The following is a 95368-nucleotide window of genomic DNA, read 5'->3' on the forward strand; positions in this document are numbered from 1 at the left end:
GGCCCCAGCCGGCACCTTGCCCGCTCTTTCTTGTCGCACCTGTTCAACCCAGCGACGAAGCGCGGTAGGCCCAAGCCCAAGGGCTGCGCAGACCTCAGGAACTGACTGGCCGCCGTCCAGTACCATTTCGGCTGCTTGGACTTTGTATTCTCTTGAATAAGATTTACGCACTGATTTTGCCTCCAATTGGGCGCCATCATAGCGCCCGATGAAGGTGTCCAAAATCATTAGGCCAGTTCAAGCCCGCAGGGTAATGCCTGCATTCGTGGGTGCGGCGGTGCGCCGATGCGACTTGACCCGCGATAGGGCCCGCCCAGGCACCGATCATTTCAGGGAGAGTGAGCAATGAACACAGACGACACCACGCCCCGCACCACTGCGGGCAAGACCAAGTTCTACCAAGGCGAAGGCATGACCGCCCCGCTGTTCTGCATTGAGCCCGGCATCCCCTGCCAGCATGCGCGGGACCAAGCTTCGGAGCTGATGGGCTGCGTGCGCGACCTGACCATCGCCGGAATCATGGAAGAGAAACCGCAACTGCTCTGGGCATCGTATTACCTGAGCGCGCTGGCCAAGGCGCTGATGGATGATGCTGAGTTGGGGATGAAGCACTGAAGATTGGAGCTGATTGGTAGCTGCACGCCCAAGGTGAAGCAGCGGACTTGCCGGTGCTCCAGACTTCCCTATCGCGCTGACATCGCTGGGGCTGCTTCGCAGCCCTCTCGCGACGCAAGGCCGCTCCTACACTGGGCAGATCAACTTAGGAGGCGTTCATGGAGTGTCATATCCGTCGCGCTCGGCGCGACGACGCAGAAGCCATCAGCCGTATCGTGATCGCGGCATTGCGCGAGTCCAACGCACGAGACTATCCAGCAGAGGTGATTGCCCAGGTCGAGCAGAGCTTTTCGCCTGCGGCAGTCTTTACATTGCTCGCTAACCGAGTGGTATTCGTGGCGACCTGCCAAGGGCAATTGCTGGCGACGGCAAGCCTGGATGGCGATGTTGTGAGAACGGTATTTGTTGCGCCAGCACACCAAGGGGCAGGTATAGGCAAACAGTTGATGGATGCCATCCATGCACAGGCGGTCAGGGCTGGCATCAAGTCACTGCGCGTACCGTCCTCCATCACTGCCCAAGCATTCTACGCACGCTTGGGGTACCAGAAGATTCGCGATGAGTTCCATGGCGTGGAGCGCACCACCGTCATGGAAAAATCTGCGCTGACCATCCCCGAAGCCGCCCATGCCCTCAACGTTTCTTGCGCGCATCTGGCGAAGTTGCTGGATGTGGGGGCAATGCCTGTTACCAGCGCTGACGGTCAACCCGTTATCACGTTCTCTGACTTGATTGCCTACAAGGACAAGCGCGATGGGATCAGCCGGGCGACGATGAGAGAACTGGCTGACCAGGCACAGGATCTGGATATGGGCTACGAATGAAGTGCAAGCCCATGATGAAACCTCGCCACCGCGCTTCATGCCCTGCGGCGGATCAATTCAGTACGTCCTTGCCGGCATAACCTTCAAGGCACCCCAACAAATGTAGGGCTACAGTGATCGCTGAGAACAGCATCTGTGAATGGCCCTGGGAGCATGTGTCAGCGCACCACCAGCCGTAACTTGCGCTGCACCCTGCACGAAATACCCGTTACTCACGCCCATGCCCAGTGCGGTTCAAAGCCCAGGCAGCACAGTGGCGAAGGAGAACGGACTATGCCCAAGAAAATCATCATCTCGTTTGACGGCACCTGGAATACACCGGATACCAAATCCGAAATCAAAGGCAGCAAGAGCACCAACGTGTGGAAGTTGCACGCGGCCCTGCTCGCTCGCGACAAGGACGGTACCACCCAGAACAAATGGTATGACCCAGGCGTTGGCACGGCATGGTACGACCGCATACGCGGGGGTGCCTTCGGCGTGGGGCTTTCAGATAAGATCCTCGAAGGCTATCGTCACCTGGCAAACACCTACGAGCCCGGTGACTTGGTCCACATCTTCGGTTTCAGCCGGGGCGCCTACACCGCGCGCAGTCTGGTGGGCCTGATCCGCAACGCAGGGTTGCTCAAACCCGAGCATATCGACCTGACAGAAGAGGCCTATGGCCTGTATCGGACCCGGGACGAGGGCGCCGACTCGGACAGAGCACAACTTTTCCGCAGCAACTTCTCACGCAACATCACCATCCACATGCTGGGCATCTGGGATACCGTCGGCGCACTGGGCGTGCCGCTGGAATCCTTCGACTGGTTCAACAGGTCGTACTACGAATTCCATGACACCGAACTGAGCTCGATCGTCCACAACGCCTTCCACGCGCTAGCGATCGATGAATGGCGCAAGAACTACCAGTGCACCCTGTGGGATCCGAAGAGCAAACCCAACCAACGTGTGGAGCAAGTCTGGTTCTCCGGTGCCCACGCCAATATCGGCGGTGGCTACCCGGACAACAGCCTCTCGGATATCGCCCTGACGTGGATGATCAACAAGGCGGTCGAATGCGGGTTGGCGGTGGACACCAGCAAGATCCCCAGCCTGCCCACCACCACACTGCCGATCACCAACTCCTACAAGCAGTTCCTCGGCGGCGCCTATAGCCAGTTCAATCCGCCCCACTACCGGGACATCGGGCAAACGCTGTTTGGCCGGGAGGCCATCGATCCAAGCGTCGAGGACCGGCTGAAACACGAGGCGGATTACAAGCCGAAGAACACGGTTGGCCCGAACCTGGTCGGCAGTTTCACGCCGGTTGGGAAGGTCAGGTGACGTTGGCCTGCGCCGCCATCAGCTCGGGGCGCTGGCAAAGGTCTGTCACCGTTTTATCCAGAATTATTGGATTTCAATAATTATTGGCCTGGAATAATTCCACTTGAACCATCTGGGCAACACGGCCTGAGAGTGAATGCACTCAGGCCTGGTTGGCCGCCACCGAAACTCAACTCAACTGGGCAATCAGCACCGCATTGGTGTAGATCAGGCTGCCATCGCTGGCCCTATGGCCGACCAGGTGAAACTGCCCGCGCTCATCATCACTCAGGTACACACGCAGTCGGCAGTCGGACAGCGGCCCATAGCCTTCCGGCAACATCAGGTTCAGCGTGCCCATGTCGACATCGACCATGGCCTCGGGCTCATGGCTCTGTTGCAGGCGCTCTTCGGCCTGCTCCAGCAACGTATGGGTGGGGCCTTGGATGTCGAAATGGATATCGCCCACCGGGGTGGAGCGGCGATCACCGTTGCCTTTGCACCAACCTTCTATCGTCAGGGTACTCATGGCCAATCCTCCTGCTATGGAGCGTTCTCGAACACCAATGCAGTTGTTGACCCAACCCCCGCTTGATTCGTTCCGACGGGCTCATCCCCCCTTCGCCAATGCCGCCTCCATCTCCCGCGCCTGAAACCGCCGGATCAGCATCACCTGGTAAGGCACCGAGATACTCAAGCGCCGAATCGCCAACCCACCCTGCCCCGCCTCCGAGTGGGATTCGATGGCGTTTCTACTTAAGGGGCCAACGAGCCAGCCCTTCTTCTCCATAAGCCTGGATGTCCGGGTCGGCACTGCTCGCCATGCGTTCAAGCACTGCGCGGGATTCCGGGGTGCCAATCCGTGCCAGCGCATACGCGCACTTGCGCTGGAACTCCTGCAGGTTGCCCCAGCGCACCAGGCTGGCGAACGGAATGTTCACCGCCTGCGCAATGGCAGGGACGGCTGCCGCATCGCCGAGCAGCCCGAGTTCGAACACGATATCTTCGTGTCGCTCATGGGTTTCATCCAGCAATAACCGGGTGAGGGTCGATACTGCGTCTGGAAGGGGTTCGAGATCCCCCAGGGATTTTGCCGTCGTGGGCTGCGATCCGTTCATTGTGCTTCCTTGTGGTGGGACAAAGCTGTCCCGGATTATGCGGTCACTTGAGCGCTGCTACCGCCCAGCGCCGCTGTCATTTCCCGTGCCTGCTCGCGCAAAGCCTGGCAAAACGGCTCCACAACCGCCGACGCCGGCCGGTGCTCAGGTTGGATCAGCATCACCCGATACGGCACCGAGATACTCAAGCGCCGAATCGCCAACCCACCCTGCCCCGCCTCCAGGCCGCTCAACGGATTGATGATCGCCACCCCCAGCCCCTGCCGGACCATGGCGCACACCGAGGCCGCACTGGTGGTCTCGATCACCGTGCGCCGATTCACCCCGGCGGCGCGAAAGTGCTGGTCGAGCTGCTGGCGGTAGGTGTCAAGACTGGCCAGGTTGATGAAATCGACCTCATCGAAATCACTCAGCTCAAGCACAGCCTTGGCCTGCAGCGGGTGCCCCTGGGGCAGCACGCAGACCATGTCGGCGCTGAACAGCAGCTCGCCCACCGCGCCCCGGGGCACCTGCTCGACTTCGGTCAGGCCGAGGTCGTGCTGCTGGGCGACCAGCGACTCCTCCAACAGCGGCGACTCCTGGGCGGTGATGCTCACGCTCACGCCCCGGTGTTGCTGGTGGAAGCGCTGGCAGGCCCTGGGCAGCAGGGTTTGCGAGAAAAGCGGCAGGCAGGTAATGGCCAGCCGGCCTTGCTCGAAGTTGCGGATGGCCTGGGCAAAGCGGTCGATGCGCTCCAGGCCGACGAAGGCGCGCTCGACCTCGTCGATCAGCAGCAGGGCCTGGGCAGTGGGCGCCAGGCGCCCGCCTTCGCGGTCGAACAAGTTCAGGCCGGTGACCTGCTCCATGCGCGCCAGCTCACGGCTGACGGTGGGCTGCGAGGTGAACAGCAGGCGGGCGGCGCCGGTGACGCTGCCGGCGGCCATGATGGCGCGGAACACTTCGATGTGGCGGATGGAGAGTTTCATGAGGTGGCTCGTGGTAGTGGTGTCGTGGGAGCGGGCTTGCCCCGCGACTCAAGCAACGCGGTGTTTGGCACCGGCTATGCCGGTGATCGCGGGGCAAGCCCGCTCCCACGCATGAGCACATGCACGTGCATATCAAATATGAATAGATTAAATAAAATTAGCTATTTTTCTGAATCCATCCATTAGCTCACCATCGGTGCATCCATTACAAGGAACACCACCATGAGCACCCCTTCCACCCTCCTGGCCGACGCCGTCCGCCAACACGGCTCGCCCCTGTGGGCCTACGACGCGCAAACCATCGGCCAGCGCATCGACCAACTGCTGCAGCACTTCGACACGGTGCGCTTCGCGCAAAAGGCCAACCCCAACCTGCACGTCCTGCGCCTGATCCGCGAACGTGGCCTGGTGCTCGATGCGGTCTCGCTGGGTGAAATGGAACGCGCCTTCGCCGCGGGCGCACAAGTGACCGGCGAGCCGGCCGGCGTGGTGCTGACCTGCGACGTGCTGGACCAGCCGACCCTGGCGCGGGTGGTCGAGACCGGTATCGAAGTGAACGCCGGCTCCATCGACATGCTCCGCCAACTGGGCGAGCGCTCCCCCGGGCACCGGGTGTGGCTGCGCATCAACCCAGGCTTCGGCCACGGCCACAGCCGCAAGACCAACACTGGCGGTGAAAACAGCAAGCACGGCATCTGGCACGAGCAACTGCCCGAGGCGCTGGCCTGCGTGAAGCAGCACGGCCTGCACCTGGTGGGCGTGCACATGCACATCGGCTCGGGGGTGGATTACCAGCACCTGGAGCAGGTGGCCGGGGCCATGGTCGGGCTGATCGGCCAACTGGGCATGGACATCGAAGCCTTCTCCATCGGTGGCGGGCTGTCCACGCCCTACCGCCAGGACGACCAGCCGGTGGACCTGCAGTGCTATGCCCGTACCTGGGCGGTGGCGCGGGCGGAGATCGAAGCGATGCTCGGCCACCCCGTGCGCATGGAGATCGAGCCGGGGCGCTATCTGGTGGCGGAGTCTGGCTACCTGGTGGCCGAGGTGCGCGCCGTCAAGCAGATGGGCAACAACCACTACATCCTGGTGGACGCCGGCTTCAACGACCTGATGCGCCCGGCGATGTATGGAGCCTATCACCGCATGAGCCTGTTCGATGCCGTGGGGCGCCCGGTGAATCGCCCGCTGCAACCGACCGTGGTGGCCGGGCCATTGTGCGAGTCCGGGGATGTGTTTACCCAGGACGATCAGGAGCTAACGCCACAAGTGCTGCCACAAGCCAAGGTCGGTGACCTGCTGGTGATTCACGATGCCGGGGCCTACGGCGCGTCCATGTCGTCGAACTACAACAGCCGGCCGCTGTTGCCGGAGTTTCTGATCGAGCAGGGTCAGGTGCGCATGATCCGCCGGCGGCAGACTGTGCAGGAGCTGCTGGCGTTGGAACTGAGTGTCTAACACTCAGTAATGCGATACGCGCTGATGTGAACATCGTGGGAGCGGCGCTGCGCCGCTGCGACTTGCCCCGCGATTACCGGCAAAGCAGGTGCCATCAAGCCCCGCGCATTCATCGCGGGGCAAGCCCGCTCCCACGTGCCCTCGCTACAGTTGCGCTGGTGCGACCAACCTGTACCCCACCCCCGCCTCGGTAATGATGAACCGTGGCGCGGTTGGATCATCCCCCAGCTTCTGGCGCAGGTGCCCCACCACGATCCGCAGGTAATGCGTGTCATCGGTATGGGTCGGCCCCCAGATGTCCTTGAGCAACTGCTGCTGGGTAATCACCCGCCCCGGGTGCCCGGCCAGTTGCGCCAGCAGCGCGTATTCCTTGCGCGTCAGCGCCACCTCCACTCCCTCCAGCGTCACCTTGCGAAAGGCAAAATCCACCACCAGCGGCCCAAAGCTGGCCGTCGAGGTTGCACTGCCCACCTGCGGCGCCTGGCGCAGCAAAGCGCGCACGCGGGCGAGGAATTCCTGGATGCCGAAGGGCTTGGTCACGTAGTCGTTGGCACCGCCATCCAGCGCATCGACCTTCTGCACTTCACTGGCACGCACCGACAGCACCATCACCGGCACCGTGCTCCATTCGCGCAGTTCGCGCAGCACTTGCTGGCCGTCCATATCAGGCAGGCCGAGGTCGAGCACCACCAGGTCAGGCTTGCTCAAGGCGGCCTGGGCCAGGCCTTCACTGCCGGTACCGGCTTCGATCACCTTGTAACCCTGGGACGCCAGGCTGATGCGCAGGAACTTGCGGATCTGCGGTTCGTCGTCGATCACCAGCAGGGTGGCGGCTTGGCTCATGGGGCTTCACTTTCGCTATCGGGTTGGGTGGGCAGCGGCAAGCATAGTGTGATGCAGGTGCCGTGGCCATCGAGGCCGTCGCCCACCAGGATGCGCCCGCCATGGGCGCCGATCATGCCCTGGCAGATCGCCAGGCCCAGGCCAGTGCCCTGCCCGCCGCGGTCGCCGCGGGCGGCGGTGTAGAACATGTCGAAGATCTTTTCGCGCTCGTCCTCGGGGATGCCGGGGCCCTGGTCGCTGACGGCGAAGCACAGTTGCTCGTCCTGCACCTTCACCTGCAAGTCGAGCCGCCCTTGTGCCGGCGAGAAGCGCGCTGCGTTTTCCAGCACGTTCACCAGCGCCTGCTCGATCAAGGCGGCATGCACGAACAGCAGCGGCAGCTCGCCGGGCACATCGGTGTGCACGCGCAGCGGCGCCAGCACCACGCGCAGGCGGTTGAGGGCGCTGCCGACGATATCGGCGGGGGCCACCCAGTCGCGGGCGAGCTTGAGGCTGCCATGGCCGAGGCGGGTCATGTCCAGCAGGTTCTGAATGTAACGGTCCAGGCGCTCTGCTTCGTCGCGGGTGCCTTCGAGCAACTCGCGGCGGTCAGCCGGGGGGATGGCGTCGCCCAGCGCCAGCAGGCTGTCGATGCTGCCGCGCATGGACGTGAGCGGGGTGCGCAGGTCGTGGGACACCGAGGCGAGCAAGGCGCTGCGCAGCTGCTCGGTTTCGCCATGCAGGCGCGCGGCCTCCAGTTGCTCGCCCAGGCGGGCTCGGGCCAGGGCCTGGGCCAGGGGCTGTGCCAGGGCCTTCAGCAGGCGACGGCGCTGGGCGCCCATGGGTTCACCGTTGCGCGGGCGTACGCCGAGCAAGGCCAGGGGTTGCTCCTCCACGGCCAGAGGCCACCACCACCAGCGGCCGTGGGGCAAGGTGTCGCTGCCGAAACCTGCGGCCTGGCCATGTTGCCAGGCCCATTCGGCGGCGGCGCGTTCGTTGTCGGTGAAGGCCGGCGCATCGCCGCTGGCGACTTGCAGCAGGCCGTCGGCGCTGCGTTCGAGCAGGCACACCTGCACGTCCTGCCAGCCGTTCAGGTGCTGGCCGGCGGCGCTGAACACGGCCTGGCGGTCGGTGGCCACGGTCAGCCGGCGCGACAGATCGAGCAACTGGTTGGTCTGCGCCTGGGTCTCGCGCAGGGCCTGCAACTGGCGGCGCTGGCGGGCGGCGAGGTTGCCGGTGAGCGCGGCCATCAACAGGAAGAACACCAGGGTCAGGACGTCTTCTTCGCGCTGGATGCTGAACGAGAAGTTCGGCGGAATGAACAGGAAGTCATAGACGAGGAACGACAGCACGGCGCAGGCCAACGCCGGACCAAGGCTGCTGCGCACCGCCACCAGCAGCACGGCGGCGAGGAACACCAGCGAGATATTGGGCAGCGCCAGCACGCTGGAAACGGCCCAGGACAGACCGGCCGCCAGCACCGTGGCCACCAGCGCCAGCAGGTAGTGGCGCCACACCCACACGCGCTTGGCCGCGGCACTGGCCGGCTGTGGCTGGGCGTCTCGGTCGAGCACGTTGATTTCCAGGCCATGGCTTTCACGCAGCAGGCGCGCCGCTACGCCGGCACCGAAGAAGCGCCGGCGCAGCAGGTCGCGGGACTGGCCCACCAGCACCAGGCTGGCGCGGCGTTCGGCGGCGTGCTGGATCAGCGTGCGGGCCACCTCCCCTGCCCTGAGCAGCACCACTTCACCGCCCAGCCGTTCGGCCAATTGCTGGGCGGCCTGCAGGCGATGGCGGGCGGTTTCGTCGCGCAGCCGGCCGTTGTCGACATGCACCACGCTCCACGGCAAATGGCGGCGTTGCGCAACGCGGCTGGCATGGCGCACCAGGCGTTCGGCCTGGTCGTTGCCGTCGATGCCCACCAGCAGCCGGCCGCGCAAGGCCGGCGCTTCCTGGCCGCGCTGGCGGTAGCCGCTGGCCAGGTCCGCATCCACCTGGGCGGCGGCGGTCTGCATGGCCAGCTCGCGCAGGGCGGTGAGGTTGGTCTGGGAGAAATAGGCGTCGATGGCGGCGCGGGCCTGCTCGGGCACATAGACCTTGCCCTCGCGCAGGCGCTCCAGCAGCTCGCGCGGCGGCAGGTCGATCAGCACCAGTTCGAAGGCTTCCTGCAGAACCCAGTCGGGCAGGGTTTCGCGCACCTGCACGCCGGTGATGTCGCGGACCTTGTCGTTGAGGCTTTCCAGGTGCTGGACGTTGACCGTGGTGTACACGTCGATGCCGGCGGCCAGCAGCTCCTGCACGTCCTGCCAGCGCTTGGCGTGGCGGCTGCCGGGGGCGTTGCTGTGGGCCAGCTCGTCGACCAGCACCAGCGGGGGCTTGGCCTTGAGCAGGCCGTCGAGGTCCATTTCTTCGAGCTGCACGCCGCGGTACTCGCTGCGCAGCAAGGGTTGCTGGAGCAGGCCGCCGAGCAAGGCCTCGGTTTCGGCGCGACCATGGGTTTCGACCACCCCGGCCACCACCTGCACGCCCTGGCGCTGCTGGGCGTGGGCGGCCTGGAGCATGGCGAAGGTCTTGCCGACCCCGGGCGCGGCGCCGAGGAATACCTTGAGTCGGCCCCGGCCTTCGCGGGGCAGGCCGGCCAACAGCGCGTCGGCGCGGGTGGGGTTGCTCATGGTTCATCCTTTAAATATTGCGATTTTGGGCCTGCTGCGCAGGCCTTCGCGGGTAAACCCGCTCCCACAGGGGAGGCGCAGCCTTCAAGCCTGGCGCTTTCCCTGTGGGAGCGGGTTTACCCGCGAAGGGCCGCAAAGCGGCCCCCTTGTCAGTGCCGGTCAACAGGTGCCAAACGCTCAAGCGCCTGGTTCAGCGCCAGCACATTGACCACCGGCGGCCCGACCAATGGGCGAAGGGTGGCGTCATTCACCAGCACTTGCAAGCGCTCCACCGGCACCTGCCGCGCCGCCGCCACACGCGGCAGCTGGTAGGTAATGGCTTGCGGCGGCAGGTGCGGGTCAAGGCCGCTGCCGGAGGTGGTCAGCAGCGCCAGGGGCACCGGCCCTTGCTGCGCCTGGTATTGCGCGGCGGCCTCGCCCTTGACCCGCTCGGCCAGTGCCGGGTTGCTCGGCGACAAGTTGCTCGCGCTGCTGGCCACGGTGGCATACGCCCCCGCCGAAGGCCGCGACTGGAACCAGCCATCGCCCTTGAACTCTTGGGCGATCAGCGCCGAGCCGCGCACTTCGCCTTTGTCGTCACGCACCAGGCTGCCATTGGCCTGGTCGGGGAACGCCACCTGGGCAATCCCGGTCACCGCCAGCGGGTACAAGGCACCGGTAACCACGGTCATCAGCAGGATCAGGCTCAATGCCGGGCGTACATAAGCAGTCATGTCAGTCTCTCCTTCAAACCAGGTGCAGGGCGTTGAGCAGCAGGTCGATCAGCTTGATCCCGGCAAAGGGCACAAGGATCCCGCCCAGGCCATAGATCAGCAGGTTGCGCCGCAGCAGGTGGGCGGCGCTGGCGGCCTGCACCCGTACCCCGCGCAGGGCCAGGGGGATCAGCACGATGATGATCAGCGCGTTGAACACGATGGCCGAGAGGATCGCGCTCTGCGGGCTGGCCAGTTGCATCAGGTTGAGCACGCCCAACTGCGGGTAGATGGCGGCGAACAGCGCCGGCAGGATGGCGAAGTACTTGGCCACGTCGTTGGCAATGGAGAAGGTGGTCAGCGCGCCACGGGTGACCAGCAGCTCCTTGCCCACCTGCACCACGTCCAGCAGCTTGGTCGGGTCGCTGTCGAGGTCGACCATGTTGGCGGCTTCGCGGGCGGCCTGGGTGCCGTCGTTCATGGCCATTCCCACGTCAGCCTGGGCCAGGGCCGGCGCGTCGTTGGCGCCGTCGCCGCACATGGCCACCAGCCGGCCGTCGTTCTGCTCCTGGCGGATACGCGCCAGCTTCTTCTCCGGGGTGGCTTCGGCGAGCACGTCATCCACGCCGGCCTCGGCGGCAATGGCCGCGGCGGTCAGCGGGTTGTCGCCGGTGACCATCACGGTGCGGATGCCCAGCTTGCGCAGCTCGGCGAAGCGTTCGCGGATGCCGGGCTTGACCACGTCCTTGAGGTGGATCACGCCGAGCAGGCGCTTGTCGACGCACACCAGCAGCGGTGTGCCGCCGCTCTGGGCGATGCGCTCCACTTCACGGGCCAGGGGCACTGGCATTTCCAGGCGTTGCATGCCGACGAAGGCCAGCACCGCATCGACGGCGCCCTTGCGGTAGCGGTGCTGCTGGAAGTCGATGCCCGACAGGCGCGTCTCGGCGCTGAAGGCGATGGCCTGGTACTGGCTGCTCGAGGGTTCTTCGAAGTCATGCAACTGGCGCAGGTACTCGACGATGGACTTGCCTTCGGCGGTGTCGTCGGCCAGCGAGGCGAGCAAGGCGCCCTCCCCCAGTTCCTTGGCCGTCACGCCCGAGGCGGCATGCAGGGCGCTGCAGCGACGGTTACCGAAGGTGATGGTGCCGGTCTTGTCGAGCATCAGCGTGTGCACGTCGCCGGCCGCCTCCACCGCGCGGCCGGAGCGGGCGATCACGTTCAGGCGCACCAGGCGGTCCATGCCGGCGATGCCAATGGCCGACAGCAGGCCACCGATGGTGGTGGGGATCAGCGTCACCAGCAAGGCGGCGAGGAAGATCAGCGGCAGGCTGCCACCGGCAAAGCGGGCGAACGGCTGCAGGGTCACCACCACGATCAGGAAGATCAGGGTGAGGCCGATCAGCAGGATGTCCAGGGCGATCTCGTTGGGGGTTTTCTGGCGCTTGGCACCTTCGACCAGGGCGATCATGCGGTCCAGGGTCGATTCGCCGGGGTTGCTGGAGATGCGGATCAGCAGCCAGTCGGAGACCAGCCGGGTATTGCCGGTGACGGCCGAGCGGTCGCCGCCGGACTCGCGGATCACCGGCGCGGACTCGCCGGTGATGGCGGCCTCGTTGACCGCTGCGATGCCTTCGAGCACCTCGCCGTCACCGGGGATCATCTCGCCGGCCACCACGCGCACCACATCGTCCTTGCGCAGCTGGCTGGCGGCGACGGTCTCAAAGCTGCCGTCGCTCTTGCGGCGCTGCGCGGTCAGGCCCTGGCTGCCGGCCTTGAGGCTGTCGGCGCGGGCCTTGCCGCGGCCCTCGGCGAGGGCTTCGGCAAAGTTGGCGAACAACACGGTGAACCACAGCCATACGGTGATCTGCACCGCCACGCCGGTGCTCACGCCGCTTTCGGGGGCGAAGCACAGCACCGTGGTGAGCAGCGCGGTAAGGGCCACCACCAGCATCACCGGCGAGCGCTTGAGCTGGCGCGGGTCGAGCTTGACGAAGGCCTGCAGCAGCGCCGGGCGCCACAGCGCGGCGAAGCGGGTCTGGTCCTTGGCGCTGCGTTGCGCCTTCACGTCAGGAATGGGCATGTTCATCAATGATTCCTCAGAAACCCAGGCTCAGGTGTTCGGCGATCGGCCCCAGGGCCAAGGTCGGCAGGAAAGTCAGGCCACCGACCAGCAGGATGGTCACCAGCAGCAGCGTGGTGAACAGCGGGCCGTGGGTGGGGAAGCTGTTCAGCCCCTGCGGTGCGCTCTTCTTCGCCGCCAGGCTGCCAGCCAAGGCCAGCACCGGCAGGATGTAGCCGAAGCGGCCGATCAGCATGGCCAGGCCGATCATCACGTTGTGGTAGGGAGTGTTGGCGCCGAAGCCGGCAAAGGCCGAGCCGTTGTTGGCGGTGCCGGAGGTGTAGGCGTACAGCAACTGGCTGAAACCATGGGCACCGGGGTTGCTCACCGCGCCGGCCGGGCCTGGCAGGCTGGCGGCGAGGGCGCCGAGCACCAGTACGCCGACCGGCATCACCAGCAGGGTCGCCACCAGCAGTTGCACTTCCCGGGCCTGCAGCTTCTTGCCCAGGTATTCCGGGGTGCGGCCGATCATCAGGCCGGCCAGGAACACCGCGATCAGCACGAACAGCAGCATGCCGTACAGGCCTGCGCCGACGCCGCCGAAGATCACCTCGCCGACCATCATGTTGACCATCGCCACCATGCCGGTCAGCGGGTTGAGGCTGTCGTGCATGGCGTTGACCGAGCCGTTGGAGGCGGCGGTGGTGGTGACCGTCCATAGCACCGAGCCGGTGGTGCCGAAGCGGCTCTCCTTGCCTTCCAGCGGCGCGCTCTGTTGCACCTGGGCACTCTCGAGGGCCGGGTTGGGCTGGTACTCCGACCACAGCGCGGTGCTGCCGCCGATCAGGAACAGCGCCAGCATGCAGGCGATGATCGCGCGGCTCTGGCGCAGGTCCTTGACGTAGTGGCCGAAGGTGAACACCAGCGCCACCGGGATCAGGATGATCGAGGCCACCTCGAACAGGTTGCTCCAGGCCGTGGGGTTCTCGAACGGGTGCGCCGAGTTGACGCCGAAGAAGCCGCCGCCGTTGGTGCCCAGCTGCTTGATGGCGATCTGGCTGGCGGCCGGGCCGAGCGGGATGGTCTGGTCGGCACCCTGCAGGGTGACGGCGTGGGCGTAGTCGGCGAAGGTCTGCGGCACGCCCTGCCACACCAGCAGCAGCGCCAGCACGAGGCACAGCGGCAGCAGGCCGTAGAGGGTGGCGCGGGTCAGGTCGACCCAGAAGTTGCCCAGGGTGGTGGTCGAGCGCCGGGCGATGCCACGGCACAGGGCGACCAGTACGGCCAGGCCGGTGGCGGCGCTGACGAAGTTCTGCACGGTCAGGCCGAGCATCTGGCTCAGGTAGCTGACCGAAGCCTCGCCGCTGTAGGACTGCCAGTTGGTGTTGGTCATGAAGCTGACCGCGGTATTGAACGCCAGTGACCACTCCTGGCCCGGCAGGTGCTGTGGGTTGAGCGGCAGGCTGCCTTGCAGCAGCAATACGGCGAACAGCAGCCCGAAGCCGGCCAGGTTGAAGGCCAGCAGGGCCAGGGTGTACTGCTTCCAGTTGTGCTCTTGCCCGGCGTTGACGCCAGCCAGGCGATAGCAGCCCCGCTCCACCGGGCCGAGCAGCGGGGTCAGCCAGGTGCGCTGGCCTTCCATCACCTTGAAGTAGAAACGCCCAAGCCAGGGTGCCGGTAGCAGCACGATGGCGAAGAACGCCAGCAAAAGCAGGTAATCGTAACTGTGCATGGCCGCCCCTTAGCTGCGATCGGCGCGCAGCAGCGCCACCAGCAGGTAAACCGCCAACGCCACTGCCAACAGCAGTGACAGCCCATCGAGCATGTACATGAGCCCATCTCCCTTGATGCGGCATGAGGGCCGCTTTGGAGAAATTGTCCGAGGGAGGGGCGTAAAGGGGCGAGATGGGGGGTGGGGTCAGGGCATAAAGAAGGCGTAAAGATCGACCAACCATCGCGGGGCAAGCCCGCTCCCACGACTACCCGTGGGAGCGGCGGTGCGCCGATGCGACTTGCCCCGCGATGGGCGTCAGGTCTGCGCCGAGTGGCGACTCCAGTCCAGCAGCAGGCTGTACCCCACCGCCAACAGCGTCGGCCCGATGAACAGCCCGATAAAGCCAAAGGCGAGCAAACCGCCGAACACCCCGAGCAGCACGATCACCAACGGCAGGTTGCCGCCGCGGCTGATCAGGTAGGGTTTGAGCACGTTGTCCACGCCGCTGATGACGAAGGTGCCCCACACGCCGAGGAACACCGCCATGCCGTAATCGCCCTTCGACACCAGCCAGGCGGTGGCGGGGATCCACGCCAGCGGCGGGCCCATGGGGATCAGGCTGAGCATGAAGGTCACCAGGCCCAGCACCACCGCCCCCGGCACGCCGGCAATCAGGAAGCCGATCAGTGCCAGCAGGGCTTGCGCCGCCGCTGTGCCGATCACCCCGTTGACCACCCGTTGCACGGTACCGGCCACCAGTTCGACGTAGTACTCGGCGCGCTCACCCACCAGCCGTTGCAGCAGGCGGTGCACGAACGCCGCCAGGCGCGGCCCGTCGCGGTAGAAGAAGAACACGAACACCAGGCTCAGGGTCAGCTCCAGCACCCCGCTGCCGATCTGCGCACTGCGCGCCAGCAACCAGTTGCCGACCTGGCCGAGGTAAGGTTTGGCCGAGGCCAGCAGCGCCGCCCCTTGCTGGTCGAACGACTCCCACCAGCCGACCAGGCGCCCACCCACGAACGGAATACCCGCCACCCAGGCCGGCGCATCGGGCAGGCCTTCGACCTGCACGTCGCGCACGAATGCGGTGGCGTCGCGGATATGGTCGGCCAGGTTGAAGCCCAGCCACACCAGCGGCAAGGCCACTATCAGGATCCAGGCCGTGGTCAGCAGGCTGGCGGCCAGGGTTTCCCGCCCGCCCAGCACACGGGTGAGCAAACGCATCAACGGCCAGCTGGCGAAGGCCAGGATGGCGCCCCACAGCAGTGCCGAGATGAACGGCGCCATGACCCACAGCGCGGCGCCGAGCAGCGCCAGCAGCAGGATCTGCACCAGCAGGCGGTCAGTGTTGGGCATGGGGCGCTCGCTCAACGGATCAGCTCCAGGTGCAGGCCATCGGTGGGTGCATCGCCGGCTTCGAGCCGGGCGCTGCGCACGCCGGCCTTGACCAGTTGCTCGCGCCAGGCTTCGGCGCCCTTGCCGCTGAGGCTGGCGCGCAGGGTGCTGTCGAGGTTGAGGCTGCGGGCCAGCAGCGTGACCCAGTTGGCCTGGGGCTCGGCGAGGTCGGGGTAATCGAGCTTGCCCGTGTCGCGCAGTTCGCGCAGCACCGTGGCAGCGGTGGGCAGGATGTCGCCCAACGGGCTCTCGGCTACGAACTCCTCCACATGCAAATATGCTCGGCGGTTGCCACGGGTGACGCTGTACAGCGCCACCAGGGTGTCAGCCTCTTCGGCGGAACGACGTAGCAGGATGAACGCCTGCTGCTCGTCCCCACCATTGAGCCGGGCGTTGGCGAACACGTCGTTGGCCCACAGGCTGGCTTCGCCGCAGTCGCGGCCCTGGCACCAGAACAAGGGGTAGCCACCGTCTTTCTGCAGGGTTTCACGGGCGCTGGTAAACGCCTCGCGGGCGCTGCGCTCGACTGGCAGTTCGTAGGTGACCGAGCTGACCTGGCCACGGCTTTCGACCTTGTCATCGACCCGCAGGCGGCCACTGATCTTGCGCAGCGGCCCCATCGGGTAGACCCGCTCCTGCTCCACGGCAGGGCGTTGATCGACCACTTTGGCGTCAACCGGAACGGGCAGTTCACCGGCCCACAGCAAGGGGCTGGCGAAGGCGAGGCAGGCAACGAGGGCACTGCGGGCGTAAACGGGTACGCTCATCGGCAGCCCTCGTGGCCGCGGGGTTGGAATACGTGAGTGTCTGGCATGTACATGGTTGTCTCCCTTTCAACCCGCCAAGCCTCGACACTTGCCCGATGCAAGTCAAGGAATGCCAAAGAAGCGATTGAAACAGTCTGCAACAAGGGCCGCACCCTGCTCATCGTTCAAGTGCAGGTGATGGCCACCCGGCAGCGTGATCTGCTCGAAGGGTAGCTGCTCCAGCAGCTCCGTGTGGCGCGCCAGCATGCCGTCGGCCGCCACCACCAGGCAGGCCGGGCAGGCCACGCGCTTGACGAAGGCCATGGCCTGGGCCTGGTTCAGGCGGGTGGGTGAAGGCAAGGTGAGGCGGCTGTCGCTGCGCCAGCTGTAACCGCCGGGTACCGGCATCAGGCCGCGCTGGGCCAGCAGTTCGGCCGCTTCACGGCTGACCGCGACCATGCCTTTCATGCGTGCCTCGACGCCCTCCTCCAAGGTTGCGTAGACCGTCTTGCGTTTGCCGTCCAGGCGCAGTTGGGCCTGCAGGGCCATCCCCAGACGCTCGGCGGCGTCCTGTTCGGTCACGGTGGGCGGGATCACCCCGTCGATCAGCGCCAGGTGGCTGACCCGCTCGGGCAAGGCGCCGGCCAGCTGCACCGAGATGATCGCCCCCAGCGAATGGCCGAGCAGGCCGAAGCGCTGCCAGCCCAATTGCTCGGCGACGCGCAGCACGTCATGTGCGTAATCGGCCAGGGCGTAACCGGCCCCGACCGGACGGTGCTGCGAATAGCCATGCCCGGCCAGGTCGAGGGCGACGATGCGCAGCCCTTTCAGCTGGGGCGCCAGGCGAGCGAAGCTGTTGGCGTTGTCCAGCCAGCCGTGCAAGGCGATCACCGGCAGGCCGTCGGCGGGGCCGAACAGGTGGGCGGCCAGTTCGATATGGCCCAGGGTCAGGCGTACTTCTTCAACCTGGGCGCTCATGCCCGGCCCCAGCGGTCGAACAGGCCTTTGATCAGGCTGGCGGTGTCGAGGGGGCGCTCCAGCGGGAACATGTGCCCGCCCGGCAGGCTGTGATATTCGCCCCGGGCCATGCCCCGCACGCCCAGCGCGTGGTGCCGGCGGATCACCCGGCTCTGGGCGCCACGCACCACGGCCAGCGGCACCTGCAACTGGCGCGGCGGCAGCGGGCTGGCATGGGGGATGCTGCGGTAGATGCTGATCTCGGTGGCCGGGTCGAAACGCAGGCGCAGCCCGTCTTGCGCGGTTTCCAGGCCGTGCTCCAGGTACGCCTCCAGGCATTCCGGGTCGAAGTGGCGGAACAGGCTCTTGCCGGCGAAGTAACTGCGTGCGCTGTCGCGGTCGGCGAACGCCTCACGCCGGCCCAGGGTGCGCCCGGCCGGGGTGATGCGGTCGATGAAGCCCAGGCGCTTGGCCGCCTGGATCAGCCATTCATCCACCCGGGTCAGCACCGGCGAGTCGAGCATCACCACGCCGCGGTAGAGCTCCGGTCGGCGCAATGCCGCGTGCAGGTGCAGCACACCGCCCAGCGAATGTCCGACTCCCCACACCGGGGCGTCCTGCAGTTCGAGGTGATGCAGCAGCTCGTCCACCAGGCTTTGCCAGTTGTCGTTCACCGGGAAGCGTGGGTCGTGGGCATGCTGGGCCAGGTGGCGCACCTGGTAATCCGGCGCCAGGGCGGCGAACAACTTGCCGTAGGTGGCCGAGGGGAAGCCATTGGCGTGGGCGAAGAAGATCTGCTGCGACATGGCCGCCTGCTCTGCACGGGGAAGGATGGCCCATTGTCGGCAAGGCGATTGATGGCGGCAACGTCCGGATAGGTCATCGCCAAGGGCGATCAGGTCATTCAGAAGGTGTCGAAACTGTCCAAAGAGCGGCGCAGGCAGGCCTGCAGGTAGGCCAGCTGGCATTCCAGTGCCTGGCGGGCCAGGCGCCGGTCCGGTTTTTCCAACCCGCTTCTGCGCAGGTACAGGCAGCTGGACTGTATCAGCGCGGCCAGCTGGAGGCTCAGCGCCTCCACTTCCTGGAGCTTCTGCACGCTGTCGGTGCGTTCCTTGTGCACCAAGTCCGGGTTTGTCCGCAGCGAGCTCAGCAAGTGGTTGAACTTGGCCTGCGCCGACTCGCGCAGGAGGCTGTATTCGGCAAAGTCCAGGACAGCGTCACTCTGCAGTTTCTTGAGTGTCGGCTCCATGTCAGCCGACCCCATCAACGCCAACCAGTGGCTATTCATGAATCACTCCCTCGATCCGCCAATGTTCACTTCCTGGCGCTGACGCTAACAAGTGGCCAAGCGAGGGGACAACTGGCAAAAATGCCAGTTGCCTGGGTCACGCCGAGTGGTGAAGGCCACGCAGTGTCATCAGCCCGGCCAGCGGCCAGTCGCCCTCCAGCATGGCCAGGCTGGCGGTGCTCAAGGGCGCCGGTTGCTGAGCATGGCCATGCTCCAGCATGCCCACCAGCGAACCCACCAGTGGCTGGTGGCTGACCAGCAGCACATGCTCCAGCCCCAGGCGCTCGAGCTCGCCGATCACCTGCTGCACATTGCTCTCGGGGGTGAGCCAGGGCACGGTGCGCACCGGCTCGGCGAAGCCCAGGGCATCGTGCACCAGCGCTGCGGTTTGCTGGGCGCGCACGTAAGGGCTGGCGATGATCGCCTGCAGCGGCTGGCCCAGCAGGTGCGCGGCGCTGCGCAGCACCTGCTCGCGGCCGTGGGCGGTGAGGCGCCGTTCGGCGTCAGTGTTGGCGCGCGGCTCCGCCTCGCCGTGGCGCAGCACCCACAGCTTCACAGCTTGGGCTCCTCGTCACGCACCGGGTGCGGCGCCGGGGCCACGGCATGCGCCGCCTCGCCTTCCGCAGCGCGGGGTGCCGGCCAGTCGGCGAACGGCCAGGGTTTCTGGTCGCTGTGGAAGCTGCCGAAGCGGCCGATCTGTGCCAGGTACTGGCTGAGGCTGTCGCCAAAGTTCATCAGGCTGGCGCTGGGCGCGCCGTAGATCAGCCGGTAGATCAGTTGCACCAGGACCAGGCCGCCCAGCAACAGCTCGGCGAGCTGCCAGACCACCAGGAACACCAGCATCCACAGCACCCGCAGGATGATCGACTCGCGCTCGGCGCTTTGCGGGGTATCGTTCATGTGTCGCTCCTTCGTTCAGTTGAAACCGCTGGTGGAAATGAAATCGATATCGGTCTTGGGCTCGGCGCGCATCAGGTGCTCGATGACCTGGTTGAGCGTACGGCCTTCGAAGAGGATCGCATGCAGGCCAGCCACCAGGGGCATGTACACCTGCACCTCCTGGGCCTTGGCCTTGAGCACCTTGATGGTGTTGACCCCTTCGGCCACCTCGCCCAGGCGGCTGACTGCCTGCTCCAGAGTCAGGCCCTGGCCCAGGGCGTGGCCGACCTGGTAGTTGCGGCTCTTGGGCGAGGAGCAGGTGACGATCAGGTCACCGACCCCGGCCAGGCCAAGGAAGGTCATGGGGTTGGCACCCTGGCTCACGGCGAAACGGGTCATCTCGGCCAGGGCACGGGTGATCAGCATGCTCTTGGTGTTCTCGCCCATGCCCAGTGCCACCGCCATGCCGGCGATGATCGCGTAGACGTTCTTCAGGGCGCCGCCCAGCTCGACGCCGAAGCGGTCGCTGCTGGCATAGACGCGGAAGGTGCGCCCGTGCAGCACGGCCTGCACCTGTTGGCACAGCGCTTCATCTTCGCTGGCGACCACGGTGGCGGTCAGCGCGTGCTCGGCGATCTCGCGGGCCAGGTTCGGCCCCGACAGCACGCCGATGCGCGCCTGGGGGGCGATTTCTTCGAGGATCTGGCTCATCAGCTTGAAGCTCTGCGCCTCGATGCCCTTGGTCAGGCTGACCAGGCCTTTGCCACGCAGCAGCTCAGCGTGGGGCGCCAACACGCTGCGCAGGGCGCTCGACGGCAGCGCGACGAAGATCAGGTCGCTGGCCTGCAGGGTGGCGAGCAGGTCGTTGTCCGGCTCGACGCCGTCATGCAGACGAATGCCCTTGAGGTAACGCGGATTCTCGCGGTTGACGCGCATCGCCTCGGCCTGCGCCGGGTCGCGCATCCATTGGCGCACCGGGTGGCCGTTTTCCGCCAGCAGGTTTGCCACGGCGGTGCCGAAGCTGCCACCGCCAAGAACTGCAACAGGTTGCTGTTCAGTCATATCCAATCCGTTAACCCATAAAAAAGTGGCGAATGGCGCATTATAAAGGCAAGCCGCAAGCGTCAAGCTACAAGCGACAAGAAAACCGCGATGTTCGCCTGCTTTTGCTTGCAGCTTGAGGCTTGCAGCTTGCAGCTTGAGAAAGGTCAGTTAACATGCCTGATTCATTTCCGAACAAGGCCGTACCGTGTTCCCTGGCACGCCCCCTTACCCGCGCCTGCTGATACTGACCGCCCTGCTCGGCGGCCCGGCCATGGCCGATGATCTGTTCACCGACACCCAGGACCTGCCCCAGGTTCTGACCGCCACACGCCTGAAACAATCCCCGGCCGCGGTGCCGGGCAGCATGACCGTGCTCGACAGCGAGCTGATCCACGCCAGCGGCGCCCGGGACATCCCCGAGCTGCTGCGCCTGGTGCCGGGCATGATGATCGGCTATGGCGCCGGTAACCAGCCAACGGTCAATTACCACGGCAGCAACGTCAACGATGCCCGGCGCATGCAGGTGCTGATCGACGGCCGCTCGGTGTACCGCGCGGGCCTGGCCACGGTGGACTGGAGCGACATCCCGGTGGCCATCGAGGATATCGAGCGAATCGAGGTGTTCCGCGGCCCCAACACCGTCAGCTATGGCGCCAACGCGCTGATGGCGGTGGTCAACATCCTCACCCGCAACCCCGCCGACAGCCACGGCACGCGGGTGAAGCTGACCCGTGGCCAGGATGGCATCAACGACTATTACGCCAGCCAAGGCATCGGCTGGGACGGCGGCGACCTGCGCCTGTCGCTGTCGGGCCAGCAGGACGACGGCTTCGACAAGGACCAGTTCGGCCGCGACTACCGCGACAGCCGTCGGCTCAACCGTATCAATATCAATGCCAGCCACAGCCTGGCGCCGGACCAGACCCTGGAATGGCAACTGGCGGCCAAGGAGGGCAGCAATCAGCGGCCCTATACCTACCAGCCCGTATTCGGCAGATACGCCGCGGGCAACGATGCCGACGTCAACGCCAAGGACTATGCCGGTTCGGTGCGCTGGAACATCGACTTCAACCCCGACCACAGCCTGTATGTGCAGGGTTCAGCGCAGCACTTCGACCGCCAGCAGGTCTGGCGCGCCTGCGATGCCTCGATTGCCTTCAGCCCGGAGCTGACCCGGCTGTGGCAGCTCAACCCGAACTTTGCCGAAGGTGTTGCGCGCAATCTGTTTACCGGCAACCTGCCGACCACCAGCGACCCGCTGCTCACCTCGCTCACGCAGCAAGTGCGGAATCAATGGAATGCCGGCGGGCGCAACACGGTGTGCGGCGATGTCGACCAGAGCACCCGTGAAACGCGCTACGACCTGGAAATCCAGGACACCTTGAGCCTGAACGAGAGCCTGCGCCTGGTCACGGGCATGAACTACCGCTACGACCGCGCAGACTCGCAGACCTACTTCAACGGCAGCCTCGACGACCAGACCTGGCGCCTGTTCGGCCAGCTGGAGTGGCGCGCCGACGAGCACTGGGTCTTCCAGGGCGGGGCGATGTACGAGAACGCCCAGCTGTCCGGCAACTCGTTGACCCCGCGCGTGGCGGTGAACTACCTGATCACCCCGCGCCACGGCTTGCGGGCGGTGTACTCCGAAGCGGTGCGCTCGCCGGACATGTTCGAGAACAACGTCAACTGGAGCTACACGGTCAAGGGCCTGTCCCCCAACCTGTACGGTCTGCAGAACGGCCAGTACTTCGTCAAGACGCGCGGCCCGGGCAACCTCGACCAGGAGCGCATGCGCTCGCGCGAGCTGGGCTACAACGGCTACTTCAGCGACATCGACCTGAGCATGGACGTGAAGCTGTTCTACGACGAGATCACCGGGATGATCAGCGAGCCTCTGAAGAACAACCAGTACATCGCCAGCAACGCCAACAAGGCGCGCTTCAGCGGCAGCGAGGCGCAGTTCGACTGGCGCGCCACCCAGCGCGACCGATTGCGCATCACCTACGCCTATGTCGACGCCTGGGCCAGCAACCCCGCCGACCGGCGCCTTAGCGCCCGCAACAGCGGCTCGGCCGGCTGGCTGCGCGAGTGGGGCCTGGGCTGGTCCAGCGCCCTCTTCTATTACGGTGATGATGCGCTCAACCAGTACCGCTACGAGCGCGTCGACCTGCGCGTGGCCAAACGCTTCAAGGTGCAGGGCAGCGACCTGGAGCTGGCGGCCCTGTGGCAACAGCGCCTGGATGACGAACCGACCACTGCCATCCAGAACCGCTACGACAGCCGCCACCGTCTGATCATGAGCGCGGAGCTGGCGTTCTGATGGTCGTGCTGCTGCGCTTGCTGCTGCTGTGCATCTTGCCACTGGGTTCGCTGTCGGCCAGCGAAATCCTGTTGGTGGGTGCCGACGACCAGCCAGGCATCCGCAGCTTCGTCGCCGCCCTGGCGCAGCGCCGCCCGCACGACCATGTGCATTTCCAGACCGTGAACGAACTGCCACGCCCGCAGCAGCTGAAAAGCGATACGCGCCTGGTGCTGCTGGACGGCCCTGCGCTGGAGTGGCGCCTGGGCGAAACCGCCGGGCCGCCGGCACTGGCCCTGAGGGTCAGCCGGGTGCAGGCCGAGCAACGCCTGGGAAAGTCGCGGCCGGCGTTTCTCAGCCTGTTGTGGAGTGACCCGCCGCTGGCCCGGCAATTGCGCCTGGCCCGCTACCTGTTGCCGCAGGCGCGGCGCATCGGCGTGCTGTACGGCGAGCACAGCCGCTTTTTGCTCGATGAACTGCGCCAGGCCGCCCAACCCTTGGGGCTGGAGATCGTCGCAGAGGGCTGGCCCGATTTGCGCGACAGCCGCCCGCTGCAGAACCTGTTGGCCAACAGCGATGTGCTGCTGGGGCTCGACGACCCCGAACTGTACAACTCCAAATCGGCCAAGAACGTGCTGCTCAGCAGCTACGGCCGGCAGATGGCGCTGATCGGGCCGAACGTCGGCTTCGTCCGTGCCGGTGCCCTGGCCAGCACCTACAGCGACCAGGACGATTGGCTGGCAGTGCTCGACCAACTGCTCGAGCAACCGCCGGCACGCTGGCCACGCAGCCTTTACCCCAAGCATTTCGCCGTCAGTGGCAACCAGCAGGTGGCGCGCGCCCTGGGCCTGGAAGCCATCGACCAGGACGCCGCCGCACTGGCGCTGGCCGCAGGAGAACCCACCCCATGAGCAAACGCCTGAGCTGGGACATCCACACCCGCACGCAGATCATCAGCCTCGGCCCTGCCCTGCTGCTGACCTTGCTGCTGATCAGTTTCTTCACCTTCGTACGTATCCAGGACTTGCGCCAGGAGCTCAACCACACCGGCCAGCTGATCGCCAACCAGCTGGCGCCAGCCTCCGAGTACGGCGTGATCTCCGGCAACAATGAAGTGCTCGAAGGCCTGATGCGCGCGACCCTGAGCATCCCTCACGTACGCTTCCTCGAGGTGCAGGACAGCCGCAACCACATCCTGGTGTACGTCGAACAACCGGACGAAAGCCTCAGCCGGGCGCAACGGGTGGAAGTGTTCCAGGCGCCGATCCGCCTGCAGCAGATCCGCCTGGACAACGACTTCCTGCAGGGCAGGCCGCAGTTGCCGAGCATCGGCGACGACTACCTGGGGCGGGTGATCGTGGGCATGTCCGACGACGCCTTCAGCCAGCGTCAGCAGGAAATCGTGATCAAGGCCGGCATCCTCGCCCTGTTCGCGCTGCTGTTCACCTTCCTGCTGGCCCGGCGCCTGGCCATGAGCCTGTCCAAGCCGATCAGCGACATGGGCCATGCGGTCAAGGCCATCCAGCAAGGTGATTTCGATGCCCCGTTGCCGGTGGTCGACGACAGCGAACTGGGCCACCTGGCGCGGCACATCAACAACCTGGCCAGTGCCCTGGACCAGGCCGCCCATGAACAACAGCAGGCCATGGGCCAGCTGATCCAGGCCCGCGAAGAGGCCGAGCAGGCCAACCGTGCCAAGTCGGACTTCCTGGCAATGATGAGCCATGAACTGCGCACCCCCATGAACGGTGTGCTGGGCATGCTGCAGCTGCTGGAGACCACCCGCTTGACCAGCGAGCAGGCCGAATACGCCGCAGTGGCCAGCGAGTCCACCGGGCACCTGCTCAAGGTGATCAACGACATCCTCGATTTTTCGCGGATCGAACGCACCACGCTGCAACTGGAGCACATCGACTTCAACCTGGGCGAGCTGGTCGTCAGCAGTGTCCAGTCGTTCCAGCACAGCGCCCAGCAGCGCGGCCTGGCGCTGCACCTGCAGTTGCCGCCTGGCATGGAGCTGTTGCAGGTGGTCGGCGACCCGACCCGGATCCGGCAGATCCTGCTCAACCTGATCGGCAATGCGCTGAAGTTCACCGAACGCGGCGAAGTGGCGGTAGAGGCGAGCTGGCAGGTGCTCGACCAGCAGATGATCTGGCTGACCTGCAGCGTGCGCGACACCGGCATCGGTATCGACAGCAACCGCCTGGAAATGATGTTCGTCGCCTTCCAGCAGGCCGACAGCTCGATTTCCCGGCGCTACGGCGGTACCGGGCTGGGCTTGTCGATCGCCCGCACCCTGGCCGAACGCATGGGCGGCCAGCTGCGTGGCGAAAGCCGCGAGGGGTTGGGCTCGACCTTCACCCTGGAGATGCCGCTGGCCCTGGCCAACGCCGCTGCGGCCCTGCCTGTGGGCGCAACTGCAGCCGGTGCGCCGGGCGGCAATGGCGAGCGGATCCTGCTGGTGGAGGACAATCCGGTCAATCAAAGCGTCATCGAAGCCATGCTGCGCAGCCTCGGCTTCGAGGTCAGCCTGGCGATGGATGGTGCCCAAGCGGTCGACCTGGTGCAGCAGCAACGCTTCGCCGCCGTGCTGATGGACTGCCGCCTGCCGCAGGTGGACGGTTTCGAGGCCACCCGACGCATCCGCCAGCTGGCGCAGGGCGACGGGCTGCCGATCATCGCCCTGACCGCCAGTGTGCTGGAGGGGGACCGCGAGCGCTGCCTGGCCGCCGGCATGAACGATTACCTGAGCAAGCCATTCAAACGCACCGATCTGCAGCGCATCCTGCACCGCTGGTTACCCGCTCGGACAGCTGCGACTGGCGATAAATGCTAAAGTGCGGCAGTCTTAAAGACTGGACAGGACCTTCGCAGGCCCGGAAAATAACATTTCAGTGCACACCTGTACTTCTTTTGCCAGGTGCGCTGTGACTTTCACCACAACGCAATAGTCTACCTGTAGGCTGCCGCCTCGAATGCAAAGCGCTTCGGGCCGGCCGGGAAGATTCGTCCCCTGCCACAGGGGGTTATTGAGGAGCTCGCATGACCAAACAAAACGCCTTTACCCGGGAAGACCTGCTGCGCTGCAGTCGCGGTGAGCTGTTCGGCCCCGGTAATGCGCAACTGCCCGCCCCGAACATGCTGATGGTCGATCGCATCGTCCATATCAGCGAGGAAGGCGGCAAGTTCGGCAAAGGTGAATTGGTCGCCGAGCTGGATATCAATCCGGACCTGTGGTTCTTCGCCTGCCACTTCGAAGGCGACCCGGTGATGCCAGGCTGCCTGGGCCTCGATGCCATGTGGCAGCTGGTCGGCTTCTTCCTCGGCTGGCAGGGTCTGCCGGGCCGCGGCCGTGCGCTGGGTTCGGGCGAAGTGAAATTCTTCGGCCAGGTACTACCCTCCGCCAAGAAAGTCACCTACAACATTCACATCAAGCGCGTCCTGAAGGGCAAGCTGAACATGGCCATCGCCGATGGCTCGGTCAGCGTCGACGGTCGCGAGATCTACACCGCCGAAGGCCTGCGGGTCGGCGTGTTCACCTCCACTGACAATTTCTAAGGGTTATTCGCATGCGCCGCGTCGTTATCACTGGTCTGGGCATCGTTTCGTGCCTGGGCAATGACAAAGCTACCGTCACCGAAAACCTGCGCAACAGCCGTCCGGGCATTCGTTACAACCCGGAATACAAGGAAATGGGGCTGCGTAGCCAGGTTTCCGGCTCCATCGACCTGAACCTCGAAGAGCTGATCGACCGCAAGGTGTATCGCTTCGTTGGCCACGCCGCTGCCTACGCGTACCTGGCGATGCAGGATGCGATCAAGGACGCGGGCCTGACCGAAGAGCAAGTGTCGAACCCGCGCACCGGCCTGGTTGCCGGCTCCGGCGGCGCTTCCACGCTGAACCAGATGGAAGCCCTGGACACCCTGCGCGAGAAAGGCGTCAAGCGCGTTGGCCCATACCGTGTCACCCGCACCATGGGCAGCACCGTGTCGGCGTGCCTGGCCACCCCGTTCAAGATCAAGGGCATCAACTACTCGATCTCGTCGGCCTGCGCCACTTCGGCACACTGCATCGGCACCGCGCTGGAGCAGATCCAGTGGGGCAAGCAGGACATCGTCTTCGCCGGTGGCGGTGAAGAAGAGCACTGGAGCCAGTCGTTCCTGTTCGATGCCATGGGCGCCCTGTCGACCAAGCGCAACGAAACCCCAGAGCTGGCCTCGCGCGCCTACGACGCCGACCGTGATGGCTTCGTCATCGCAGGCGGTGGCGGCATGGTGGTGGTCGAGGAGCTGGAACACGCCCTGGCCCGTGGCGCCAAGATCTACGCCGAAATCATCGGCTACGGCGCAACCTCCGACGGCTACGACATGGTCGCCCCGAGCGGCGAAGGCGCGATCCGCTGCATGCAGCAGGCGCTGTCCACCGTCGACACCCCGATCGACTACCTGAACACCCACGGCACCTCCACCCCGGTCGGCGACGTCGCCGAGATGAAGGGCGTGCGTGAAGTGTTCAAGGACAAGGCACCGAAGATCAGCTCGACCAAGAGCCTGTCGGGCCACTCGCTGGGCGCCGCAGGCGTGCACGAGGCGATCTACTGCCTGCTGATGATGGAGAACAACTTCATCGCCGGCTCCGCCAACATCGACGAGCTGGATCCGGAAGTCGCCGACCTGCCGGTCGTGCGCAAGACCGAAGAGAACGCCAAGCTCAACACCGTGATGAGCAACAGCTTCGGCTTCGGCGGCACCAACGCCACCCTGGTGCTCAAGCGCTGGGAAGGCAAGTGATCGCTTGATCTGCTGAACCAGAACGCCCGGGCCTTAGGTCCGGGCGTTTTTGTTTGTGGGCTGTACCGGCCTCATCGCGGGGCAAGCCCGCTCCCACGGACGCACGGGGCAGTCCAATGTGTCCGTGGGAGCGGGCTTGCCCCGCGATGGCCGTCAGACCGAGAAACGCTGCACCAGGGTATTCAAGTCCACCGCCAGCCGCGACAGCGACTGGCTCGCCGCCGAGGTTTGCTCGGCGCCGGCCGAGGACTGATGCGCCAGGTCGCGAATGGTGGTCAGGTTACGGTCCACCTCCCGCGCCACCTGGGCCTGCTGCTCCGATGCACTGGCGATCACCAGGTTGCGCTCGTTGATCTGGCCGATGGCCCCGGCAATCGCTTCCAGCGCCGCACCGGCGGCATGGGCGCCATCGAGGGTCGAGCGGGCCCGCGCATCACTTTGCTGCATGCCCTGCACGGCACGTTCGGCACCGCCCTGGATAGCCACGATCATCTGTTCGATCTCGCGGGTCGAGGCCTGGGTGCGATGGGCCAACGCCCGCACTTCGTCGGCCACCACGGCAAACCCACGCCCGGCCTCGCCGGCCCGGGCCGCCTCGATGGCGGCGTTGAGCGCCAGCAGGTTGGTCTGCTCGGCGATCGAGCCGATCACCTCCAGCACCTTGCTGATATCGTGCACCTGCTGGGCCAATTGGCCGACTTCTTCGGCATTGCCGGCCACGCCGCTGGCCAGTGCCTCGATGGCGATGACCGTGGCCTGCACCTGTTCGCGGCCCTGGCGGGCGATGCGGTCGGATTCGGCAGACGCCTCCGAGGTGGCCACCGCATTGCTCGCCACCTCCTCCACCGCTGCAGTCATCTGGTTGACCGCAGTGGCCGCCTGCTCGATCTCCAGGCTCTGTTGCTGCAGGCCGCGGGTGGCGTCCTCGGTCACAGCGCTGAGCTCTTCGGAAGCCGACGCCAACTGGCTGGCCGAGTCGGAAATCCGCCCGATGGTCTCGCGCAGGCTTTGCTGCATGCTTTTGAGCGCCGCCAGCAAGCGGGCCGGCTCGTCATCGCCATGCACGGCGATCTGCGGCGTCAGGTCGCCGGTGGCGACCGTCTCGGCCACTTTCAGCGACTGCCCGAGCGGGCGCACGATGCTGCGGGTCAGGGCCATGGCCAGTACCACGGTCAAGGTCAGGGCCACCAGCAGCAGCCCCATGACCCAAACCCGCGCGGCACTATAGACGGACTCGGCCGTGGTGGTGGCCAGCCCGGCATGGTGAGTGTTCAGCGCGATCAATTCGTTGAGGCTGGCCGTCATCTGATCGGCGATCTGGTTGATCTCGCCATTGACCAGCGCCGCAGCCGCTTCGATGCGGCCATCGCTGGCCAACTGCACCACCTGTCCCTGCAAGGTCATGTACTGGCGTTCAAGGCCCAGATAGCGGTCGAACAGGGTGCGCTCCTCCGGCAGCACGATCAGTGCGTCATAGCGCTGCTGGGCCTTGCTCAGGCCGGCCTTGATCTCTTCGATACGAGCACGGTTCTGCTGCTGCGCCGTGCTGTCGGTGTTGACCAGCAGGCGCAGGGTGAGCGCGCGAATGCGCAGCATGTCCTGGGTCATGCTGCCCACCGAGATGATGCTGGGCAGCCAGTTGTCGTCCACCTGCTCGGCCTGCTGGCGCATATTGGTCATCTGTTGCAGGGCGAAACTACCCAGCGCCACCACCAGCAAGGCCATGATGCCGAAGCCGATCCCGGCGCGCGGGGCGATATTCAAGCGTCTGAGGCTCATTTCAGGATCCCTCCCAAAGGTATTGTTCCGTCGCTTAAAGAAGGTATCGGGCGGCTCGAAATTTGCGTAAGACAAAAACGCGATATCAAAACGCTACTTGTCCTGCTTTGCCACCTTGGGTAGCACGGCAAGGAAATTGTCGCGTGCCACCTGGTTCGCGACCGCCTCCGGCAGGGCATCGAGAAACGGCTTGAAGCCATGCAACTGCTCGCCAAGGCTGTCGAAGCGCCCCACCAGGTCGGAGCCGAGCATGAACCGCTCGGGGAAGCGCTCTACCAGCTGCAGCCAGGCTTGCCGCGGCACGCCTTCGGTATCCAGCAAGTAAGGCTCGAGCACGCTCCAGGACAGGTCGATGTACAGGTTGGGGTAATCCTCGAGCAGCCGGGTCAGTACCGGCAGCAGAAAGTCCATCTGCGTCTGGTGCCGGTGGATTTCCAGGCTGCTGCCCGCATGGGCCCAGATGAACCGGGTGTGCGGGTGGTTACGCAGAGGCTCCTCGATTTCGGCCAGGTATAGTGGGTTGCGCTCGCGCTTGGACGTGATGTTGGAATGCAGCAGTACCGGCAGGTCGCGCTCGGCGGCCAGGTGGTAGATGCGGGTCATGGCTTCGTTGTTGGCCCGCGGCGTATCGCCGCTGGTCAGTGCAGTGAGGTCATCGTGGCGGGTGAATACTTCGCCGATGCCCTGCCACAGCCCGGGGTACAGATCGAGCATGCGCTCGATGTGGCTGACGGCATTCTTGTCCACCGGGTTGAAACCGGTAAGGAACGGGTGGAAGCGCCGCCGCTGCTCCGGCGCCAGCTTTTCCAGGGCTGCGGCCACGTAAAGGTCGGTGGCGCTGTACCAGTAGGCGTCGGCATCATCGCCGGCATAGTAACGCGGGCGCTTGGGCTCATCCTCGTGCCATTTCTTGGCCACCGGGATACCGGAAATCATCGACTGCTCGACCCCGGCCGCGTCCATGGCCTTGAGCAGCGCCGGCATGCCCTCGGTTTCCTGGAAGAAGTCCAGGTAGTGCAGGTGGGCATCGCTGTAACGATAGTCGCGGGCCTGGGCCGACGGATACAGGCATCCGCAGAGCAGCAACCCGGCGAGGATGCGCGCAATCATCACCACCTCCTTTGCAGGTTATGAGAAGAGTAGACCGAGCGGCTGCTTCGGCAGTTCAGCGCCGGCACGCGAACCGCTATGCTTGGGGCAGTTCCCTGCCCTCCCGGAGTTCACCATGAGCAGCCCCTTGGTCATCCGCCCCCGCGCCGAATCGGTCGAGGGCCAGCCGATCCTGCGCCCGCTGCCCTCGGCCCAGTGTCGCAGCGTCGGGCCATTCGTGTTCTTCGACCATATGCTCGAGACCGACTACGCCCCGGGCAGCGGCATGGATATCCGCCAGCACCCGCATATCGGCCTGTCGACCCTTACCTACCTGTTCGAAGGCGAAATTCAGCACAAGGACAGCCTTGGCTCGGACCAACGCGTGCTGCCGGGGGATGTAAGCTGGATGACGGCGCGAGGCGGCGTCGCCCATGTCGAGCGCACACCGGCCGATCTGCTGGCCAAGGGTTCACGACTGCACGGGCTGCAGGTGTGGCTGGCGTCGCCCCGCGAGCATGAGCAGGGCAAGCCGAGCTACAGCCATCATCCGGCGGCGAGCCTGCCAGTCAGTGACAGCCTTGGGGTGCAGATCCGCATGATCGCCGGCAACGGTTTTTGCCTGGAGTCGCCAGTGCCGGTGCTCTCCCCTACCCTGTACGCCCACGTGCACATGCAATCGGCCACGACGCTGACCGTCCCTGCCGAGCATGAGCAACGCGCCCTGTATGTGCTGGACGGTGAGCTGTCGCTCGATGACGAGCGCGTGGAGGCCTGCAGCCTGGTCGTGCTGCCGGAGGGGGAAGAGGTGATGCTGTATGCCGAGGAAGAATGCCAGCTGGTGCTGATTGGCGGGGAGGCGCTGGATGGGCCGCGGCGGATGAACTGGAATTTTGTGGCCAGTGACCCGGAGTTGATCGAGCGGGCGCGGGCGCGTTGGGCGGCGGGCGATTGGCCGGTGGTGCCTGGGGAAACCGGGCGGATCGAATTGCCGCGTTGATGTCAGGCCCGGATCGCGGGGCAAGCCCGCTCCCACGTGTGAAGTGCAGCCATTGTGGGAGCGGGCTTGCCCCGCGATGGATCAGCGCTGGAACACTTCCTTGAGCAGGTTATGCATCGCGCGGAATGCCCGCTCCGACGTGCGTCGGTCGTACTGCATCTTGCCCGGCACATTGGCATTCGGGTCGGTGAACGAGTGCACCGCACCGCCGTAGCTGAGCAACTGCCAGTCGACCTTGGCGGCGTTCATCTCCTCCTCGAAGGCCGGTAGCTGCTCTTTGGGCACCAGCGGGTCGGAGGCGCCATGAAGGACCAGCACCGAGCCTTTGATGCGCTTGGCATCTTCGATATTCGGCGTGTCCAGCGTGCCGTGGAACGACACGGCCGCCTTCAGATCGGCACCGGTGCGTGCCAGTTCCAAGGCGCAGCAACCGCCGAAGCAGAAGCCGAAGGTAGCCACCTTGCCCGGTTCCAGCAGGGCCTTGGATTGGCCCACCAACTGCGCCAGGGCTTCCTGCATGCGTTTGCGCAGCTCGGCGCGATCGTTCTTCAGCGGCATCATCGCCGTCCCGGCCTCATCGGCATTGGACGGCCGCACCGATTGCCCGTAAAGGTCGGCGATCAACACCACATAGCCCTGCTCCGCCACTTCCTTGGCGATGCGCTCGGCACCTTCGCCAATGCCCATCCAGTTCGGCGCCATCACCAGGCCCGGCTGCGGCAGTGCGCCGGGGGCATAGACCAGGCGGCTTTCATAGGTTTTGCCCGACAGGTGATAAACCAGCGACTCGACGATGACCTTGCTCATTCAGCTCTCCTTGGGCTTTCACGGGTCAGCACATGATAGATGCATTTAACGTGGGCGCACCGCCGCTCCCACGGGACAGGTATTTACGCATGAATAAAAAAGCCCGCCGAAGCGGGCTTTTCTGTACATCAACTCAAGCAGACAGCTCGACCAACAGCTTGTTGAGGCGGCGCACATAAGCCGCCGGATCCTTCAGGCTGTCACCGGCCGCCAGTGCCGCCTGGTCGAACAGGATGTGCGACAGCTCGGCGAAGCGGTCTTCGCTCTGCTCGCCATCGAGCTTCTCGATCAGCGGGTGGCTTGGGTTGAACTCGAAGATCGGCTTGGAATCCGGCACCTTCTGCCCGCTGGCTTCGAGGATCTGGCGCATCTGCAGGCCCAGGTCCTGCTCGCCGATGGCGAGGATCGCCGGCGAGTCGGTCAGGCGGTGCGAAACGCGTACTTCGGCAACGCTGTCACCCAGCGCGCCCTTGAGGCGCTCGACCAGGCCTTCCTTGTCCTTGGCCACTTCTTCCTGGGCCTTCTTGTCCTCTTCGGAGTCCAGCTTGCCCAGGTCCAGGTCGCCACGGGCGACATCGACGAAGGCCTTGCCATCGAACTCGCTGAGGTAGCTCATCAGCCACTCGTCGATACGGTCGGTGAGCAGCAGCACTTCGATGCCTTTCTTGCGGAAGACTTCCAGGTGCGGGCTGTTCTTGACCTGGGCATGGGACTCGCCGGTGAGGAAGTAGATCTTGTCCTGGCCTTCCTTGGCGCGAGCCAGGTAGTCGGCCAGGGCGACGCTTTGCTCGCCGCTGTCATCGTGGGTCGAGGCAAAGCGCAGCAGGCTGGCGATCTTCTCCTTGTTGGCGAAGTCTTCGGCCGGGCCTTCCTTCAGCACCTGGCCGAAGTTCTTCCAGAAGCCCTTGTACTGCTCGGGTTCGTTCTTGGCCAGCTTCTCCAGCATGTCCAGCACGCGCTTGGTCAGCGCGGTTTTCATCGAATCGATGATCGGATCCTTCTGCAGGATCTCGCGGGAGACGTTCAGCGACAGGTCGTTGGAGTCGACCACGCCTTTGATGAAACGCAGGTACAACGGCAGGAACGACTCGGCCTGGTCCATGATGAACACGCGCTGCACGTAGAGCTTCAGGCCGCGTGGCGCTTCGCGCTGGTACAGGTCGAACGGTGCGCGGGCCGGCACGTACAGCAGCGAGCTGTACTCGAGCTTGCCTTCGACCTTGTTGTGGCTCCAGGCCAGCGGGTTCTCGAAGTCATGGCCGATGTGCTTGTAGAACTCCTGGTATTCCTCGTCTTTCACCTCGGTGCGCGAACGGGTCCACAGGGCGCTGGCGCGGTTGACGGTTTCCCATTCCTGCGCCGGTTGCTCTTCACCCTCGGCGGCTTCGCCCTGCTCCTTGGGCAGTTCGATCGGCAGGGCGATATGGTCGGAGTACTTCTTGACGATGTTGCGCAGGCGCCAGCCATCGGCGAACTCGTCTTCACCGCTTTTCAGGTGCAGGACGATGCGGGTGCCGCGCTGCGGCTTGTCGACAGTGGCAACTTCGAACTCGCCCTCGCCCTTGGACGACCAGTGCACGCCTTCGGCGGCCGGCAGGCCGGCGCGGCGGCTGAACACGTCGACTTTGTCGGCGACGATGAATGCCGAGTAGAAGCCCACGCCGAACTGGCCGATCAGGTGCGAGTCTTTCTTCTGGTCACCGGTGAGGTTCTTCATGAAGTCGGCGGTGCCGGACTTGGCAATGGTGCCCAGGTGCGCGATGACGTCTTCGCGGCTCATGCCGATACCGTTGTCCTCGAGGGTCACGGTGTTGGCGGCCTTGTCGAAGCTCACGCGGATCTTCAGGTCGGCGTCGCCCTCGAGCAGCTCTGGCTTGGCCAGGGCTTCGAAACGCAGCTTGTCGGCGGCGTCGGAGGCGTTGGAAATCAGCTCGCGCAGGAAGATTTCCTTGTTCGAATACAGGGAATGGATCATGAGGTGCAGCAGTTGCTTGACCTCGGTCTGGAAGCCCAGGGTTTCTTTTTGAGTCTCCACACTCATCGTCTTCAAACTCCAATCTGTTGGTAGGTGACGCCTGGCGACCCCGTGGGCCTGCATTTCTTGGCGGATGTTCAGCAGATGGGGGCTTGCCCGACCATTTCAAGGGGCTATTCGAGCGGTTTCTCGGGTTCGATCTTGAAGTGGGCACGGGCGGTGGCGATGGGCGTGTCGCGATCGGCCTGCCAGGCGGTGATGGCGACGTTGGTCACGCGCCGGCCCTGGCGCCACAGCTGGCACTGGGCGAAGGTGTCGCGGTAGTGGCCGGCACGCAGGTAGTCGATGGAAAAATCGATGATTTTCGGGATGCTCGCGCTTTCGCTGTAGATCAGCAGGTACAGCGCCGCGGACAGCTCCATGAAGCCGGCGATGACGCCACCATGGATGGCCGGCAGCAACGGGTTGCCGATGTTGTTCTCGCTGGCCGGCAGGCGGAACAACAGGTCGTCGCCCTGGCGCTCGCATTCGATACCGATGAGCCCGGCGTAGGGTATCAGCGCCAGCAACGGGCGGTAGTCGCCACGGGCGTGGGCTTCGTTCAACTGCTGGCGAGTGCCTGCGGGGATCATTGGCGTGGCTCCTTGAGGCTGTTGCCGAAGCGGATGCCGCCCTTGATGTCCTGGCCCAGGCGCATGAAGGTGCCGACCACCTGGCAGATCGGTTGCGACGGGTCGTCCTGATAGGCACTGCCACGGGTAAAGATCACGTCGCGGGTGACTCGGTAGCACTGGGCATGGCCATGGATGTCCTTGCCGGCTTCGGCCGGATGCATGTAGTCGATGCGCAGGTCCAACGTCGGGCACACCTCGAAACGCTCCAGCGCGCATAAGGTCGCCATGCCGCAGGTGGTGTCCATCAGTGTGGTCAGCGCACCACCATGCACCGCGCCGTTCTGAGGATTGCCGACAATCGCCGGCGACCAGGGCAGCACCAGGGTCATGCCTTGGGCATCGGCATGCTGCACGCGCATCTGCAACAACTGGCAGTGTTTCAAGGCCGAGAGAAATCGCTCGGCCATGGCCATCAATGGCGTTTCGTTCATACACCCTCGCTGCATAAAATCAGTGAAAAGTCCATATAGGCCGGGCAGTTATATATCTTTAACAATCGTGGAACTTATCCGCCCGCGGTGAACTCTTAGGAACAAGTAAAGTTATTCCACCCAGGAGAGACACCCCATGCGTAAACCTTTTGCTTTTGCTCTGATGCTGGCCGCTGCCATGGGCCTGGCTGCTTGCGATAAAGCGAGCGAAGACAAAGCCCAGGACGCACAGCAACACGCCGAGCAAGCCCAGGAAAAGATGGGCGAAGCTCAGGATAAGATGAACGAAGCCGCCAAGGAAAACGCCGAAGCCGCCAAAGATCAGGCCGAAGCGCAAGAGAAAGCCGCCGAAGAAGCTGCCCCGGCTACTCCGGCTGCCCCAGCGCCGAGCGAGCCTGCCAAGCAGTAATTGGCCAATACAAAAAAACCCGACAATGTCGGGTTTTTTTGTGCCTGTCGCTTTAGATGAAACGCTTCAGTTTATGGTTGCCGAAGTTTCCTTGCCCGCCTCTGCCGCTGCACTTTGCGTAGGCGTGAACACCATCACTTCAAGCACATGGGAGTGGAATTCGCGGCGGTACAGAATGAACACCACCCCGACACTCATGACCATGAACAGCCATGGGCTGATGAACCAGCTCAACATGGCCATGCCGAAGTAGTACGAGCGCAGTCCGAGGTTGAACTGGTTGGCCGCCAGGGATAACACCCGCGCCGCTCGCGACGCGAAGGCATTGCGCTCCAGTTCACTCACCTGGCGCTCGCCGATCATCGGTGCCGAACCCACCAGCACCGCAGCAAAGTTGTATTGGCGCATGCACCAGCTGAAAGTGAAGAAGGCGTAGACGAACACCATCGCCAGGCACAACAGCTTGATCTCCGACATCCCCTGCGAGGCCTGCTGTACCAGCGGCAGGTCGGCCAACAGCGACAGCGCCCGGTCCGAGGCACCGAGCACAGTGAGGATGCCGGCGAGAATGATCAGGGTACTGGAAGCAAAGAACGACGCATTGCGCTCCAGGTTGCCAATCACGCTGGCGTCGGCGATGCGGTTGTCGCGCAGCAGCATGCGGCGCATCCAGTCTTCGCGATACAAGTGCAGTACGCTGGCCAGGCATGCCGTGTCGCGGCCTTTCCATAGCGCATAGCGGGTGTAACCGCCCCAACAGATGGCGAACCAGCATACGGCCACAAGATTGCCGAGGTTGTTTTGGATGAAGGTCATGCAGATACCCGCATATAAAAAGAGATAGACCGCTTTTCGACGCCTGGATTCGGTAAAAGGCACTCTGCCTGCAAGATTGTTTTTGGCTGTGCAGGCCTCATCACTGGCACGGTGCAACGTGCCCAATGTAGGTCGCCGCGTCACCGTGCTGAGCTGGGTCGTTATCGAGTAAAAAGCATTCATGACCTGGCGATTAAGCCTATCGAGTAGATCGAATTTTCCGACATTCCTCAGCCGAATTCACAGCTCAATGCGGCAAGTCGGCATGGCATCTGGGCCATAGGCCGCTGGCAAGCGATTACCTGCGCTTTGCAATGGAATGGTTTCTTCCTGACCCCGCCTGCACCTCGAGATTAATTTCATGACGCACTTCAAACGAGTGCTCAATCAACCAGAGGTGAACAATGAACGAAGAAATCCTGAAGATGTCCGGCGATATCGAAAGCGAGTTCGAGGCTTTCAATGCCACTCAAGAAAACTGCAACGATATGGCCATGGTCACCAACGTGGAATGCAACTCGCAAGGCTGCACGTCCATTCTGTGTATCGCAGGGTAGATCACTGCCAGGAGAAACAGAGCCTGCTCTGTTTCTCCACCACAGCATGACGCCCCCCAGCGGGCGCCCCTACCCTGTTCCCAAACATCCCGCCGATTTCCGAGCGCAGCGATCCTGCGCTGCCGTCTGAAAAACTGTACTCGCTGCTTCGCGCTAACCTCGCCGGTCGCTTGCGTTCAGTCGACCAGCAAGCGGCGAGGGGTAATTCATGCGCAAAAAAAACCCGCTCCGGTCAAGGAAGCGGGTTTCGGTCTCCACCCTTGGCTGACGCCCTTCGGCTTGTGGCCGGCGTCAGCCCTCAGGCTTCAACGCATCAGGCCAGCACTTCGCGCGGCTTGCCGAGCATGCGGTCACAGGCCACGGCAACGCCGAGGGTGATCACCGAAGGTACCAGCCAGGCCAGGCCCTGATCGCTCAGCGGCAGGTGGGCCATGGCGTCCGGCAGCATGTGTGCGAGGCTGCTGCCCTTGATCGCATCGACCATGCCGAACAGCAGCGACACCAGCATCACCGGTGCAAGGATACGCACCGGCGAGTTCCACAGCTCTTTGACGAAGCTCAAGCCCACCACCACGATGCACGGCGGGTAGATCGCGGTGAGTACCGGGATCGAGAACATGATCAGCTTGGTCAGGCCGAGGTTGGAGATCAGCAGCGAGAAGCCCGCCAGGATCACTACCAGGGCGCGGTACGACAGCGGCAGGATCTGGCTGAAGTACTCGGCGCAGGCGCAGGTCAGGCCAACCGCGGTCACCAGGCAGGCCAGGGCGATCAGCACGGCGAGGAAACCACTGCCCAGGGAGCCGAAGGTGTGCTGCACATAGGCATGCAGAACGGCTGCACCGTTGGTGGCGTCGGCGGCGATGTCATGACTGCCCGCCCCCAGACGGAACAGGCTGACGTATACCAGCGCAAGGCCCACACCGGCGATCAGGCCGGCGATGATGGCGTAGCGGGTGATCAGCTTCGGCGACTCGACGCCGCGCGAACGGATGGCGTTGACGATGACGATGCCGAAGACCAGCGCACCCAGAGTGTCCATGGTCAGGTAGCCGTTGATGAAACCCTGGGAAAACGGCGCGGCAACGTATTGCGGCTGCGCTTCACCGATGGTGCCCGCCGGCAGCATGAACGCGGCAATGCCGAGGGCGGCCAGGGCGATGATCTTCAGCGGGGCGAGGAAGCGGCCGACGGTATCGAGCAGCTTGCCCGGGTACATCGATACAGCCAGCACCACGAGGAAATACACCAGGCTGTAGATGAACAACGCCAGCGGGCTTTCACCGGTCAGCGGGGCCACGCCCACTTCGAACGACACCGTCGCGGTACGCGGGGTGGCGAACAGTGGGCCAACCGACAGGTAGCACACGGCCGCCAGCAGGCCGCCGAAGAACTTGCCGATCGGGCTGCTCAGGGCGTCCATGCCACCGCCGACCTTGGCCAGCGCGACCACGGTGATGACCGGCAGGCCTACCGCGGTGACGAGGAAGCCCAGGGCTGCCATCCACACGTGCGGGCCAGACTGCAAGCCAACGATGGGCGGGAAGATGATATTGCCGGCGCCAACAAAAAGCGCAAACGTCATAAAGCCAAGCGCCAGGATATCCTGGCCTTTTAACACTTTCATTTAAGGTAGTACCACACTGCTGAAATCGGGGTTCGTGAGGGAATTTCCCCATGAATGAGGGAAATGTTGCCCGGCTTGATGAGCCAGACCCGTTTAGCGTGTCGTTCCCTTTTGGGGCACGGGCACAGAGTGAACGCGTAGGGTAACCGTTTTACCCACTAAACGCACTGCAAGGGTGCTGCTTGTCCGATGTGCGTATGTGTTTGTCGTCTGGATGACTCTGTGATGGCAGGAATTCTGTCAGGCATCTGCGCTGTCTGTGCGAGAAAGCCCATGAAATCGATCGAGCGCCGCGACCAACGCAATCAGCATCGCCTTGGTCATGACTTGGGCACGACCACAAGCAGGGTCTTGAGGGCGCCGGCTTGCCCTTAAGACCCTGCTCGAGCATCAGGCGTGACCAGAGGCGGAACCTGCCTTGGCCGCCTGCCAGAAACGCTTGATCTCATGAATATTACCGAAGTTGTAGCGCACCCCAGGGTAGAAGCCACCACCACTACTGCATTCGATATTCGAGTCGGTGCCTGTCTGGTGCATGATTTCGCTACCGGCGTTGTAAAGGCGGGCCTGGGCCCAAGCAGGTTTGTTCATGGTTTCATTCCTTTGTTTTATGGGTTACATCGTTATTGATGTGCTTGCCACAGTGCCTCTATTCGCTGGTAGACATGGGTCTCCTGCGAACCGAGGCCTGAGTAGATGGGTTGCAGGTTTCGATCAAAACACCACTCTTGTCGTCCTGCGCGCTGGGCCTCTGGCACGGCGATCATCAGTGCCAGCGAGGCCGAGAATTGCTCGGGGGGAAGCTGATAGTGCAGATCGTCGAAGGCACGCATGTGCAGCAGAGTACCCGGGCTCAATTGGACGACTTCCGCAGCCCCTATCAATGGGGCGGTGTGTGCGTCAACCTGCTCAGCATTGAGCACAGGGTATTTGACGGTTCGGTAACCATCGCCCTGATAACCGACCGCATACAGATCGAAGTCGTGGGTATGCGGCAAGCCATAAATAAATGTTTGCCTTTCCGCCTCTGCATCCGCTGGCAGCCATATGGTCATCCTCAGGGAGAAACGCGACGAGGCATACAAAGCAAAGCCATAGGCGTTGTAGGCTTGATCCCCGCGACTGAAGCCATGCTGCTGGATGTGCTCGTACATGCACTCCCCCAACAGGCCACGATTCTGCGCCAGTGCCTGCAGGTCCTTGCCTATCTGCAACTGATCGGTTTGCAGGTCATAGCCTTCCAGGCGCTCGATGAACGTTGCCAATTTCATGCTGGTTTCCTCGCGAGATAGTCCGACAGCATCTGTCGCAGGCCCGGGTCTGCCAGCCCATTGAGCACTTCGCAGTAATGCTCAAGGTGTTCAGGTGTAAAACGCATCAGTTGTAGAAATGCCTGCCAACGCACCGCGGGATGGTGGTGATAGAGCAACTCACCGGCTACCCGTTCGAGCCCGGGGTCGCCCATGTTTTCCAAAGCTTCGAGCAGCAACAGGTAGCGAGGCACTTCGCTATCGGCGGGGAACCAGGCAATGCGAGACAGGCTCTGGCGTTCGAATACCTGGATATCGCTTCCGGATATCGGCAGGTTGATGCTGAATACCAGATGCCCATCGGTGTCGGCGAGACAGGTATCAACGACGGTAAGCCCACCTGTCACCAGCAGCGGCGCTTGAGGCGTAACTGTCACCCTGCGCGGCGCACTCAGTTGGGTTTCGCCCTGGCTGTAAAGCTGCAGTTCATAGCTGAAGCCCGCTGGCGCAAACCAAATACTGTATCCGGACGTTGAATAAAGATGGTCGGCACGGGTGTGTACCCTCGCGATATCCAGTACCGCGCCATCCTCACGGGCATTCAGGCGCAAGCGTTCAGCAAAGTGGCTGACCGCACCGCACAACAGTGCCCTGCGTTCTGATTCAGGCTTTTCGATCACCTGTTGCTTGAATGTAAGCCACGCTTTGGTAATGAGCGCGCGCATATCGGTGCAACGAACATGCTCCAGCAGTATCTGCGGCTCTGGGTTCCCACGTAGTAGTGCGTCCATGATTCGTATCGTATTCCGTCAATCTGACTCCATGAATAGATAATCTCCGACGCACACTTGCGGAATAAGATGGAAACACCCACCCGTAAACGACAAAGGCCAGCCGAAGGTGGCCTTTGTGCACGCGAGCCCATATGTAACTTACCTCTAGGCTTTCCAGCCACTCAGCCCTGCTAGATGGACATGCCACATGAAAACCAAGGCAGTACATCCTCAATTAAATTTCCAATAAGTTCCGCCTAATTGGTTGACGCATCAATTCCGGCGCATGACAAACCTGAACTGCATGTAAATGAAGGAATCCTGAACATACCCCGCCCTACTGAAACCTGAAGCGACGTTGACCTGAACGCTTGCAGACCGACGCCCCTCTGGGCGATAAGCATGCAATGTGAGTTCTAAGGAAATACTTCCCCTTTCAATCCCTTATAAGTACTGGCTATCTTGATGGTGCATCAATTCCGATGCATAACAAACCTGAGGTCTGTATGAACGAAGAAATCCTGAACATGTCCGGCGACATTGCAAGCGACTTTGCTGCGTACCAGGCTGTACAACCAGCTAACCACGAAATGGCCGTCGCCACTGTGCTGGAGTGCGAAACGTTAGGCGGCTGCACCTCGATGCTCTGCGTAGCAGCATAACCTTGCCGTAGCCGGGCAATCAGCGTTACGCGTTGCCCGGCGCTGCTGAACCCGCAAACGTCGTCAAAGGGCACAATGTGAATAACCCTTCCCTACCGGCAATTACCCCAAACGAAGAATCGATGGCACTGTTCAGCGCCAACCTCAAGCTGCTGCACCCCGATGACAGCAACCTACAGGCCTATTTTGGCTTGAACCGTTCGCAACTGCTTGAACGCATGCGCGATGAATTGGAAATGGATGGCAATAACCGACTCAAGCCCAGGAAAATATCGTTTGAGGGAGAGCTGCAAAAGCTGTTGAACATCACGCTCCGCACTAGCCCCCCTTGTAATGCATCGCCATTCTTTTGGTTTGAACAACGCTTTTATGTGTATTTCCGGCGGACATTCATCCGCCACCCAGACCTGCTCCCCGTCATTGAACACTTGAACCTGCGGCGCGTGCTAAGCAGTATCAGGCACTACGTCATTAACACCGTGCGGCGTATTTCCGAGGCCGCATTGACCCATGCCCTGAATATTGGCATTCAACAGCATGCGCTCAGTGACCTTGCTGGGTTCTCGGCCGCGTTGAAAGACAGATCGGTCATTGCCTCCCTTGCAGCAAATTACCCTGTACTGTTCGATCTGCTGTTTCAAACGCTGCTGGACATCAACGCTTACCTGATCCGCATCGTCCAGCACTTCATGGACGACCATGAGCCACTCAATGATCGCTTTTCAGATGGCCTTGGCAAGATCGAACGTATCACGCTGGGCCTGGGTGACCCGCACGGTCATTTCCAGACGGTCTGCGAGGTCAACACCACTCACAGAACCCTGATCTACAAGCCTCGTAACAACAATGAGTCGGCTTTTTACCAGGCCACGCTGTCACTGCTATGCAACCTGACCGGCAGTGACTGGTTCCAGGCCCATGAGCCCAGGTCGCTTTTGTGCTCAGATCATTGCTGGACAGAAAAAGTCCTGCATCTGCGCTGCCAAAGCGCAACCCACTACGCCCTGTTCTATCATCGCCTCGGCGCGCAGATAGCCGTTATCCACGCCCTGAACGGCATCGACTTCCACTTTGAAAACATCATCGCCCATGGCTGCAGCCCGGTGATGATTGATCTGGAATGCCTGTTTACCGCACCGCTGGGCACAGCCATCGATACCACCACTACGCAAGCCTCCTTGAAAGACGCGCTGCAAACCGTGCGTGATTCGGTCTTCTCGAGTGGCTTCGTTCCTTTCGCCCAGCATGTCGGAAATGACGTAAGCGGGCTGACTCCACAATGCCGCTTCAGCATTCGCGTGAATACACTGGTTCACGAAAATGGCTTCTATCATCTGCGCAAGACCAGCACAGACCACGACGCCGTAGTCATGCACCAGCCCTTTGCGGCAGGCAGCGACCTGTCTGCAAGGCACTATCTTAAAGAGCTACTGGAAGGCTTCGAGTTCGCGTATGAGGCCATCAGCCAACACAAGCAGAAGTTGGCGATGCATCTGGATCGGCACGCCGACGGGCTCACCACGCGCTTGCTGATAAAGAACACCCAGCGCTACGTCGACTTTCTTGCAATGAGTTTGCACCCGCGCTTCCTGCAAAGCCGGATGGATCGCGAACTCCTGCTCGCTACGCTTTGGTCGGAAGCCAAAGGCAACCCACTGAAAGAGGCAGCATTCAGGACAGAGGTGGATGAACTCCGAAGCCTGAACATTCCGCGCTTCACGCTGCAGATCGGGGATGCATCGTTCAGGCCTTCAACAAACACGGATGCGCTTCTCACACTTGAACAAAGCCCTTTGCAAGCGTGCCGCAACAAGCTGCTTGGCTTCTCCCCAGCCAGCAGAAACCTGCAGCGTGCCGTACTGGTTAAATGCCTGGCACCTGGCGCTGTCAGCGATTGGCCGATGAACATGGCGCATAACGCAAACCAGGCATTCGCAATGCTTCCCGGGGAAGCACTGCTCGGCGCCCAAGCCATCGCCAAGCGCCTGCAACAATTGGTAATCGAGGGCGACGACGGCGGCCTGCGCTGGTTGGCATTCAAGACCAATCACACCACGCTCAAGCCCTACCTGACGGTGATGAACAACGACCTGTATTCCGGCATGGCTGGCATAGGGCTGTTCTACCTGGGGCTTTACCGCATCACGGCCAACCCTGCCTACCTGGACACAACCGATCGGATCATCCGCTCTGTCGCGCAAACACAACGTCACTTCGACAGCGACAGTAACCTCAGCGCCTTTCAGGGGCTCGGTGGCTATCTCTACCTTATCTGGCACCGCAAGATACTGGCGCCGACCGACGCCTATGACCAACAGCTGTCTGCATTGACCACGGCCCTATGCGCGCCACCTACCGAGAGCTGCGAAAGCGACCTTATAGCCGGCAGCTGCGGTACTCTCAGCCTGCTCAGCGCACTCCACAGGCATGCGCCGCAGGCGCAACTCGAACGGGCGATCAGGCTACGCGTGCAACACATCTGCGATGCACTGCAACCAACCGCAAACGGCGCACTGCAAAATCGCGACGGCTCCCCCACACTCAGCGGCCTGGCGCATGGCATTTCTGGCGCGGTGCTTGCGCTTTGCAAGGCCTATGAAGCGACACAGGACAACCAGATCATCGCTCGGGTCGAGCAGTACGTCCGCGCCGAGAACACCCTAAAGCAGAATGGCTGCTGGCTCGACCTGCGTGAATGCCGCACTTCGCAGAGCATGAGCAAATGGTGCCATGGTGATGCGGGCATATTGCTAGCCAGGCAGGCAGTGCTCTCGAGTATGGGCGAGCGGCTTTCATCCGCATTCCTGAGCGAGATACAGGCCGATATCGAATGCTGCCTCGACAATATCTACAACTACGGCCAGGGAAGCGGCTATGGCTTGTGCCATGGCGACTTCGGCAACTTGATGTGCTTGCAAGCCTTCTATCGCGCGCAGGGCGATATCGTTGCCCTGGAGAAAACGCACCCATGGCTGGGCGCAGTCACACGTGATTTTCTCGCTAACCCGGCGATTACCGAGGACAGCTACCCCGAACTGGGGTTGATGACCGGAATCTCCGGTATCGGTTACTGCCTGCTCAAACAGCTTGATCCTGCTCTGCCGGACGTACTGTCGCTGGATTTCACGGCAAGCCCGCTCGTTGCAGATGCCCACTGAAAAAACAAAGGCCACCCGAAGGTGGCCTTTGTCTGCGTGGGGGGTACTACGTGTTACTTACTTCTTGGCTTCCCAGCCAGTCAGCTCGGCCAGGGCCTTGCCGATGTCAGCCAGGGAACGCACGGTTTTCACACCAGCGTCCTGCAGTGCGGCGAACTTCTCGTCCGCAGTGCCCTTGCCGCCGGAAATGATGGCGCCAGCGTGGCCCATGCGCTTGCCCGCAGGAGCGGTCACACCAGCGATGTAGGAAACCACTGGCTTGGTCACGTGGGCCTTGATGTAGGCCGCGGCCTCTTCTTCAGCCGAACCGCCGATCTCACCGATCATGACGATCGCTTCGGTCTTCGGGTCTTCCTGGAACAGCTTCAGGATGTCGATGAAGTTGGAGCCTGGGATCGGGTCACCGCCGATGCCGACACAGGTCGACTGGCCGAAGCCGGCGTCGGTGGTCTGCTTGACAGCTTCGTAGGTCAGGGTGCCGGAACGCGACACGATACCGACCTTGCCTGGCAGGTGGATGTGGCCTGGCATGATGCCGATCTTGCACTCGCCCGGGGTGATCACACCTGGGCAGTTAGGGCCGATCAGGGTAACGCCCAGCTCGTCGCACTTGACCTTGGCGTCCAGCATGTCGAGGGTAGGGATACCCTCGGTGATGCAGACGATCAGCTTGATGCCACCGAAAGCGGCTTCCAGGATCGAGTCTTTGCAGAACGGAGCCGGAACGTAGATCACCGAAGCGTCAGCGCCGGTGGCTTCAACAGCTTCCTTGACGGTGTTGAACACCGGCAGGCCCAGGTGGGTGGTGCCACCCTTGCCCGGGGTAACGCCGCCGACCATCTTGGTGCCGTAGGCGATGGCTTGTTCGGAGTGGAAAGTACCCTGCGAGCCGGTGAAGCCCTGGCAGATGACTTTGGTGTCTTTATTGATCAGGACGCTCATTACTTGCCCTCCGCAGCTTTTACAACTTGTTGAGCAGCGTCGGTCAGGCTGGTTGCCGCAATGATGTTCAAACCGCTTTCTGCCAGTACTTTAGCGCCCAGTTCAGCGTTGTTGCCTTCGAGGCGAACGACGACCGGAACTTTAACGCCGACTTCTTTCACTGCACCGATGATGCCTTCGGCAATCATGTCGCAGCGAACGATGCCGCCGAAGATGTTGACCAGAACGGCCGCGACATTGCTGTCGGACAGAATGATCTTGAACGCTTCGGTAACGCGCTCTTTGGTGGCACCGCCGCCAACGTCGAGGAAGTTGGCTGGCTTGCCGCCGTGCAGGTTGACGATGTCCATGGTACCCATGGCCAGGCCGGCACCGTTGACCATGCAGCCGATGTTGCCTTCCAGCGCGACGTAGTTCAGCTCGAAGCTGGCTGCGTGGGCTTCACGAGGATCGTCCTGGGACGGGTCGTGGAAGGTTTTCAGCTTAGGCTGACGGTACATGGCGTTTGCGTCGATGTTGATCTTCGCATCCAGGCAGTGCAGGTCGCCGTCGGCCTTGATGACCAGCGGGTTGACTTCCAGCAGGGCCAGGTCGTGTTCTTTGAACAGCTTGGCCAGGCCTACGAAAATCTTGGCGAACTGTGCAACTTGCTTGCCTTCCAGACCCAGCTGGAATGCCAGTTCACGACCCTGGAACGGCTGAGCGCCGACCAGCGGATCGATAGTCGCCTTGATGATCTTCTCAGGAGTTTCGTGAGCGACCTTCTCGATGTCCACGCCACCTTCGGTGGAAGCCATGAACACGATGCGGCGGCTCGAGCGATCGACTACAGCGCCCAGGTACAGCTCTTTGGCGATGTCAGTGCAGGATTCGACCAGGATCTTGGTCACTGGCTGACCGTTGGCGTCGGTCTGGTAGGTCACCAGACGCTTGCCCAGCCACTGGGCAGCGAACGCCTTGGCGTCCTCTTTGCTGCGAACCAGCTTGACGCCGCCCGCTTTACCGCGACCACCCGCGTGAACCTGGGCTTTTACAACCCACTCGGAACCGCCGATCTTGTCGCAGGCTTCTGCTGCAGCTTCAGGGGTGTCGACTGCGAAACCCTTGGAAACTGGCAGGCCGTATTCAGCGAACAGCTGCTTACCCTGATACTCGTGAAGATTCATGCTTTTTACCGTCTTCGTTAGGTACTGCGCTTCGGCGCTGCGCCATTACTGGCGCCGCACCACCTGTGACCGTTGACCCCGGGTTTTCCCGTGTGATCCGGTCCGGCGGACGTTCCGCGGTGAGTCTTGCACGCAAGACCCACGACGGGCAGCCCGCCGTGGTTTCTTATAATTAACGCTTCTTACGGTTGGCGACGTGAATGGCACCGCCATTCACTGCCAGCGCTGCTTCATGCAGCGCTTCGGACAGGGTTGGATGGCTGAAGACCATCATGCCCAGATCCTCGGCACTGGTGCCGAATTCCATTGCGATCGCGCCCTGCTGAACCAGCTCGGCAGCGGACGGGCCGATCACGTGCACACCCAGTACGCGGTCGGTCTTGGCATCGGCGATGACCTTGACGAAACCACCGGTGTCGTTGGCTGCCATCGCACGGCCGCTGGCCGCGAACGGGAAGGTGCCCACGTTAACCTCAACGCCTTCGGCTTTCAACGCCTGTTCGGTCTTGCCGACCCACGCGATTTCCGGGTGGGTGTAGATAACCGACGGGATCAGGTCGTAGTTCATCTGGGCTTTGTGGCCCTTGATGCGCTCGACGACCATGATGCCCTCTTCCGAGGCCTTGTGGGCCAGCATCATGCCGCGAACCACGTCACCGATGGCGAACACGCCCGGTACGCTGGTGGCGCAGTGATCGTCGACGAAGATGTAGCCACGTTCGTCGATGGTCACGCCGCTGTCGGCGGCCAGCAGGTCGGTGGTCACAGGGCGACGGCCGACCGCGACGATCAGCTTGTCGAAGGTGATCTTCTGCTCGCCTTCGGCGTTGGTGTAGGTCACTTCGACTTCGTTGCCGTTGACTTTCGAGCCGGTGACGCGAGCGCCCAGCTTGATGTCCAGGCCTTGCTTGGTCAGGGTCTTCTGGGCTTCTTTCGACACGGCGGTGTCGGCAGCCATCAGGAAGGTGTCCAGGGCTTCCAGCACGGTGACTTCAGCACCCAGGCGAGCCCAGACCGAGCCCAGCTCCAGGCCGATTACGCCGGCACCGATAACGCCCAGGCGCTTCGGAACGGTCTGGAATTCCAGGGCGCCGGTGGAGTCGACGATGACGTTCTGGTCGACCGGAGCCGGCGGAATGTCGATCGGACGCGAGCCGGAAGCCAGGATCACGTTCTCGGCTTCGATGACTTCGGTGGTGCCGTCAGCCTTGGTGACTTCGACTTTTTTGCCAGCCAGCAGTTTGCCGTGGCCCTGGATCGAAGTAACGCCGTTGGCCTTGAACAGGGTGGCAACACCGCCGGTCAGGTTCTTGACGATGCCGGCCTTGCGGCCAACCATCGCGGCAACGTCCATCTTCACTTCGCCAGTGGAGATACCGTGGACGTTGAAGCTTTCTTTGGCTTCCTTGTACTTCCAGGAGCTGTCCAGCAGCGCCTTGGAAGGAATGCAACCTACGTTCAGGCAGGTGCCGCCCAGGGCCAGCTTGCCCTCGGCGTCGGTGTACTTCTCGATACAGGCAGTCTTCAGACCGAGTTGGGCAGCCTTGATGGCGGCAACATAGCCGCCAGGACCTGCACCAATCACCACTACGTCGAATTTCTGGGTCATAAAAGATTCCTTTTTAGCTTCAAGCGGCAAGCTGCAAGCTGCAAGACCCGCAGGCTTCTACTTGAAGCTTGCGGCTTGCGGCTTGCAGCTGCGCGATTAGATGTCCAGCAGCAGGCGAGACGGATCTTCCAGCAGGTTCTTGATGGTCACCAGGAAGGTTACCGCTTCCTTGCCGTCGATCAGGCGGTGATCGTAGGACAGCGCCAGGTACATCATCGGGCGGATTACCACCTGGCCGTTGACGGCCATCGGACGCTGGATGATGTTGTGCATGCCGAGAATGGCAGCCTGCGGCGGGTTGACGATCGGAGTCGACATCATCGAGCCGAAGGTACCACCGTTGGTGATGGTGAAGGTACCGCCGGTCATCTCTTCGATCGACAGTTTGCCGTCACGGGCTTTCTTGCCGAAGGTGGCGATGCCGTTCTCGATTTCTGCCAGGCTCATCGACTCGGCGTTACGCAGAACCGGAACCACCAGACCGCGGTCGCTGGAGACGGCAACGCCGACGTCAGCAAAGCCGTGGTAGACGATGTCGTTGCCGTCGATCGAGGCGTTGACTGCCGGGAAGCGCTTCAGCGCTTCGGTAGCGGCCTTGACGAAGAACGACATGAAGCCCAGGCGTACGCCGTTGTGGGTCTTCTCGAACAGGTCCTTGTACTTCGAACGCAGGGCCATGACTTCGGTCATGTCGACTTCGTTGAAGGTGGTCAGCATGGCCATGTTCGACTGGGCTTCGACCAGACGCTCGGCGATCTTGGCGCGCAGGCGGGTCATCGGCACGCGCTTCTCGGTGCGGTCACCAGCGGCAACCACGACAGCGGCGGCAGCGGCAGCAGGCTTGGCAGCCGGAGCGGCGGCAGGTGCCGACTTCTTGTTGGCAACGGCAGCAACCACATCTTCCTTGGTGATGCGGCCGCCTTTGCCGGTGCCGGCAACGGTAGCCAGGTCGATGCCGTTCTCTTCAGCCAGCTTGCGCGCGGCTGGAGCGGCGACCGGGTCGTCTTCGCCAGCGTCGGCGGCAGCGGCAGCCGGAGCGGCAGCCGGGGCAGCGGCGGCGGCAGGTGCAGCGGCAGCAGCGCCGCCTTCAACGATCGAACCCAGCACTTCGTCGGACAGGACGGTGTCGCCCTCGCCCTTGACGATGGCGCCCAGCACGCCGTCGGCGGTGGCCAGCACTTCCAGGACGACCTTGTCGGTCTCGATGTCGACGATCAGCTCGTCACGCTTGACGGCGTCGCCCGGCTGCTTGTGCCAGGTGGCAACGGTGCCATCGGCAACCGATTCCGGGAAGGTTGGGGCTTTGATCTCGATAGCCATTATCTGTGTTTCCTTAAATTCGGTTTCAGGTGCGCGAAGGCGTTAGACAGTGAAGGCGTCTTGCAGCAGTTTTTCCTGCTGTTCGGCGTGCTTCGAAGCGTAACCACAGGCTGGCGCGGCAGAAGCGTCGCGGCCGGCGTATTCCAGGACCAGTGCCTTGTTGTGGCGGCCCAGGATACGGCGCATGTGGTGCTGGCTGCTGTACCAGGCGCCCTGGTTCATCGGCTCTTCCTGACACCACACTGCATGCTTGAGGTTGGTGTAAGGCGCGAGGATTTCGATCAGGTCGTCCTCAGGGAACGGATACAGCTGCTCGATACGCACGATGGCGATGTCTTCGCGGCCTTCGGCACGGCGTTTTTCCAGCAGGTCGTAGTAGACCTTGCCGCTGCACAGGATCAGGCGTTCGACCTTGGCCGGATCGAGGCTGTCGATTTCCGGGATCACGGTCTGGAACGAGCCTTCTGCCAGGTCTTCCAAGGTCGAGATGGCCAGCTTGTGGCGCAGCAGCGACTTCGGCGTCAGGACGATCAGCGGCTTGCGCAGCGGACGGATGACCTGCCGGCGCAGCAGGTGGTAGATCTGTGCCGGGGTGGTCGGTACGCAGACCTGGATGTTGTGCTCGGCGCACAGCTGCAGGTAACGCTCCAGACGCGCGGAGGAGTGCTCCGGGCCCTGCCCTTCATAACCGTGTGGCAGCAGCATGGTCAGACCGCACAGGCGGCCCCACTTGTGCTCACCGCTGGTGATGAACTGGTCGATCACCACTTGCGCACCGTTGGCGAAGTCGCCGAACTGGGCTTCCCAGATCACCAGTGCGTTCGGCGTGGTGGTCGAGTAGCCGTATTCGAAGGCCAGTACTGCTTCTTCCGAGAGGAAGGAGTCGTACAGCTCGAACTTCGGCTGGCCCGGGAACAGGTTCTGCAGCGGTACGTAGGTGCTGGCGTCCTTCTGGTTGTGCAGCACCGCGTGACGGTGCGAGAAGGTGCCACGGCCGATGTCCTGGCCGGTCATGCGGATCGGGTGACCTTCGAACTGCAGGGTGGCGTAGGCCATGGTCTCTGCATAACCCCAGTTGATCGGCAAGCCACCGGCCTGCATCTTCTGACGGTCTTCGTAGATCTTCGACACCTGACGCTGGACGACGAAGCCTTCCGGCAGCTCGAGCAGCTTGGCCGACAGGTCCTGCAGGGTCTTGAGGTCGAAACGGGTGTCGTGACGCGCGGTCCAGGCATGGCCCAGGTATGGGCGCCAGTCGACGAACAGCTCGCGGTTCGGCTCCTTGACCAGGCTCTTGACCACGTGCAGGCCGTTGTCCAGGGCGTTGCGGTATTCGTCGATCTTGGCCTGAGCACGCTCGGCGTCGATACGGCCGGCGCTGATCAGCTGATCGGCATACAGCTCGCGGGTGGTGCGCTGCTTGGTGATCTGCTGGTACATCAGCGGCTGGGTGCCGTTCGGCTCGTCAGCCTCGTTGTGGCCGCGACGACGGTAGCAGACCAGGTCGATGACCACGTCACGCTTGAACTGCATGCGGTAGTCAATGGCCAGCTGGGTCACGAACAGCACGGCTTCCGGGTCATCACCGTTCACGTGCAGGATCGGCGCCTGGATCATCTTGGCGACGTCGGTGCAGTACTCGGTGGAACGCGAGTCCAGCGGGTTGCTGATGGTGAAACCAACCTGGTTGTTGATCACGATGTGCACGGTACCGCCGGTCTTGAAACCGCGGGTCTGCGACATCTGGAAGGTTTCCAGCACCACGCCTTGGCCGGCGAATGCGGCGTCACCGTGGATCGAGATCGGCAGCACCTTGTCACCGACCGTGTCATTGCGACGGTCCTGACGGGCACGCACCGAACCTTCCACCACTGGCGAGACGATTTCCAGGTGGGAAGGGTTGAACGCCATGGCCAGGTGAACTTCGCCACCCGGGGTCATCACGTTGGAGGAGAAGCCCTGGTGATACTTCACGTCACCGGAGCCCAGCTCGTTCATCTTCTTGCCTTCGAACTCGTCGAACAGCTCGCGCGGGTTCTTGCCGAAGGTGTTGACGAGCACGTTCAGGCGGCCACGGTGGGCCATGCCGATCACGACTTCCTTGGTGCCGTACGAGCCGGAACGCTGGATCATCTCGTCGAGCATCGGGATCAGGCTTTCGCCGCCTTCCAGGCCGAAGCGCTTGGTGCCTGGGTACTTGGTGCCCAGGTACTTCTCCAGGCCCTCACCGGCCGTGACGCGCTCGAGCAGGTGTGCCTGCACGTCGGCGGAGAATTCTGGACGGCCACGCACGCTTTCCAGACGCTGCTGGAACCAGCTGCGCTGCTCGGAATCGACGATGTGGGTGAACTCGGCGCCAATGGTGCGACAATATGTCTTCTGCAGCGCTTCGAAGATTTCGCGTAGGCTCGCTTCCTCTTTGCCGAAGAACAGGTCGCCGGCACGGAAGGTCGTATCAAGATCGGCATTGGTCAAGCCGTAGTGATTGATCGACAGGTCTACGGGCGCAGGACGCTGCCACAACCCCAACGGGTCGAGCTTGGCAGCCTGATGGCCGCGCATACGATAGGCCTGGATCAGTCGCAGCACTTCAACCTGCTTCTTCTCGTGTTCTGAGCTCACGCTCCCGGCGGAAACCGGTTGGGCGCGGCGCTGGTTCTTTGCCAGCAATACGAAATGGTCGCGGATTGTCGAGTGCGATACATCGGTAGCGGTGCTGCCGTCGGCGGGCAACTTCTGGAAGTAAGTGCGCCACTCTTCTGGCACAGCGTTAGGGTCGTGCAGGTAGAGCTCATAAAGCTCTTCCACATATGCAGCGTTACCACCTGAAAGGTGGGCGCTATCCCACATGCGCTGCATCACGCTTTCTTGCATGCTTGGTCACCCTCGGTTAGGGGACTGATCGGCGAGAGCCACAGCAAACCTGGAAAAGTCCGAACACAGCGACTGAACCACGCCACTTGGATCTTGCTGATTTTCCGGGTACCAGCCCGGAAAGCCCCTGCTGGTCTCATATCTTCATAGGTAATGGGCGCGGGCTTTGTGGGCCCTTGCCCGAGTTTTACCTCAGTGCGGGCTCACCACCCGCACCTCGGCTTACTGCTGGTACAACGCTTTGAATCAGGTGCCGCTTTGCAGCAGCATGTTACGTACGTGGCCGATTGCCTTGGTCGGGTTCAGACCCTTCGGGCAAACGTTCACGCAGTTCATGATCCCGCGGCAGCGGAATACGCTGAACGGGTCATCCAGGGACGCCAGGCGCTCCTGAGTCTTGGTGTCGCGGCTGTCGGCCAGGAAACGGTAGGCCTGCAGCAGTGCGGCGGGGCCCAGGAACTTGTCCGGGTTCCACCAGAACGATGGGCAGGAGGTCGAGCAGCAGGCGCACAGGATGCACTCGTAGAGACCGTCCAGCTTGTCACGCTCTTCCGGCGACTGCAGACGCTCGATGGCCGGAGCCGGGGTGTCGTTCTGCAGGAATGGCTTCACCTTCTCGTACTGCTTGTAGAAGATGCTCATATCGACCACCAGGTCACGAATGACCGGCAGGCCTGGCAGCGGACGCAGGACCAGCTTGTTGCCCTTGACCACGCCCGACAGCGGGGTGATGCAGGCCAGGCCGTTCTTGCCGTTCATGTTCATGCCATCGGAACCGCACACGCCTTCACGGCAGGAGCGACGGTACGAGAAGCCCTCGTCCTTTTCCTTGATCAGTGCCAGCACGTCCAGAACCATCAGGTCCTTGCCGCCGGTATCGACGTCGAACGACTCCATCTTGGGCGCCGAGTCGGTGTCGGGGTTGTAGCGGTAAACTTCGACTTTCAACATAGCAGCCACCCTTAGTAAGTCCGGATTTTTGGCTCGAAGGCCGGAACGGTCTTCGGCGCAAAGTTGACGCCGCGCTTGGCAACGCGCTTCTCACCCGGGTAGTACAGGGTGTGGCACAGCCAGTTTTCGTCGTCACGGTCTTCGAAGTCTTCACGGGCGTGCGCGCCGCGGGACTCTTTACGGGCTTCGGCCGCAATGGCGGTAGCTTCGGCAACTTCCAGCAGGTTCTGCAGCTCCAGCGCTTCGATACGCGCGGTGTTGAAGGCCTGGGACTTGTCGTTGATCTTGACGTTGGCGATGCGGTCACGCAGACCGGCCAACTGCTCGATACCCTTCTGCATGTATTCGCCGGTACGGAATACACCGAAGTAGTTCTGCATGCAGCTCTGCAGCTCGCGCTTCAGGCTGGCAACGTCTTCACCGGTGGTGCGCTCGTTGAGCTTGCTCAGACGGTTCAGGGCAACGTCGACGTCGGTGTCGCTGGCGTCACGGTACTCGACACCATCGCTCAGGGCTTTTTCCAGGTGCAGGCCGGCAGCACGGCCGAACACCACCAGGTCGAGCAGCGAGTTGCCGCCCAGGCGGTTGGCACCGTGAACCGATACGCACGCCACTTCGCCTACGGCGAACAGGCCTGGAATGATGTGGTCCTTGCCTTCGGCGTCCATGGTGATGGCCTGACCATGAATGTTGGTGGCAACACCACCCATCATGTAGTGGCAGGTCGGGATGACCGGCACCGGCGCGACCACTGGGTCGACGTGGGCGAAGGTCTTGGACAGCTCGCAGATACCAGGCAGGCGGCTGTGCAGCACTTCCTCACCCAGGTGGTCCAGCTTCAGCAGTACGTGGTCCTTGTTCGGGCCCACGCCGTTGCCGGCGATGATCTCTTTGACCATGGAACGGGCAACCACGTCGCGGCCAGCCAGGTCCTTCGCGTTCGGCGCGTAACGCTCCATGAAGCGCTCGCCGTGGGCGTTGATCAGGTAGCCACCTTCACCACGGCAGCCTTCGGTAACCAGTACACCGGCGCCGGCAATACCGGTCGGGTGGAACTGCCACATCTCGATGTCCTGCACCGGCACACCGGCACGCAGGGCCATGCCGATACCGTCGCCGGTGTTGATCAGGGCGTTGGTGGTGGAGGCGTAGATACGGCCCGCACCGCCAGTGGCCAGCACGGTGGCCTTGGACTTGATGTACATGGTTTCGCCGGTTTCGATGCAGATCGCGATCACACCGACGAATGCGCCGTCCTGGTTCTTCACCAGGTCTACGGCGTAGTACTCATTAAGGAAGGTGGTGCCTGCCTTCAGGTTGCCCTGGTACAGGGTGTGCAGCAGCGCGTGACCGGTACGGTCGGAAGCTGCGCAGGTACGGGCGGCCTGGCCACCCTTACCGAAGTCCTTGGACTGGCCACCGAACGGACGCTGATAGATGCGGCCGGTTTCGGTACGCGAGAACGGCAGACCCATGTGGTCCAGTTCGAAGACCGCAGCCGGGCCTTCCTGACACATGTATTCGATCGCGTCCTGGTCACCGATGTAGTCGGAGCCCTTGACGGTGTCGTACATGTGCCAGCGCCAGTCGTCGTTCGGGTCGGCCGAAGCGATGGCGCAGGTGATGCCGCCCTGGGCGGAAACGGTGTGCGAACGGGTCGGGAACACCTTGGTGACTACGGCAGTCTTGTGGCCGCCTTGAGCCAGTTGCAGCGCTGCGCGCATGCCTGCGCCGCCGCCACCGATGATGATGGCGTCGAACGAAATGGTTGGAATGTTAGCCATGAATCAGATACCCCAGAGAATCTGCACACCCCAGACGAAGTACGCGAACATCGCAACGCCGCATACAGCCTGGAACAGGAAACGGATCGCAGTCGCCGACTTGCCGAACGCCATCGACGTCAGGTAGTCGGTGGCAATGGTCCACATGCCGACCCAGGCGTGAGCGCCCAGAGCGACGAGTGCCAGCAGACTGAAGATGCGCATCGCGTTGTTGGTGAACAGACCGTGCCACTGGGCATAGTCGATCCCTGGGTGAACGGCGAGGTAGCCGATCAGGAAGATGAAATAAGCCGCGAGAACGACCGCCGAGACGCGCTGCGCCATCCAGTCGTAGAGGCCCGAACGCGAGAGGTTCGTGACGTTAGTTACCATACCCAAACTCCTGCCAGAACGATCAGCACCACGGAGATGACGATCACGATTTTCGAGCCCAGCTTGCCGCCTTCCAGCGTCTCACCGACACCCATGTCCATGATCAGGTGGCGCACACCTGCGACGAGGTGGTACAGCAGGCCGGACAGCAGGCCCCAGGTCACCAGTTTGGCCAGCGGACTGGTCAGACACGCCTTCACCTCGGCAAAGCCTTCCTCGGAACCCAGCGAATTGCCCAATGCGTACAGCATGATGGCAATGCCGAGGAACAGGATGACGCCGGAAATACGGTGAAGAATGGACGTGTATGCGGTGATCGGGAGTTTGATGGTCCTTAGGTCTAGGTTTACAGGTCGTTGGCTTTTCACGGCTTTTTTCACACTGAAGAGCCCCTAGCGAACAGGGCAAAGTTGTTGGTAAGTGTACTGGTCAGGTACCCACCACCCAGGAGAGCACGACACCCAGCAGGGCAGGCTTGAAAGCCTCTGGGAGTCGGCTGCCGAGTATAGACAGTTAGGCTGCTTATGACAACGCAAGGGACTCGCCCGAATAGCGCATTGCCTTTAGTGAACAAAAGGCGTAAACGGGCGAGAATTTCGTGAAAAATCAGGCCTCAGAGGGCGTTTCAACCAGCCTTTAGGCAAATTGACATTCGAATTTATCCCTCTATAGTGGTGCGGGCCCTGCGTGGGGGGTCTGTCTGATGATTTCAAGCATTAATAGGAGGCCACATGGCTGACAAAAAAGCGCAGTTGGTCATCGAGGGCAATGCCCCCGTCGAGCTGCCCATTTTAACCGGCACCGTTGGTCCTGATGTTATCGACGTCCGCGGGTTGGGGGCATCCGGCCACTTCACCTTCGACCCCGGCTTCATGGCGACCGCTTCGTGCGAGTCGAAGATCACCTACATCGATGGTGACAAGGGCGTGCTGCTGCACCGCGGCTACCCGATCGAGCAACTGGCCGAACAATCGGACTACCTCGAAACCTGCTACCTGCTGCTCAACGGCGAACTGCCGAATGCCGAGCAGAAGGCCCAGTTCGTCAGCACCGTCAAGAACCACACCATGGTTCACGAACAGCTGAAGTCGTTCTTCAACGGCTTCCGTCGCGACGCCCACCCGATGGCGGTGATGTGCGGCGTGGTCGGCGCCCTGTCGGCGTTCTATCACGACTCGCTGGACATCAATAACCCGCAACACCGCGAAATCTCCGCGGTGCGCCTGGTCGCCAAGATGCCGACCCTGGCCGCGATGGTTTACAAGTACTCCATGGGCCAGCCCATGATGTACCCGCGCAACGACCTGTCGTACGCGGAAAACTTCCTGCACATGATGTTCAACACGCCGTGCGAGATCAAACCGATCAGCCCGACGCTGGCCAAGGCCATGGACCGGATCTTCATCCTCCACGCCGACCACGAGCAGAACGCTTCCACCTCCACCGTGCGCCTGGCAGGCTCCTCGGGTGCCAACCCGTTCGCCTGTATCGCTGCCGGCATCGCCGCACTGTGGGGCCCGGCCCACGGCGGTGCGAACGAAGCCGTACTGACCATGCTCGATGAAATTGGCGATGTCTCGAACATCGACAAGTACATCGCCAAGGCCAAGGACAAGAACGATCCGTTCAAGCTCATGGGCTTCGGTCACCGCGTGTACAAGAACCGCGACCCGCGCGCCACCGTGATGAAGAAGACCTGCGACGAAGTCCTCAGCGAACTCGGCATCAAGAACGATCCGCAACTCGAACTGGCCATGCGCCTGGAAGAGATTGCCCTGACCGATCCGTACTTCGTCGAGCGCTCGCTGTACCCGAACGTGGACTTCTACTCGGGCATCATCCTCAAGGCCATCGGCATCCCGACCAGCATGTTCACCGTGATCTTCGCCCTGGCACGTACCGTGGGCTGGATCTCGCACTGGAAGGAAATGCTCTCCAGCCCGTACAAGATTGGCCGCCCGCGCCAGCTGTACACCGGCTACGAGAAGCGCGACATCGTCGAGCTGAAGGACCGCAAGTAAGCCTTCCGAGCCGAACGCAAAAAAGGCCGCCCCTCGGGGCGGCCTTTTTCGTTGCGATCCAGCAGTACACAGGTGACCGCTGACAGCTCAGGGCTTCTCGGCCTTTTCGCGCAGCCCTTTGAGGGTATTGAACGGCGCATCCACCACGAACTTGTTGGCCAGCCACGACGGCACGCTGCCACCTGGCTCGGTGTGCACCTGGTAGGTCACTTCGGTACTGTCACCTTTGGGCACCAGCTTCCAGAAACCTTGCACCTGGGCAACACGCACATAGCCGCTTTCTTCCGGCAGGTACTTGGGCTGCTCTTCGAGGGTGCGAGTCAAGCTGCCGTCGCTCCCCTGGACCGTGGTGATATGCAATACCGAGTCACGCGGAGTCACCGGCCACGGCGTATTGAACTGGGTGTAGGTCCAGCTCTGGTCACCTTCATGCTTGAGCAGTTTCTGCGACTTGCACTCATGCACCCAGGCACAGGCCCCGGCCACGTCCTCCTGCAGCGCCCTGACCTTGGCCAGCGGTGCCTTGATCAGCGTTACACCACGGTAAGCCTTGTACTTTGAGCCCGGCACTTCGCTCAGCGACACCTTGATGCCGTCCTCGTCCTTGGCCACCTGCCAGCTTTCAGCCCAGGCTGCCGGCGCCAACAGCACACTCAGGCCACACAACACAGCAACACGCTTGAACGATCTCATTATCTTGTTCCTTGTTGTAGAAGATCCGCACAGTCACGCCGCCGTCATTTGCTCCAGCCAACCAATGATGCGAATGGCTTCGTCACGATCACTGCCGCAGACATCCACCTCTGCCTTGAAGCCACCACACACCTTCGGCCGTTCGGGCTTGCCGAACAGGGCACAAAGGTTGTCGGCGGACAGGTGCAGGCAGCGCTCGCCAGCCGGCTTGCCTTGCGGCATGCCCGGGATGGCTGAACTGATGGACGGGGCGATGCAGCAGGCACCGCAGCCCTCACGGCATTTCATGACAACAGGACTCCCAGGAGCAAAGCGGGACGAACATCCCTGGATACTAACCGCTCAAACATACGTTTGAAATTGCCGAGCCGATGAAATCAGCAGTGACCCGGCAGTCAGTTGCGGAATTCGAATTCGATGGCCGCGCCCTCTACATCGCGACGGCTGTCGTTGCGCAGCTGCAGCTGCATTTCATTGCTGATCAGCCGACCATTGAGCTGGAACGGGCTGTCATCGGTGACCGGTTTTCCGCTGAACATGGAAGGCAGCAATGGCTTGCGGGGCGACGGCGCATCGCCAATGTCCGGCTTGAGGTGCTTGACCATGTCGGTCGGCAGACTGAGGTCAAGCTTCGCGGCGGGCACAGGTTGACTGGCCACCTTGCTCACGCCCTTGCTGCGAGTGACAGACTTCTGCTTGGGCTTGGGCTTGACCGCCAGCTTGGCTGGCGCTTTGGCAGCAGGTTTCGCCGCCACCTTGCTCACCGGCTTGGCAGCCTTGCCCTGCTGTACCTGCTCCTTGGCCGGCGGTTGCGCGGCGTACACCAAGCCCCCCGAATACCAGGGTAAGGATAGGGACAGAATCAGTGCCAGAAGGCGAAGCGCGTTCATGAATACCGGGAGCAGGCTGGGAAAACGCGTATGCTCCCTGTTCCCCGCTCTTCTGACAAGCCTACATGAGCGAACCAGCCGACTCCCGGCACAGTTGCTGAGCCAGCAAGCCCAGAGTCATTACCGCCCGCTCGGCTTCCTTGTTCCATGGAATACCGCAGTTGAGGCGGATGCAGTGGTTGAATTGCTCGGTATTGCTGAAGATCAGCCCCGGCGCAATGCTGATGCCCTGCTCCAGCGCGCGCACGTGCAACTCTTGCGTATTGACCCGCCCAGGCAGGCTGACCCACAGAATAAAACCGCCTGTCGGCCGAGTCATCTGCGTGCCCTCCGGGAAATGCTGCTGCACTGCCAACTGGTAGGCACTGAGGTTCTTGCGATACTCCTGACGGATGTAACGCAGGTGGCGGTCGTAGCCGCCATTTTCCAGGTAGGCCGCCACCCCCATCTGCGTCACGCTGCAGGCCGAGTGAGTGGTGAAGGTCTGCAGGCGCTGGATCTCGTCCTGATAACGGCCGGCGATCATCCAGCCGACCCGAACCCCGGGCGACAGCGTCTTTGAGAAGCTCGAACAGTAGATCACCCGATCGAGGCGATCGAAGGCTTTGAGCGCCTTGGTCCGCCCCTGCTCGAACATCAGCTCGCCATAGATATCATCCTCGACGATCTGAATATCGAAGTCCGAGGCCAGGCGCAGCAGTTGCTTCTGCCGCTCTTCGGGGATGGTGCCACCCAACGGGTTGCTCAAGCGCGCAGTCAGCACCAATGCCTTGATCGCCCACTGATTGGCAGCCAGCTGCAACGCTTCAAGGCTGATACCGGTGGAGGGATCGCTGGGAATCTCGATCACCTTCAACCCCAGCAAATCGGCCAGCTGCAGCAAACCATAGTAAGTTGGCGACTCTGCGGCGATCAGGTCACCCGGGCGCGTCAGCACCCGCAACGACATCTGCAACGCATCGACACAACCATGGGTCACCACCACTTCGCGCGGGTCAACCAGCACGCCGGCATCACGCATGCGAATGGCAATCTGCCTGCGCAGCGGTTCGAAGCCAGGGCTGAACATGTAGCTGAAGGCACGCGGGCTGTGGAAGCGGGTCACCTTGGCGATCTGCTGGTGCAGGGCACGCACCGGCAGGTAATCGACATGGGGCACCGCCGCACCGAAGGGGAACACGCCGTCGCGCCGCGCTTCGGTCAAGACCTGCTGGATGATGCTGGCGCGAGTAACCAGCCCGGGGCGTTCGACCCGGGCGATATCCGGCGTCAGCGCAGTAAGGGCCGGCGTCTGGTGCACATAGTAGCCCGACTGCGGCCGCGCACGAATGAGACCCTGGTCCTCGAGATTGGCATACGCCTGCAGCACGGTGGCATGACTGACGTTGAGCTGGGCGCTCATCTTGCGCACCGAAGGCACCCGCTCACCAGGCTGATAGACACCACGGCGGATGTCATCGGCCAGTTGCTGGGCGATGCGCTGGTACAACAGCAGGTTGGTCATGGCGTGTTCTCGAAGCGCGGACGGGATCGTTGTTCTTGTGCGACTCACAGCTGAGCCAGAATACCGTAACAGTTGCAAAGTGTACTGGGACAGATCGCAGGATAGTCAACAATACAGTTGCGTGACAGCTACAAGATGAACAACAACAGCCGCGCGTCGACGAACGCAGGGAATACAGGGCCGCATCGCGACCCTGTGGGAGCTGGCTCAGCGCGCTGGAGCGAGCTTGCCCTTGTCATCGGAGAAAACGATCTCGACCCGGCGATTTTGCGCCCTGCCCCGCTCCGAGGCGTTGGCCTCGACCGGATACTGGTCGCCATAACCCTCGACTTCGATTCGCTTCTCGTCGATACCCAGGTCAACCAGCATGTCGGCCACCGACTGAGCACGATCGCGCGACAGCTTGAGGTTGTCCTCGGGTGTGCCGGTGCTGTCGGTGTAGCCCTCGATCCGCACCACACGGCGCGGGTTGAGCTGGAGGAACTGCACCAGCTTGAGCACGGTGCGGCTGGCCGAGCTCTTGAGCTCTGCCTGGCCGGTGTCGAACAGCACATCGCCCAGGGTCATCACCAGGCCTCGGTCGGTCTGCTCAGAGGCCAACGCAGCAATCTGCGCCTCGACGAACTTGCCCTGCTGCTGAACGCTGGCCAGCTTGGCCTCACGCAAGGCCAACTGCAGGCGCTGGCGCTCGAGATCAAGCTTGGTCAAGCGCTCCTGATTCGTGGCCAGCTTGGCGTGCTCGGTAGCGATCTGACTGTAACGCTGGCTCAGATAGGCGTAATGACGCACATCGCTGCCAGTACCGATATAGCCGGCCAGGCGCTCTGCCCGACCCAGCGACTCACCGGCGCGGATCACGTCACGCGGCGCACTGCGCAGTACAGCTGAGTCATCCTTGACCTTCTGGAACGCAACGGTGGCGTCATCCAGCGCCGATTCGCTGCGCTGGCTGGCACACCCCTGCAACCCGACCAGTGCCAGCAAGGTCAGCGCGGCCATTGGCTTGAGGCGGCTCATGGCTGCACCTCCAGCTGCTTGCGCAGGCGCTTGACCCGCGCCTGCAACAGCTGCAACTGCTCTTCGCTTTTTTGCGTCAGCACGAGGGCCTCGGCCAGGCGTGCATCAAGCTCGGCCTGCTCGGCACGCATGCGCGCATCACGGTAGCTTTCGCTGGCCATATTGGCCTTGGCACGGGCCAGCTTGTCTTCGGCCAGCTTGAACTCCGGCACCTGCTCGGTGGCGCCGACCGCCTTGGCCTGCTGCAGCGCCTGTTCGGTGAGGCGCAGTTGTTCATGGGGCACCGGATCACTGGCACACCCGGCCAGGCCAAACACGGCCAAGGCAAGAATCAGGGGTTGGCTTCTCACACACTCTTCCTACTGTTTAGGGGCGTCCAGCGGCGCCTGCATCTGCGCTTTCCAGCGCTCGACATTGCGCTGCAATACCGCCTCACTCGCCCCGGAGATCGGCAATTCTGTCAGCTTTTTCGCCAGTTGTCCGCGCAACCAGCTGTCGTTGCACGCGGAGTTGTGCGACACCGCCAGGTACAGGCCAGGCCGGTCCACTGGCAGGCCGCGGGCGATCAGGTCGTTGCCCACCCCCAGACTCTGGGCCATGGCCATGCCGGCGTAGCGCCCTGCAAGCACATAGTCGACCTGGCCAAGCACCAGCTTCTGGAACGCCTGGGTCAGGTTCTGCGCGGGCACCAGCTTGAGCTGGGCCTTGGTAAAGGCTTCGAAGGCCGGGGTCAGGCGCGCCTTCTCCGACACGCCGCCCTGGTAACGGGCAAGGTCTGCCGGGCCGTTGAACTCCAGCACCGCGTCGTGCCGGGTCCACACCAGGTATTCGTTAAGCTGCAAAGGGGGATGAATGTAATCCAGCGCAGTGAGCTGGGTAACCTGCATGGGCGTGTCGAGCAGCAGGTCCATGCGCCCGCTGCGCACTTCCTCAAGTGCCTGCTCGCGCTTGCCGGCGTACAGTACTTCGACCTTTACGCCCAACTCCCCCGCCACTTGACGCAACAGGTCGACATTGGCGCCGATCAGGTGCTTGGGGTCGCTTGGGTCCTGCCAGGAGTAAGGCGGCGCATCCGGGCTACCGGTGACCACCAGGCGTTCACACTTGCCGGCTGCCAGCAGCGGTGCCGACAGCAGCACCAGCACACCGGCCAAGATCCCTTTGCTTGCGCGAAACGCCATGCCACCTCTCCCACAACCTTGAAATCAAAAAAAGCCCGACCCCCATGAGGGGCCGGGCTTCTTTATAGGTGAAGCAGACGGATCAGACCAGCTTTTCCAGCTCCGGAACCGCTTCGAACAGGTCGGCGACCAGGCCGTAGTCGGCGACCTGGAAGATCGGCGCTTCTTCGTCCTTGTTGATCGCAACGATCACTTTCGAGTCTTTCATGCCGGCCAGGTGCTGGATCGCGCCGGAGATACCAACGGCGATGTACAGCTGCGGCGCGACGATCTTGCCGGTCTGGCCGACCTGCATGTCGTTAGGCACAAAGCCTGCGTCGACTGCGGCGCGCGAGGCACCGACGGCGGCGCCGAGCTTGTCGGCCAGGCTGTACAGGTGCTTGAAGTTGTCACCGTTGCCCATGCCACGGCCGCCGGAAACGACGATCTTGGCAGCGGTCAGCTCTGGGCGATCAGATTTGGCCAGCTCTTCGCCGACGAAGGCCGATTTGCCGGCATCGTGAGCGGCGGCGACTGCTTCGACAGCAGCCGAACCGCCTTCAGCGGCCACGGCGTCGAAGCCGGTGGTACGCACGGTGATGACCTTGACCGCAGCGCTCGATTGCACGGTGGCGATGGCGTTACCGGCGTAGATCGGGCGCTTGAAGGTGTCGGCGGATTCAACCGAGATGATCTCGGAAATCTGATCGACGTCCAGCAGCGCGGCAACCCGCGGCAGGATGTTCTTGCCGTTGGTGGTGGCCGGAGCCAACACGTGGCTGTAACCCTTGGCCAGCTCGACGATCAGCGGCGCGACGTTTTCCGGCAGGGCGTGGGCGTAGGCGGCATTGTCGGCAACCAGTACCTTGGCAACACCGGCGATCTTGGCGGCAGATTCGGCAACGCCACCGACGTTTGCGCCTGCGACCAGCACGTGGATATCACCACCGATCTTGGCAGCGGCGGCAACGGTGTTCAGGGTGGCCGGGGCTACGGCACCGTTTTCGTGTTCAGCGACAACCAGGATAGTCATTTAGATTACCTTCGCTTCGTTCTTCAGCTTCTCGACCAGTTCGGCCACCGACTTGACCTTGATGCCAGCGCTGCGGGCAGCAGGCGCTTCGACTTTCAGGGTTTTGGTGGTGGAGGCGATGGACACGCCCAGCGCGTCTGGAGTAACGGTCTCCAGCGGCTTCTTCTTGGCCTTCATGATGTTCGGCAGCGACGCGTAGCGCGGCTCGTTCAGACGCAGGTCGGTGGTGACGATCGCTGGCAGATTCAGCGCAACGGTCTGCAGGCCGCCGTCGATTTCACGGGTGACGTTGACCTTGTCGCCGGCCAGCTCCACCTTGGAGGCGAAGGTGCCTTGGGCGTAGCCAGTCAGCGCAGCCAGCATCTGGCCGGTCTGGTTGTTGTCGCTGTCGATCGCCTGCTTGCCGAGGATGACCAGCTGTGGCTGCTCTTTATCGACAACGGCCTTGAGCGCCTTGGCCACGGCCAGGGAGTTCAGCTCATCGGCAACTTCGACCAGAATGGCGCGGTCGGCACCCAGGGCCAGAGCGGTACGCAGTTGCTCCTGGGCCGTGGTCGGGCCGACGGAAACGACGACGATCTCGCTCGCCACGCCTTTTTCTTTCAGGCGAACGGCTTCTTCCACGGCGATTTCGCAGAAGGGGTTCATGGACATCTTGACGTTTGCAAGGTCGACGCCGGAGTTGTCCGCCTTGACGCGAACCTTGACGTTGTAGTCGACCACTCGTTTGACAGCTACAAGAACCTTCATGGATTCCTCGTTACTCTCCGGTGAAAAGAATGTCGCCTGGGGGCTGCCCGGCGAATGCGCGTGGGTACAAGGGCACCTCTAAAAACGTTCCGGAGCCGGCAGAATTCAGATGACCGATCAGTCCTGTTTCGACCCTCAAGGGTAAAACCCGCGGGTCATTTTCTGTCGTGGCGTGTAGACTCCACTACAAAACCTGATTCGGCCCGTAAACCCTGCTCCACGCCTGGTCTTTAGGGGTGCACCTGCGCCCGACGGTCAGCCTACGGCGAGCGTAAAAGCGCTCGTATCTTGACCGTAACACCCCATCCGGTCAATACGCCAAATTGGCCAGCCTTCAGCCGCGTACCAGTGATTTTACTGGGCTCCGGCAAATTCAAACAAACGTTTGTATTGGACCCGCCAAGTGGTGTAGATATAATGCGCGGCCAAGACAAAACGGTGTAGTCCGTCATTCCAGCAGCTACAGCACCAGCCGCTACGCATGACCGCCCAGCACCCAATAAGACCAAGCAACAGCACGAGCCTTGATGAGTAGGAGAGAACCAGTGGAACGCGAATACATGGAATTCGACGTGGTCATCGTCGGCGCCGGCCCGGCAGGCCTGTCCGCCGCCTGCCGCCTGAAGCAGAAGGCCGCCGAAGCCGGTAGCGAGATCAGCGTCTGCGTGGTCGAGAAAGGCTCCGAAGTCGGCGCCCACATCCTCTCTGGCGCGGTATTCGAGCCGCGCGCCCTGAACGAACTGTTCCCCGACTGGAAAGAGCTCGGCGCGCCGCTGAACACCGAAGTGAAGCGCGACGACATCTATGTGCTGAAAAGTGCCGACAGCTCGACCAAGGTCCCCGACCTGTTCGTGCCCAAGACCATGCACAACCAGGGCAACTACATCATCTCCCTGGGCAACCTGTGCCGCTGGCTGGCCCAGCAGGCCGAGAACCTGGGCGTCGAAATTTATCCGGGCTTCGCCGCCCAGGAAGCACTGTTCGACGACAACGGTGTGGTGCGCGGCATCATCACCGGTGACCTCGGTGTCGACCGCGAAGGCAACCCGAAAGAAGGCCTGTACACCCCGGGCATGGAGCTGCGCGCCAAGTACACCCTGTTCGCCGAAGGCTGCCGTGGCCATATCGGCAAGCAGCTGATCAAGCGCTTCGACCTGGACAACGAATCCGACGTGCAGCACTACGGCATCGGCCTCAAGGAAATCTGGGAAGTCGACCCGGCCAAGCACGAGCAAGGCCTGGTGGTGCACACCGCTGGCTGGCCGCTGGATGTGGTGAGCGCCGAGAACACTGGCGGCTCGTTCCTCTATCACCTGGAAAACAACCAGGTGGTGGTTGGCCTGATCGTCGACCTGTCCTACGCCAACCCGTACCTCTCGCCGTTCGACGAGTTCCAGCGCCTTAAGCACCATCCGGTGATGGCCCAGTACCTCGAAGGCGGCAAGCGCATCAGCTACGGCGCCCGCGCCATCTGCAAAGGCGGCCTGAACTCGCTGCCGAAAATGGTCTTCAACGGCGGCGCGCTGATCGGCTGCGACCTGGGCACCCTGAACTTCTCCAAGATCAAGGGCAGCCACACCGCGATGAAGTCCGGCATGCTCGCCGCCGAAGCGGTAGCCGATGCATTGATCGCCGGCAGCGAAGGCGGCGACCAGCTCAACGGCTATGTCAGCGCGTTCAAGGCCAGCTGGCTGCATGAAGAACTGTTCGCCAGCCGCAACTTCGGCCCGGCGCTGCACAAGTTCGGCCCGCTGCTCGGTGGCGCGTTCAACTATGTGGACCAGAACTGGTTCGGCGGCAAGCTGCCGTTCACCCTGCACGACACCAAGCCGGACTATGCCTGCCTGAAGCTGGCCGCCGACTCGCAGAAGATCGACTACCCAAAACCAGACGGCAAGCTCAGCTTCGACAAGCTCAGCTCGGTATTCCTCTCCAGCACCAACCATGAAGAGGAACAACCCTGCCACCTGAAGCTGGCCGACCCGAACATTCCGATCGCCAGCAACCTGCCGCTGTACGACGAACCGGCGCAGCGTTACTGCCCGGCCGGCGTGTATGAGGTGATTACCCAGGAAGACGGCAGCAAGCGCTTCCAGATCAACGCGCAGAACTGCGTGCACTGCAAGACCTGCGACATCAAGGACCCGGCCCAGAACATCACCTGGGTCACCCCTGAAGGCGCCGGCGGGCCGACCTACCCGAACATGTAAGGCCTGCCCTCGCAGCAATGAAAAGCCCCCTGGCCGCAAGGTCAGGGGGCTTTTTCGTATCAGGCGGTCCTGACTTCCTCGAACAGCTCGGGGTGGCGATCGAGCAGCTTGAACAGCTTGATCAACGCCACTGGCGGCGTGGTTTTACCATTTTCGTAGCGGGAAAAGGCGTTGACCCCACCACCGAAAATTTCACCTGCCTCACGCTGGTCGAGGTCGAATTTCTTACGCACGGCGCTGATGAAAGCTGGATCGACCAGGGCGGTATTGACCCGACGCTCAAAGGCCGACATCTGCTCACTGACACGCATGGCTTCGTCGTGGCTCAGCACCGCCTCACCACAGGCAGAGCAGTAATCGCCACTGACACCCTGGATCAGAGTCAACTCTCCTTTGTAGCGATAGGGCATGTCCTGAGTATCTGGCGCAAGCTCCGCACCACCGCAGATCGGGCATCTCATGATTACAGCTCCTTGAAGGACACGATGAGCACGTCATCGACCACTGACAATTTCAGGTAAACGTAGCCGACTGCCGTGAGCGGACGGTATACGTCCTGCCAGACGCGGTGTTCCGTATAGCAGGTCATGCTTTTGTAAAAATCAGTACGTTCCAGACTGCTGATCACTTCGAGCATTCCTGGGAAATCCAGGCCCAGCGACCTGGCACCTCTTAGTGCAGCAGAAGTCGGACTGACCCGCTGCACAGCAACCAGCGCTTTTACCCGCTCCAGCGGACAATGCGGCATTCTCTTTTCCATGAGAAATTAACCTTTCAGGTTAAATTTAGCTAATAGGGATTCCCAATAGCCACCACCCGAAAGTCTGCCTAACCACCCACCAGCCGGTGTCGGCTCATTTGTCACCACACATGATGGGCATGGGCTCCGCGCCGAATGCCAACGGCTCACGACGCCCGAAATACAGCGACGTCAGCACCCCGACCATGCCCATGATCAGACAAAAGCCGACACACACCCACGGGCTCCACGGCATCAGCGCAATCAACGCCAACGGTGTGGTACTGGCCCACAGGGCATAGGCGATGTTGTAGGTGAACGAAATCCCCGACACCCGGATCTGTGCCGGGAACAGCCCGACCATCACCGACGGCACCACCCCCACCACCCCGCAGGACAACCCGGCCAGCGCGTAGGCCAGCCAGGTCATGCCCCACTGCCCCACCAGGCTTGCGTACAGCGCGCCGATCCCCAGCGGCAGCGCCAGGCTGTAGATCATCAATGCACGCCAGGCACCGATGCGATCGACCAGCAACCCGGCCAGCACGCAACCAATGTTGAGAAAGACGATGCCCACGCTGCTCAAGGCAAAGGTGTGCCCGGCCGTCATGCCGAAACGCTGCTGCATCACCGTCGGCGTGATGACCACCAGCACCACCACTGCCGAGGTGAGCACGCAGGTCAGCAACGCCGCTGGAATCAGCGCCCGGCGATGCTCGCCAAGCACACTGCGCAGCGGGAAGGCCACCGGCTGCTGCCGCTGTTCGCGCAGGGCGAGAAACACCGGCGTCTCGCTCAGCCAGCGGCGCAGCCACACACCGATCACGCCGAACACGCCGCCCAGCAGGAACGGGAAGCGCCAGGCGTAATCGAGTATTTCCTGGGCGGTATAGAGCTGCGCCAGCAGCGTCGCGGTCAGCGCGCCAAGCAGATAGCCAAAGGTCAGCCCCGCCTGAAGAAAGCCCAGCGCATAGCCTCGCCGCCCTGCTGGTGCATGCTCGGCCACGAAGGTCCAGGCACTCGGCACCTCGCCTCCCACCGCAGCCCCTTGCAGGATGCGCAGGGCCAACAGGATCAGCGGCGCGGCGTAGCCGATGTCGGCGTAGGTCGGCATCACACCGATCAACAGGCACGGCAATGCCATCATCAGGATGCTCAGGCTGAACACCCGCTTGCGCCCCAGGTGGTCGGCGAAATGCGCCATGAGAATGCCGCCCAAAGGCCGCGCCAGGTACCCGGTGACGAAAATCCCGAAGCTTTGCAGCAAACGCAACCACTCTGGCATCTCGGGCGGGAAAAACAGCTGGCTGAGGGTCAGCGCAAAAAACACGAAGATGATGAAATCGTAGATTTCCAGGGCGCCGCCCAGCGCCGCCAGGCCCAGGGTCCGGTGGTCGCCGCGGCTGAAGCCGGGTACGCGGGCGTTATCGATGGCAGTCATGGCAGGTCCGCAGATCGGCAAAAGGCCAAGAGGATAGCAAATGCCGATAACCCGGGCCGAGTCAGGAACTGCGGCTGAAAACGGTCTGGCCGAAATTCATGCGCTGCTTGCCGTAACCGGCTGCGCCGCAAAGGCTGGCCGGCAAGGGTACCTGTCCGATCACCACCGGCAGGTCGATGATCGCCATGAACGACCCCAACGCCTCGCAATCAGGCACCCTTGGCAGGCTGATGCTCACCGCCTGACGCTCGCTCTGCGGCACGGCAGGCACCTTCAGTTGCTGCGAGTGATACAACAAGGCGTGCTGGATCTGCGCACTGACCCGGCAGAAGCGCGCCAGGTCGACGCCCGCATGGCTGGCCAGTTCGATGTTGCCGACCAGCAGGTTGAACGGCAGCAGGGCACTGTGCACCAGACGCTGCAGATCGTCGAAGCTCTCCACCGGGGCGATGCGGTAATACCCCAGGCCATTGAGCAGCCGCTCCAGCTGCAGACGCTGGTCGGGGTGTTCGTCAGCGATGAGGATGCGCAGGGATTTGTTGGGCATCGTCTGCACCTGGCCGCAAGGTGATGAATGGGCTCCATGACCGTACTGCGCCAGAACAGGCAAACGTCAGGCAGGCCGCCTGATCGGGTCTTTATTGATAGTTGTCTTGAAACAACTGGAAATCAAGTTGCCAGCACAGGAAATTTTCACCTGCACTTCACAAAGTATTCACGACTCCCACTGACGCATGCGCAAGCGACAATGCTTCATGGCATTGACGATGTGCTTCTCCACCAGGCTGCGGGAAATCCCCAGGCGCTCGGCAATCTGCGGGTGCGACAGGCCATCGAGCTTGCGCAACAGGAAACAGTCACGGCACACCACGCTCAACTCATCCAGGGCTTGCTGCATCAAGGCCAGGCGCTGGTCCTGCTGCATGCTTTGGGTCAGTGCCGGGCTATGCCAACGCTCGTCGCTGTCGAGCACCTCCAAAGGCTCGGCCTGGCGCACCAGGTGGCGCCGGTGGCGGTCGACCACCAGGTTCAGCGCGGTGCGGTACAAAAACGCCCGCGGGTGCTCGATCTGCTCGCCCTCAGTACGCTCCAGCACCCGCAGGTAGGCGTCATGGGCCACATCTTCCGCCGCCTGGCGATTGCCCAGGCGTGCCGAGAGAAAGCTCACCAATTCGCGATAGTAGTGTTCCACGACGGTACCTGGCCTTTCCCTGCGCAAACGCTGACATGGCATGGGCAGCGGGTAGGAGTGAAGTAAGCGAACGATCTTACAAATTATAATTATTCTCAGCAACATGGATGCTGGCCTTTAGCCCGGTTAAATCGGCATGCCGCAGGTTCGTTTAACTGGGACCCCCGAGCGCGCCGTGCATGGCCGCGCCCGGCCACTCCCTTCGGCTGGAAGCCCGCATGACACGCACAACCGCCCCCCGTCGCCGTCTGCTTATTGCAGCCCTGGGCCTGCTTGGCCTGGGCAGCCTGCTGGCCTGGACCACCCTGCCCCTGGGCGGTGCGCCGGTCAGCACCGTGCCGGTGACCCGCGCCGATATCGAAAGCAGCGTCACTGCCCTCGGCACCCTGCAACCGCGCCGCTATGTCGACGTCGGTGCCCAGGCGTCCGGGCAGATCCGCAAGCTGCATGTTGAGGCCGGCGATGAAGTTCGCGAAGGCCAGTTGCTGGTGGAGATCGACCCCTCCACGCAAAAGGCCAAGCTCGACGCCGGCCGCTACTCCATCGAAAACCTCAAGGCGCAACTCGCCGAGCAACGCGCCCAGTACCTGCTGGCCCAGCAGCAGCACCAACGTCAGCGCGACCTGGCCGCCGCCGGCGCCAGCCGCCAGGAAGACCTGCAAACCGCCCAGGCGCAGCTGAAAGTGACCCAGGCACGCATCGACATGTACCAGGCCCAGATCCTCCAGGCCCAGGCCAGCCTGCGCAGCGACGAGGCGGAACTTGGCTACACGCGCATCTATGCCCCCATGAGCGGCACCGTGGTGGCCGTGGACGCCCGCGAAGGCCAGACCCTCAATGCCCAGCAACAGACCCCGCTGATCCTGCGCATCGCCAAACTGTCGCCGATGACCGTCTGGGCCCAGGTATCCGAAGCCGACATCGGCAAGGTCAAACCCGGCATGACCGCCTACTTCACCACCCTGGCAGGCGGCAAACGCCGCTGGGCCAGCACCGTGCGCCAGATCCTGCCGATCCCGCCCAAGCCGCTGGATCAGAGCGCCCAGGGCGGCGGCAGCCCGGCCAGCGCCACGGCCGGCACCACCGGCAGCAAGGTGGTGCAGTACACCGTGCTGCTCGACGTCGACAACCCCGACGGCGCCCTGATGGCCGAGATGACCACCCAGGTGTTCTTCGTCGCCGGCCAGGCCAGCCAGGTACTCAGCGCCCCGCTGGCTGCACTTGAAGACACGCCTGACGACGGCCTGCGCCTGGCCCAGGTACTCAAGGCCGACGGCAAGGTCGAGGCGCGCCAGGTACGCATCGGCCTGAGCGACCGCCTGCGCGTGCAAATCCTCGACGGCCTGCACGAAGGCGAACGCCTGGTGATCGGCTCGCCGACCAGCGGAGGTTGAGATGAGCACGCCCCTGATCGAATTGAGCGACATCTACAAGGCCTACGGCGGCATCGACTCACCGAAGGTCGAGGTGCTGCGCGGCATCAGCCTGAGCATCCACCCCGGCGAGTTCGTCGCCATCGTCGGCGCTTCGGGCTCCGGCAAGTCGACCCTGATGAACATCCTCGGCTGTCTCGACCGCCCGACTTCCGGCAGCTACCGCTTCGCCGGCCGCAACGTCGCCGAGCTGGACAGCGACGAACTGGCCTGGCTGCGCCGCGAGGCGTTCGGCTTCGTGTTCCAGGGCTATCACCTGATCCCTTCGGGTTCGGCCCAGGAAAACGTCGAAATGCCGGCCATCTATGCCGGCACGCCGCCGGCCGAACGCCATGCGCGGGCCCATGCCCTGCTCGAACGCCTGGGCCTGGCCAGCCGCACCGGCAACCGCCCGCACCAGCTCTCCGGCGGGCAGCAACAACGCGTGTCTATCGCCCGGGCGTTGATGAACGGCGGCCATATCATCCTCGCCGACGAACCCACCGGCGCCCTGGACAGCCACAGCGGCGCCGAAGTGATGGCCCTGCTCGACGAACTGGCCAGCCAGGGCCACGTGATCATCCTGATCACCCACGACCGCGAAGTCGCCGCCCGCGCCCAACGGGTGATCGAGGTACGCGACGGCCAGGTGGTCAGCGACTCGGCCACAGAACAACCCGCCGACGCCCCCGCCCGCCACCTGCAGGCCGACGACCTGCGCCAACGCCTGGACAGCGGCGCCAGCCATAAAGGCGCCTGGAAAGGCGAAATGATCGAGTCGCTGCAGGCCGCCTGGCGGGTGATGTGGGTCAACCGTTTTCGCACCGCGCTCACCCTGCTCGGCATCGTCATCGGCGTGGCTTCGGTGGTGGTCATGCTGGCGGTCGGCGAAGGCAGCAAACGCCAGGTGATGGCACAGATGGCCGCCTTCGGCTCGAACATCCTCTACCTCAACGGCAAACGTACGACCGAGCGCGAGCCCGCAGGCATCGTCACCCTCGACGATGTGGCCGCCATCGCCGAGCTGCCCCAGGTGAAACACGTCATGCCGGTGATCGGCGACAAGCTGATGGTGCGCCAGGGCAACAACAGCCAGCAGTTCTATGTGGGCGGCAACAACACCTGGTTCCCCGAGATCTTCAATTGGCCGGTGGTCGAAGGCAGCTTCTACAGCGAGGCCGACGAAGCCAGTGGCGCCGCCGTGGCGGTGATCGGGCAGAAGGTCCGCAACAAGATGTTCGGCGAGCAGAGCAACCCGCTCGGCCAATACCTGCTGATCGGCAACGTGCCGTTCCAGGTGATCGGCGTGCTGCTCGCCAAGGGCGCCAGCTCCGGCAGCGAGGACAGCGACGAACGCATCGTGGTGCCCTACTCGGCCGCCGCCATCCGCCTGTTCGGCAGCGGCGACCCCGAATACATCGCCATCGCCGCCCAGGACTCCAGGCGCGTACACGAGACCGAACAGGCGATCGAGCACCTGCTGCGCCAGCGCCACCAAGGCAAGCATGATTTCGAGCTGACCAACGACGCCGCGCTGATCCAGGCCGAGGCGCGCACCCAGAACAGCCTGTCGCTGATGCTCGGGGCGATCGCCGCGATTTCCCTGCTGGTCGGAGGCATCGGCGTGATGAACATCATGCTCATGACCGTGCGCGAACGCACCCGCGAGATCGGCATCCGCATGGCCACCGGCGCCCGCCAGCGCGACATCCTGCGCCAGTTCCTCACCGAAGCGGTGATGCTGTCGATGGTCGGTGGCGTCACCGGCATCATCCTCGCCCTGGCCATCGGCGGCAGTCTGCTGCTGGCCAATATCGCCGTGGCCTTCGCCCTGCCCGCGATCATCGGTGCCTTCGCCTGCGCCGTGGTGACCGGCGTGGTGTTCGGCTTCATGCCGGCCCGCAAGGCCGCCCGCCTAGACCCGGTCAAAGCCCTTACCAGCGAATAATCCATGACGATCCCCAGCCGCATCAGCCTGTTGACCCTGAGCCTGTTCCTGGCCGCCTGCAGCACCCCGCCGCCACCGGCGTCGGGTATCGACGCCCCCCCCGCCTGGCAAGGCGCCAGCGAAACGACGCAACCCTGGCCGGACAGCCACTGGTGGAGCGCCTTCGCAAGCCCTGTGCTTGACCAGTTGATCGAACGCGCACGGCAAAACAGCTACGACCTCGCCGCCGCCACCGCCCGGGTGCGCCAGGCCCAGGCCAGCGCGGTGATCGCCGGCGCCCCCTTGCTGCCGGAGCTGCAACTGGGCCTGGATGCCAGCCGCCAGCGCCTGCTGCGCGGTGACGGCAACGACCAGCTCGACGCCAGCAGCAGCGAACGCACCAGCACCTCGTTCGGTACACGCTTGAGCGCCAGCTACGAGATCGACTTCTGGGGTGGCCTGCGCGCCGCCCGTGACAGCGCCCTGCGCAGCCTGGACGCCAGTCGCTTCGAGCGCCAGACCGTCGAACTGACCCTGGTCAGCGCCGTGGCCGACAGCTACCTGCAGGGCCTGGCCCTGGATGAACAACTGCGCATCGCCCGCCTCAACCTCGACAACGCCCGCGACGTGCTCGGCCTGGTCGAGAGCCGCGAGCGCGCCGGCTCCGCCACCCGTCTGGAACTGGCCCAGCAACGCAGCCTGGTGGCCGCCCAGGAACGCCAGTTGCCGTTGCTCGAACAGCGCCGCCAGGACAACCGCATCACCCTGGCCACCCTGCTGGGTGACCCGGTGCAGGCACTGCCCGGTGGCAACGAGGTGATTGGCGCGCTGCGCTGGCCGGTGATCGGCAGCGGCGTGCCCAGCGAACTGCTGAGCCGACGCCCGGACATCGCCGCTGCCGAAGCCCGCCTGGCCGCCGCCAGCGCCGACGTGCAGGTAGCCAGGGCTGCCATGCTGCCGCGCCTGGTCCTGGGCGCCAACCTTGGCAGTGGTTCCAGGACCTTTGCCAACATTTTCGACAGCCCCTACTACACCCTCACCGCCGGCCTTACCGCGCCCATCTTCAACAACGGCCGCCTGCGCGCCCAGCGCGAGCTGGCCAGCGCCGAGCAGCAGGAACTACTGGAGGCGTACCGCAGCAGCATCCTGGCCGGTTTTTCCGATGTCGAGAAAGCCCTCAACGCCATCAATGGCGTGGAGCGCCAGCGCCAGTGGCAAGACCAGGAAGTGCAGCAGGCGCGCATCGCCTTCGACCTCGCCCAGCAGCGTTATGCCGCCGGTGCCGAAACCTTGCTGAGTGTGCTGGAAACCCAGCGCACCCTGTACCTGGCCCAGGATGAGCAGGCGCAACTGTACCTCGCACGGCTGCAGGGCAGCGTGGCGTTGTACAAGGCGTTGGGTGGGGGTTGGCAGGCGCCGCAGGCGTTGGCCGAAACTCGGCCATAAAGACAGCGCCGCCCCCCTGTAGAAGCGGCCTTGTGCCGCGATAGGGCCGCGTAGCGGCCCCAGGATTTCAGCGTAACCGCACAAATCGCCGGGGCTGCTGCACAGCCCTATCGCGGCACAAGGCCGCTCCTACACATCAAGTCGCGATGTTCTTCATCGACAGGTGCCGCGCATACCAGGGCCGTTGCGGCACCTTGCGCAGCAACCCGTCGATCTTGTCGTCCTCACCGAAGGTGATGCGCAACGCCAGCTTCATGACCTCCACATCCATCTCCACCGACTTGCCCGGGCGCGTGCCCGGCTCGGTGCTGCAGCCATGGGTATCCGGCCCCAGCCACGGGTCATCGACCTCCACCCAACGGCCAGGGGCGAACCAGGCCACACCATTGACCTGCTGGCGCCGAACCTGGCCAGGGTGATAGCGCTCGTGGGCGCGGAACCAGTCGTCGATGCGGTCGTCGATCCAGCCATGGAAGGCCCAGAACACCGGGTTGACGTGGGACGAGAACGGGTCACCGAGAAAATCGTTTTCACGCTCGAACCAGCGCGCGGCGAAGTCCGCAGGGTCGCGGGCGAAGGGCACCGGCGCGCTGTTGATCGGGTCACGCGGCACCGACGCCCAGCACATGTGCAACCAGTCGTGCAGATTCATCTCAAGCTCGGAGCCGAAGGCCCCCAGCGATAGCTTCGACAGGTACTGCGGGTCCTGGTATTGCGACTCCCACACCTGGAAGTTGCTGCAGAACGTTTCACCCGCCTTGATCGCCGCCACCCACTGGCCGTAGGCCTCGTCCTCGGGCGCCTGCCAACTGGGCGGCACGCGGTGGCCGTCGTGGTTGTCGTGGTAGCGGGCAAAGCCTGCGCGGTCGAACTCCACGCTCGGTTGCGGCAGCGGGAAACGCTGCCAGGACGGCAGGTCCTGCAGGGTGCGGGCATGCATCAGCATGTGCCGATGCATGAACAAGAAGTCGATGCCTGAACCATTGCGGTGCTTGCGCGGGCCACGGGCATCGCGCTCGCGGTCGCGCGGGCCGGGCTGCCAGCCCAGGCCACGCAGCGCGTTGTGCTTCTCCACGGGCAGCTTGTGCCACTGATCGCGGGTCGCGTGCCAGAGCTGGTGGAACAGCCGATGCTCGGCGCCGATCACCCAATCCTGCATCTGCGCGGTGTAGGGCAGGCGCTCGCGCGCTTCGGGGAATGGGCGCTTGACCGCGACGAAGCGGCTGTCCTGCAACGGCAGCGTCAGCGGGCGGTCCAGGCGCTGGATGCGGCCACTGAGGGTGCCTGGGCCGGCATTGGCAAAGGTGCCCCACACCTCATCGAGGCTGGCCACGCATTCATAGCCCGGGCCGCCGTGCTGGCCGATCAAGCGCCAGCGCACCTGGCCGCTGCTGGCACCCACCAGGTCGCCAAGCACCCGGTAGGCCGCCTCGCCGTCGCCACGCAGGCGCTCGCCGGTATCGACGAAACCCCGTAACCCGCGACCCTTGGTGGCGACATCGAGGAACATCTCCACCCCTTCCTTGGGCAGGCCGTCAAGGCCGCCATCGGCGCCGGCAAAGCGGATGTCCCAGACCCCACGCAGCAAGTCTGCCAGCACCTGCCCGGCAGCGTCGGCCAGCTCGACGCTGGCCTCGCCCGGCGTGACCACATCGTCCTGTGGATCGTGGGTCAGCTCCTTGTGCGCGTAATAGGCCGCCGTGCCGGCAGCGCCCGCTACCGCCAGGCCTGCGATGAATCCTCGTCGAGAAATTGTCATTGCGCCTCAATCCGTCTCCGCGTGCCGCGGCTTCTATCCAAGCTAGGACGGATCTCGGCCGGGTAAATTTAGCGGCCAAGGCGCTCGTCTGTTGAGTATCTCCCGTTGCCAGAGGTACCCCCATGACCTCCCTGCTTGCCCGCCTGATCCGCCCCAGCAAGGCCACTGCCTACCGGATCTTCGACATCGAGCTCAAGGCCATCGTGGCCCTGAGCCCCTCGCTGTGCCGCTTCGTCTTCAGCGGCCCTGACGTGGCCCAGATGACCACCCTGGCCCCCGACCAGCGCATCAAACTGTTCTTCCCCACCCCTGCGGGCGCTGCGCCCAACCTGCCCAAGGACGGCCAGTGGCAACAGGCGCGCCGCCACCTGGCGCCGCAGGACACGCCGCCGATGCGCACCTACACCATTCGCGCCCTGCGCCGAGAAACCTGTGAAGTGGATGTGGACTTCGTCCTGCATGGGGTGAACGGCCCGGCGTCGGCCTGGGCGACCACCGCCAGCATCGGCGACCGCCTGCAGATGGTCGCCCCCAACCTGGCCTATGCCGGCGACCCAGGCGGCTATGAATGGAAGCCTCCGCACAACGCCCGGCACATTTTGCTGGTGGGCGACGAAACCGCACTGCCGGCCATCGCCGGTATCCTCGAACAGCTGGCCGATACTGCCCCCGAGCTGGCGGTCGAAGCCTTCATCGAAGTGCCCCTGGAAGACGACTGCCTGCCCCTGCGCCACAGCCCGGCGACTCGCCTGCACTGGCTGCCCCGCGACCTGCTGCGCAGCGAGCACGGCCAGGCCATGCGTCACGCCGTACAGGAGCTGGCCAGCCTGCCCGCTGCGCGCAGCACAGTGTCGGGCACGCTGGAGGACGTTGACATCGACACACAGCTGCTCTGGGAACTGGCCAGTGGCGAGAGCAATGGTTTCCATGCCTGGATCGCCGGTGAATCAGGAGCGGTGATGGATATCCGCCGACACCTGATCAAGACGCGCGGCCTGCCACGCGAAAGCCTGACGCTGATGGGCTACTGGCGCGCCGGGCGGGTACTGGACTGAAAACCACTGGGGCCGCATTACGCGGCCCCAGTGGTTTTCATGGTTCACTTCAACGTGCAGCAACCGCCGCCCGCACCGCTTCGGCAAACCGCCCCGCCACTTCGTCGATCTGCTCGGCGCTGATGATCAACGGCGGCAGGAAGCGCACCACCGCGCCATGTCGCCCGCCCAGCTCGAGGATCAACCCACGGCGCAGGCATTCACGCTGCACCTTCGGCGCCAGGGTGCGACAGGCCGGCGGATGGCCCTGGGCATCGAGTTTGCCGGCCGGGTCCACAAGCTCCACCCCCAGCATCAAGCCACGACCACGAATGTCGCCCAGCTGCGGATAATCCTGCTGCAGGCGTTGCAGGTGGCCACGCAGGCGTTGGCCCATGGCCTCGGCGTGCTCGCACAGACGGTGCTCGACCAGGTAGTTGATTACCGCCGAGCCTGCGGCCATGGCCATCTGGTTGCCGCGGAAGGTGCCGGCATGCGCGCCCGGCAACCACTGGTCGAGCCAGTCACGGTAGACCATCACCGCCAGCGGCAGGCTGCCACCGATGGCTTTCGACAGCGTGACCACATCCGGGACGATGCCGGCATGCTCGAAGGCAAACATCCGCCCGGTACGGGCAAAGCCGCTCTGGATCTCATCGACGATCAGCGCCACTCCGGCCTGCTCGGTGATACGGCGCAGGCCACGCAGCCACTCGATGTCCGCCGGGATCACGCCGCCTTCGCCCTGCACCACCTCGACGATCACCGCCGCAGGCAGCGCAACGCCGGCCTCGGGATCATTCAACAGGTTTTCCAGGTAATGCAGGTTGGCGCGCACGCCCGCCTCGCCGCCCAGGCCGAACGGGCAACGGTAGTCATAATGGTATGGCAGGAACTGCACGCCATTGTTGAGCAGTGCGCCCAGCGGCTTTTTCGGCCCCAGGCTGCCCATGAGGCTCAGCGCGCCCTGGGTCATGCCGTGGTAGGCCCCCTGGAACGCCAGCACCGTGCTGCGCCCGGTGGCGGTACGCACCAGCTTCAATGCAGCTTCCACCGCATCGGTACCGGTCGGGCCGCAGAACTGGATCTTCGCCTCGCTGCGCAGCGCCTCGGGCAGCACCCCGAACAGGTCCTGGACGAAACGGTCCTTGACCGGGGTGGTCAGGTCCAGGGTGTGCAGCGGCAGCTCATCGGCCAGCACACGTTGGATCGCCTCGGTCACCACCGGATGGTTGTGCCCCAGCGCCAGGGTGCCGGCGCCGGCCAGGCAGTCGATGAACTGGCGGCCCTCGACGTCCTCGACGAAAAGGCCACGGGCGCGCTTGAGCGCCAGCGGGATGCGCCGCGGGTAGCTGCGCGCGTTGGACTCCTGCTGCTGTTGGCGCAGCAGCAGCGGCGAGTCGTTGAATTCATACAGGGCCTGCGGCGCGTTGGCCGGCAGGACCTGAGCAAGGCTGGAAGCGGTCGACATCGGAAAAACCCTCGCAAGCAAGCGAATGTGCCCGCCACGCCCCTGTAACCGGATGTGTGTCGGGTTGTTATCGCTTGGAAAACGCTTGGGCGAGGGACGGATTTAGCGCTTGCCGTGGGATTTGTTGTGGCAATGCCGCTCTGATTCCAGTGTAGGAGCGGCCTTGCAAGTTCATTGTGGGAGCCGGCTTGCCGGCGATGAAGCCAACGCCGCTCAGCTGGCCGAGCGCGCCGGCACCTTCAACCACACCCGCAACCCATCAGCCTGGCTGTCGAAACGCAGGCTGCCCGCGCAACGCTGGGCAATGGCCTGGACAATCGCCAGGCCCAGGCCGCATCCACCACTCTGGCTGTTGCGCCAGAAGCGTTCGGTGAGGTGCTCGAGGTCTTCCTGGGCAATCCCTGGGCCATGGTCGCGCACCATGAAACCCACCTGCCCATCCTGCGTCTGCACTTCCAGCTCCACCGCCGCATCGCCACCGTGACGCAGGGCGTTGTCCAGCAGGTTACGCAGCGCCGCCACCGCCAAGGGCGCCGGCATGCCGAGGTAGACCTTGGCCGCCTCCTGGGGCAAACGCAGCAGGATGCGCCGGTTATCACCGCCGCCTGCATCCTGGACCGCTTGCAAGGCCACCTGCTCGGCGCTGCACTGCACGCCGTCGTCGAACGACAGGCTGCCCTCGACCCGGGCCAGCATCAGCAGTTGTTCCAGCGTGCGGTGCATACGGTCGGCGCCCTGCTCAGCGTGCTCCAGCGCCTGCTCGCGTACCGCGCCGTCGGTCATGCGGGCCACTTGCAGGTGGGTCTTGATCGCGGTCAGCGGGCTGCGCAGCTCGTGAGCGGCATCGTCGGTCAGGCGCCGCTCGCGCTCGAGAGTCTGGGCGATGCGCAGGAACAACTGGTTCTGAGTGTCGAGCAACGGCTGCAGTTCGCTGGGCAGGCCCGCCACCTGCAACGGCTCGACACTGTCAGCGCGCCGCCTGCGCAACGCGTCGCGCATGCGGTTGAGCGGTTCCAGGCCTTTGCCCAAGCCGATCCACAGCAGCCCCAGACTACCCAGCAAGGCCATCAGCACCGGCGCCGAGGCGGCCAGCAGGATCGACTGGTTCAGCGCCTCGCGCTCCTGGTGGCGGTCAGCCGTGGTGATTCGCACATCGCCGTGGTTGTAGGTGAAGGTGCGCCAGGAGGCGCCTTCAATGGTCTGGTTACGGAAGCCGCTGCGCTGATCGTCCATCGCCCCGTCGTGCTTGTGGTTGCTGGCCAGCACCTCACCGCGCAGCGAACTGACCTGGCAGGCCATGCCGTCCGGCACGCTCAGCTGGTCGGCGGCAAAATGCGCATCCTCGCCCTTGACCGCCAGCGGCTGCGGCAACTGGTCGATGAGCCCGGCGACCATGCGTGCCGAGGCCACCAGGCGTTGGTCGAGGGAAAACATCATCTGCTGACGCAGGTCGCGCAGCATCCACGCTGCCGCCAACGCCCAGATGATGATGAACACGCTGCCAAGAATTAGCGACAGCCGCACCCGCAAGCTCATGACGAAGCTCCCTCCGGCGCCTGCGCCGGCCCCAACCGATAGCCCAGCCCGCGCACCGTCTCGACGATGCCATTGCCCAATTTGCGTCGCAGGTGGTGGATATGCACGTTCAAGGCATTGCTCTCGACCTCGTCGCTGAAGCCGTAGACGCAATCCTTGAGCTGTTCGCTGGACAGCACCCGCCCAGGGTTCTGCAACAGTGCCTGCAACAGTGCCTGCTCGCGCCGCGACAAGTCGACCGGTTGCCCGGCCAGGGTGGCCATGCAACTGCTCGGGTCATAACACAGCGGGCCATGCTCAATCACGTTCACCGCCCGCCCCGCCACCCGCCGCACCAGGGTGTGCAGGCGAGCCGCCAGTTCGCGCAGGTCGAACGGCTTGAGCAGGTAGTCGTCGGCGCCGGCCTGCAGCCCGTCGACCCGGTCGCTGACCGCGTCCCGCGCGGTCAGCACCAGCACCGGCAGCGCCTCGCCCTGCTGGCGCAGGCGGCGCAGCAGCTTCAGGCCGTCCTCGTCGGGCAGGCCTAGGTCGAGGATCATCACATCGAACTGCGCAGCCTGCAGCATCTGCCGCGCCTGTGACGCATTGCCCACCCGGTCGACGGTGAAGCCCTGGGCCGTGAGCCCGGCGCAGATGCCGCTGGCGATCAGGTCGTCGTCCTCGCAGAGTAGAACGTGCATGGTGGGGGCTCCTGGGGTGGGGAAGCGGGTATTGCACAGGATGGTGATTAAGGGGGGATTATGAGGGAGGGGGCTGAGTGAATGTTAGTAACATAATTCCTCGGGAGCGGCCACGTCGTTCGCAGACTGCCGACAGCATTATTTACTGATTCAGTTGCTTTGAGATCTAGTTTCAATCCAGCATATCTGCCGGCATTATGCACTGCATTATCTATAGCTCACCTGCGGCTTTCGCACCAGCTAACCGGTAATAACGACCTCTATATCTCCTCCTCTAATAACAACCGCCCCCCAATCGCCTGACAAAGCATACCAGCCATCCCCACCATTAAATTTGTCTATATTTCCATAATCAGACTCACCGGACGAGTCTGAAAAAACTAAAAACCTTCTATCTAGCCACTCAAAAGCGCCTACATTTAGAAAGCGTAACGAAACCCTTCGATAGCAATAATATTCCCCCTCTTGAGGCTTCTCATATTTCGAGTGCTTTTCAGTAAGCACAGCCTCTAACTCAAAGACCAGCGAATTCACCCCTTCATCAATGGCCAATACGTAGCTATCTTCGAGGTAAATATCTGAAAGCAAAGGCTCTTCATAATAATTCATATAAAAACCTCACAAATCAAAATCAATTGAAGTGTGATTTCCCGGGCTTTTCCTAGTTACCGGATTGCCAAAAGCATCTATTCTTTGGCCTGTTGCGTCTTTGAACTCTACATGCGGACCAGCACTTCCCGGAGCACGTGAGCTACCTTGTTTAATTGTTACACGAGGAACGCCATTTTCGTCAACGTATTTTAGAGGCCCCCCATCGGTCTGGGTGGCTTTCCAGCCCTTGTTTTCCGCATATTGCCTCAGCTCACTAGCCTTTGGCGTTCGACCAGCTTCAAAAAGCTTATCAACGCCTTTTACACGCCCCTCCGACGCAGAAGCTCTAATATCGATAACATGATCGAAGCGACCGATTACCCTGGAAAACGATAACCCGGTCCGCTGAATCAGCTCAGACGGCGTTGGGGAGGACGGAGTTATCGCCCCCGAATCCCCCTTGAAGACAGTACTAGCCCCGTTCTTGACACCCAGCGTGGCCATACCCAATAGGCCAAATACCATGTTGCCGGCCGCATTCCACTTGTCCCCCTCGAAGGCCTGTTTGGCCCCTTGCGTGGCTTGCAGAGCGCCGTTGGTAGCCGCTGTCGCCCGAATCGCACTGCCAATCGATCCACCCAGGAAATAGATGGCTGGATCGCCAAGGCTGGCCATTCCCTGAAGCTCTTGGCCAATGCGCAACGCATGTTTAGCGTCCAGGTAAGTCCGCTCGTCGATGCTCCTCTCGTGCGGCCAAAGCGCCCCCAACAACCCCAACTGACTGCGCTGCGCATCGGCCCAGACCAGTTTGTGCTCCTTGCTCCCGGCGTAGGGGTAGCCGTAACCGAACACCTGATCGCCTGTGAGCAGACTGGTCAGGCTGGCTTGGGCCTTCTCGGGCCCCGCCGCCTTTAACCGCTCGTAGGCGTATACCTGCAAATAGGCGGTGAACTCGGCCAGTTCATTCTGCGAAAGCGATGAAGGATCACGCTTGTAAGCCTCCCGCAGCTCGTCACTTCGTTGGTCCGCACCTTCCAGCCTGATCAGTTCGCGTGCAGCGTTCAGATCACCGGTCTGACGAAATTTTTCCCTCGCCTCGTCCCGCAGCTTGGCCGAATGGTCTCCCAGAAGGTTGTACCGTGTACCGTTCTCAGCCACCTGCGCCGCAAGATCAAGGTCACCCTTGGTAGCTGCCGCCCCCAGCACACCGACAATTTTCGACAATGCGACCAGGTTGGCCTGGGCCTGGACATGCTCGGGTGTACCCGGTGTCAGGTTCGCCGGCAGGAGCTTGTCGCCGAGCACGCCCACCAGCACCTCGTTGGCACCGCCTGCGATGGCCCCGGTACGGAAGTCACTGCCCATGACCTCGGCCATCAGGCCGCCCAGAGCGGCGTGCAACAGGACTTTGTCGAGGCTGCCGTCGACCCACCCCAGATCGCCAATCTTGCCGGCAGCGACTGCACCACCGGCGCTGGCGGCGGTGTTCAACAGCGCGCTGCCGAGGTTGTCCTTGAAACTGCCACCGTAGACTGCGGTCTTGATCGTCGCGTCCGCCGCCGCCTTCAGCATCACGGTTTTCAGGCTTGCGCTATTGAAACCCATGGCGCCTGGGTCATACCCCAGGCTTTGGGCTGCGCCGGCAGTCGCGACCGAGACTGCATAACCCTTGATGCTGTCACTTGATGTGATGTCCTTGAACGTCGCGCCCAGGTTGCCCCGGTTGTCGATGGTGCTGACCGTCGCCTTGGTGGCGACACTGATCGCTCCCGCCTGCACCATGGTGCCCATGCCGGCCATCATCGGCCCCATCACCGCCGCCAGCGCAATGGCGATGATCAGCTGCGAGGCCGGCCCCAAGCCCGAGGTGTCGTACTTGAAGGATTCGTGGACTTCCCTGACCAGGCGCCAGTCAACATCCCCGCGCTGCTGCGCGGCCTTGATCCAGGCCAGCTGGGGGTCAGCGGCGACCATCGCGTCGATGGCCTGGCTGACCGTCTGCTGGTCGACCTGCTTAAGGTCAATGCGCAGCCCTTCGACGGCCTTGATGGTGATGGCGCCTGCGGCGCGCATCTGTGTCTGGCGTAGCGTCTCATCGGTGTTGCCCTTGCCTCTGGCGGAGTTCCAGAATGCGTTGTTGCTGGATTTGGTATGGCTCTCCTCATGCAGGTCCTTCACCCCTTCGAAGGTAATCGCGCCGCCACTGACCAGGTTGATGTCTTTGCCACTGTCGAGCTTGGCCACCTGGTACAACTGGTCCCGCCCACTCTCCAGCGTCAGGTCACCACCAGTGGTGATCTCGGTGCCTGCATGGGTGATCTGGGTGACTTCTTCGCGCCGGGTCTGCTTGCTGCCCCAACTACCCTTTTTCTTCATGTCGTAGAGCGTGTAGTCACGCTCCTGGCCGGCAATCAGGTTGAGGTCGTTACCGGCGTAGAGATAGGCCTCGTCACCGGCCTTGAGCTTACTGGCGATCAGGTTGACGTCATGACCGGCCCTGATCTCCAGATCCTCGCCGGCAGTCAGGCTGGCGGCGACCTGGCGGCTGTGTTCATCGACTTCGTGGACCTTCTTGGCGCCCCTCTTGTAACGGCTCTCGACGTTGTGCACCTCCTCGCCGGCCATGACATTGATGTCGCCTTGCGCGCTGGCGTCAAGGTTTTTGCCGGCCTTGGCACTACTGGCCACGACATTGAGGTTGCCGCCGGCCTTGAGCGTGACATTGCCGGCGGCTTCCAGGCTGGACCCGAGGTTGGTGAAAGTCTCTTCGGTACGCAGCCCCCGGCGCAGGGCTTCGCGGGTGACGGTATGGTCCTGTACGGCGAGCAGGTTGATGTCGCCACCGGCCTGCGCCGTCAGGTCTCCCCCGCTGCTGATTAGACCTTTGTTGGTCACGTCACCGGCGGCACTAATCGTCAGACCGCCGCGCGCGCTAATCAGCGACCCGGCATCCACGCGGGTCTGGCTGCCAGAACCGACCGCTACTTCGGTGGCGGTGCGGTCGTTGAGGATGTCGCCCTCGAGCGACACCAGGCTCACCTGGTTGCCACGGATCTCGCCCGCCAAGGCGTTGCGCAGGCTATCCCGGGCCAGCAGCGCCAAGTGTTCGTTGGCCTGAGCCAAGCCACCCTGATACAGACTGCCACCAGCGACGGCGCTGAGATCGTTGCTCGCCCGCAAGGTGCCGACGTTCTTCAGGTCGTGGCCGGTGACCAGTTGCAGGTCACGCCCCTGGACCAAACTGCCGCCGCGCAGGTTGCGCGAATCGACCTTGGCCAGGTAAAGCACCGGAGCGAGTACCTGCTCGCCCTCGACCTCGCGCGCTTCCATCCACACGATGTCATGGCTCAGCGCGGCGACCTGCTCTTCACTCAAACGCACGCCCACGGCCAACCCAAGGGCATCCTTGCTGGTCACGGCGTTGTCCATCAGGTACTTGAACTGCTCGTAGTCGTTGCTCAGGCCGTCGGCGAGGAAACGCTGGCCGGTTTGCGCACGCACCGCGTCGGCGACCAGACGGGTTTCGTAGCGGCCATCGCCAAGGCGGCGCCAGGCTTGGTCGGCGTCGAAACCAAGGTGGCCGAGCAGGTAATCCGAGGCCATGAAGCGGCCCAGGTCGGTGAGCTCGGGGTTGGTTTCGATCAGGTAGCGGGCGTTCGAGCCTTGGTTGCGTACGAACAGGCCGTACTCGCCCTGGGGCAGGCGGAAGCTCGGCAGCGCGGTGGGATCGACGCTGACGAAGGGTGCGCCGCTGAAGTCCACCGGGACGAAGCTGACCTGGGTGTTGCCGTCGGCGCCAATGGTTTCGACCCGCTTGACGTCGGCGGGCAGTCCCGGATCGCCACCCTGAGTGCCGAGGGTGATACGCACGCCACCAGCGCCAATGGCCGCGCTATCCAGCGCCTTGCCGGTGAGCTGGGCATTGCTCTGCGCATCGAGGGTGCCGTTGACCAGCTCGCCACTGACATTCAACGCCAGGGTGCCGCCGGCCTGGACTGTGCCGGCGTAGGCGGTGTCGGTGCCGGGCAGTACCTGGCTGGTCCTGCTCGACACCGGGTACTGGGTTACCTCGGTAGGGAGCGGCGCCTGCTGCTCGATGGGTAGCCCGGCGTTTTGCGCGTTCCAGGCGTGGGTGGCGGATTCGGCGGCGCGGTAGGCGCTCTGGCTGACACCCGGCAGCCAATGGCTGACTTCCTCGATCCTGTTGTCCAGCGTCAGGCCACGGTTGTAGAAGTTCCGGGCCTCGGCCGTAAGGTTGCCGTTGGCCGCCAGCAGGCTCTGGCGGTTGTCCACCGTGGTGGCCTCAAGGGTCATGTCACGGTTGGCCAGCAAGCGTGCAGCGGGAGAGTCGCTGGCCACTGTGCCTTTGTAGGTCGTCGTAACGATGTAGGTGCCCGTGTGGCGGCCACCGCTGCAGTCGGTGCAGTTGATGCGGATGAAACGGCTGGCGATGGTTTCGCCGTGGACGAATTTCGCCTTCGCGTTCTCCAGGTAATCGACTTTGATGTCGATGTTGCCCTCGCTCTCGATGCTGCCCGAGAGGTTCCTCAAGCTGGCAGCCTTGCCACCGTCGAGTGCTGCAAAACTCAGGTCGCCCTTGCTGTAGATGTCGCCGTAATGGTTAAGCAGGCTCACGCCGCGCAGCTCCATCGAGCCGCCGGCGAACAGCAGGCTGTCCTGCTGGTTGCTGATCGCCCCACGGGCATGCAGGGTGGTCTTGCCCTGGGCGCCGAGGGTGCCCTGGTTGTCGATGCTGGCGGCGGTGATGTCCAGGGTCTGGCGGCTGGTCAACCGGCCACGGTTGCTCAACGCACCGTCCAGCGTCAGCGCCATCGCCTCCTTGCTGGCGATGCGGCCACCGTCTTGGGTCAGGTTGTTGCCGCTGATGCCCATGGCCTTCAGGCTGGAGAACAGGCCCTGGTTGAGCAGGTCACCAGTCATTTCCAGGGTCAGCTTGCCGTCGCTAACCAGCTCTCCGGCATTGGTCAGTTGCACGCCGGCCAGGCGCAGGTCGCCGGCGCTGGCGATGCGCTCGCCGTTGTTCAGGGTCAGGTGCTGCAGGCCGCTGATGTCCAGGCCGGCATTGGTGTGCCAGGTGCCGACGCCGTCGACGCTGCCGAAGGTCCAGGTGCCGCTGCCCAGGCCACTGACCGTTCCCTGGTTGCTGCTGAAGCTGGCCGCCTTCATCAGCAGGTTGCCCTGGGCCACGTGTTCGAGGGTGCCGCCCTGGTTCAACAGGCTGGCGGCCTTGACCTCAAGGTCGGTGGTGGCGCTGGCGATGCGCCCGCCGCGGTTGTCCAGTTCGCCGCCCAACTCGATGCGGGTCTTGTCGCCGGCATGGGCGATAACTCGCCCGCTCTGGCTGTTGTCCAGGGTCAGGCCATCGAGCTCGACGGCCTGACTGGCTTCGATCAGACCGCCACGGTTGATCAGGCGCTGCACGGTCAGCTGCTGGTTGCCCGCCAAGCTGGCCAGGGTACCGCCGCTGTTGTCGGCATCGCCGGCCACCAAGGTGATGGCGCTGGCGGTCAGGTTGCCCTGCTGGTTCTCCAGGCGACCTGACCCGAGCAGCAGCTCGGCCAGCGAGCCACCGGCCAACAGCTTGCCTTGCTGGTTGCGCACGGTGCTGGCCTTGATCAGCAGGCCCTCGCTGCCGGCCAGCACCTGCCCACCGACCCGGTTGTCGACGGTGTCGGCGGTCAGCTCCAGGCGGCTGCCCAGCAACTGGCCGGCGCGGTTGTCGAGGGTGCCGTTGCTGGCAGTGACCTTCACGGCCTTCTGCCCGACCACCACGCCGCTCTGGTTATCCAGGCTGGCGGCGCTGATGTCCACGTTCGCGACAGTCGCCTGCAAGCGCCCGCCACTGTTGTTCACGGCCCCGCTGGTCTTGACGGTCAACGCCCCGTCTTCGGCCACCACCCGGCCTTTCTGGCTGTTGTCAAGGGACGTGCCATCGAGGCTGACGCTGGCGCCCAACAGCACGCCGCCCTGGTTGAGCAGCTCGCCGCCGTTGACCCGCAGGTGGGTCTTGGCCTGCAGCGTACCGCCGCCGTTGTTCAGCTGCTGGCGGGCGGTGACGGTCGCCTCACCCTCGCGGGCGACCAGGCTGCCGCCCTGGTTGTCGAGTCGGTCGAAAGTGGCCTCGACGGTGTTGCCCACCACGCTGCCGCCCTGGTTGTTCAGGCCTCCGCCCTTGAGCTGCTGCTGGCTGGCGGAGAGCGTGCCGCCTTGGTTGTTCAGTTGCGCGACGTCAACGGTCAGTTGCCCATCACTGCCGATCAGCCCCTTCGCGCCATTGTTGACTTCGCCGCCGATTACCTGCAATTCGCTTACGCCGACCACCCGGCCGCCCTGGTTGTCCAGGCGCTCGCGCGCGGTCACCGTGGTGCTGCCGTCGCTGCTCAGGGTGCCGCCGACGCGGTTGTCCAGCACCCGGTTGGTGACCTTCAGCTCGCGGTCCGCCAGCACCTTGCCGCCGCGATTGTCCAGCGTGTCGGCCACCACGGTCTGACGCTGGCCCTGGAGACCGCCGCTGTTCACCAAGGTGTCGCTGACTTTCACCGTCAGGTCACGGCTGGCCACGATCTGGCCGGTGTTGACCAGGCCGCTGCTGGTGAGGCTCAGATCGGCGCTGTCGTTGCGGCGCTTGTCCGCCTCGACCCCGGCCTCGATCACCCCTTGGTTGCGCACCTGCGCACCTGCGCACCGTCCACCGTCAAGTGCTGGCGCGCCGCCAGGCTTTGGCGCACCTCTACATCACCTGCGCTGCTCACACTGGCGTTGCGCCCGGCATAGGTATTGCCGGTCAGCTCCACTTCGTCGGCCTTGATGTTCACGTCGCGGCCAGCACTGGCGTTGGCCATGGTCAGCTTGCCGCTGGCGTCGATGTCCAGGTCGCCGGCATCCACCGCCATGTCGCCGGCCAGGCGTACACCCACGCCTTGCTCGGTGCCCACCAGGCGGATCGCCCCGGCATACATGCCGCCCAGCGCCGTACTGTCGATGGCCAGGCTCGACGCCGCGCTGCCGTCGCTGGTACGGGCAGTGGCCTTGAGGGTGTTGGCATCGACGTCGTTGCGCCCGGTAACGATGTCCAGCTGTTTGGCGTGCAGCTTGGCGTTGACCTTGGCACTGCGGGTGATCAGTTCGAAGCGGTCGACGTTGCGCGCATCCAGCCCGCGGCCTTCGATGGCGATGGCGCCGCCATCGACCTGGTAGCTGCGTACCTGGCCGTTGCCGTCAAGGACCGGCTTGCCGGTGCTCAGGGTCACCCGCGGGGTATTGATGAAGCCACAGCCGTCGCAGGTGATGCCGTGGGGGTTGGCGACGATGACCCGGGCGCCCTGCCCGGCCACTTCGGTGAAGCCGCGCAGCTGGCTGGGGTTGCTGCCGGTGACCTCGTTGAGGATGGTGCTCGCCGCCATGCCCTGCAGGTTGGGGTTGCCGAGGATGATCCCGCCCAGCTGCGTGCTCTGGGTGCGCCCGGTGGCGTTGTTGAGGATCAGGCCTTCGCGGCCGACGTTGTAGTCGCTGAACTGGTTGTGCGACAAGCCGCTACCGTTGGGCGCGGCGATGTTGACGATGGGCACGCCGTTACCGGCCTGGCCGAAGCTGGTGCCCGGCCCGCTTACCACGATGCCGTCGGCCTGGGCCCACAGCGGCTGCCAGAACATGACGTTGGCCAGCAGCAAGGCCAGGGCACGCTTGGGCAAGCCGCAGAACTGCTCACGGGGCTGAATGACGGCCGAGGGGCGGCCAGCCAGGAAGGCAAAGAAGCGAACGTCCATGTCAGGTCTCGCGAATCAGGGTTTCAGATGAGGAAGTCGAGGCGGAAGAACACCGGGCGTTCTTTCTCGGTCAGCACGCCGGGGCGCTCCAGGGTGTGGGCAAAGGTCACGCTGGCGCCGACGTGCTCGCCCCGGGCGAACAGTTCCAGCGCATGGCTGCTGGCACGGCCGTGGAATTCGCCGTTGTAGCGGTCATTGCTGATCACCCCGACGTCGTAGCCCAGGCCCATCCCGTACTGGTTGAACACCGCACGCAGTGGCTGCCGATCCAGCGGGCGGGTCCAGCGCAGGTCGCTGCGCCAGTAACCGCCGCTGTCGCCCGCCAGCGACTGCTCGCGCAGGCCGCGGATCGAGCCCAGCCCGCCCAGGCTGATGCGCTGCGGGCTGAACAGCACGTCCTCGCTGTGCTGCCCGGTGGCCAAGCTGCTGAAGCTCAGTTGCTCGCCCCATAGCTTAAAGCCCTGGATGAAGCTGACGGCGGCGCCGTACTTGCGATAGCGCGCCACCGGCTCGCCCGGCCGCGGGTGGCCGTTGTCCTGGGCATCGAAGGCGCCGGTGCCTTGCTGCAGGCCCAGGTCGAGGTTGACGAAGGCGTTGCCCAGGCGCCGGCCATGGTTGATGCCGAACTGCGCTTCACTGAGGCGGTTGCTGCTGCCACGCAGGCGGCTGACTTCGATGTAGTTGTTGGTGCGCAGGTGGGACACACCGGCACTGAGCGAGGTCTTGCTGGTGGCGTCGCGGTGCACCACGCGCTCGGCGCGCAGCTGGTGGCTCTGGCTGTCGCCGCTCTGCTTGAAGGCAAAGCCCTGGGCGAAGATCGGCGAGCGGTATTCGCTCTCGCTGTAGCTGTAGCTGAAGTTCCACCAGCCCCAGGGCAGGTTGTACCAGAGCATGCCGTTCTTCGAACCCTGGGTATGGTCGCTGACCACGTCGTGGCCGCCACGCAGCACCAACTGGTCGGCCAGGCCCAGCGGGCTGTCCCACTCCAGGCCTAGGTTGAGCATCTGCTCGCCGGTACTCGGCTGGCCTTCGTTGTTGCGCGACAACGAGGCGCGCCAGGGCTTTTGTGGCTGGTTGCGCACCAGCACCTCGGTGCCGCCGACCGCCTTGCCGGGGGCCAGTTCCATTTGCGCCTGGTTCGACGGCAGCCGGTTGAGCTGGTCGACCATCTGCTCGATCTCGCGCAGGTTCAGCGACTCGTCACGGCTGCCGGGGAAGGTCATGCCCAGCTCGCGGGTGGACAGGCCACTGCCCTCGGCCGGGCGCAGGCCTTCGAGCCGGCCTTCCACCACCAGTACCTGCAGGTGGCCGGCGGAGAGGTCCTGCTGCGGCAGGTAGGCACGGCTGGTGACCATGCCGCGCTCCAAGTAAAGGTTGGTGATGGCCTTGAGCAGGTCGTTGAGTTGGCTGACGCCCAGGCACTGGCCAATGAAGGGCTTGAGTAGCTGCGTACGGTCGGCCGCCGACAGGCTGTCGGCGCCCTTGAAGTCGATGCTGCGGATATCAAAGCAGCGCTGCGCCGTTGCGCGCTCCAGGGGTGCCGGGCCTTCGGTCTTGCCGGGCAGGCTGCGCAACTCTTCGAGGCGCCGATGCTGCTCTTCGATCAGGCGGTTCTGCCGTTCGCGGATCAGTTCCTGGTCGCCGGACGAGGCCCAGGCCAATACGCTGCCAAAGCTGCCCAGCAATGTGCAAAACACCAAACGCCATGCAGGTAGATCGTTCATACCCATCCCTCAAACTGCATTCACTTCCATGATTGGCATCTCCAGCACCCCCGAATTACAGGTGGGTTGGAAACTTGTGAAAGCGAAGCTAGAGGAACGATCCCAAGCTCGATAGAGGGAAAGCGGCGTGAAACTGGCATTAGAGAAACCGGCTACCAATATCGACGAACGCGGCTACAAGCGGGGCTGGGAACATACAAAATGCTGCATGAAACCAGCGGGTAGTTCATCCCTGCCCCCCACAATCCCGTTTTAACCTTCAGTTAATACCCCCCAGCCAGCATGGCCGCATTCCAAGTTCTGCCAAGGCGTCGACATGCGTGTGCTCCTGCTCTTCCTGACATTCCTGCTCGCCGGCCCGCTCCAGGCCAACCCGTTTGCCGCCAAACCGGACTTCCTGCCGGTTAACCAGGCCTTCGTGCTGACCCACGACCGCCTCGCCAACGGCCAGGTGCGCCTGCATTTCCAGATCCAGGACGGCTATTACCTCTACCAGAAGCGCCTGAAGTTCGACGGCCTGCCGCCTGAGCAGCACCCGCCACTGCCCCAGGCCGAAAACCATCACGACGAGTTCTTCGGCGACAGCGCGGTGTACCGCACCGAGCTGGAGCTGCTGTTGCCGGCCAACGCCAGCGGCGAGCTGCGCCTGGGCTGGCAGGGCTGCGCCGACGCCGGGCTGTGCTACCCGCCGCAAACCACGCCGATCGCCCTGGGTGGCACGCAGGCGCCGACGCCGGGCGCTGAACAGGCCAGCGACCAGGCCCTGGCCGGCACGCTGCAGCAGAGCACCCTGGCCTGGAGCCTGCTGGCATTCTTCGGCCTGGGCCTGCTGCTGGCCTTCACCCCGTGTTCGCTGCCGATGCTGCCGATCCTCGCCGGGCTGGTCATGGGCAATGGTGCCAGCGCCCGCCGCGGCTGGGTGCTGGCCGGTGTGTATGTGCTGAGCATGGCGCTGGTGTATGCCGCGCTGGGGGTGGTCGCCGCGCTGCTGGGCGCCAGCCTGCAGGCCTGGTTGCAGCAGCCATGGCTGCTGGGCAGCCTGGCGGCGCTGTTCGTGCTGCTGGCCCTGCCGATGTTCGGCGCCTTCGAGTTGCAGCTGCCGGCGGAGCTGCGTGACCGCCTGGACCGCGCCGGGCAAGGCACCCGCGGCGGCAATCTGTATGGCGCGGCACTGCTCGGCGCGTTGTCGGGCTTGCTGATGGGCCCGTGCATGACCGCGCCGCTGGCGGGCGCGCTGCTGTATATCGCCCAAAGCGGCGATGTGCTGCAAGGGGCGCTGGTGCTGTTCAGCCTGGGGCTGGGCATGGGCGCGCCGCTGTTGTTGCTGGTGACCCTGGGCAACCGCTACCTGCCGCGCCCAGGCGCCTGGATGAATCTGGTCAAGGGCCTGTTCGGCTTCGTGTTCCTGGCCATGGCCCTGTACACCGTGCGCACCCTGCTGGCCGAGCCCTTGCTGCTGGCCCTGGCCGGCGCCTGGCTGATCGCCCTGGGCTGGGCCGCCTGGCCGGCCCTGCAGCGTTTGCCCGCCCTGCGCGCGGTGCCGCTGCTGGGAGCCCTGTGGGGCGGCCTGCTGCTGGTCGGTGCGGCAGCAGGTGGCAGCAACCTGTGGCAGCCGTTGCAGCCCTTCGCGGGCAAAGCTAGCGACACTGCCCAGGCCAGCGCGCATGACGCCTTCGTCACGGTCAGCAGCCCCGTCGACCTGCAGCGCGAGCTCGATGCCGCCAAGGCCCGTGGCCAGTGGGTGCTGGTGGACTACTATGCCGACTGGTGCGTGTCGTGCAAGGTCATGGAGAAACAGGTGTTCGGCCGTGCCGATGTCCTGGCCAGCCTCGACGGCGTGCACCTGCTGCGCCTGGACGTCACCGCCGACACGCCGGCCAGCCGCGAACTGCTGCAGCGCTACCAGGTACCGGGCCCGCCCAGCCTGATCTGGATCGGTCCGGAAGGCGACGAACGCCGCGCCCGGCGCATTACCGGCGAAATCGACGCCGCCGGTTTCCTGCAACACTGGGCCCAGACCAGGAGCCAAGGCTGATGCTGACCGTCACCCTCGGGCCGTTGACCATGGCCCTGAACCACCTGCTGTTGCTCGCGGCGCTGGGCATCGCCTGCCTGGTCGGCTGGCGCGTGGCCAAGCGCGGTGGCGAGAACCCCGAGTCGGCGTTGTTCAATGTGTTTCTGCTGGGCTTGCTGGGTGCCCGCGTGGGCTTCGTCCTGGCCTACTGGCCGATGTACCGCGACGAGCCGCTGCAAATCATCGATATCCGCGACGGTGGTTTCCTGCTCTGGGGCGGCCTGTTCGGCATCGTGCTGGGCGCGCTCTGGCAAGGCTGGCGTCGCCCCGGCCTGCGCCGCCCACTGGGCTGGGCGCTGGCCAGCGGCGCGCTGTTCTGGGTGCTCGGCAGCCTGGGCAGCCACCTGTACAGCAAGGGCACCGAGTTGCCGCAGTTGACCCTGCGCGACAACCGCGGCCAGGCAGTGGCGCTGCAGGACTACCGCGGACGCCCGCTGGTGATCAATATCTGGGCCACCTGGTGCCCGCCGTGCCGCCGCGAAATGCCGGTGTTGCAGCAAGCCCAGCACGACTACCCCCACGTGACCTTCCTGTTCGTCAACCAGGGCGAAACCCCGGAGAACGTCAGCACCTTCATGGCCACCACCGGCCTGATGCTGTCCCATGTGCTGTTCGACGGCACCGGCGAGCTGGCGCGCAAGGTCGGCTCCATGGCCCTGCCCACCACCCTGTTCTACAACGCCGAAGGGCGGCTGGTCGGCAGCCACCTGGGCGAATTGTCGCGAGCCAGCCTGCGCCACGCCCTGGAACCCTTCGACCGCGCCGACGCGCGCGCCCCACAAGGAAACTGACATGCAATTGAAAGCCCTGCTGCCCCTCACCCTCGCTCTGCTGGCCGCCCCCACGCTGCAGGCAGAAGAACTGCCCAAGGCGATCCAGCAACTGCAAGCCAAGGGCGCGGTGATCAAAGGCAGCTTCGATGCCCCCAATGGCCTGCGCGGCTACGCCGCCGAGTACCAGAACAACGGCATCGCCCTATACCTCACGCCCGACGGCAAGCACGTGCTGGTCGGCAGCCTGTTCGACGAGCAAGGCAAGGACCTCAGCGCCGAGCCGCTGGAGAAGCTGGTGTATGCGCCGATGAGCAAGGCCATCTGGGCGAAGATGGAAAAGACCGCCTGGATCGCCGACGGCAAGGCCGACGCGCCGCGTATCGTCTACCTGTTCAGCGACCCCAACTGCCCGTACTGCAACATGTTCTGGCAGCAGGCCCGGCCGTGGGTGGAGTCGGGCAAGGTGCAACTGCGCCATATCATGGTCGGCATCATCCGCGAGGACAGCCCGGGCAAGTCCGCCGCCCTGCTGGCCGCCAAGGACCCGAGCAAGGCCTTGCTGGCCCATGAGTCGGCGGGCAAGGCAAGCACGCTCAAGCCACTGGAGAAAGTGCCCGAAGCGGTGCAGAAGAAGCTCGACGCCAACCAGGCGCTGATGGAAGAGCTGGGGCTGGCGGCGACGCCGGCGATCTTCTTCCAGGATGAGCATGGGCAGTTGCAGAGCCAGCAAGGGGCGCCGCGGCCGGAGCTGCTTGGCAAGATCCTCGGCAAGCGCTGAAAACGATCGCGGGGCAAGCCCGCTCCCACGCCAAGAGTCAGCGTGGGAGCGGGCTT

General features: G+C 63.6%; 82 protein-coding genes and 3 pseudogenes. 23 read left to right on the forward strand and 62 right to left on the reverse strand.

Translation table 11 applies throughout. The features are described 5' to 3' along the window. On the reverse strand, positions 1–228 hold a 228-nt coding region (locus RTH46_RS21300; protein ID WP_316906552.1), incomplete at its 3' end, for a transposase. A 117-nt stretch (positions 229–345) separates the two neighbouring features. Here RTH46_RS21300 and RTH46_RS21305 point away from each other — a divergent pair. The 3 genes and pseudogenes from RTH46_RS21305 (at position 346) to RTH46_RS21315 (ending at position 2765) form a co-directional block, all read left to right on the forward strand. Beyond that, positions 346–615 carry a DUF3077 domain-containing protein gene (locus RTH46_RS21305; RefSeq protein WP_125463394.1) on the forward strand — a complete coding sequence of 90 codons (270 nt, stop codon included), beginning with the start codon at positions 346–348 and terminating at the stop codon, positions 613–615. A 158-nt stretch (positions 616–773) separates the two neighbouring features. Further along, positions 774–1214 (forward strand): annotated as a pseudogene (locus tag RTH46_RS21310) (GNAT family N-acetyltransferase); the annotation flags it as partial. A gap of 498 nt (positions 1215–1712) precedes the next feature. Further along, entirely contained in the window at positions 1713–2765 is a 1053-nt protein-coding gene (locus tag RTH46_RS21315) for a DUF2235 domain-containing protein (RefSeq protein ID WP_153786631.1), read from the forward strand. 169 nt (positions 2766–2934) lie between these two features. Here RTH46_RS21315 and RTH46_RS21320 read toward each other — a convergent pair whose 3' ends face one another. From RTH46_RS21320 to RTH46_RS21330, 4 genes and pseudogenes are all read right to left on the reverse strand, one after another. Next, entirely contained in the window at positions 2935–3273 is a 339-nt protein-coding gene (locus RTH46_RS21320) for a hypothetical protein (RefSeq protein WP_153786630.1), read from the reverse strand. Between the two features lie 81 nt (positions 3274–3354). Next, a pseudogene (locus tag RTH46_RS26385) lies at positions 3355–3474 on the reverse strand (LysR family transcriptional regulator); the annotation flags it as partial. Positions 3475–3496: 22 nt separating this feature from the next. Next, positions 3497–3862 (reverse strand): hypothetical protein, encoded by a 366-nt coding sequence (locus RTH46_RS21325; protein WP_153786629.1) that lies wholly within the window; start codon positions 3860–3862, stop codon positions 3497–3499. Between the two features lie 35 nt (positions 3863–3897). Then, positions 3898–4827 (reverse strand): LysR family transcriptional regulator, encoded by a 930-nt coding sequence (locus tag RTH46_RS21330; RefSeq protein WP_316906553.1) that lies wholly within the window; start codon positions 4825–4827, stop codon positions 3898–3900. 222 nt (positions 4828–5049) lie between these two features. On the opposite strand from RTH46_RS21330, the gene lysA reads away from it, so the two are divergent. Next, on the forward strand, positions 5050–6285 hold the full coding sequence (gene lysA, locus RTH46_RS21335) for a diaminopimelate decarboxylase (protein WP_316906554.1): 1236 nt from the start codon (positions 5050–5052) through the stop codon (positions 6283–6285). A 144-nt stretch (positions 6286–6429) separates the two neighbouring features. Here the strand turns inward: lysA and RTH46_RS21340 are convergent, their stop codons facing one another. The 14 genes from RTH46_RS21340 to RTH46_RS21405 all read right to left on the reverse strand — a co-directional run bounded on the left by RTH46_RS21340 (position 6430) and on the right by RTH46_RS21405 (position 20574). Further along, a complete protein-coding gene (locus tag RTH46_RS21340; RefSeq protein ID WP_316906555.1) occupies positions 6430–7128 on the reverse strand; it encodes a response regulator in 699 nt (232 codons plus the stop codon). Beyond that, a complete protein-coding gene (locus RTH46_RS21345; protein ID WP_316906556.1) occupies positions 7125–9779 on the reverse strand; it encodes a sensor histidine kinase KdpD in 2655 nt (884 codons plus the stop codon). The genes RTH46_RS21340 and RTH46_RS21345 overlap by 4 nt, the downstream gene beginning before the upstream one ends. A 149-nt stretch (positions 9780–9928) precedes the next feature. Beyond that, positions 9929–10492: a potassium-transporting ATPase subunit KdpC gene (gene kdpC, locus RTH46_RS21350; protein ID WP_316906557.1), complete on the reverse strand. Its 564-nt coding sequence runs from the start codon at positions 10490–10492 to the stop codon at positions 9929–9931. Between the two features lie 13 nt (positions 10493–10505). Then, positions 10506–12560 (reverse strand): potassium-transporting ATPase subunit KdpB, encoded by a 2055-nt coding sequence (gene kdpB / locus RTH46_RS21355; RefSeq protein WP_316906558.1) that lies wholly within the window; start codon positions 12558–12560, stop codon positions 10506–10508. A 10-nt stretch (positions 12561–12570) separates the two neighbouring features. Beyond that, positions 12571–14265: a potassium-transporting ATPase subunit KdpA gene (gene kdpA / locus RTH46_RS21360; RefSeq protein WP_316906559.1), complete on the reverse strand. Its 1695-nt coding sequence runs from the start codon at positions 14263–14265 to the stop codon at positions 12571–12573. Positions 14266–14274: 9 nt separating this feature from the next. Then, positions 14275–14364, reverse strand: coding sequence for a K(+)-transporting ATPase subunit F (gene kdpF, locus RTH46_RS21365; protein WP_033696222.1), 90 nt, complete (start codon positions 14362–14364; stop codon positions 14275–14277). Between the two features lie 198 nt (positions 14365–14562). Next, complete coding sequence (locus tag RTH46_RS21370; RefSeq protein ID WP_153786621.1) at positions 14563–15603, reverse strand: AI-2E family transporter; 1041 nt, start codon at positions 15601–15603, stop codon at positions 14563–14565. Positions 15604–15614: 11 nt separating this feature from the next. Beyond that, entirely contained in the window at positions 15615–16409 is a 795-nt protein-coding gene (locus RTH46_RS21375; RefSeq protein WP_316906560.1) for a DUF4892 domain-containing protein, read from the reverse strand. 102 nt (positions 16410–16511) lie between these two features. Further along, entirely contained in the window at positions 16512–17366 is an 855-nt protein-coding gene (locus RTH46_RS21380) for an alpha/beta hydrolase (RefSeq protein ID WP_316906561.1), read from the reverse strand. Continuing rightward, complete coding sequence (locus RTH46_RS21385) at positions 17363–18151, reverse strand: alpha/beta hydrolase (protein ID WP_316906562.1); 789 nt, start codon at positions 18149–18151, stop codon at positions 17363–17365. The genes RTH46_RS21380 and RTH46_RS21385 overlap by 4 nt, the downstream gene beginning before the upstream one ends. A gap of 98 nt (positions 18152–18249) precedes the next feature. After that, the gene (locus tag RTH46_RS21390; protein WP_153786617.1) at positions 18250–18633 is read right to left on the reverse strand and encodes a hypothetical protein; all 384 of its coding nucleotides are present in this window, start codon (positions 18631–18633) and stop codon (positions 18250–18252) included. 97 nt (positions 18634–18730) lie between these two features. Then, positions 18731–19189, reverse strand: a complete 459-nt coding sequence (sixA, locus tag RTH46_RS21395) for a phosphohistidine phosphatase SixA (RefSeq protein WP_279847044.1) — start codon at positions 19187–19189, stop codon at positions 18731–18733. Next, a complete protein-coding gene (locus RTH46_RS21400; RefSeq protein ID WP_279847043.1) occupies positions 19186–19533 on the reverse strand; it encodes a DUF4389 domain-containing protein in 348 nt (115 codons plus the stop codon). Before RTH46_RS21400 ends, sixA begins: the two co-directional genes overlap by 4 nt. A 15-nt stretch (positions 19534–19548) precedes the next feature. Next, positions 19549–20574: an NAD(P)H-dependent glycerol-3-phosphate dehydrogenase gene (locus tag RTH46_RS21405; RefSeq protein ID WP_153786614.1), complete on the reverse strand. Its 1026-nt coding sequence runs from the start codon at positions 20572–20574 to the stop codon at positions 19549–19551. A 187-nt stretch (positions 20575–20761) separates the two neighbouring features. Here RTH46_RS21405 and RTH46_RS21410 point away from each other — a divergent pair, with 187 nt between their 5' ends. From RTH46_RS21410 to fabB, 5 genes are all read left to right on the forward strand, one after another. Continuing rightward, positions 20762–22876 carry a TonB-dependent receptor plug domain-containing protein gene (locus RTH46_RS21410; RefSeq protein ID WP_316906563.1) on the forward strand — a complete coding sequence of 705 codons (2115 nt, stop codon included), beginning with the start codon at positions 20762–20764 and terminating at the stop codon, positions 22874–22876. Continuing rightward, a complete protein-coding gene (locus RTH46_RS21415; RefSeq protein WP_153786612.1) occupies positions 22876–23766 on the forward strand; it encodes an ABC transporter substrate-binding protein in 891 nt (296 codons plus the stop codon). The genes RTH46_RS21410 and RTH46_RS21415 overlap by 1 nt, the downstream gene beginning before the upstream one ends. Then, entirely contained in the window at positions 23763–25691 is a 1929-nt protein-coding gene (locus RTH46_RS21420; protein WP_153786611.1) for a response regulator, read from the forward strand. The genes RTH46_RS21415 and RTH46_RS21420 overlap by 4 nt, the downstream gene beginning before the upstream one ends. Before the next feature lie 206 nt (positions 25692–25897). Beyond that, the gene (gene fabA / locus RTH46_RS21425; protein WP_125464879.1) at positions 25898–26413 is read left to right on the forward strand and encodes a 3-hydroxyacyl-[acyl-carrier-protein] dehydratase FabA; all 516 of its coding nucleotides are present in this window, start codon (positions 25898–25900) and stop codon (positions 26411–26413) included. 11 nt (positions 26414–26424) lie between these two features. Further along, entirely contained in the window at positions 26425–27645 is a 1221-nt protein-coding gene (gene fabB, locus RTH46_RS21430) for a beta-ketoacyl-ACP synthase I (RefSeq protein ID WP_316906564.1), read from the forward strand. A 153-nt stretch (positions 27646–27798) separates the two neighbouring features. On the opposite strand, the gene RTH46_RS26390 is transcribed toward fabB, so the two are convergent. The 3 genes and pseudogenes from RTH46_RS26390 to RTH46_RS21440 form a co-directional block, all read right to left on the reverse strand. Beyond that, positions 27799–28662, reverse strand: coding sequence for a methyl-accepting chemotaxis protein (locus tag RTH46_RS26390; protein ID WP_371923686.1), 864 nt, complete (start codon positions 28660–28662; stop codon positions 27799–27801). Beyond that, a pseudogene (locus RTH46_RS26395) lies at positions 28654–29424 on the reverse strand (MCP four helix bundle domain-containing protein); the annotation flags it as partial. The pseudogene RTH46_RS26395 and the gene RTH46_RS26390, both read right to left, overlap by 9 nt. Positions 29425–29517: 93 nt before the next feature. Beyond that, positions 29518–30534 (reverse strand): amidohydrolase family protein, encoded by a 1017-nt coding sequence (locus RTH46_RS21440; protein WP_316906565.1) that lies wholly within the window; start codon positions 30532–30534, stop codon positions 29518–29520. Between the two features lie 115 nt (positions 30535–30649). Here RTH46_RS21440 and RTH46_RS21445 point away from each other — a divergent pair, with 115 nt between their 5' ends. Further along, positions 30650–31513, forward strand: a complete 864-nt coding sequence (locus tag RTH46_RS21445; RefSeq protein ID WP_153786607.1) for a pirin family protein — start codon at positions 30650–30652, stop codon at positions 31511–31513. Positions 31514–31594: 81 nt separating this feature from the next. Here RTH46_RS21445 and RTH46_RS21450 read toward each other — a convergent pair whose 3' ends face one another. The 4 genes from RTH46_RS21450 to RTH46_RS21465 form a co-directional block, all read right to left on the reverse strand. Then, positions 31595–32320, reverse strand: a complete 726-nt coding sequence (locus RTH46_RS21450; RefSeq protein ID WP_316906566.1) for a dienelactone hydrolase family protein — start codon at positions 32318–32320, stop codon at positions 31595–31597. 133 nt (positions 32321–32453) lie between these two features. Then, complete coding sequence (htpG, locus tag RTH46_RS21455; protein WP_316906567.1) at positions 32454–34361, reverse strand: molecular chaperone HtpG; 1908 nt, start codon at positions 34359–34361, stop codon at positions 32454–32456. Positions 34362–34468: 107 nt separating this feature from the next. Next, the gene (locus tag RTH46_RS21460) at positions 34469–34927 is read right to left on the reverse strand and encodes a PaaI family thioesterase (protein ID WP_153786604.1); all 459 of its coding nucleotides are present in this window, start codon (positions 34925–34927) and stop codon (positions 34469–34471) included. Beyond that, the gene (locus RTH46_RS21465) at positions 34924–35400 is read right to left on the reverse strand and encodes a PaaI family thioesterase (RefSeq protein ID WP_153786603.1); all 477 of its coding nucleotides are present in this window, start codon (positions 35398–35400) and stop codon (positions 34924–34926) included. The genes RTH46_RS21460 and RTH46_RS21465 overlap by 4 nt, the downstream gene beginning before the upstream one ends. Before the next feature lie 136 nt (positions 35401–35536). Here RTH46_RS21465 and RTH46_RS21470 point away from each other — a divergent pair, with 136 nt between their 5' ends. Next, positions 35537–35809, forward strand: coding sequence for a hypothetical protein (locus RTH46_RS21470; protein ID WP_110993986.1), 273 nt, complete (start codon positions 35537–35539; stop codon positions 35807–35809). A gap of 66 nt (positions 35810–35875) precedes the next feature. On the opposite strand, the gene RTH46_RS21475 is transcribed toward RTH46_RS21470, so the two are convergent. After that, positions 35876–36625 carry a DUF599 domain-containing protein gene (locus RTH46_RS21475; RefSeq protein WP_316906568.1) on the reverse strand — a complete coding sequence of 250 codons (750 nt, stop codon included), beginning with the start codon at positions 36623–36625 and terminating at the stop codon, positions 35876–35878. Between the two features lie 404 nt (positions 36626–37029). On the opposite strand from RTH46_RS21475, the gene RTH46_RS21480 reads away from it, so the two are divergent. Beyond that, positions 37030–37182 (forward strand): hypothetical protein, encoded by a 153-nt coding sequence (locus tag RTH46_RS21480; RefSeq protein WP_316906569.1) that lies wholly within the window; start codon positions 37030–37032, stop codon positions 37180–37182. A gap of 313 nt (positions 37183–37495) precedes the next feature. Here the strand turns inward: RTH46_RS21480 and brnQ are convergent, their stop codons facing one another. From brnQ to RTH46_RS21500, 4 genes are all read right to left on the reverse strand, one after another. Next, positions 37496–38809 (reverse strand): branched-chain amino acid transport system II carrier protein, encoded by a 1314-nt coding sequence (brnQ, locus tag RTH46_RS21485; RefSeq protein WP_153786600.1) that lies wholly within the window; start codon positions 38807–38809, stop codon positions 37496–37498. A gap of 390 nt (positions 38810–39199) precedes the next feature. Continuing rightward, the gene (locus RTH46_RS21490) at positions 39200–39400 is read right to left on the reverse strand and encodes a hypothetical protein (protein WP_153786599.1); all 201 of its coding nucleotides are present in this window, start codon (positions 39398–39400) and stop codon (positions 39200–39202) included. A 32-nt stretch (positions 39401–39432) separates the two neighbouring features. Further along, a complete protein-coding gene (locus RTH46_RS21495; RefSeq protein WP_153786598.1) occupies positions 39433–40080 on the reverse strand; it encodes a transposase in 648 nt (215 codons plus the stop codon). Then, positions 40077–40850 carry a hypothetical protein gene (locus tag RTH46_RS21500; RefSeq protein ID WP_316906570.1) on the reverse strand — a complete coding sequence of 258 codons (774 nt, stop codon included), beginning with the start codon at positions 40848–40850 and terminating at the stop codon, positions 40077–40079. Before RTH46_RS21500 ends, RTH46_RS21495 begins: the two co-directional genes overlap by 4 nt. 488 nt (positions 40851–41338) lie before the next feature. Here RTH46_RS21500 and RTH46_RS21505 point away from each other — a divergent pair, with 488 nt between their 5' ends. Both RTH46_RS21505 and lanM read left to right on the forward strand, forming a co-directional pair. Further along, the gene (locus RTH46_RS21505; protein WP_178125802.1) at positions 41339–41494 is read left to right on the forward strand and encodes a hypothetical protein; all 156 of its coding nucleotides are present in this window, start codon (positions 41339–41341) and stop codon (positions 41492–41494) included. Between the two features lie 122 nt (positions 41495–41616). Further along, positions 41617–44652 (forward strand): type 2 lanthipeptide synthetase LanM, encoded by a 3036-nt coding sequence (gene lanM, locus RTH46_RS21510; protein ID WP_316906571.1) that lies wholly within the window; start codon positions 41617–41619, stop codon positions 44650–44652. A 57-nt stretch (positions 44653–44709) separates the two neighbouring features. On the opposite strand, the gene sucD is transcribed toward lanM, so the two are convergent. The 9 genes from sucD to sdhC all read right to left on the reverse strand — a co-directional run bounded on the left by sucD (position 44710) and on the right by sdhC (position 56050). After that, entirely contained in the window at positions 44710–45594 is an 885-nt protein-coding gene (sucD, locus tag RTH46_RS21515) for a succinate--CoA ligase subunit alpha (RefSeq protein ID WP_003254203.1), read from the reverse strand. Beyond that, positions 45594–46760, reverse strand: a complete 1167-nt coding sequence (gene sucC, locus RTH46_RS21520) for an ADP-forming succinate--CoA ligase subunit beta (RefSeq protein WP_008091914.1) — start codon at positions 46758–46760, stop codon at positions 45594–45596. Before sucC ends, sucD begins: the two co-directional genes overlap by 1 nt. A gap of 172 nt (positions 46761–46932) precedes the next feature. Next, positions 46933–48369, reverse strand: a complete 1437-nt coding sequence (gene lpdA, locus RTH46_RS21525; RefSeq protein WP_012273351.1) for a dihydrolipoyl dehydrogenase — start codon at positions 48367–48369, stop codon at positions 46933–46935. Positions 48370–48465: 96 nt separating this feature from the next. Then, complete coding sequence (gene odhB / locus RTH46_RS21530) at positions 48466–49689, reverse strand: 2-oxoglutarate dehydrogenase complex dihydrolipoyllysine-residue succinyltransferase (protein WP_153786595.1); 1224 nt, start codon at positions 49687–49689, stop codon at positions 48466–48468. 42 nt (positions 49690–49731) lie between these two features. Further along, positions 49732–52563: a 2-oxoglutarate dehydrogenase E1 component gene (locus tag RTH46_RS21535; protein WP_153786594.1), complete on the reverse strand. Its 2832-nt coding sequence runs from the start codon at positions 52561–52563 to the stop codon at positions 49732–49734. Positions 52564–52809: 246 nt separating this feature from the next. Continuing rightward, complete coding sequence (locus RTH46_RS21540) at positions 52810–53514, reverse strand: succinate dehydrogenase iron-sulfur subunit (protein WP_008091906.1); 705 nt, start codon at positions 53512–53514, stop codon at positions 52810–52812. 11 nt (positions 53515–53525) lie between these two features. Then, positions 53526–55298, reverse strand: coding sequence for a succinate dehydrogenase flavoprotein subunit (gene sdhA, locus RTH46_RS21545; protein ID WP_110993992.1), 1773 nt, complete (start codon positions 55296–55298; stop codon positions 53526–53528). Positions 55299–55301: 3 nt separating this feature from the next. Next, complete coding sequence (gene sdhD, locus RTH46_RS21550) at positions 55302–55670, reverse strand: succinate dehydrogenase, hydrophobic membrane anchor protein (protein ID WP_316906572.1); 369 nt, start codon at positions 55668–55670, stop codon at positions 55302–55304. Beyond that, on the reverse strand, positions 55664–56050 hold the full coding sequence (sdhC, locus tag RTH46_RS21555; protein ID WP_110993994.1) for a succinate dehydrogenase, cytochrome b556 subunit: 387 nt from the start codon (positions 56048–56050) through the stop codon (positions 55664–55666). The genes sdhD and sdhC overlap by 7 nt, the downstream gene beginning before the upstream one ends. 351 nt (positions 56051–56401) lie before the next feature. On the opposite strand from sdhC, the gene gltA reads away from it, so the two are divergent. Beyond that, complete coding sequence (gene gltA, locus RTH46_RS21560; protein ID WP_110993995.1) at positions 56402–57691, forward strand: citrate synthase; 1290 nt, start codon at positions 56402–56404, stop codon at positions 57689–57691. An 87-nt stretch (positions 57692–57778) separates the two neighbouring features. On the opposite strand, the gene RTH46_RS21565 is transcribed toward gltA, so the two are convergent. The 9 genes from RTH46_RS21565 to RTH46_RS21605 all read right to left on the reverse strand — a co-directional run bounded on the left by RTH46_RS21565 (position 57779) and on the right by RTH46_RS21605 (position 64738). After that, complete coding sequence (locus RTH46_RS21565) at positions 57779–58384, reverse strand: START domain-containing protein (protein WP_316906573.1); 606 nt, start codon at positions 58382–58384, stop codon at positions 57779–57781. A 33-nt stretch (positions 58385–58417) separates the two neighbouring features. Beyond that, positions 58418–58672, reverse strand: coding sequence for a YkgJ family cysteine cluster protein (locus tag RTH46_RS21570; protein WP_153786592.1), 255 nt, complete (start codon positions 58670–58672; stop codon positions 58418–58420). Between the two features lie 107 nt (positions 58673–58779). Beyond that, on the reverse strand, positions 58780–59274 hold the full coding sequence (locus tag RTH46_RS21575; RefSeq protein WP_316906574.1) for a hypothetical protein: 495 nt from the start codon (positions 59272–59274) through the stop codon (positions 58780–58782). 61 nt (positions 59275–59335) lie between these two features. Then, on the reverse strand, positions 59336–60778 hold the full coding sequence (locus tag RTH46_RS21580; RefSeq protein WP_153786590.1) for a PLP-dependent aminotransferase family protein: 1443 nt from the start codon (positions 60776–60778) through the stop codon (positions 59336–59338). Between the two features lie 207 nt (positions 60779–60985). Next, complete coding sequence (locus tag RTH46_RS21585; RefSeq protein WP_153786589.1) at positions 60986–61795, reverse strand: OmpA family protein; 810 nt, start codon at positions 61793–61795, stop codon at positions 60986–60988. Beyond that, the gene (locus RTH46_RS21590) at positions 61792–62145 is read right to left on the reverse strand and encodes a DUF4398 domain-containing protein (protein ID WP_316906575.1); all 354 of its coding nucleotides are present in this window, start codon (positions 62143–62145) and stop codon (positions 61792–61794) included. Before RTH46_RS21590 ends, RTH46_RS21585 begins: the two co-directional genes overlap by 4 nt. Before the next feature lie 9 nt (positions 62146–62154). Further along, positions 62155–62976: a substrate-binding periplasmic protein gene (locus RTH46_RS21595; RefSeq protein WP_316906576.1), complete on the reverse strand. Its 822-nt coding sequence runs from the start codon at positions 62974–62976 to the stop codon at positions 62155–62157. 82 nt (positions 62977–63058) lie between these two features. Next, positions 63059–63988 carry an electron transfer flavoprotein subunit alpha/FixB family protein gene (locus RTH46_RS21600; protein WP_153786586.1) on the reverse strand — a complete coding sequence of 310 codons (930 nt, stop codon included), beginning with the start codon at positions 63986–63988 and terminating at the stop codon, positions 63059–63061. Further along, a complete protein-coding gene (locus RTH46_RS21605; RefSeq protein WP_153786585.1) occupies positions 63989–64738 on the reverse strand; it encodes an electron transfer flavoprotein subunit beta/FixA family protein in 750 nt (249 codons plus the stop codon). It lies immediately after the preceding gene. A 527-nt stretch (positions 64739–65265) separates the two neighbouring features. Here RTH46_RS21605 and RTH46_RS21610 point away from each other — a divergent pair. After that, entirely contained in the window at positions 65266–66948 is a 1683-nt protein-coding gene (locus tag RTH46_RS21610) for an electron transfer flavoprotein-ubiquinone oxidoreductase (RefSeq protein ID WP_153786584.1), read from the forward strand. Positions 66949–67007: 59 nt separating this feature from the next. On the opposite strand, the gene RTH46_RS21615 is transcribed toward RTH46_RS21610, so the two are convergent. The 5 genes from RTH46_RS21615 to RTH46_RS21635 form a co-directional block, all read right to left on the reverse strand. Then, positions 67008–67409 carry a type II toxin-antitoxin system MqsA family antitoxin gene (locus tag RTH46_RS21615; RefSeq protein WP_279846947.1) on the reverse strand — a complete coding sequence of 134 codons (402 nt, stop codon included), beginning with the start codon at positions 67407–67409 and terminating at the stop codon, positions 67008–67010. Positions 67410–67411: 2 nt separating this feature from the next. After that, positions 67412–67708 carry a type II toxin-antitoxin system MqsR family toxin gene (locus RTH46_RS21620; RefSeq protein WP_153786582.1) on the reverse strand — a complete coding sequence of 99 codons (297 nt, stop codon included), beginning with the start codon at positions 67706–67708 and terminating at the stop codon, positions 67412–67414. A 94-nt stretch (positions 67709–67802) separates the two neighbouring features. Next, positions 67803–69128: an MFS transporter gene (locus tag RTH46_RS21625; RefSeq protein ID WP_153786581.1), complete on the reverse strand. Its 1326-nt coding sequence runs from the start codon at positions 69126–69128 to the stop codon at positions 67803–67805. Positions 69129–69189: 61 nt separating this feature from the next. Further along, a complete protein-coding gene (locus tag RTH46_RS21630) occupies positions 69190–69675 on the reverse strand; it encodes a histidine kinase (RefSeq protein ID WP_153786580.1) in 486 nt (161 codons plus the stop codon). Between the two features lie 168 nt (positions 69676–69843). Continuing rightward, complete coding sequence (locus RTH46_RS21635; RefSeq protein WP_153786579.1) at positions 69844–70320, reverse strand: sigma-70 family RNA polymerase sigma factor; 477 nt, start codon at positions 70318–70320, stop codon at positions 69844–69846. A gap of 218 nt (positions 70321–70538) precedes the next feature. On the opposite strand from RTH46_RS21635, the gene RTH46_RS21640 reads away from it, so the two are divergent. From RTH46_RS21640 to RTH46_RS21650, 3 genes are read left to right on the forward strand one after another with little or no spacing between them, the layout of a single operon-like run. Then, positions 70539–71714 (forward strand): efflux RND transporter periplasmic adaptor subunit, encoded by a 1176-nt coding sequence (locus RTH46_RS21640; protein WP_125859471.1) that lies wholly within the window; start codon positions 70539–70541, stop codon positions 71712–71714. Position 71715: 1 nt separating this feature from the next. Next, positions 71716–73680, forward strand: coding sequence for a MacB family efflux pump subunit (locus tag RTH46_RS21645; RefSeq protein ID WP_316906577.1), 1965 nt, complete (start codon positions 71716–71718; stop codon positions 73678–73680). 3 nt (positions 73681–73683) lie between these two features. Beyond that, positions 73684–75105: an efflux transporter outer membrane subunit gene (locus RTH46_RS21650; protein WP_153786577.1), complete on the forward strand. Its 1422-nt coding sequence runs from the start codon at positions 73684–73686 to the stop codon at positions 75103–75105. 136 nt (positions 75106–75241) lie between these two features. Here RTH46_RS21650 and RTH46_RS21655 read toward each other — a convergent pair whose 3' ends face one another. Further along, positions 75242–76864, reverse strand: coding sequence for a twin-arginine translocation signal domain-containing protein (locus tag RTH46_RS21655; protein ID WP_153786576.1), 1623 nt, complete (start codon positions 76862–76864; stop codon positions 75242–75244). A gap of 122 nt (positions 76865–76986) precedes the next feature. Between RTH46_RS21655 and RTH46_RS21660 the strand changes: the two genes are divergently transcribed. Next, complete coding sequence (locus RTH46_RS21660; protein ID WP_153786575.1) at positions 76987–77919, forward strand: siderophore-interacting protein; 933 nt, start codon at positions 76987–76989, stop codon at positions 77917–77919. A 49-nt stretch (positions 77920–77968) separates the two neighbouring features. Here the strand turns inward: RTH46_RS21660 and RTH46_RS21665 are convergent, their stop codons facing one another. From RTH46_RS21665 to RTH46_RS21695, 7 genes are all read right to left on the reverse strand, one after another. Further along, entirely contained in the window at positions 77969–79369 is a 1401-nt protein-coding gene (locus tag RTH46_RS21665; protein WP_316906578.1) for an aspartate aminotransferase family protein, read from the reverse strand. A 213-nt stretch (positions 79370–79582) separates the two neighbouring features. Further along, a complete protein-coding gene (locus tag RTH46_RS21670) occupies positions 79583–80905 on the reverse strand; it encodes an ATP-binding protein (RefSeq protein ID WP_316906579.1) in 1323 nt (440 codons plus the stop codon). Beyond that, the gene (locus tag RTH46_RS21675; RefSeq protein WP_110994018.1) at positions 80902–81585 is read right to left on the reverse strand and encodes a response regulator transcription factor; all 684 of its coding nucleotides are present in this window, start codon (positions 81583–81585) and stop codon (positions 80902–80904) included. Before RTH46_RS21675 ends, RTH46_RS21670 begins: the two co-directional genes overlap by 4 nt. 240 nt (positions 81586–81825) lie before the next feature. Next, complete coding sequence (locus tag RTH46_RS21680; RefSeq protein WP_153786571.1) at positions 81826–82194, reverse strand: hypothetical protein; 369 nt, start codon at positions 82192–82194, stop codon at positions 81826–81828. A gap of 9 nt (positions 82195–82203) precedes the next feature. Beyond that, entirely contained in the window at positions 82204–88866 is a 6663-nt protein-coding gene (locus tag RTH46_RS21685; protein ID WP_316906580.1) for a DUF637 domain-containing protein, read from the reverse strand. Continuing rightward, positions 88848–89963 (reverse strand): filamentous hemagglutinin N-terminal domain-containing protein, encoded by a 1116-nt coding sequence (locus RTH46_RS21690; RefSeq protein WP_316906581.1) that lies wholly within the window; start codon positions 89961–89963, stop codon positions 88848–88850. The genes RTH46_RS21685 and RTH46_RS21690 overlap by 19 nt, the downstream gene beginning before the upstream one ends. 23 nt (positions 89964–89986) lie before the next feature. Further along, positions 89987–91687 carry a ShlB/FhaC/HecB family hemolysin secretion/activation protein gene (locus RTH46_RS21695; RefSeq protein ID WP_410478589.1) on the reverse strand — a complete coding sequence of 567 codons (1701 nt, stop codon included), beginning with the start codon at positions 91685–91687 and terminating at the stop codon, positions 89987–89989. Positions 91688–92003: 316 nt separating this feature from the next. Between RTH46_RS21695 and dsbD the strand changes: the two genes are divergently transcribed. The 3 genes from dsbD to dsbG are packed head-to-tail and all read left to right on the forward strand — an operon-like array spanning position 92004 to position 95312. Continuing rightward, positions 92004–93722: a protein-disulfide reductase DsbD gene (dsbD, locus tag RTH46_RS21700; protein ID WP_316906583.1), complete on the forward strand. Its 1719-nt coding sequence runs from the start codon at positions 92004–92006 to the stop codon at positions 93720–93722. Next, positions 93722–94552, forward strand: coding sequence for a TlpA family protein disulfide reductase (locus RTH46_RS21705; RefSeq protein WP_153786567.1), 831 nt, complete (start codon positions 93722–93724; stop codon positions 94550–94552). Before dsbD ends, RTH46_RS21705 begins: the two co-directional genes overlap by 1 nt. 1 nt (position 94553) lies before the next feature. After that, positions 94554–95312 (forward strand): thiol:disulfide interchange protein DsbG, encoded by a 759-nt coding sequence (gene dsbG, locus RTH46_RS21710; RefSeq protein ID WP_153786566.1) that lies wholly within the window; start codon positions 94554–94556, stop codon positions 95310–95312. Positions 95313–95368 lie beyond the last annotated feature (56 nt).

The sequence above is a fragment of the Pseudomonas sp. zfem004 genome (assembly GCF_032621715.1).
In the GTDB taxonomy this organism is placed as follows: Bacteria; Pseudomonadota; Gammaproteobacteria; order Pseudomonadales; family Pseudomonadaceae; genus Aquipseudomonas; species Aquipseudomonas sichuanensis.

Coding starts and splice junctions, on each gene's coding strand:
- RTH46_RS21305 (WP_125463394.1), top strand. CDS start 346: ATGAACACAGACGACACCACGCCCCGCACCACTGCGGGCAAGACCAAG.
- RTH46_RS21315 (WP_153786631.1), top strand. CDS start 1,713: ATGCCCAAGAAAATCATCATCTCGTTTGACGGCACCTGGAATACACCG.
- RTH46_RS21320 (WP_153786630.1), bottom strand. CDS start 3,273: ATGAGTACCCTGACGATAGAAGGTTGGTGCAAAGGCAACGGTGATCGC.
- RTH46_RS21325 (WP_153786629.1), bottom strand. CDS start 3,862: ATGAACGGATCGCAGCCCACGACGGCAAAATCCCTGGGGGATCTCGAA.
- RTH46_RS21330 (WP_316906553.1), bottom strand. CDS start 4,827: ATGAAACTCTCCATCCGCCACATCGAAGTGTTCCGCGCCATCATGGCC.
- lysA (WP_316906554.1), top strand. CDS start 5,050: ATGAGCACCCCTTCCACCCTCCTGGCCGACGCCGTCCGCCAACACGGC.
- RTH46_RS21340 (WP_316906555.1), bottom strand. CDS start 7,128: ATGAGCCAAGCCGCCACCCTGCTGGTGATCGACGACGAACCGCAGATC.
- RTH46_RS21345 (WP_316906556.1), bottom strand. CDS start 9,779: ATGAGCAACCCCACCCGCGCCGACGCGCTGTTGGCCGGCCTGCCCCGC.
- kdpC (WP_316906557.1), bottom strand. CDS start 10,492: ATGACTGCTTATGTACGCCCGGCATTGAGCCTGATCCTGCTGATGACC.
- kdpB (WP_316906558.1), bottom strand. CDS start 12,560: ATGAACATGCCCATTCCTGACGTGAAGGCGCAACGCAGCGCCAAGGAC.
- kdpA (WP_316906559.1), bottom strand. CDS start 14,265: ATGCACAGTTACGATTACCTGCTTTTGCTGGCGTTCTTCGCCATCGTG.
- kdpF (WP_033696222.1), bottom strand. CDS start 14,364: ATGTACATGCTCGATGGGCTGTCACTGCTGTTGGCAGTGGCGTTGGCG.
- RTH46_RS21370 (WP_153786621.1), bottom strand. CDS start 15,603: ATGCCCAACACTGACCGCCTGCTGGTGCAGATCCTGCTGCTGGCGCTG.
- RTH46_RS21375 (WP_316906560.1), bottom strand. CDS start 16,409: ATGAGCGTACCCGTTTACGCCCGCAGTGCCCTCGTTGCCTGCCTCGCC.
- RTH46_RS21380 (WP_316906561.1), bottom strand. CDS start 17,366: ATGAGCGCCCAGGTTGAAGAAGTACGCCTGACCCTGGGCCATATCGAA.
- RTH46_RS21385 (WP_316906562.1), bottom strand. CDS start 18,151: ATGTCGCAGCAGATCTTCTTCGCCCACGCCAATGGCTTCCCCTCGGCC.
- RTH46_RS21390 (WP_153786617.1), bottom strand. CDS start 18,633: ATGAATAGCCACTGGTTGGCGTTGATGGGGTCGGCTGACATGGAGCCG.
- RTH46_RS21400 (WP_279847043.1), bottom strand. CDS start 19,533: ATGAACGATACCCCGCAAAGCGCCGAGCGCGAGTCGATCATCCTGCGG.
- RTH46_RS21405 (WP_153786614.1), bottom strand. CDS start 20,574: ATGACTGAACAGCAACCTGTTGCAGTTCTTGGCGGTGGCAGCTTCGGC.
- RTH46_RS21415 (WP_153786612.1), top strand. CDS start 22,876: ATGGTCGTGCTGCTGCGCTTGCTGCTGCTGTGCATCTTGCCACTGGGT.
- RTH46_RS21420 (WP_153786611.1), top strand. CDS start 23,763: ATGAGCAAACGCCTGAGCTGGGACATCCACACCCGCACGCAGATCATC.
- fabA (WP_125464879.1), top strand. CDS start 25,898: ATGACCAAACAAAACGCCTTTACCCGGGAAGACCTGCTGCGCTGCAGT.
- fabB (WP_316906564.1), top strand. CDS start 26,425: ATGCGCCGCGTCGTTATCACTGGTCTGGGCATCGTTTCGTGCCTGGGC.
- RTH46_RS26390 (WP_371923686.1), bottom strand. CDS start 28,662: ATGCAGCAAAGCCTGCGCGAGACCATCGGGCGGATTTCCGACTCGGCC.
- RTH46_RS21440 (WP_316906565.1), bottom strand. CDS start 30,534: ATGATTGCGCGCATCCTCGCCGGGTTGCTGCTCTGCGGATGCCTGTAT.
- RTH46_RS21445 (WP_153786607.1), top strand. CDS start 30,650: ATGAGCAGCCCCTTGGTCATCCGCCCCCGCGCCGAATCGGTCGAGGGC.
- RTH46_RS21450 (WP_316906566.1), bottom strand. CDS start 32,320: ATGAGCAAGGTCATCGTCGAGTCGCTGGTTTATCACCTGTCGGGCAAA.
- htpG (WP_316906567.1), bottom strand. CDS start 34,361: ATGAGTGTGGAGACTCAAAAAGAAACCCTGGGCTTCCAGACCGAGGTC.
- RTH46_RS21460 (WP_153786604.1), bottom strand. CDS start 34,927: ATGATCCCCGCAGGCACTCGCCAGCAGTTGAACGAAGCCCACGCCCGT.
- RTH46_RS21465 (WP_153786603.1), bottom strand. CDS start 35,400: ATGAACGAAACGCCATTGATGGCCATGGCCGAGCGATTTCTCTCGGCC.
- RTH46_RS21470 (WP_110993986.1), top strand. CDS start 35,537: ATGCGTAAACCTTTTGCTTTTGCTCTGATGCTGGCCGCTGCCATGGGC.
- RTH46_RS21475 (WP_316906568.1), bottom strand. CDS start 36,625: ATGACCTTCATCCAAAACAACCTCGGCAATCTTGTGGCCGTATGCTGG.
- RTH46_RS21480 (WP_316906569.1), top strand. CDS start 37,030: ATGAACGAAGAAATCCTGAAGATGTCCGGCGATATCGAAAGCGAGTTC.
- brnQ (WP_153786600.1), bottom strand. CDS start 38,809: ATGAAAGTGTTAAAAGGCCAGGATATCCTGGCGCTTGGCTTTATGACG.
- RTH46_RS21490 (WP_153786599.1), bottom strand. CDS start 39,400: ATGAACAAACCTGCTTGGGCCCAGGCCCGCCTTTACAACGCCGGTAGC.
- RTH46_RS21495 (WP_153786598.1), bottom strand. CDS start 40,080: ATGAAATTGGCAACGTTCATCGAGCGCCTGGAAGGCTATGACCTGCAA.
- RTH46_RS21500 (WP_316906570.1), bottom strand. CDS start 40,850: ATGGACGCACTACTACGTGGGAACCCAGAGCCGCAGATACTGCTGGAG.
- RTH46_RS21505 (WP_178125802.1), top strand. CDS start 41,339: ATGAACGAAGAAATCCTGAACATGTCCGGCGACATTGCAAGCGACTTT.
- lanM (WP_316906571.1), top strand. CDS start 41,617: ATGGCACTGTTCAGCGCCAACCTCAAGCTGCTGCACCCCGATGACAGC.
- sucD (WP_003254203.1), bottom strand. CDS start 45,594: ATGAGCGTCCTGATCAATAAAGACACCAAAGTCATCTGCCAGGGCTTC.
- sucC (WP_008091914.1), bottom strand. CDS start 46,760: ATGAATCTTCACGAGTATCAGGGTAAGCAGCTGTTCGCTGAATACGGC.
- lpdA (WP_012273351.1), bottom strand. CDS start 48,369: ATGACCCAGAAATTCGACGTAGTGGTGATTGGTGCAGGTCCTGGCGGC.
- odhB (WP_153786595.1), bottom strand. CDS start 49,689: ATGGCTATCGAGATCAAAGCCCCAACCTTCCCGGAATCGGTTGCCGAT.
- RTH46_RS21535 (WP_153786594.1), bottom strand. CDS start 52,563: ATGCAAGAAAGCGTGATGCAGCGCATGTGGGATAGCGCCCACCTTTCA.
- RTH46_RS21540 (WP_008091906.1), bottom strand. CDS start 53,514: ATGTTGAAAGTCGAAGTTTACCGCTACAACCCCGACACCGACTCGGCG.
- sdhA (WP_110993992.1), bottom strand. CDS start 55,298: ATGGCTAACATTCCAACCATTTCGTTCGACGCCATCATCATCGGTGGC.
- sdhD (WP_316906572.1), bottom strand. CDS start 55,670: ATGGTAACTAACGTCACGAACCTCTCGCGTTCGGGCCTCTACGACTGG.
- gltA (WP_110993995.1), top strand. CDS start 56,402: ATGGCTGACAAAAAAGCGCAGTTGGTCATCGAGGGCAATGCCCCCGTC.
- RTH46_RS21565 (WP_316906573.1), bottom strand. CDS start 58,384: ATGAGATCGTTCAAGCGTGTTGCTGTGTTGTGTGGCCTGAGTGTGCTG.
- RTH46_RS21570 (WP_153786592.1), bottom strand. CDS start 58,672: ATGAAATGCCGTGAGGGCTGCGGTGCCTGCTGCATCGCCCCGTCCATC.
- RTH46_RS21575 (WP_316906574.1), bottom strand. CDS start 59,274: ATGAACGCGCTTCGCCTTCTGGCACTGATTCTGTCCCTATCCTTACCC.
- RTH46_RS21580 (WP_153786590.1), bottom strand. CDS start 60,778: ATGACCAACCTGCTGTTGTACCAGCGCATCGCCCAGCAACTGGCCGAT.
- RTH46_RS21585 (WP_153786589.1), bottom strand. CDS start 61,795: ATGAGCCGCCTCAAGCCAATGGCCGCGCTGACCTTGCTGGCACTGGTC.
- RTH46_RS21595 (WP_316906576.1), bottom strand. CDS start 62,976: ATGGCGTTTCGCGCAAGCAAAGGGATCTTGGCCGGTGTGCTGGTGCTG.
- RTH46_RS21600 (WP_153786586.1), bottom strand. CDS start 63,988: ATGACTATCCTGGTTGTCGCTGAACACGAAAACGGTGCCGTAGCCCCG.
- RTH46_RS21605 (WP_153786585.1), bottom strand. CDS start 64,738: ATGAAGGTTCTTGTAGCTGTCAAACGAGTGGTCGACTACAACGTCAAG.
- RTH46_RS21610 (WP_153786584.1), top strand. CDS start 65,266: ATGAGTAGGAGAGAACCAGTGGAACGCGAATACATGGAATTCGACGTG.
- RTH46_RS21615 (WP_279846947.1), bottom strand. CDS start 67,409: ATGAGATGCCCGATCTGCGGTGGTGCGGAGCTTGCGCCAGATACTCAG.
- RTH46_RS21620 (WP_153786582.1), bottom strand. CDS start 67,708: ATGGAAAAGAGAATGCCGCATTGTCCGCTGGAGCGGGTAAAAGCGCTG.
- RTH46_RS21625 (WP_153786581.1), bottom strand. CDS start 69,128: ATGACTGCCATCGATAACGCCCGCGTACCCGGCTTCAGCCGCGGCGAC.
- RTH46_RS21630 (WP_153786580.1), bottom strand. CDS start 69,675: ATGCCCAACAAATCCCTGCGCATCCTCATCGCTGACGAACACCCCGAC.
- RTH46_RS21640 (WP_125859471.1), top strand. CDS start 70,539: ATGACACGCACAACCGCCCCCCGTCGCCGTCTGCTTATTGCAGCCCTG.
- RTH46_RS21645 (WP_316906577.1), top strand. CDS start 71,716: ATGAGCACGCCCCTGATCGAATTGAGCGACATCTACAAGGCCTACGGC.
- RTH46_RS21650 (WP_153786577.1), top strand. CDS start 73,684: ATGACGATCCCCAGCCGCATCAGCCTGTTGACCCTGAGCCTGTTCCTG.
- RTH46_RS21655 (WP_153786576.1), bottom strand. CDS start 76,864: ATGACAATTTCTCGACGAGGATTCATCGCAGGCCTGGCGGTAGCGGGC.
- RTH46_RS21660 (WP_153786575.1), top strand. CDS start 76,987: ATGACCTCCCTGCTTGCCCGCCTGATCCGCCCCAGCAAGGCCACTGCC.
- RTH46_RS21665 (WP_316906578.1), bottom strand. CDS start 79,369: ATGTCGACCGCTTCCAGCCTTGCTCAGGTCCTGCCGGCCAACGCGCCG.
- RTH46_RS21670 (WP_316906579.1), bottom strand. CDS start 80,905: ATGAGCTTGCGGGTGCGGCTGTCGCTAATTCTTGGCAGCGTGTTCATC.
- RTH46_RS21675 (WP_110994018.1), bottom strand. CDS start 81,585: ATGCACGTTCTACTCTGCGAGGACGACGACCTGATCGCCAGCGGCATC.
- RTH46_RS21680 (WP_153786571.1), bottom strand. CDS start 82,194: ATGAATTATTATGAAGAGCCTTTGCTTTCAGATATTTACCTCGAAGAT.
- RTH46_RS21690 (WP_316906581.1), bottom strand. CDS start 89,963: ATGGACGTTCGCTTCTTTGCCTTCCTGGCTGGCCGCCCCTCGGCCGTC.
- RTH46_RS21695 (WP_410478589.1), bottom strand. CDS start 91,687: ATGAACGATCTACCTGCATGGCGTTTGGTGTTTTGCACATTGCTGGGC.
- dsbD (WP_316906583.1), top strand. CDS start 92,004: ATGCGTGTGCTCCTGCTCTTCCTGACATTCCTGCTCGCCGGCCCGCTC.
- RTH46_RS21705 (WP_153786567.1), top strand. CDS start 93,722: ATGCTGACCGTCACCCTCGGGCCGTTGACCATGGCCCTGAACCACCTG.
- dsbG (WP_153786566.1), top strand. CDS start 94,554: ATGCAATTGAAAGCCCTGCTGCCCCTCACCCTCGCTCTGCTGGCCGCC.